Genomic DNA, 115343 nt, shown 5'->3' with positions numbered 1-115343 from the left:
GACCAGCGCCAGCGCGATCACGATCCATCTGGCCCGGCCGTTTCCGCGCTTCGTGTCCGGCAGGTCGGATGCCGGCTGGTCGTCGTGCTGTTGCTCGCTCATCGGTCGCTGATCCGCAATCCCATGCCGCCCGTCGCGGCCGGTGACCTATTAAGTGGACGATTTGTCCGGATCAAGGCGACTTTAGGTGCGCTGCACAAATTTCATGTAAGAATGCTGTGATCGGCCATCCGCAGCGTGGCGAGGATGGTGGCGATTACCAGCTGGTCGTCATGGTGCAGGAAATGCCCGCCGGGCAGGCCGACGACCTGGGCATGGCCGCCGCGCAGCGTCGGGCACAGGCTTTCCTCTTCCTCGCGACCGTAGATGCAGATGACCGGTGCCCAGTCCAGCGCGCGCATCGTCGCACTCGGGCGGGCATCGGGAGTGCCGTGATAGAGGATGCCGGTCGGGTCGGAGCGGAAATAGACGGTCTGCGCCGGCACGACCACGCTGATCGCCGCGATGCGCGCGCGCAGGTCGGCGGGAAGGTCGGGCGCGGTGGCCGACACCATGTCGGCGCCGAACGACTGGCCCATCAGGATCACCTTCTCCGCGCCGGTCCGCGCCAGCGCGGTGCGGATCGCGCTGGTGACGATCGCGTCGACCTGTTCGCGGGTCTTGCGCGTGCCGAAATTGACCGGCGAGCTGACGCCGACGACCGGAATGCCGTGCTGCGCGAGAGCGGGCACGACGACGCTGCCCAAGCCGAAGCGCAACCCCATGTCGCCCGAGATGAAGACGGCGACGACCGACGGATGCTTCCTGCCCCCGTCGAACAGGCGCAGCGACTGGCTGTCGATCAGGCGCAGCGACGGGGCGGCGAGGCCGAGCAGGACCAGCAGTCCGGCGATCAGCGCGCCGATGCCGAACCGGCGGCGGAGGCGACCCGGGGATCTGGGACGGCGTTCGATACGGTTCATGGCTGGGGTACTTTCGGTTCGGTCGCGATCCGTTCGGCGGCGGGGGCCGGGGGCAGGTAGAGCGCGGGCTGGGGCCGGGCGATCAGGCGGGAAAGGTCGCGCAGGCCCTTGAGCAGGCCGATGCCGCCGGGACCGGCGATGTAGCGCGGCTCCCACCCCGGCGCGAACTTCTCCTTATAGGTGCGCAGGCCCCGGAAGCCGTAGAAGCGCTCGCCATGGCGGAAGATGAACGCCGCCGCCTTGGCCCAGGCGGGGGCGAGCCGGCGATCCTCGATCCCCGACAAGGGCGCCATGCCGAGCGAGAAGCGGGCATAGCCCTGTTGTTTGGCCCACAGCATCAGGTTGACCAGCAGATAGTCCATCGTGCCCGGCGGCGTGTCGGACCGGTGGCGCATCAGGTCGACCGAGGCTTCCTTGCGGTTCTCGGTCAGCCACAGGTTCGCGAAGGCGACGATGCGGTCGTCGATCGTCACCACCGCCATGTCGAAGAAGGACAGATACGCGCGGTCGAAATGGCCGAGGCTGAAGCCCTTCTCCCGCTGCGCCTTCGCCTGCAGCCATTCGTCGGAGACCGATTCCAGTTCGTCGAGGATCGCGCCGAGTTCGCTGGCGGCGATGATGTGCATCGTCGCGCCCTTGCGCGCGACCGCGCGTTCCGATTTGCGCAGCGCGCGCAGGCGGGGGGTGTCGAGGGTGAAGGTCGTCAGATCGACCACCGCGTCCTCGCCATATTTCACGATGCTCAGCCCCATGCCGATCGCGATGTCGAGCACGGGCGAGGAGACCTGATACAGCAGCAGCCGCCCCTGATCGCGGTCTGCGAGGTCGCGCAGGTTCCACAGCAGCTCGCCCCACGCCTCGCGCGGGCCGACCGGATCGCCCATCACGACCCAGCTGGCGCCATGGACCTGATACATGACGAAGGCGTCGCCGGCCTCCGACAGCAGAAAGCGTTTGTCGCCGGTCAGCGCCAGCATCGTGTCGGTGCGGTTCGCTTGCGCGAGGATGCGGCGCACCGTGGCCGAATCGACCGCCGACAGCGCGCTGCGCGCCGCCGTCGCGGTCGGCGACATCAGCCGCCACACGCACGCCCCCGCCAGCATGACGATGACGCCCAGCGTCGCGCGCAGGAAGCGCGGGGCATCGCTGTGCAGCGCGAATTTCCACCACAGATTTTCGGAATAATCGACATGGCGATAGGCGAAGAACCCCGCCCAGACGGTCAATGCGATGACGGCGGCGACCGACGCGACCCAGCCTGCGCCCACCGGCTGTCCGGTCAGCGCGGTGCGGCGGTAGAAGGCGCTGCGCGTCCATTGCAGCAGCGCGGCGACGCACAGGCAGGCGGTCGCCTCCTCATAATCCAGCCCCTTGCCGATCGAGAACAGCGCGGCGGCGATCAGCAGCATACGGGTGGCGAGGAACGCACCGTCGAGCCGGCGATAGAGCGCGGGGGCGAGCAGCAGCAGCGCGGTGCCGGTCAGGCTGGCCGCGATCGAACTGCCCTCGATCATCGGCAGCGGCAGGATGGCGGCAAGGTCGCCCATGCGGGCGCGGACCGAGGGGAGCGACCCTGACAGCAGCAGCATCGCGCCGGCCATGAAGGTCGCGGCGCTCAGCGCCAGCGGGGCGACGCCGGTCGCGACGGCGCGGACCCCCGACAGGAACCGGCTCGACCGCCGCCGCTGGCGCGCGCCTTCGTGCCAGGCGAGGACGAGGATGCCGCAGCCGAGCGGCAGGAGATAATAAAGCACGCGATACGCGATCAGCGCGGCGAACAGCGTCGCGCGATCGACCGGGACCACCGCCAGCACGACCGCTTCGAACACGCCGATGCCGCCGGGAACATGCGTCACCACCGCCGCGACGATGCCGAGCGTATAGGCGAGGATGAACGCGGGCAGCAGCGCGGGTGCCGCGCCGGGGATCAGCACGAACAGCGCGGCGCTGGCGCAGGCGATGTCGACCAGCGCGATGCCGATCTGGAGCAGGAGCAGGCCGGTGCTGGGCAAGGGCAGGGTGAAGCCGAACAGCCGGATCGGCGCGCGCACGATGGCACAGGCCCCCAGCAGCAGGACGGTCAGCGCGGCGATGCTCCAGCCGGCGGCCTGTACCTCGGTCGGCGACAGGCGCAGGCCGGCGAGGTCGAGCGCGCCGGGGTGCAGCAGCAGCGCGACGCCGGTGACGCTGACGACTCCGGCCCAGAAGGTACCGCTGGCGATCGCCACCACGCGGGCGACATCGGGACCGTCCAGCCCGGCGGCGCTATAGATACGATAGCGCGCGGACCCACCGGTCAGCAGGGCAAGGCCGAGATTGTGGCTGAGCGTATAGCTGGTGAACGACGCGAGCGCGGCGGTGCGCCACGGCAACGGGCGGCCGATGGTGTGGAGCGCCAGCAGGTCGTAGAAGGTCAGCGCCAGATAGCTGCCGGCGGTGGCCAGCAGGGCCAGCACGATCTTCGCCGCGGACAGGTCGTGCAGCGCGCTGCGGACATCGGCGAAGCGGATTTCCTGTGTCAGATGCTGGAGCGCGGCGAAGCCCAGCGCGATCAGGCCCAGCACCACCAGCACGCCGATCGGCGTGCGATAGCGATCGATCAGGCGGCGCAGGTCAGCCATGCGGCACCTGTTCGATCCGTGACCAGCTCTGGCTCCGGCAGATCACCCCGCCCCACAGGCAGCCGCGAATCCGCAGCGTGTCGGCGTTCGGCAGGTCGATTCGCGAGGCGAAGCGGCGGCCCATGTCGGGGACGAACACCGTGCCGGTCCATGCCCCGCGGCCATCGGCGGCGTAATCCTCCAGCAATTCGGTGCCGAGCAGGCGCTCGACGCCGCCATCCTTCGCATCCGCCCGGGCCGATGCGCTGGCCCACACGACCCAGCCGCACAGCCGCGCGCCGCACGGGGCGGTGCGCACCGCGACGTTGCTGTGCGGGTTGAGCCACAGCCCGGTGGGCGACGGCCCCGGCGCATTCGCGCCCGCCGGCAGCGCGATCGCCATGCCCAGCGCCGCCAGGATTCCGCTCCACACCCGCATCGTTCGATTCCCCTTCATGTCCCGGGGAATAGCGGCGTGCGAATTGCCGGCGGTTCAGCGCGCGCTGAACAATCGGTAATGTTGGGGTGGGCCTCGACCGTTGCTGCCAGCGCCGTCATTCCCGCGCAGGCGGGAATCCATAACCGCCAACGGTTCGGCAAGATGCGCCGACGTTAGCGCATATGGACTCCCGCCTGCGCGGGAGTGACGAGGAAGGCCGAGCATAGGTACGATCGGCGACAGAGACCCCTCTACCGGTTCAGCGCATAGGTGATGATGAAGCAGGCGGCGGTCAGCAGCAGCATGGCGACGATGAACGTCGCATCGGCGACCCGCTCCAGCCAGTGCAGTCGCGCCGTGCCCTGGACCCTGAGCGCGAAATAGGAACTGAGCGTCGCGATCAGGAACAGCAGCGCGTCGACCGACAGCAGGTCGTCGGCCACCGTCTGGCGCGCGCGCAGCGTGATGGTGACGTGCAACAGCCCGATACCGGTCAGGCAGACGCCGACCATCGCCGATGCGATCGGGCAGATCATCCGGCAGGTGCGTTCGTCGAGCGCGATCCGCGCCCGGTTCCGCGTGGGTGGCGGTGCGTTGGGATGATCCATGGCGACGACTCCTTTGCCGGGTCGCACAGCACCGCGCGATACCGCCACGTCAAGCACGAAGCGGCGGATGATCCGATGGTCGGATGTGGCGGCGGTGCAACGCCATCGGCGGAAAACGGGGATTTCGTGCATCATATCGCCAAAGCACGTTCGGTTCGCTATGGGCCGCTTCGCCCGACTGCGATGCCGACGCGGGGGCGTGCGATGGCGCGTACGAAGCTGTCACACTCCGTCGATAGGGCGGCATGTTCATTCGGCAGGGGAATTTCGATGACGAGCGCAGCGCTGGAGCGGGATGGACGCCCCGGCCCGAAACTGGACGACGGCTTCGGTCGTGCCGGTACGTTTGGATTCGCCACGGCGATCGTCGCGGCCCTGGGATATGTCGTCTACAACGTCTACCACGATGCGGCGGCGGCGAGCGTCGATCCGCTGACGCTGATGCCCTTCGCGTTGCTGATCCTCGCGCTCATCATCGCGCTGGGATTCGAATTCGTGAACGGGTTCCACGACACCGCCAATGCGGTCGCGACGGTCATCTACACCAATTCGATGCCGGCCCATGTCGCGGTGGTGTGGTCGGGTATCTTCAACTTCCTCGGCGTGCTGTTTTCGACCGGCGCGGTCGCGTTCGGCATCATCTCGCTGCTGCCGATCGAACTGATCCTGCAGGTCGGGTCGTCCTCCGGGTTCGCCATGGTCTTCGCGCTGCTGATCGCGGCGATCGTGTGGAACCTCGCCACCTGGGCGCTGGGGATTCCGTCGTCGTCCTCGCATACGCTGATCGGGTCGATCATCGGGGTCGGCGTGGCGAACGCGATCCTGCAGGGTCGCAACGGTTCGGCCGGCGTCGATTGGGACAAGGCGCTGGAGACTGGCAAGGCGCTGCTGATTTCGCCGATGATCGGGTTCGGCGTGGCGGCGTTGCTGTTCATCGCCATGAAGACCCTGATCCGCAACCGCACACTGTACGAGGCGCCGGTCGGCGATACGCCGCCGCCGCTGTGGATTCGCTGCCTGCTGATCTTTACCTGCACCGGCGTCAGCTTCGCGCACGGGTCGAACGACGGGCAGAAGGGCATGGGCCTCATCATGCTGATCCTGATCGGCACGGTCCCCACCGCCTATGCGCTCAACCGCGCGGTGCCGGCGCAATATGAGGCGCAGTTCGCGACCAACAGCGCCGCCGCCGTCCGGGTGCTGATGCCGCAGGGACAGGGCGCGGCCCCCGATGACGTGACGGCCCGCCGCCAGGCGGAACGGTACATCACCGAACGCAAGCTGACCCCGGAAACCGTGCCCGCCGTGACCATGATGGTCGGCGCGATCGAGCAGCAGGTTCGCGAATACGGCACGCTGGCCAAGGTGCCCGCCGCCGTCAGCGGCAATATGCGCAACGACATGTACCTGACGTCGGAAGCGGTGAAGCGGCTGGGCAAGGAGCCGACGCTGTCGCTGACCGAAGGCGACAAGAAGGTGCTGACCGAATATCGCGGGTCGCTGGACGCCGGAACGCGCTTCATCCCGCTGTGGGTCAAGATCGCGGTCGCGTTCGCGCTGGGGCTGGGCACGATGGTCGGGTGGAAGCGGATCGTCGTCACCGTCGGCGAAAAGATCGGCAAGACCCACCTGACCTATGCGCAGGGCGCGTCGGCGGAACTGGTGGCGATGGGCACGATCTTCGGCGCCGACAGCCTGGGCCTGCCGGTATCGACCACCCATGTCCTGTCGTCGGGTGTCGCCGGTACGATGGCGGCGAACCGGTCGGGCCTGCAGATGTCGACCGTCCGCAACCTGTTGATGGCATGGGTGCTGACGCTGCCGGTATCGGTGCTGCTGTCGGGGGCGCTGTACCTGCTGCTCAACCGGATCTTCTGACGGAAGGGGCGGGAAGCCAGCAATGTCGTCCTCCCCGCCGCTGCGCCGCGATCCCGTCGCGTGGGCGATCCTGATCCTCGTGTGGTTTTCGTGCGCGTGGTTCGGATCGTGGGAGTTCAATCCCAACAACGCCGTGCGGATGTTCGCCACGCTGTCGCTGGTCGAGGATGGTGACGCCACCATCGACGAATATGCCGCGCTGACGATCGACAAGGCGCATTTCGGCGACCATTATTATTCGGACAAAGCGCCGGGCATCACCGTGCTGGGCATCCCGGCCATCGCCCTAGCCGATGCGGTGTCGGGGCAGCACGCCCGCGATTTCGTGCCCGGGTTCGAGAACCGCGAGTTCAACCGCTTCCTGAAGATCCGCATCCGGCTGGTCGCGGTGACGGTTTGCGCCTTACTAAGCGCGCTGGCGGCGATGCTGCTCTACGATCTGGTGCGGGGTATCACCGGCGACGGGGAGGCGGGGGCGGTCGCCGCGCTGTCCTATGGCCTCGGCACGACGGTCTGGGGGTGGTCGACGACGATCTTCGGCCATGCGCCGGTCGCCGCCCTGCTGGTCATCGCGACCTGGGGCGTGTGGCGCGGGACCGGGCCGGGGCGGTCATGGGGCCATGCGGTCGTCGCCGGCCTCGCGCTCGGCTGGGCGGTGCTGATCGAGCATTCGGCGCTGATCGCCGGCTTGCCGGTCGCCGGATATGCGCTGTGGCGGTTGCGGGCGCTGCCGCGGGGCGAGGCGGTGCGGACGGTCGCCGTCGCGCTGGCGGTGGGGGCGAGCGCGCTGGTCGTACTGGTCGGGTACAATCTGATCGCGTTCGGCACGGTGTTTCGGCTCGGCTATTCGGGCGTCACCGACTTTGCGGGGATGCAGGAAGGGTTTTTCGGGCTGACCTATCCCAAGCCCTACGTCCTCTACGAGCTGACCTTCGGCGAGCGGCGGGGGATGTTGTGGGTCGCGCCGATCCTGATCGTAGCACCCTTCGGCATCGCGGTACTGCTGCGGAATCCGGCGACGCGGGCGGTGGGCTGGCTGGCGGTCGCGGGGGCTACGCTGCCGTTCCTCATCAACGCCAGCTATTATTACTGGGACGGCGGCAACGCGACCGGGCCGCGCCATGCGCTGCCGGCGGTCGGGTTCCTGTGCATCGGCATCGGCGCGTTCTGGGCACAGGCGACGCGCTGGTCGCGGCGGGCGGTGGCGGTGCTGCTGGCCGGGTCGGTCGTGCTCAACATGGCGATCGCCAGCGCCGAGATCACCGCACCGGGCGGCGAACCCCGCGCGCTGGCGGTGGCGGTGTTCCGCGAGCGGTTCGATCCGGGCTATCTGCGTACCGTGGCCGATGAATGGTTCGGCTACACGCCGTGGCAGGGGCTGGCGATCTGGGCTTTGGTCGCGGGGGTGTTGACGGCGGCGTTGGCGGTGCTGGTGCGGCGGGCGAAGGTAAGAAGTTAGGGGTTCGCGCGGAGGCGCGGAGACGCGGAGGGGTTGCGTTCCGGGCGGACCATGCCCGCGTCAGTGGCCTTTTCCCTGTTGCCTCCCGAGCAGGTGTCTTCCGACCGCGATGTCGGCGCCCGGAACGCAACTCCTCCGCGTCTCCGCGCCTCCGCGTGAACTTATTCCGCCGCTTCCGCCTGCTGCACCGGGACCGTAAACCCGAACCGCGCTTCGACCTTCGGATCGAGCCATGCATGGATATGCGCGCGGTCGGCGGCGGAGATGTCGGGATAGGCGGTGGGGGCGAAGGGGCGCTTGCCCTGCCCCTTGTAGCTGTCCTGCGCCACGAAGCGATCGGCCATGGGCAGCTGGCAAGCGGCGGACAGGTCGGCGATCACTCCGGCGGGGTCGGCGACGAACGCATCATGGGCGAGCAGCGCGACATGGTGCGCGCGGTCGTGCAGGCCGCTCCAGTGCCGCAGTTTCGCGGTACGCTTGGCCAGCGGATTGGTGAAGCGTTCGCCGGTATCGGGGCAGCGTTCGTGCAGCATTTCGCGCCCCAGCACCGGATGGTCGTCCTCGACACCCCAGAATTCGCCGTCCCAATAGCTGTGCCACGGCGCGCGGATGAAGTCGGAGAAGCCGAGCGCCTTCAACTCCGGATGCGCGTGCCATGGCTGGCGGTGCAGGCTGCGCACCCAGTCGACCGGATCACGCGCCACCGCCAGCACCATGACGTCGCGCGGGAACAGGACCTGTTCGGGCACGAACCAGTGCTTGAACCCAAAGCGTTCGGTAAAGGCGTCGCGGCCGAGATTGGCCTCGATCGAGCGGATCAGGACGTTGGTTCCCGAACAACGCTGGCCATAGACCTGGATACTGCGGATCGGCGCGTCCCCGCGTCGCAGGATGGAAAGGCCGGGGCGCGGGGTCGTCCAGGTCGACATGCGGTTCAAATTCCCATTCGAATCATCGGAAATCATTGTGATTCCGAAATAATTTCGCTTGTCGGGGCTACGCGGGGAGCCGGCAAGGGTTCCCCCGCGTTCGTGGGCCAAGACGGGTTTCTCCGGGGGACATATGACGACGCGACCGATCACCTTCTTCATCCATCATCAGGGTCGCGGCCATGCCAACCGGGCAATGGCGATCATCCGCGAACTGCCCGCCGACCGCCGCGTCACCATACTGTGCGCGCGCCCCGACCTGTTCGACGGGTTCGACCGGCCGATCGATCTGGTCCAGCTGCCCAACATGATCGGCGCACCGGTGCCGACCGCAGCGCTGTTCGACCAGCCGACGCCGGAGGTGCTGCACTGCGTACCGCTGGGCGTGGATGCCACGCGGCGGACGATGCGGACGATCCTCGACCATCTGGACGATGTTGCGCCGGCGCTGTTCGTGGTCGATGTCTCTGCGGAGATCGCGCTGATGGCGCGGATCGCCAGCGTGCCGGCGATCAAGATCCGGATGCATGGCGACCGCACCGATCCGGGGCATCTGGGCGCGTATCAGGCGTGCGTCGGGTTGCTGGCGCCATTCGACGAGGCCATCGAGCAGGACGATTTTCCGGCATGGGGCCGGGCCAAGACCTGCTACACCGGGGGCCTGTGCACCACGACCGATGCGGTGCCGACCAGGGCGGAGGCGCGCGCGAAGCTGGGTATCGATCCCGACCGCGAGGTCGTGCTGGTGCTGACCGGCGGCGGGGGGGCGGGGACGCCCTACGCCCCGCTGACCATGGCGGCAAGGGCGGTACCGGACGCGCTGTGGCTGGTCGTCGGGCCGGTCCACCGCGAGGGGCATGAGACCGACTTCGGCAATCTGGTCGAAAAGGGCTGGGTCGATGGCGTCACCGACCATATCGCCGCCGCCGACGTCGTGATCGCATCGGCAGGCGACAATACGGTGCACGAGATCGCGCGGGTCGGCCGCCCCTATATCTGCGCGCCGGAATGGCGGTATTTCGCCGAACAGACGCGCAAGGCGGACCGGCTGGCGGAGGTCGGCGCGGCGGTGGCGCTGCACCAGTGGCCGGGGTCGCTGGTCCCCTGGCGCGGGTTGCTGGATGCGGCCAGGGCGCTCGACCCGGCGGCGCTGGCCGCGCTGTACGATCCCGGCGCTGCGGCGCGGGCGGCGGACTATATCGAAGGGCTGGCGGTGCGGCTCTGGGCCGACTGACGCGCGGCGCCGGCGAACAGCGCGGCGCTGGTGAGCCAGAGGATGCAGAAGAAGGCGGTGCCGCCCAATGTCTGCCGCACGCCGAAGATGCCGGGGCCGGCCCAGCCGGCGGCGATGCCGGTTACCCCGATCGCCAGCTGTGTCGCGGCGGCGGCGGTCATGGCGCGCGCGACGCCGCCTGCACGCAGCCGGGCGAGCAGGGTGCCGCCGACCGCGACCAGCAGGACGAGGCCGAAGACCGCGTTGACGGCGTTATCCTCGCTGCCGAAAAATCCGACCGCCAGATTGATCCACACCAGCAGGAACGCGGCGGCGACCGCGATGACGGTACCCATGCGATAGGCGAGGCCGGTCGACGCGCGGTGCCCAAGCTCGATCGCGCCGCCCGCGATCCCCAGCATCACCGCGGCAAGGACATAATCGGCGGGCGACCATGGCGCGCCGGCGAGGAACGGCACGGCGAGCAGTGCGGCGGCGCCGGCCCAGCCGAGCCAATGCAGGTTGATCGAACGGGTCATGGCGGTCCTTTCGTAGGCTTGTCTGCCGGTGGGTATGGCAGGGCGATGTCGGCTGCGAAGGGAGGGGGTGTGCAGATTCGATGGAGATGCTCAGGCTTGTTCAGGCATGACCGTACCCCCGCCTGCGCGGGGGTACGGTGGATCAGGCCTTAGCTGAACAGCGCATCCTCGCGTCGGCTGGCGGCGATTTCGGCCGGGGTCGGCGCGCGCAGCCGTTCGATGGCGTCCGCATCGGCGTTCCAGCGGATCAGCCCGGCCGCGGCGAACTGGCCCAGCCAATAGTCCATGCACCATCGGCCCCAACGCGCGCGAAAGCGGGTGGCGTTGCGCAGGATCGCGTCGAACTGGTGCAGCGGCGGGATGTGGACGGCGTGATGCTGGTGATAGGCGACGGCCCCGCCGACCCACGCCATCGGTATCCCGGCGGCCGCCAATGCCCAGGCGAAGTCGGTTTCCTCCCCGCCATAGCCGACATAGCCGGTGTCCATGCCGCCCGCCGCGTCCCATGCCGACCGGGGCAGGGCGAAGGATAGGCCCCACAGCTCGCCATGGCTGGGCACGGGGCGGATTTCGTCGTCGGCCAGCGCCGGCCTGGCCGGGTGGCGGACACCCAGCGCCGGATCGAAGGCCCCACGCGGCAGGTAGCGGACTTCGCCCAGATAGATGGCGGGGGCCATATCCAGCGCCTGCGCATAGCGCTCGACCAGGGTTGGCGAGGGCACGCAGTCGACGTCGAGGAAGATCAGCCGGTCGCCCCGCGCCGTCCGCGCCGCCGCGTTGCGCGCCTCGGCCAGGGGCATCGGATCGCCGGGTACGAAGACATTGCGCACCGGAACGCCGGGGTCGGGCAGGCCGTCCGGCGCGTGCGGCTGCATGTAGGCGATGACCAGTTCGTCGGGCTTCAGCGTCTGTGCGGCGAGGCCCGACATCAGTTGCGCCAGTTGCGCGGTCCGCCCGCGCGCCAGCGTACAGACCGAGATCACGCCGACAGTCGCTGCGCCGGCTGCCCACGGAAATGGGCGACCCCTTCCATGATCCCGAACGCATAGCCGCGCCGGGCGACGTAGCTGTGGGCGAGGTCGGGATGCTGGGCGAGGCCGTCCGAATAATTGCCGACGATGATCGCGTGCGCGCAGGCGCGCAGCATTTCGACATCGTTGCCGCTGTCGCCCGCGACGATCACCTGATCGCGGCGCATCTGCGCGCGGCGGCGGACATAGTCGACTGCCGTCCCCTTGGATGCGGCGAGCGGCAATATGTCGAGATATCGGCCATGGCTGTGGATCACCGACGCGGTCAGGCCGGCATCGGCCAACCGGTCGCGGACCCGCTGGGCGATGTCCGCCTCGCCACCGGTGAAATAGCTGAGTTTATGGCTGCGTTGTTCGAGCGGGCTTTGCGGGCGCAGGTCGGACGCTGCGGCCAGCAACGCGGCGATGGCCGCCCGATCCCAGCCGGCATCGATGATCGCCGTCCACGCATCGTCGCGTTCATACACGCCGCCATGGACCCGATGGTAGATTTCCGACCCGACCGAGGTAATCATCACCGCCGGCGGCGCGACGTGGTTCTGCGCGAGGATCGCCAGCGCGCTGTGCAGGCTGCGCCCGGTGGCGATGCCGAACAGCATGTCGTGCTGGTCGCCATGCCACAGGTTGAACGCCTGCGCCGCTTCCGTCTCGCCCAGCAGCGTATTGTCGATGTCGGAGACGAGCAGCAGGCGCGGCGCCTCGATCGCAGGCGCTGGCGGTGCGATCACCGCCGCCGCCAGTTCGGCATAGCGGGCGACATGGCCGTCCCAGTCGTACAGCTCGGCGGCGGTCGCCCCGGCGTGCGAATAGGCATCCCAGAGGTCGTCGTCGGACAGAATCTTCAGCATCGCCTGCCCGATCGCCATCGGATCGCGCGGATCGACGAGGATGCCGTTGTTGCAGCCTTCGATGATGTCGTTCGGTCCGCCGCTGTCGGTCGCGACCAGCGGCAGGCCCGATGCCGCCGCCTCCAGCAACGTCAGGCCGAACGGTTCGTTGAGCGCCGGATTGACGAAGATGCCGCGCCTGGCACGGGCATGGGCATAGATGGCGGGGACTTCGTGCGGCGCGTGCGTCTTGGGAATCGCGACCGATCCGTAGAGGTCGTAGCGGTCGATCAGCGCGAACAGTTCGGCCATGTTGCCCGCCAGTTCGGGTTCGAGGCTGCGCGGATCGTCACGGGTGCCCGCCACGATGACGAGGTTCGCGGCGGTTTGCAGCGCCGGGCAGCGGCCATAGGCATGGACGAGCGCGGCGAGGTTCTTCTTGCTGACGGGCCGCGCCAGCGCGAGGATCACCGGCTTGGACGGGTCGGCCAGGAAGCGGTCGATCCGCGCATCGACCATTGCATCGGTGCAGGTGCCGGCGAACAGGCCCAGATCGCTGCCCGGCGGGATGATGCGGATGCGGCCGGGATCGTAGCTGGGATAGCCGGCATATTGCACCTCCGCCTCGTCCCGCGACGAGGCGATGATCGCGTCGGCATGGGCGATGGCATGGTCCTCGATCGCGATACGGCGCTCGAGGCCGACGGTTTCCGCACAATCGGTGCCGAACGCGACCTGCTTCACCTGCCCCAGTGAATGGGCGGTGAAGAGATAAGGGATGCCAAGGCGCGCCTTGACCGCCGCCGCCACCGCGCCGGCATCGGCATAATGGGCGTGGATCAGGTCGGGACGGCGGTCCAGCCCCTCGATATGGGCGACCAGCGCGTCGACGAAGCTGTCTGTTTCGCTCCACAGCGCTTCCTTCGCCAGATAGGCGTCGCTGGCCGAGCGCAGGCGGACGATCCGCGTGGTGTCGTCGATCGCCTCGACCGCGCGCCAATAGCGATCGCCCAACGGCTGCCCACGAAAGGCGCGGGTGACGATCTCGGTCCGCTCGATCGCCGGATGCCGCCCGGCGGCCGCCACCAGATCGAGCAGGTAGCGGATATGGCCGCCGGTATCCGCCGTTATCCCATATTCCACCTCCTGCGCGCGAAGACATCCTTGCAGAGCGAGGTGGAGGATGAACATTACGGAACTTTCCCGTTATAAAACGCGGACTTATTGCCGCCCTCACAGGAACCGTTGCGCCTGCCCTTTGTTCCGGTCGGCGATGGTATCCCCGCTTCGCATCGCGCAGGTCGCCCCGGTCATCTACCCCACGCCGCCGCGCGGCACGGGGGGAACCGAACGGGTCGTGTCCGACCTGACCGAAGCGTTGATGGCGATGGGCCATGACGTGACGCTGATCGCGCCGAGCGACAGCGTCACCACCGCGCGGCATTTGTCGGCGCATCCCAGCCTGTCGGCGCTGAAGGCGTATCACGGACCGGTCGCACCCGGCGTGCCCGCCGCGCTGGAGGCGGCGCAGCTGGGGTTGCTGGCGGCGCATCTTACGGACTTCGACATCGTGCATTGCCATGGCGAGTTTGCCCATGCCGCCGTGCTGGGCGACCGGATCGGGCGCAGCCTGACCACGGTCCACTGGCGGCTGGACGAGCTGGACCGGAAACTGTTCTTCCACAGCTTTCCCGAATTGCCGGTCGCCGCGATTTCGCAGGCGCAGGCGCGAGACCTGCCACGTGCGAACCGGGCGGGGGTGGTGCATCATGGTATTCCGGTCGACCGGTTCGTGGCGGGGCCGGGCGGCAAAGGCGTCGCGTTCATCGGGCGGATGACCGACCAGAAGCGGCCCGACGTGGCGATCCGCGTCGCGCGCGCCGCCGGGTGGCCGATCCGGCTGGCCGGCGGGGTCGATGTCGGCAACCCGCGTTATTTCGCGGAACAGGTCGCGCCGCTGCTGGGCGAGGATGCGGTGCATGTCGGCGAGGTCGACGACCGCGCGAAACAGACGCTGCTGGGCGAGGCCGCCGCGCTGCTGTTCCCGATCGACTGGCCCGAACCGTTCGGGCTGGTGATGATCGAGGCGATGGCGTGTGGAACGCCGGTCATCGCATGGGATCGCGGTAGCGTGCGCGAAGTCGTCGAGAACGGCGTCACCGGCTTCATCGTGAAGACCGAGGCGGAAGCGGCCGCGGCACTGGCCAGGATCGACACGATCAACCGGGCGGGCGTGCGGGCGCGGTTCGAGCAACGCTTCACGGCGACGCGCATGGCAGAGGACTATGTGGCGCTGTACCGGCAACGGATCGCGTTGGCGACGGGGGTCGGGGCATGAGGATCGGTTTGCTCAGCTGGGCCTATCCCCCTGAAAAGAGTGGCCTGTCGCGCGCGGCGAGCGAAATTGCGCAGGCGCTGGCCGAGGCGGGGCATGACGTGCGCGTCGTGACGATGGACCGGACCGGTCGCCACATGGACGGCGCGGTCGAGGTGATCGGCGCGGTGGAACAGGGCTGGCTGGCGCGCCTGCGTCGCTGGCCCGGCATCGGCCATCTGTGCGGCCCGGCGATGATCGCGCGGACGGTGCGACGGCTCCATGCCGAACGGCCGTTCGACGTGGTGGAGGCGACCAACTGGTATGCGCCGGGGCTGTGGGTCGCGCTGACCGGGCCGGCGCCGCTGGTGACGCGCAATTCGACGCCGGTCGCGACCAGTGCCGCCCGCCCGCGCTCCTTGCGCGACCGGATCGATCGCTGGTCGGCGATCACGCTGGAGGCGGTGTCCGCGCGCGCGTCGGCGAGGCTGATTTCGAATACCGAGGCGCATGGCGCGAAGATCGCCGCACTATACGGCACACTGCCGCCGGGGCCGGGCCATGCCGTGATCGGCCTCAGCCTGCCGCCGGCGATCGTTCAGGCGGGGCGGGCGGCTCCCTATCCGCCGGGCAACGCCGTGCTGCGGCTGCTGTTCGTCGGGCGCAACGAACCGCGCAAGGGAACCGACGCGCTGATCGGGACGCTGCCGGTGCTGGCGCGCGAAGCGGATGCGGGGACGCTGCCCGATTTCCGGCTGACGATGATCGGGCTGCGACGACAGGAACTGGACGCGCTGCCCCCGGCGGCGCGCAGGCGGATCGACAGCTATCACCGGGTCGAGGACGATGCGTTGCACGCCGCGCTCGCCGCCGCCGATATCGTCGTCGCCCCTTCGCGTTACGAGAGTTTCGGGCTGGTCTATCAGGAGGCGATGACCTTTGGCCGCCCGATCGCGGCGTGCGGCGAGGACCCGAGCGCGAGACTGTTCGTCGGAGGCAGCGGGGCAGGGCTGCTGGCGGAGGATTGCACGGCGGACGCACTGGGTGCGATCCTGCGGCGGATGCTGCGCGACGGCGACCTGCGGCGGGCGCTGTCGACGGCGGCGCGGGTCGCGGCGGGACGCTTCACCCGCGCCGGCCTCGCCGCCGAAACCGTTGCGGCTTACGGCGCGGCGATGAAGGGGCGGAGCAGGGCTGCTTCGTCGCCGGGACGGCCGGCGCCCGTCGACATGGCCTCGTAAACCCGCGAGCGTTCGATCACGCGGGCGCGGGCGAGGTGATGGTCGATCGCACCCGCCAGCGCCAAGGAGGTGCGGTCGAACGGCACCACCGGGCGTTCGTGCACCGTGCCGGCGAAGCGGATGTGCGCGCGGTTCAGGCGATACTGAATGTCGGGCCACAACGCGGCCTGCACCCCGTCGACCCAATTGCGGCGCGGCAGCCCCAGCGCCCATAGCCCGTCCCGATCCGCCGCCGCCGTCAGCCAGCCGAGCGCGCCCAGCAGCGCCGCATCGGGTGTCTCGTCGCTGTCGAGTTGCAGCACCCATCCGTCCGCCAGCGCCTGCACCCGGTTGCGTTGCGCGGCGAAGTCGCCGTTCAGCGGATGGGCGTGGACGCGTGCGCCGGGAACCGCCCGTGCCAGTGCCGCCGCATCGGCGTCGCTGCCGTCGAGCAGGACGATCCGATCCTCGAAATGCGGCGCGAGGTCGTGCAGCAGCCCGGCGATCCGCGCGCTTTCGCCGGCGCGGGCGATCATGCCGAGGGTGACGGCGTGCGGTTCGGCGGTTGCCGGGCGCCAGCGCTCGCCGTCCGCCACCAGGCCCAGCGCCCAGCCGGCATTGCGCCGGGCGTGCGGGGCGAGGGCGATCCCCGTGGCGGGCGTCCCCCCGGTCAGCAGCGCCCGGATCGCCGCGCGCACGGCCTCCGCCGGGAACCGCAGGTCGGTCAGCGCCAGCCCGCAATGGGTGCATTCGGGCAGCGCGCGGTCGTGCCAGCGATCATTGCCGCAGATCGGGCAGCACGGGGCCGCGATCGTTTCGTCCATTGGTGGCACCCCCTTGCGTTCCGTGTGGCGGGAACGCACGACGGGATCGGCAGTTCGCCGGGGAAGGCTACGGGGAACGAAGATGGACACGATCATCGTCGCAGGTGCGACGGGCGATTTGGGCGGGCGGATCGCGAAGGCGGCGGTGGCGCGCGGCGCGAAGGTGCGCGCGCTGGTCCGCGCCGGCACCGCGCCGGACCGGATCGCGACGCTGGCGGCGATCGGGGCCGATCCGTGGCCGGTCGACTTCGACGACGCGCAGGCGCTGGCCCATGCCTGTCGCGGGGTGGTGTGCGTCGTGTCGGCGCTCAATGGCCTTGGCGACACGATCCTCGATACCCAGACGAAGCTGCTCGACGCGGCGCTGGGCGGCGGGGCGGCGCGGTTCATTCCGTCGGACTTTTCGATCAACTATCGCGCGCTGCCGACCGGCACCAACCGCAATTTCGACCTGCGCCGCGCCTTCCGCACCCGGATCGACACCGCGCCGATCGTCGCGACCTCCATCTTCAACGGCGCGTTCGCCGATATGCTCGATGGGCAGATGCCGTTGATCCAGCGGCGGGTGCGGCGCGTGCTGTATTGGGGCGATGCCGACACGAAGTTCGCGCTGACGACCAAGGACGATGTGGCGGCCTATACCGCCGCCGCCGCGCTCGATCCCGCCGCGCCGCGCAACCTGCACATCGCCGGGGCACAGGTCAGCGCGCGCGATCTGGCGGCGTTGATGGGCGAGGTGACGGGCAAGCCTTATGGGCTGTTGCGCGCCGGGTCGCTGGCCACGTTGGCGCGGATGATCGGGGTGACCCGCCGGCTGTTTCCGGCGCGGGATCAGGTGTTTCCGGCGTGGCAGGGAATGCAGTATCTCCACAACATGTTCGACGGCCGCGCGCCGAGCGCGCCGGTGGATAATGGGCGCTATGACGTGGCGTGGACTCCGTTGCGGGAAGTCTTGAAAACCGCTTCGAGAAACGATGCCGTTCGTCCTGAGTAGCCATTGAGCGAAGTCGAAAGGGCGGATCGAAGGACCGCCACAGGTGCTTCGATACGAGCCTTCGACAAGCTCAGTCTCTACTCAGCACGAACGGTTGGGGGCAGGAGAAGGGGATCGAACCGCTGCAGCGGCAATACCATCCCCGCCACCACGAACCAGCACCGTCCAACCGCCGCCGCCACCGCCTGATTGAGCCGCCCCGCCGTATCGCGAAATTCGCGGCCCAGCAGGTGTTCGGGCACGATGCCGAGGCCGACTTCGTTGCTGACCAGCATCAGCGGATGTTGCGCAGCATGGATGGCGGCGATCAGGTCGGCGCTGTGTCGTTCGGCGTCGTGCCCGCCCAGCATCACGTTGGTCAGCCACAGCGTCAGGCAGTCGACCAGTACCGGTCCCTCCGCCACCCGGATCGCGGTCGCCAGGTCGACCGGACATTCGACCGTCCGCCAGCCGGGGCCGCGATCGGCGCGGTGGCGCGCGATGCGATCGGCCATCTCCGCGTCCCACGCCTGCGCCGTGGCGATATAGGTCCATGGCCCCGGCAGCGCTTCGCACGCCGCCTGCGCCAGCCGGCTCTTGCCCGATCGTGCGCCCCCCACGAACAGCGTCGTCGTCGCCATCTTGTCCTGTGCCCCGATGCGCTTTAAGGGCGCGGATGCGACAGGTTCCCAGAAATGGGATGAAAAGGGAACCCGGAAGCGCGTGGTCATCACGTGCCATCCGGGGCTGCCCCCGCAACTGTGACCGGCGAGCCTTGCTCCCCCGCGTGCCACTGGATGCAAATCCGGGAAGGCCGGGCAAGGCGATGACCCGCGAGCCAGGAGACCTGCCCGTCGCGGTTGTCCTTCGCGCGGACGGGGTGTGCCGGGCGATCGAGGGTTTCCTCGCGTGACGACGTCGTTTGGGGGTCGTACGCGCGGAGAACAGCCTGTTCCGGCGCCCGCGCCGCGCGTCCCCTTGTTTGATGCCAAGGGGGATTACCCGAATGAAGACCCGTTTCCTGTTGCTGCCGTGCCTGTTGGCGGCGACCCCGAGCTTTGCGCAGAGCGCGCAGTCGACCGCCGGCCTTGAGCGCGTGGCGGACGATGCCGACGACATCGTCGTGACCGCGAACCGTGAGGCGCGCCCGGTCGATACCGTCGGCCAGGCGGTGACCGTGCTCGACACCGCGACCATCGAAACCCGGCAGGCGGTGGTCGTGTCCGACCTGTTGCGCCAGACGCCCGGCGTCACCGTCAGCCGCAATGGCGGCATCGGCACGACCACCGGCGTCAACATTCGCGGCGGCGACAGCGACCAGACCGTGGCGCTCATCGACGGCGTGAAGCTCAACGATCCGTCGTCGCCCGGCGGCGGTTTCAATTTCGGCAACCTGCTGATCGGTAATATCGCCCGCATCGAAGTGCTGCGCGGCGCGCAGTCGGTGCTGTGGGGCAGCCAGGCGATCGGCGGCGTTGTCAACCTCATCACCCGCCAGCCGACCGAGGCGCTGGCGATCAACGCCCGTGCGGAAGGCGGATCGTTCGGCACCGGACAGGCATTCGCCAACGTGTCGGGCAAGGCGGGGCCGGTGTCCGCCAGCATCGGCGGCGGATATTTCACCACCGACGGCATCTCGGCCTATGCATCGGGTCGCGAGAAGGACGGATACCGCAACTATGGCGCGAACGGCAGCGTCGCGGTGGCGTTGGCCGACAATGTGTCGGTCGATGTGCGCGGCTTCTATTCGAACGGGCGGACCGGGATCGACGGCTTCCCCGCGCCGACGTTCAGCTTCGGTGACACGCGCGAAGTCGCCAATGCCGAACAGTGGACCGGCTATACCGGGCTGAACGCCGCGCTGTTCGACGGGCGGTTCCGCAACCGCGTCGGCTATGCCCATACCCAGAGCAACCGCACCAACGACGATCCCGACAGCGTGCCCACCGAAACCTTCCGGGGCAAGGGGCGCAACGACCGCATCGATTACCAGGGGTCGTTCGACGTTACCGATGCGGTCTTCGCGACCTTCGGCGTAGAACGTGAAGTGTCGCGCTTCACCACGTCCAGCTTTGGCGGGCCGGCGACGACCGGCCGGGCGCGGCTGCTGGGCGTCTATGGCCAGATCGCGGTGACGCCGATCGCACATCTGACGCTGACCGGCGGCGTGCGCCATGACGATCACAATGTGTTCGGCGGAGCAACGGTGTTTTCCGGCAGCGGGGTATGGTCGCCGAACGGTGGCAATACGCTGCTGCGCGCCAGCTATTCCGAAGGGTTCAAGGCCCCGACCCTGTATCAGTTGCAGAGCGAATATGGCAACGCGCTGCTCACTCCGGAACGTTCGCACGGCTGGGATGCCGGCATCACCCAGCGTGGGCTGGACGGCGCGGTGGAGGCGAGTGCGACGTGGTTCGACCGTACGTCCAAGGACCTGATCGCGTTCATCTCCTGCCCCGCCAACGGCACCGGCATCTGCGCCGGGCGGCCGTTCGGCACCTATGACAATATCCAGCGGGCAGAGGCCAAGGGGCTGGAGTTCGCGCTGAAGCTCAAGCCGGTCGAGGCATTCACCGTCGCGGCGGCCTATACGTATCTCGATGCACAGAACCGTTCGGCCGGCACCACCAATTTCGGGCGCAAGCTGCAACGGCGGCCGTCGGACAGCCTGACGGTCAACGCCGATTATCGCTGGGCATTCGGCCTGTCGACCGGAGCGACCGTCACGATGGTCGGCGACAGTTTCGACAATGCGTCGAACACCCGCCGGCTGGACGGCTATGTCCTGACCGACCTGCGCGCGGCGTTCCCGATCACGCAGCGGGTCGAGGTCTATGGCCGCGTCGAAAACCTGTTCGACGAACGCTACCAGACCATTTTCCAGTACGGCACGCCGGGCCGTGCCGCCTATGGCGGTGTCCGGGTTCGCTACTGATATGGTGGCATCCCTCGCCGAATTCTGCGCGCATGGCGGCCGGGTGGCTGCCGCCGCGCGTGCGTTCGGCGGGGGCGACTGGATCGACCTGTCGACGGGGATCGCGCCCTGGGCCTATCCCGTTGACGGGGTCGATCCGGGGGTGGCCCGGTTGCCCGAACCGGGCGAACTGGCCGCGCTGGAAGCGGCGGCGGCGCTGGCATTCGGTGTCGCCGATCCGGCGCAGGTGGTGGCGGTGCCCGGCACCGATCTCGCGCTGCGGCTGCTGGCGGTCGTGCTGGCGGCGGAGCGGCCGGCGGTGGTGCGGCCGGGCTATGCCGGGCATCACGCCGCCTGGGGCGAGGCGCGATGCGTCGCGGCGCTGGCCGATCCGGGCGATGCCGATCTGCTGGTGCTGGCCTCGCCGGCCAATCCCGATGGGCGGGTGACGCCGCCCGACATGCTGCGCGCATGGGCGCAGCGGATGACGGTGGTGGTCGACGAAGCCTATGCCGATCCCGCGCCCGGCCTGTGCGGCGAGGCATCGGACCGGCTGACCGTGCTGCGGTCGTTCGGCAAATTCTATGGCCTGCCGGGCCTTCGGCTGGGGTTCGTCATCGCCGGGCCGCGTATCGCCGGCGCGTTGCGCCATCTGCTGGGCGACTGGCCGGTATCGATGCCGGCGATCGTGATCGGCACCACCGCCTATCGCGATGCACGGTGGCGCGCGGAACAGTTCGAACGGATCGAGACGGTCGGCACCCTGCTCGACTTCGCGCTGTCGCCGCTGGAGCAAATCGGTGCAGCGCCGCTGTTCCGGCTGGTCCGGTGCGACGATGCCCACTGGTTGTTCCGTCATCTGTGCAACCATGCCATCCTGACCCGGCCGTTCGCCGACCGTCCCGACGCCCTGCGCATCGGCCTGCCGCGCGACGGCGCGGCGCTGGCCCGCCTGACCACCGCCCTTGCGGAGTATATCCCATGACCGAAACCCCTGACGATCATGCCCGCCACAATGCCCGGATGCAGCGCATGGCGGTCGCGCGCGAGAAGATGCAGGCGCGCCGCACGCTGGAGCGTGGGCTGCTGATCGTCCATACCGGCAACGGCAAGGGCAAGTCATCGAGCGCGTTCGGCATGGCGATCCGCAGCATCGGCTGGGGAATGCGCGTTGCGATCCTCCAGTACGTGAAGGGCAAGTGGGAGACGGGCGAGCGCAACTTCTTCGACGCGCATCCCGACCTTGCCAGCTTCGAGGTGATGGGCGAGGGCTTCACCTGGGAAACGCAGGATCGTGCGCAGGACATCGCCGCCGCCCGCGCCGCATGGGAACGCTCGAAGGAGATGATCCTCGACCCGGCCATCGATTTCGTGATTCTCGACGAACTCAACATCGTGCTGCGCGACGACACCCTCCCGATCGCCGAAATCGTGGCGTTCCTTAAAGGCAGGCCGCTGACCAAGCATATCTGCATCACCGGCCGTAACGCGAAGCCCGAACTGCTCGAACTGGCCGATCTGGTGACCGAGTTCGGCGAGGTGAAGCATCCCTATCATGCCGGGTTCAAAGCGCAGAAGGGCGTCGAATATTGATCCGTCCGCTCCTCTTGTTGCTGGCGGCGCCGTGGCTGGTGTCGGCCGCGCCGCGTGCGCCCCGGATCGTGTCGATCAATCCGTGCGTCGACGCGGTGCTGGCGCGCGTCGCCGATCCGGCGCAGATCGTCGGCATCAGCCATTATTCGCAGGATGCGCGCGCTACCTCGGTCCCGCTGGCGTGGTCGCGCCGGTTCAAGGCGACGTCGGGGACGGCCGAGGAAGTGGTCGCGCTGCGCCCCGACATCGTGCTCGCCGGCCCGCATGTCGAACCGGCGACCATCGCCGCCCTGAAGCGGCTGCGGATCCGGCTGGTGCAATATCCGGTGGCGGAATCGGTGCCCGACAGCATGGCGCAGGTGCGCGCAATCGCCGTCGCCATCGGCCATGCCGAGCGGGGCGATGCGCTGGCGGCGCGGATCGCGGCGGCGGCGGTGCCGGTGCGGGTCCGTCCGGTCGGGGCGCTGGTTTGGCAGGGTAACGGGCTGGTGCCGGGCAGCGGTACGCTGACCGACGACCTGCTCAAGCGTGCCGGATTCCGCAATATGAGCGCGGCCTATGGTCTCAAGCAATGGGACGTCCTCCCGCTCGAGTATCTGGTCGCCGCTCCGCCGCGCGTGCTGTTGTCGACTGCGCCGGAGGGGGTGCAGGACGACCGGATGACCGGGCATCCGGCGGTGCGGCGACTGGCGAAGCATATCATCGTCGCGCCCTATCCGACGCGGTTGATGAACTGCGGCGGGCCGACGATCATCGCGGCGATGGCGCGGTTGCGGCAGGTCCGCGCGAAGGTGGCGGCATGAAGCGGCTGACCCTCGGACTGATCGTCCTGCTGCTGATCGCCGCCTGTCTGTCGGTCGCGGCGGGGAAGGTGTGGGTGCCGTTCGACGCCTGGACCGCCGACGACCCGCGATCGATCATCATCGTCGAACTGCGCCTGCCGCGCACCGTGCTGGCGTTGCTGGTGGGCAGTGCGCTGGGGCTGTCGGGGGCGGTGATGCAGGGCTATCTGCGCAATCCGCTGGCCGACCCGGGGCTGTTCGGTGTGTCGTCGGGCGCGGCGTTCGGGGCGGTCGTCGCGCTGTATTTCGGCTATGCCGCGCAGATGTGGCTGTTGCCGGGATTCGCGCTGGCCGGGGCGGGCGTGACCATGTCGCTGCTGGCGCTGATTGCCGGGCGGTCGGGCAGCCTGATCCTGTTCACGCTGGGCGGCATGATCCTGACCAGCATCACCGGATCGCTGACCGCGCTCGCCATCAGCCTTGCGCCGACGCCGTTTGTATCGTCGCAGATCGTGACATGGCTGATGGGCGCGCTGACCGATCGCAGCTGGGACGACGTGCTGGTTGCGGCACCCCTCATTGCGCTCGGCATGGTGCTGCTGTCGCTGACCGCGCGGTCGCTCGACGCACTGACGCTGGGCGAGGCGGCGGCGCGCTCGATGGGGGTCGATCCGGGGCGGCTGCAACGGCTGGTGATCCTCGGAATCGCGCTGAGCGTCGGGGCGTCGGTCGCCTCGGCGGGGATCATCGGCTTTGTCGGGCTGATCGTACCGCATCTGGTGCGGCCGCTGGCGGGCAATCGTCCGTCGGCGATCCTGTTGCCCTCGGCGCTGGCGGGGGCGGTACTGCTGACCTTTGCCGACGCGCTGGTGCGCCTTGCCCCGAGCGTCAGCGAATTGCGGCTGGGCATCGCCATGTCGATGCTGGGCGGGCCGTTCTTCCTCTATCTGCTCATCGCGATGCGGCGGAGGCTGGCATGACCGATCTGATGGCCGATGCGATCAGCCTGACGCTGGGCGGCAAGCGCGTGCTCGACACGGTGTCGTTCGCGTTCGCCCGAGGGCGGGTGACGGCATTGCTGGGCGCGAACGGTGCCGGCAAGTCGAGCCTGCTTGCCTGTCTCGCGGGCCTGCGCCGCCCCGATCGCGGCGTGGCGCGGCTGGGCGGGGAGGATGTCTACACGCTCGACCGGCGGGTGCGGGCGCGGGCGATCGGGTTGCTGCCGCAATCCGCCGATGTGCATTGGGATGTCGATGTTCAAACGTTGGTCGGGCTGGGCCGGTTCGCGCATCGCGGGCGCTGGGGCGAGACGCAGGTCGACCGCGATGCGGTGGCGGCGGCGCTGGCGGCGACCGACATGACCGACCTTGCCGACCGGGGCGTCGAACGGCTGTCGGGCGGCGAGCGGGGTCGGGCGCTGCTGGCGCGGGTGCTGGCCGGAGAGCCGGACTGGCTGCTGGCCGACGAACCGCTCGCCAGCCTCGACCCCGCGCACCAGCTGGACGTGCTGGCGCGGTTGCGGGGTGTGGCGGTGGGCGGGCGGGGCGTGGTGCTGGTGCTGCACGACCTGCATCTGGCCGCACGGGTCGCCGATGATGCCGTGCTGCTGAAGGACGGGCGGGTCGTCGCAGCAGGGGCGGCGGACGATGTGCTGACCGCGCCGGCCATTGCGGAGGCCTATGGCATCGCTGTCGAGATCGGCCGCACGCCGCAGGGGCATCGCTACATCCTGCCGGTCGCACGGTGATCGCGCTGGCGGCGCTGATCGTCGAGGCGGGCGTCGGCTATCCGCGCCGTTGGTGGCATCCGGTGATGGGGGTCGGCGCGCTGATCGGCTGGTTCGAGGCGCGCTTGAACCGGCGGCGTCGGCTGGAGGGCGTGGCGCTGATGGTGGTGCTGGTCGCGCTGTCGGTCGTGCTGGGTCTGGCGATCGAGCGGTTGGGGACGGTCGTCACAGTGCTTGTCGCGACCACCGGCCTCGCCCAGCGCAGCCTGCACGATCATGTCGCGGCGGTGGCGCGCCCGCTGGCGGCGGGCGATCTGCCGGCGGCCCGGGCGGCGGTGGCGATGATCGTCGGGCGCGATACCGATATGTTGGATGAAGCGGGCGTGGCGACGGCGGCGATCGAGAGCCTGGCGGAGAGTTTCTGCGACGGGGTGGTCGCGCCCGCGATGGGCCTGTTGCTGTTCGGGCTGCCGGGGCTGTTTGCGGTGAAGGCGATCAACACCGCCGATTCGATGGTCGGGCATCGCACGCCTGCGCTGCGCGCGTTCGGTTGGGCGGCGGCGCGGGCAGATGATGTCGTCAATTTCATGCCGGCGCGCATCGCCGGGGCGTTGATCGCGCTGGCCGGCCGTGGCGGCTGGCGGGTGATGCGACGCGATGCGGCCGCCCATGCCTCGCCCAATGGCGGCTGGCCGGAGGCGGCGATGGCCGGGGCGCTGGGCCGCCGGCTGGGCGGGGCGGTGACCTATGACGGGGAGCCGGCGCACCGCGCGGTGCTGGGCGAGGGGCCGCGGCCCGATGCGCGCGATCTGGAGCGGGCGCTGACCCTCTATCGCACCGCCTGCCTTTTGCTGTGGATATCGGTCGGGATAGTCCCGTGGCTGCGGTGATGATCCAGGGGACGGGGTCGGACGTCGGCAAGTCGGTGCTGGTCGCCGGGCTGTGCCGCTTGCTGACCGATCGCGGCATGGCGGTCCGCCCGTTCAAGGCGCAGAACATGTCGAACAACGCTGCCGTCTGCGCAGGTGGCGGCGAGATCGGCCGGGCGCAGGCGTTGCAAGCGATGGCGTGCCGCGTGGGCGCGACGACCGACATGAACCCGGTGCTGCTCAAGCCGCAAAGCGACCGTACGTCGCAGCTGGTCGTCGACGGACGCGTGGCGGGGGTGATGCGCGCGGGCGATTATCGTGCGCGTCGGCCCGCGCTGCTGGATGCGGTGCTGGCCGCCTATCGCCGGCTATCGGCTGGTGCGGACATGGTGGTGGTCGAAGGCGCGGGGTCGCCGGCGGAGATCAACCTGCGCGCCGGCGACATCGCGAACATGGGCTTTGCGCGTGCTGCGGGGGTGCCGGTGGTGCTGGCGGGCGACATCGATCGCGGCGGGGTGATCGCGGCGCTGGTCGGTACGCAGGCGGTGATCGATCCGGCCGACGCGGCGATGATCCGGGGCTTTCTGGTCAACAAGTTTCGCGGCGATCACGCGCTGTTCGACGATGGCCGGGCGGAGATCGTCGCGCGGACCGGGTGGCGCGACATCGGGCTGGTGCCGTGGCTGGCCGACGCCGCGCGCCTGCCCGCCGAGGATGCGGTGGCGCTGGGGCGGGACGTCGCGGGGGGCGACGGGCCGCTGATCGTGGTGCCGATGTTGTCACGCATCGCCAATTTCGACGATTTCGACCCGCTCGCCCATGATCCGGCGGTCCGGCTGCGGATGATCCCGCCGGGCGAACCCTTGCCGGGCGATGCCGCGCTGGTGATTTTGCCCGGCACCAAGGCGACGATCGCCGACCTGGCGTTCCTACGGGAACAGGGGTGGGACATCGACCTTGCCGCGCATGTCCGGCGCGGCGGGCGGGTGCTGGGGATTTGCGGCGGCTATCAGATGCTGGGGCACCGCATCGCCGACCCGGACGGGATCGAGGGCGCGGCGGGAAGCGTCGCGGGACTTGGACTCTTGCCGATCGAGACGGTCATTGCCGCCACCAAGACCACCCGGTCGGTAACCGGCACGCTGGTCAGTGGCGGTGCGTTCGCCGGCTATGAGATCCACGCCGGGGTGACGCAAGTGGCCGCCGGCACGTCGCCGCTGCTGCGCTTCGACGACGGGACGCCGGACGGTGCGACCGCGTGCGACGGGCAGATCGCGGGATGCTATGTTCACGGCCTGTTCGACCGGGCGAGTGCGCGGGCGGCGCTGCTGGCGGGGATCGGGGCGCTGGCCGATCCGCTCGACCGGCACGAGGGCGTCGATGCCGCACTGGACGGGGTGGCGCGCGCGCTGGAAGCGGCGCTGGACATCGACGCATTGCTCAATATCGCCGGGGAAGCTGCATGATCGAGGATATTCGCGCGCATCTGGACGCGCTGGCCAAGCCGCGCGGGGCGATGGGGCGGCTGGAGACGCTGGCGACCGAGCTGGCGCTGACCCAGCGGCGGATCGATGCGCGGACGAAGCCGCGACAGGCGGTGTTGTTCGCCGCCGACCATGGCTGCGTCGCGGAAGGCGTGTCGTCGTGGCCGTCCGAGGTGACGCAGATGATGGTCGCGACGATCCTGAGCGGCCAGGCGACCAGCAGCGCGCTGGCCGCCGCCGCCGATTGTCCGTTGCGGCTGGTCGATGTCGGGATGGTCGGGCCACGGGTCGTGGGGCCGGCGTTCTTTCGCGATGCGCGGGTGGCGGACGGCAGCGCGCCGATCGGCAGCGGCCACGCGCTGACGCCCGCACAGTTCGATGCGGCCTGGGCGGTCGGCGCGGGCGAGGCGGAGGCGGCGATCGATGCGGGAGCGGTGCTGCTGATCGCGGGGGAGATGGGCATCGGCAACACGACGCCCGCCGCCTGCCTGACCGCGTTGCTGGCCGGCATAGATCCCGACGCCGCCGTCGGACGCGGCGCCGGTGCGGATGACGCGGTGCTGGCGACCAAGCGCCGCGTCGTCGCCGCTGCGGTGGCGCGGGCGGCGGCGATGCCCGATCCGCGCGCGGCGATCGCGTCGGTTGCGGGCCTGGAGATCGCGGCGATGGCCGGGTTCCACGCGACCGGGGCGGCGCGGGGGGCGACATTGCTGCTCGACGGCTATGTCGCGACCGCCGCCGCACTGATTGCCGAGCGGCTGGCCCCCGGCAGCGCGCGGGCAATGATCGCCGCGCACCGTTCGGCCGAACCGGGGCATGGCGCGGTGCTGGCGGCGCTGGGGCTGGTGCCGGTGCTGGATTGGGAGATGCGGCTGGGCGAGGGGAGCGGGGCGCTGGTCGCGCTGCCACTGCTCGATGCGGCGGCGGCGCTGCTCAACGATGTCGTCCGGCTCGACCAGATCGGGGCGGATCGTGCCGACTGAATGCCCGCGCTGGGCGCCGCCGCTGCTGGCGGTCCAGTTTCTGACGCGCGTGCCGGTGCCGTTGCTTCACCGACTGACGGCGGATCAGGCGGCGGTGGGGCTGGGTCGGGCGATGGCGTGGCTGCCGCCCGTCGGGTCGTTGATCGGGGTGGTGACGGGGGCGACGTTCCTGCTCGAGCAGCTTTGGTGGCCGCCGATGGTCGCCGCCGTGCTGGCGCTGATGGTCGAGGGGTTGCTGACCGGGGGATTCCACGAGGATGCCGTCGCCGATTTCTGCGATGCGTTCGGCGGCGTCGCGACGGGGGAACGCGCGCTTACGATCATGAAGGACAGTCGGATCGGCAGCTATGGTGCGCTGGGCCTCGGGCTGGTCGTGCTGCTGCGCTTTGCGGCGATGGTCGCCCTGCCGCCGGTACTGGCGATGGCGGCGATCGTCGGCGCGGCGACGGTCGGGCGGCTGTGCGCAGTGACGCTGGCGGCGATCCTTGCGCCGGTCGGGAGCGGGGCGGGGATGGCGGTGCGTGCCGGGCGGATGCCGGGTGGGCGGCTGGCGCTGGCGGTCCTGCTCGCGATTCCGGGGATCGTGCCGATCCTGTGGCTGCGTCCCGGTGCGGTTGCCGTCGCGCTGCTGGCGATGGCGGCGTTGCTGTGGTGGCTGGCGCGGTTCCTGCTGCGGCGGATCGGCGGGAGTACCGGCGATTGCCTGGGCTTCGCGGCGGCCATGGGACAACTCGCGCTGCTGCTGGCGGTCGCGGCGCGGTGACCGTCCTGCTGCTGCGCCATCCGCCGGTCGCGCTGGCGTGGAAGGGGCGCTGCTACGGCCGGTCGGACATGGGGTGGAGCCGCGCGGGCCGGGCGATGGCCCGGCGGATCGTCGGCGAACTGCCGCCGGTCGATGCGATCGTGCATTCGGGCGCGCTGCGGACCAGCCGGCTGGCGGCGATGGTAGCGCAGGCGCAGGGCGTACCGGTCAGCGCTGACCCCCGCTGGCTGGAACGCGATTTCGGCGCCTGGGAAGGGCGCGGCTGGAACGCGATCTGGCGAGAGAGCGGTGCCGCGATGGACCGGATGATGACCGAGGCCGAAACCTATCGGCCCGGCGGCGGCGAGACCGGGCGCGACGTCGCCGACCGGGTACAGGCGGCGTGGGACGCGCTGCCATATGTCGCGACCGTGCTGGTCGTCGCGCATGGCGGGCCGATCGCGACCCTGCACACGCTACGCGCCGGCCAGCCGCTGGCGGGCGCGGTGGACTTCATCCCGGCCTGCGGCGAGGTCGTGACGCTTCAGCGATAGCGCCAGTAGCGGACATGATCGACCTGCATCGATTGGGGAAACCTGCTGTCGTCGATCCCCATCTTGCCGCCCCAGTCGCCGCCGACCGCGACGTTCAGGATCAGGTTGAACGGCCGGTCGAACGGCCACGCCGCCCGCCCGCCGGCCTGGTCGTTGGCGACGCGCATATAGCCGCGCCCGTCGACGCCGATCGTGATCGCATCGGGTTTCCAGTCGAGCTGATAGCTGTGCCATTCCCCGCAGGCGGTCGGCAGCTTCAGTGTACCGCCGCGCTGCGTGCCCTTCGCATGGTTGAACCTCGCCGTGTGCAGCGTCGCGTGGACCAGATCGGGTTCGTATCCGACCAGTTCGAGGATGTCGATTTCGCCTTCGTCGGGCCATTTGCCCTCGGGCGGCAGCATCCACAGCGCCGGCCAGATGCCGCGACCGCAGGGCAGTCTGGCGCGGATGTCGTAGAAGCCATAGCCCATGGCATTGGTCGAAACGATCCGGGCCGAGGTATAGGCCTGCCCACCCGAATCCGCGCCCTTGGGCGTTTCGCGGCGCGCCTCGATCACCAGCGCGCCCTGTTCCACGCGGGCATTGGTTGGCGTGTCGGCGGGCGCATAATATTGCCGCTCGTTATTGTACCAGCCTTCGCGGTTGCGGCTGGTGTCGAAGCGCCAGTTGGCCGGATCGATCCGTGTGCCCGAAAACTCGTCGGCAAAGGTCGGGGCAGTCGGCGGCGGGGCGATCGCGACATCGACCGCATGGTTCGACGCACCGAGCGCGGCGGGCTTCTCTTGCGCCGGTGCGGTCGCGGCCAGTCCCGCGGTCGCCAGCATCCATATTGTCCTGCGCATCGATCCTGCTCCCACGGTCGCGCTCATGCCGTCGCGATGGACGGGCATGGTACGGAGGGGGCGTGGGGTGGCGCAACCCCTGCCGGGCATCGGCCGTTCTGCGCGCAACCCTGACACGGAGCAAATGATGACGATCGAGCTTTTCGACTATCGCGACGCGGACACCCTGTTGCAGGCCGGTGTGGCCTTTCCGGAAGGCGAGGGACAGGCACCGGCGGTGCTGATCGTCCATCAATGGGCGGGTCGCGGCGAGGGCGAACATAAGACCGCCGAGCGGCTGGCGGAACTCGGCTTTGTCGGCATCGCGATGGACATGTTCGGCAAGGACGTGAAGGGCGATCCCTCGGGCGACAACAGCCATCTGATCGGCCCCTTCCTGTCCAACCGCGCGGCGCTGTTGCAACGGGTGCGGGCAGCGGTGGCCTTTGCCGCCCCGCTCGACCGGGTCGATGCGTCGCGGATCGCGGTGATCGGCTATTGCTTCGGCGGGCTGTGCGCCCTCGACCTGGCGCGCGGTGGCGCGGACGGCGTGTTGGGGGTGGTCAGCCTGCACGGGATGCTCGACGGCAACGATCTGGCACCGGACGGGCCGATCGCCGCCAAGGTACTGGTCGAACATGGCTGGCGCGATCCGCTGGCCGCGCCGGACAAGGTGCTGGCCTTTGCCGGGGAGATGGCCGCGCGCGATGCCGACTGGCAGCTGCACGCGCACGGCCGGGCGATGCACGCCTTCACCAACACGCACGCCGCCGCCCTGGACAAGGGCATGGCCTATGACGCCGATGCCGATCGCCGGTCGTGGGAATCGGTGACCGCGTTCCTGGCCGAGCTGTTCTGATCCGGTTGCGTGGGGCGGCGCCCGCCCCATCTAACCGGCAGCAAAGGAACGAACGATGACCGACTATCGCAAGACCGAAGAGGCGCTGGCCCGCCTCACGCCCGAACAATTCTATGTGACGCAGCAGAGCGGGACCGAACGGCCGGGCACCGGTGAATATCTGCACGAGAAGCGCGCCGGCATCTATGTCGACATCGTGTCGGGTGAACCGCTGTTCGCGTCGGCAGACAAGTTCGATTCGCATTGCGGCTGGCCGAGCTTCACCAAACCGATCGAGCCGGCCCATGTCGCCGAACTGCGCGACACGACGCACGGCATGCTCCGCACCGAAGTCCGCTCGGCCGGGGGCGACAGCCATCTGGGCCATGTTTTTCCGGACGGTCCGCGTGACCGCGGGGGTCTTCGCTACTGCATCAATTCGGCGGCGCTGCGCTTCGTCCCGCGCGAGGCGATGGAGGTGGAGGGCTATGGCGACTATCTCGATCAGGTCGAGGGATAAGGGTGTCGCCCCGCGTTTTGCAAAGCGTGGCGCCACCGCAGACCGCAACCGATCCCCCGCAGGGGTGGACTATTGTGCGGGATGACTTGAGAAAATGGTGCTGCCGGTGAGGATTGAACTCACGACCTCAGCCTTACCAAGGATGCGCTCTACCACTGAGCTACGGCAGCACTCCGAGCCGGGGGAAAACCCCTCGGCGGCGGGAGGGGCCTATGTGCAGGCATTGGGGGGGATGTCAAGCGACCGTTGCCATATTGGCAGTGAAATGCGTAGAAAGTCACGATGAGCGAAGCGGAACGCAAGGCACGGCTGGCACAGGCGCTGCGACAGAATCTGCGTCGGCGCAAGGATCAGGCGCGGGCCGAGGCTGCGATCGGCCGGCCGGCCGAACATGGGGCCGTCGAACCCGCCGGGGAGTGATCCTTCGCCCCGTTGTTGACAGCGTTGACGGCAACCGACACCCTTCCGCTAGAAAAAGATGGGAGAGGGTGGATGCGTCGCTGGTGGCTGTTGCTGGTCGCGTTGCTGTTGGGACCGGTGGCCTGGGCCGCGCCGGCGGCGCCCGCCGGATCGCCGGTGGCGGTGCATGGCCGGCTGGCGGTGAAGGGCAACCGGGTCGTCGATGCGCAGGGCCGGCCCTATGCCGTGCGCGGCATGTCGCTGTTCTGGAGCCAGTGGCAGCCGCGCTATTATGACCCGGCGACTGTCGCATGGCTGGTGCGCGACTGGCGGGTGACGGCGGTGCGCGCCGCGATCGGTGCGCAGTCCGGCGGCTATGATACGCAGCCCGCAGTGGAAACGAAGCGTGCCGAGACGGTGATCGACGCGGCGATCGCGCAGGGCATCTATGTCGTGGTCGACTGGCACGCGCACCAACCGCGCCCCGACGATGCGGTGCGCTTCTTCACCCACATCGCGACCAGATATCGCGGGGTGCCGAACCTGATCTACGAAACCTATAACGAACCGCTGCCCGAACATGGCTGGGCAACGGTGCTGAAGCCCTATCATATCCGGGTGATCGGTGCGATCCGGGCGATCGATCCGGACGCGTTCGTGGTCGCGGGCACGCGCAGCTGGTCGCAGGATGTCGACGAAGCGGCGGCCGATCCGCTGCCGTTCGCCAACGTCGCCTATACGCTGCATTTCTATGCCGCGACGCATAAGGCCGCTTTGCGCGCGAAGGCAGAGACAGCGATGCAGCGCGGGATCGCGCTGTTCGTCACCGAATATGGCACGACCGCCGCCAATGGCGACGCGCCGATCGACGCGGAAGAGACGCGGACCTGGTGGGACTGGTGCGCGAAGCACGGCATCAGCAATCTGAACTGGTCGGTCGCGAACAAGGACGAGGCATCGGCGATCCTGAAGCCCACGACGCAGGCCCTGTCGGGGTGGAATGAGGCGGACCTGACCGAATCGGGGAGGCTGGTACGGGCGCATACCCGGATGACGCGCTGACTCTATCGTTGCTCCCGGTCGCATGGCATGGATCAGGGCATGACCGATTCCCGCCCGCTCGCCTATCGCCACACCGCCGGCACCGGCCCGACGATCCTGTTCCTGCCGGGCTATGCGTCCGACATGAGCGGGACCAAGGCGCTGGCGATCGAGGCTTGGGCGCGCGAGCGGGGGCGGGCGTTCCTGCGGTTCGACTATGCCGGATGCGGCGAAAGCCCCGGTGTGTTTGAGGAACAGACGCTGGCCGGCTGGGTCGACGACGCGCTGGCGATGATCGACGACGCGATCGAGGGGCCGGTGGTGCCGGTCGGATCGTCGATGGGCGGGTGGATCGCGCTGCTGGCTGCGCGCGCCCGGCCCGATCGGATCGCCGGGCTGGTCGGCATCGCGCCGGCACCCGACTTCACCGACTGGGGGTTTTCGCAGGCCGAGAAGATGGCGCTGTTGACGCAAGGGAAGATCGAGCGGCCGTCGCCCTATGCCGATACGCCGACCGTGTTCACCCGTGCCTTCTGGTCGTCGGGGGAGGCGAACCGGGTGATGCACGCCGAACTGCCGATCGATGTACCCGTGCGGCTGGTGCAGGGACAGCGCGACGCCGATGTGCCGTGGGAGCGCACCGTCCACCTCGCCTCGCGTATCCGTTCAGCCGATGTGCAGACTTGGTTGGTCAAGGATGGCGACCATCGCCTGTCGCGGGACGGCGACATCGCGCTGATCCTGCGCGCTATCGAGGATGTTCTGGGTTGATGCTGTCTCCGCTGCTGTTCCTGGCACTGCAAGCCGCCGCCGGGCCGCAACTGCCCGCCGGGGCCACGCCCGAGGCGCGCTACGATGCCTGCGTCGATGCGGCGACGACCGCGCCCGAACAGGCCGAAAAGATCGCGGGGCAATGGCGGCTGGTCGGCGGCGGGTTCCTCGCGCGGCAATGCCTGGGGATGAGCTATGCCACGCGCCAGCGCTGGACCGCCGCGGCCGAGGCGTTCGAACAGGCCGCGCGCGAGGCGGAAGTGGCGAAGGACGCCCGCGCGGCGAATTACTGGGCGCAGGCGGGCAATGCCCGGCTGGCCGATGGCGATACGATCGCGGCGGGGACGGCGCTGGACGCGGCGCTGGCGAGCGGATCGCTGACCGGGCTGGCGCGGGGCGAGGCGCAGCTCGACCGGGCGCGGGTGCGGGTTGCCGGTGGCGACCTGCCCGGTGCGCGCGGCGATCTCGACCGTGCGGTGAAGGATGCGCCGGCCGATCCGCTGGTCTGGCTGTTGTCGGCGACGCTGGCGCGGCGGATGGGCGACCTGCCGCGTGCGAAGGCGGACATCGCCGAAGCGTTGCGCCGCTCGCCCGACGATGCGTCGGTGCAGATGGAGGCGGGCAATATCGCCGGCCTTTTGGGCGATACCAAGGGCGCTCGCGCCGCGTTCGAGGCGGTGCAGCGCCTGTCCCCCGACAGCGCGCAGGCCAAGGCGGCGGACGCGGCGCTCGATACGCTCCCGCCCGCCTGATGGCGGTTGCGGTGTCCCGATGCCGACCCGATATGCCGGGTCAACGCACTGGGAGCCGTCGATGACCCGCTATCTCCACACCATGATCCGGGTGACCGACCCGGACGCGACCATCGCCTTTTTCGACATGCTGGGCCTGAGCGAAGTCCGCCGCATGGAGAATGAGAAGGGTCGATTCACCCTGATCTTCCTCGCTGCGCCGGGGCAGGAGGGGGTGGCCGAGGTCGAGCTGACCCATAATTGGGACCCAGAACCCTATGCCGGCGGGCGCAATTTCGGCCATCTGGCGTTCCGGGTCGACGACATCTACGCCACCTGCCAGCGGTTGCTGGACGCGAGCGTCACGATCAACCGCCCGCCGCGCGACGGGCATATGGCGTTCGTGAAAACGCCGGACGGCATCTCGATCGAGCTGTTGCAGGACGGATCGCTGCCCCCCGCCGAACCGTGGGCATCGATGCCGAACACGGGGACGTGGTGATGGAGATCGTCCAGATTCCGGTCCTGTCCGACAACTATGCCTGGCTGCTGCATGACGACGCCAGCGGGGAGACGGTGGCGGTCGATCCGGGTGCCGCGCAGCCGGTGCTGGACGCCGCCGCGACACGCGGCTGGACGATCACCGCGATCTGGAACACCCACTGGCATCCCGACCATGTCGGCGGCAATGCGGCGATCAAGGCGGCCACCGGTGCCACGGTGACCGGGCCGGAGGCGGAGCGCGGCAAGATCGCCGATATGGACAATGGCGTGGGCGAGGGGGCGATGCTGTCGGTCGGCGACCATCAGGCCACCGTGTGGGCGGTGCCGGGCCACACCGCCGGCCATGTCGCGTTCCACTTTGCCGACGAAGCCGTGCTGTTCAGCGGCGACACGCTGTTCGCCATGGGCTGCGGCCGGCTGTTCGAAGGGACGGCGGCGGAGATGTACGGCAATATGCGGCGCTATGCCGAACTGCCGGCCGATACGCGGGTCTATTGCGGGCACGAATATACCCTGTCGAACGGCCGCTATGCGCTGGTCGCCGAGCCGGACAATGCGGCCATCGTCGAGCGGATGGCGGCAGTGGAGGCGTTGCGCGAGAAGGGCGAGCCGACCGTGCCGACGACGATCGGCGCGGAGCTGGCGACCAACCCGTTCCTGCGGGCGGGGTCGGCCGACGAACTGGCACGGCACCGCGCGGCCAAGGATGCGTTCTGATCGACAAGAGGAGAGGCGCGATGAAACGATGGGCTTGGACGGCGGCGCTGTTGCTGGGCGCCTGTGCGACCCCGCAGCAGGTGGCGGAAACGCAGGCGAAGGGCGACCGGGAGCTGGCGAAGATGCTGGAGGGGCGCGTTGCGGGCAAGCCCGACAACTGCATCCCGACCGGCTTCATCGACGGGCCGCAGGTGGTGGGCGATTCGCTGATCTATCGCCAGACCGGCAAGCGCCTGTGGCGGACCCAGGTGCGCGACCGCTGCCCGTTCCTGCGCGACGACCAGATCGTGGTGTCGATCCTGTACGGGGCGCAGGTGTGCCGCAACGACCGGTTCCGGCTGGTGGATCGCGGGTCGCAGATCCCGTCGGGCGACTGCACGTTCGGCGAGTTCGTGCCGTATGACAAGGTGGGGTGAGGGGCGGCCGTTGGTCGCCCCCAACCGTTCGTCCTGAGTAGCCGCTGAGCTTGTCGAAGTGGCGTATCGAAGGACCGTCGCGGGTGCTTCGATACGGGCCTTCGACAAGCTCAGTCCCTACTCAGCACGAACGGGATGGGTTTAGGGCGGTTACAGGACGTAGCGGCTCAAGTCCGTATTCCGCGCGATGCTGGCCAGTTGCTTGTCGACATAGGCGGCGTCGATCGTCACCGCGCTGCCCGCACGGTCCTCGGCATCGAAGCTGACTTCCTCCAGCAGCTTTTCCATCACCGTCTGCAACCGCCGCGCGCCGATATTCTCGACCTCCGCATTCACCTCCGCCGCGATGCGGGCGACGGCGGCGATGCCGTCGTCGGTGAAGGTCACGTCGACCGATTCGGTCGCCAGCAGCGCGCGATACTGGGCCGGCAGCGACGCCTTGGTATCCGACAGGATGGCGATAAAGTCGGCCTCGGTCAGCCCCTTCAGTTCGACCCGGATCGGCAGGCGGCCCTGTAGCTCGGGCAGCAGGTCGCTGGGCTTGGCCACATGGAACGCGCCCGATGCGATGAAGAGGACATGGTCGGTCTTCATCGGGCCGTATTTGGTGGCGACGGTCGTCCCCTCGATCAGCGGGAGCAGATCGCGCTGCACGCCTTCGCGGCTGACCGATCCGCCGCGCACGTCGCTGACCGCGATCTTGTCGATCTCGTCGAGGAAGACGATGCCGTTCGCCTCCGCATCGGCAAGGGCGGCGCGGCTGACCTCGTCCTGGTCGAGGCGCTTGTCGGCCTCTTCCTCGACCAGCTTGTCCCATGCGGCGCGGACGGTCAACTTGCGGCGCTTCTGCTGGCCTTGCCCAAACGCCTTGCCCATCATCGCCGACAGGTCGAGCATCTGCGGCTGGGCACCGGGGATTTCGAACGGCATCTGCGGGGCGGCATCGAGTTCGATCTCGATTTCCTTGTCGTCCATATGCCCGTCGCGGAAGCGCTGGCGGAATGCCTCGCGGGTCGCTTCGCTGGCGCCCTTGCCGGTCAGCGCGTCGAGCAGGCGGGCCATGGCGGCTTCCTCCGCCTTGTCCTTCACCGCCACGCGGCGACGTTCGCGCTCCAGCCGGATCGCTTCCTCGACCAGGTCGCGGGCGATCTGTTCGACGTCGCGGCCGACATAGCCGACCTCGGTGAACTTGGTCGCCTCGACCTTCACGAACGGCGCATCCGCCAGCTTGGCGAGACGACGGCTGATCTCGGTCTTGCCGCAGCCGGTGGGGCCGATCATCAGGATGTTCTTTGGGCTAACCTCGTCGCGCAGGTCGGGCGAGAGCTGCTGGCGACGCCAGCGGTTGCGCAAGGCGACCGCGACGGCGCGCTTGGCGTCCTGCTGGCCGATGATGTGCGCGTCCAATGCGGCGACGATCGCCTTGGGAGTCAGACTGTCTTGCATGGAATGTCCGTCAGTTCGCGCTGTCGAGCGCTTCGAGGGTGACGCGATCGTTGGTGTAGACGCAGAGTTCGGCGGCGATGGCCAAGGCCTTGCGCGCGACCTTTTCGGCGTCGCCTTCATAGTCGGACAGCGCGCGGGCGGCGGCGAGGGCGAAATTGCCGCCCGATCCGATCGCGGCGATGCCGCCTTCCGGCTCCAGCACGTCGCCATTGCCGGTGACGACCAGGGTCACGTCCTTGTCGGCGACGATCAGCATCGCTTCGAGGTTGCGCAGGAACTTGTCGGTGCGCCAGTCCTTGGCCAGTTCGACCGCGGCGCGCAGCAACTGGCCCTGATGGCGTTCCAGCTTCGCCTCCAGCCGTTCGAACAGGGTGAAGGCGTCGGCCGTGGCGCCGGCGAACCCGGCGATCACCTTGCCATCGCCCAGTGGGCGAACCTTGCGCGCATTGGGTTTCATGACCGTCTGTCCGGCCGAAACCTGCCCATCCCCCGCGATCACCACGCGACCGCCGCGACGCACGGATACAATCGTGGTGCCGTGCCACACCGTCTCTTTGCTCATGGGGCGCGATATGGGGAGAGGCGGGAAACGCGCAAGGTCCTCCCCGGCACGGGGAGGGGGACCGTCCGCAGGACGGTGGAGGGGGACCTCCGCATCCGGAACCGTTGCGTTGCGCGGACCGCCCCCTCCACCATGCTCCGCATGGTCCCCCTCCCCGTGCCGGGGAGGATCTTATTTCTCGACGCCCTTCGCTTTCCCCCAGGCCCTTGCCGCCGTGTAGCCGAGATAGCCGGTGCCGAAGAGCGCGTAGAGTTCCTCCGGAATGCCGCGCAGATAGGCGGTCATGCCGCGGGCGATGCCGGCGGCCATGTCGGGTTGCACCGCCGAGATCAGCCCCATCGGGATCGCCCACAGCAGCAGCGCATACATGACGTAGAGGAAGCCGGGCCGGGCGCGCGAGGTCCACGGGTCGGTCGACTGCGCCTCCGCGACGATCGCCGAGAGTTGCGCCTTTACCCTCTCCAGATCGGCACTCCCTTCGAGTTTCAGCAGTTCGAGCTTGGCCGCGTCGCGGGCCTTGGGATCGGGGATCAGCTTGTCGAGCAGCGCCGCGATCGGCGCGATCAGGGTGTTGAGCATGGGGCCTCCCAAAAGGTCAAAGTTCACAAAGTTCACACTCGCGGCGCATCGACGCGCGTGGCGAGCCAGCCGTAGAGAAAGGCTTCGTTGGCCGGGCGCGTCTCGGCGAGATGGAGATAGCGTTCGCCCTGCAAGGCGTTGATCGCCTTGACCAAAACTGCTTCGGCGGCGGTGCCGCGCGTGGCGAGCAGGGTGTCGAGCGCGCGCAGCGTCTGCGCACCGATGGCGCCGTCGACGGCCAGATCGCCCCAGTCGCGCTGCTGGCGGTTGAGCGCATTGAGCGCGCGTTGCAGAAAACCCGCCGCCACCGCCGGCCCCATGTTGACGCCGGTGTCGAACAGTTCGCCGGCGAGGCGTGGGGCGCGGCTAGCGATGCGGTCGAAGTTCGGCGCCTGCCAGTAGCGGCGGGAATAGATGCGCGCGGCGAGCTGACGCGGCAGGTCGCGCATGGGGCCGGCATAGCCCTCGGCACGGGCGATACTTTGCGTGATGCCGTAGCGGGTCGGCCCGCCACGGTCGGCCGGGTGGTCGACATAGCCGCCTTCGCGGTCGATGACGTCGTCGATCAGGGTGGTTGCGTCCATTTCTTCCTCCTGTTGGAGGTAGAAAGTAACCAGAACGGTTCTTTGTAGGAAAGCGGCTATGCCGGCGCAGAACGCCGGGTTGGCCACTCCCGCGCAGGTGGTGGCAGTTGGGTCACGGCAAACTCACCCGTTTGGTTCGAGCAGCTTCGAGCTTGTCGAGAAGCGTCCGTCGAGAATGCATCGTTTGGGGCAACCCCTTCTCGACTTCGGTTCTCGACAGGCTCGAACCTCTGCTCAAAGCAAACGGGGGTGGGGAAGGGGGGAGGGGGAAGCGTAGGGGGTTAGACCCTGATGACATGAAACCTGTCCGGTCGTGCTGAGTAGGGGCTGAGTCCTTCGACTGCCTGCCTGCGGCAGGCGCTCAGGACAGGCTTCGGTGCGCAGCACCGAAGTCGAAGACCCGTATCGAAGCACTTGGTAAGCGGTCCTTCGATACGCCCCTTCGACAAGCTCAGGGGCTACTCAGGACGAACGGGTAGGCTTGAAGTCATCATGCTCTAGGGGAAGGGGGGCGACCTCACGCCGCCCCCTGCAACCTCATTTGAGGTCGAGCATCACCACCGACTTGGCCGGCAACGTGACCGTCAGCGTGCCGTTCGCGACCTGCGCGCCGGTGAACGTCGCCGGCACGACGGCGTTCGGATTATCGAAGCTGTTGTGCGCGGTCATCGTCGGGGCTGTCAGGACGCGGCCGGTGACGGTCGCGCCGGCCACGCCGGTCAGCGCGACGCTGATCGGGGCGGGGCGGTTGGGATCGGCGTTCGACAGCGCGATATGGACCACGCCGTCCTTGCCCCTGACCGCCGAGGCCGACACCGCCGGAATCGCCCACTGATCGCGTGAGTAATAGGGGCTGGCGACTGTGATCGGCAGGACGGTGCCGTCCATATACGGCTTGTACATTTCGAACACGTGATAGGTCGGCGTCAGGACCATCTTCGGCCCGTCGGTCAGGATCATCGCCTGCAGCACGTTCACCATCTGGGCGATGGCGGTCATCTTTACCCGGTCGGCGTGCTTGGCGAAGATGTTCAGGTTGATCGCGGCGACCAGCGCGTCGCGCATCGTGTTCTGCTGCCGCAGGAAGCCCGGATGCGTGCCCGGGTCCTGCGCATACCAGGTGCCCCATTCGTCAACGGCCAGCCAGACGCGCTTCTGCGGGTCGTATTTGTCCATCATCGCCGAATGGCGGGTGATGAGTTCCTCCATCTTCCACGTCCGGCCGAGCGTTTCGGCCCAGGCGGATTCGTCGAAGTCGGTCGGCGATCCCCTGGGCGGCCAGGTGCCGCCGAGCACCGTGTAATAATGGAGCGAGACGGCATCGATCTGGCCGATCGCCTCGCGCATCATCACGTCGGTCCAGTTATAGTCTTCCGAATTGGCGCCCGACGCGATCTTCAGCACGCGGCTGCCCTCCGGCGACTTGATGAAGGTCGCGAAGCGCTTCGTTTCGTCCGCCGCATATTCGGGGCGCATGTTGCCGCCGCAGCCCCACAATTCGTTGCCGATGCCGAAATAGGGCACCTTCCACGGGGCCTTCCGCCCGTTCTTCGCGCGTTCGTCGGCCAGCGTGCCGGCCGCTTGCGTCATGTATTCGACCCACTCGGCCATTTCGCGGGGGGAACCGTTGCCGACATTGCCCGAGATATAGGCTTCCGCGCCGACCTGTTCGGTCAGGTCCATGAATTCGTGGGTGCCGACCGCGTTATCCTCGGTCACGCCGCCCCAATTGGTGTTGATCTTGACCGGCCGCTTTGCCTTCGGGCCAATTCCTTCGCGCCAGTGATATTCGTCGGCGAAGCAGCCGCCGGGCCAGCGGATGACCGGCACGCCCAGCCGCTTGAGTGCCGCCACCACGTCGTTGCGGAAGCCGCGCGTGTTGGGAATCCTGCGGTCGTTGCCGACCCAAAGTCCGCCATAGATGCCGTTGCCCAGATGCTCGGCGAACTGGGTGAAGATGCGCCGGTCATAGGTGGGACCAGCCTGGTCGCCGCGAATCGTGATCTTCGCCGGTTCGCCCGGTTGCGGCGTCGGTGCGCTCTGCGCGCTCGCGGTCGCCGCGATCAGCAGCGATGCGGTGCCGAGCACGAAAGCGCGGGCGCGGTGGCGCAGCGTATGGCGCATGGTCGTCTGGCCGGTCATGGGACAAGCTCCCCTCTGTCATTATTGTCGGACTAATGCGTAGCGATCCGATCGCCGGCGATCAAGCGCGGATCGGGACGCTTTGCAGCGGGCGGCAGGGCGGGTAAGAGGGCGGCATCGTCCCTTTTCATCGACAGGTCTGTATCTTTTGACGTCCTCCCCCCAGTCGTGCGGCCTTGTCGCGGTCCTTGGTGCTCCGAATGCGGGCAAGTCGACGCTGGTCAATGCGCTGGTCGGACAGAAGGTCGCGATCACCAGTCCCAAGGCGCAGACGACGCGCACCCGATTGATGGGCATCGCGATCGAGGGAACCACGCAGCTGCTGCTGGTCGATACGCCGGGTATCTTCGAGCCGAAGCGCCGGCTGGACCGGGCCATGGTGTCGGCGGCATGGGAAGGCACGGCGGGTGCGGATGCGGTCGCGGTGGTGGTCGACGGCAAGGGCGGCATCGGGCCGAAGGTCCGCGCGATCGTCGAGCCGCTTAGCCAGCGGAAAGAGCCGAAGCTGCTGATTCTCAATAAGGTCGACATCGCCGACAAGCCGCGCCTGCTGGACCATGCCGCGCGGCTGCACGAGATGGCGGCGTTCGAGGAGACGTTCTTCGTCAGCGCGACGACCGGCGACGGGCTGGCGGAGATGAAGGCGGCGCTGGCGAAGCGGATGCCCGAGGGGCCGTGGCATTTCCCCGAGGACCAGGTGAGCGACGCCACCGACCGGATGCTGGCGGCCGAGGTCACGCGCGAGCAGCTGTACCACCAGCTGCACGAGGAACTGCCCTATGCCAGCGCGGTCGACACCGAACGCTATCTGGAGCGCGAGGACGGATCGGTCGAGATCCATCAGCAGATCTATGTCGCGCGCGACACGCAGCGCGCGATCGTGCTGGGCAAGGGCGGACAGCGGATCAAGGAGATCGGCGCGACCGCGCGGCTGGAATTGCAGGAATTGCTGGGGGTGCGGGTGCACCTGTACCTGCACGTGAAGGTCAAGCCGAACTGGGAAGAGGACCGGATGCTGTACCGGGACATCGGGCTGGACTGGGTGGAGTAACGCCAGCCGCCACGTCCCCCGGACTTGATCCATCGCCACGGAACGTCGCCCCAGCGAAGGCTGGGGCCTCCAGCGGTTCCTGCCGACGCGCTACAACCGGGAGACCCCAGCCTTCGCTGGGGTGACGTCCAGTTCGATGGTGTGCGAACTCAAAACAATTTCCGCACCGACAGCCGCACGATCCGACCGTACGGATCGAGGAACGACGGCTGGAAGCGATAGGGCACCGCGCCGGTGCGGTCGCGGACGTCGATCCGGTCGTTCAGCAGGTTCTGGACGTCGAACTGGAACGTCATGCGCTTTGCCCATGGCGTCCGGGGCACCAGCTTCTCCGCCTCGATCTGTGCGTAGAGGCCGATGAAGGCCAGTCCGGAAAAGCGCAGGTCGGACGTCGGAAGGGAACTGCGGATGCGGGTCGCGGGACGCCAATTGGCATAGGTGCCCAGCCGATAGGCGCCGATCGACCCGCCGACATTGCCCATTAGCTCATAGCGGGGGCGACCGCCGGTCCCGTCGAGCGTCTCGCCATCGAGCAGGTCGAGTTCGTCCTGCCCCTGTCGCAGCGTCAACCGGTCGTCGAGTCGCGCGATCATGGTGACGAACGTCCAGATTTGCGGCCGGTCGGGTGGCGGGGGTGCGTCCTTGGCCGGCGGCGGCGGGGTCGGGCCGACCGGCGTGAACAGCGAGACTTCGGCCTTCAGCTTGCGTTCGACCTCGCGGAACAGGTTTACCGGGCGGATGTCGGCGCGCAGCAGGCGGCCGGCATCGTCGCGGAGGAAGCGTTCGGGAAAGGCGGCCTGCAACGCCGCCGTCGCGCTGCCGAGATTGGCGACCTGATCGGTGATGCGCGTGTCGACATAGCTGAGATTGAGGTTCAGCTGCTTGTCCTTGATCGGGTGCCAGCCGATGCCGAGGGTGCGGATCTGGCGTTCCTCGGGCCGCAGGTCGGTATTGCCGCCGCCGGTGACCGTGATCGGCGCGCTGGCCCCGGTCACGAAGTCGAAAAATGGCGAGTTGGGAACGGTGACGACCGGCGCGGTCAGCGTCGCGATGGCAGGCGGGGTGCGCGCTGTGTTGATCGACGCGGTGATCTGGACCGGCCGCCACGGCGTCCAGTTGAGCGCGACATTGCTGCTGGCGAGGGTGCCATAGTCCGACACGCCGGTCAGGCCGAGCATGACATTGGCCGACAGCGATCCGATCGCCGACAGCACCGCGCGATCGGCCGAGGCGATCGGCAGGTCGAGGCTGGCGCTGCCGCCCCGGACGGTTCGGGTCAGGTCACTGGCGGCACCTGCGTCGTCGGCCAGCCGCCCGCTGCTGTCCGACCGGGCATAGTCCGCATTCAGCGTCAGTTGCGCCGGGCCGGCGGGCAGTTGCAGGACCGGGCCGTTGGCGGTCGCCTTCGCGGTCAGCGTACCGGTGACGGTGCGGCTGCGCGTCACGATCATCGGCCGGGCGGCGATGGTGGGGGACAGGTCGAACGGATCGGCGCCGGCATCGACCGCCGCCTGCAACGCATCCGGCGCGACGCCGCGATCGACCGCGGCCCGTGCGCGTACCCGGTCGTATCCGCCGGTGACATTCCACAGCCACCGGCCGACGCCGCCCTGCACGGTCGTCGCGGCGTGCAGCGTCAGATTGTCGTTGCGCTGGGTCAGCACCGGCCCTTCGCCCAGATAGCGATCGAGCAGCACCGGACCGGCAAAGGGCAGGGCGGTGCCGGCGGGCAGCGTGAGCGTCGCCGCCTGCAACCCGGCGAGCGCGCTGCCGCGATCCGCCTCCATCGTCAGGTTGATCGAGGCGGTCATCGTCTTGCCGATCGGCATGGCATGGGTGCCATCGACCTTCAGCGCGTCGCGACTGCGCAGCGACAGGAACGGCGAGAGGTCGGTCGGGCGCGCTCCGGCGGTATAGTCGGCCAGCCCGCCGCGCCGGGCCGGATCGATCGGCACTGCGGCGGCCGGTACGGCACGGCCGGCCAGCGCATCCAGCGCGGGATCGATGCTGCCGCCGCCGATGGCGCGGACATTGCCGATCCGGTCGAACGGACTGTCGCTGTCGAGCAGATAGGGGCGCTCAGACGCGAGCAGCCGGTTCTGCCGGTCGTAATTGATCGTGAGCACGGTGCGCCGGTCGCCGGCGATGCGGGTCGACCCCAGTTCCAGTCGGGCGGTGCCGCCGCCGCCATCGGTGGTGGTGCCGGCTCCCTGATCGACCACGATCGCGCGGAAGCGCTGTTTAAGGACGAAATTGACGACGCGGACGGTGGGCGAAAAGCCGAAGCGGGCGGCATCCTGTTCCGACAGCACCTCGGTCCGCTCCAGTGCCTCGGGCGGAAGCGTCCAGATTTCGCGATAGCCGGAGATGCGGCGGCCGTTCAGCAGGAACACCGGATCGCCGCCGCTGGCCGAAGTGGTCAGCGGTTTGAGGAGATTGGCGAGCTGTTCCATGCTGGTCGCGCCCAGGGCGCGCAGCGCGGCGGCGTCGAGGACCGCGACCGGCGCGATGTCGCCGATGGCGGAGCCGGGCGGGCGCTTGCCGGTGACGATGATGTCGTCGCCGCGAGGTTCTGCATCGTCCTGCGCGGCGGCGGGCAGCGGCATCGCCACGACGGCGGCCCCGGCCAGTGTTCGCCCGACTGCCGTCCTCATCCGCCGCTCCACGATCGTTGCGACGGCAGGGCTAGGGTCGGTTTTCGACCGAAACGTGGCGAAACACGGCAACGGCGCGGCGGGCATGAAAAAGGGCCGGCCCTTCCCGTACAGGAAGGACCGACCCCATGTCCGGCACCCCGTTACGCCACCGGGGGCGCCGGAAACCGGTCAGCGGCGGCAGTAGCGCGGCGCGTCGGCCTTATCGATCGCCCGTCCGGCGACCGCACCGACGCCACCGCCCAGGATGGTGCCGAGCAGGCGATCGCCGCGACCGGCAACAGTGTTGCCGAGCAGGCCGCCGGCGATCGCACCGATCACGGTGCCGCCATCGCCATTCTCGCAGCGCTCGCCACGGGTGTTGGCATAGCGATCACGATAATAGCCGCGGTCGCCGCGATACGAACGATAGCCCCGGTCGTCGCGATAGCCGCGATCATAGCGGTCGCCGCGATATTCCCGCTCGTAGCGGTCGCCGCGCCAGCTCTGCGCCGAAGCGGCGGTGGGGGCGGCGGCGGTAGCGACCGTGGCAAGCGCGGCAGCGGCGAGCGTCAGCTTCTTGAACATGGGTCTTCTCCCTCAAAACTTTGCGGCAGAATGTCTGCCTGTGATTTGGGGTATGCACCGATTCGCTTGAGCGGATACTGAATGCGCCTGTTAGCTGCCGTTCATTATTCGGGCGGAACGGTTGGCGTTGCGTGGCGGCACGCCCGCTTATCCACGCCCGTCATCCCGGCGCAGGCCGGGATCCATTGTGTCGGGTGTTCGCGACCCTGTCGCTGCCGTCCCCCCATCCATGGATTCCGGCCTGCGCCGGAATGACGGGGAGCAAGGACTGCAACGCCACCGCAAAGCGCCCCGCGCCCAATGCGGGTTTTGCTTTAGTTCCTGCCCGCAAAACCCTATATACTCGCTATGGCAACGAACCCCAATCAGAACGACTACGGCGCAGATTCGATCAAGGTGCTCAAGGGACTGGATGCGGTCCGCAAGCGCCCCGGCATGTATATCGGCGATACCGACGATGGCTCCGGCCTGCACCACATGGTGTTCGAGGTGAGCGACAATGCGATCGACGAGGCGCTGGCGGGCCATTGTGACCGCATCCTCATCACGCTGAACGCCGATGGCTCCGTCTCGGTCGAGGACAATGGTCGCGGGATTCCGACCGGCATCCACAGCGAAGAGGGTGTGTCGGCGGCCGAGGTCATCATGACCCAGCTGCACGCGGGCGGGAAGTTCGAGAACACCAACGACGACAATGCCTATAAGGTATCGGGCGGCCTGCACGGCGTGGGCGTGTCGGTGGTGAACGCGCTGTCCGACTTCCTCGACCTGACCATCTGGCGCGACGGGCAGGAGCATTACATGCGCTTCCGTCGCGGCGATGCCGAAGCGCCGCTGAAGGTGGTGGGGCCATCGGACAAGCGCGGGACGCGGGTCACCTTCCTGCCGTCGCCCGACACGTTCAAGATCGTCGAGTTCGATTTCGACAAGCTGGAACACCGCTTCCGTGAACTGGCGTTCCTCAATTCGGGCGTGCGGCTGGTGCTGGTCGATGCCCGGCACGAGGAACCGCGCGAGGTCGAACTGTTCTACGAGGGCGGGATCGCCGCGTTCGTGAAATATCTCGACCGGACCAAGACGCCGCTGATGCCCGATCCGATCGCGATCCATGGCTTTCGCGACGATGTCGGCATTGACGTCGCGCTGGAATGGAACGACAGCTATTACGAGAACGTCCTCGCCTTCACCAACAACATCCCCCAGCGCGACGGCGGCACGCACATGGCGGCGTTCCGCGCCGCGCTGACGCGAACGCTCAACAACTATGCCGACAAGTCGGGCATGTTGAAGAAGGAGAAGGTGTCGCTGACGGGCGACGACATGCGCGAGGGGCTGACGGCGATCGTATCGGTCAAGCTGCCCGATCCGAAGTTCAGCAGCCAGACCAAGGACAAGCTCGTGTCGTCCGAAGTCCGCCAGCCGCTGGAAGCGCTGATGGCCGACAAGCTGGCCGAATATCTTCAGGAAAATCCGGCGAACGCGAAGTCGATCATCCAGAAGGTGATCGATGCGGCCGCCGCGCGCGAGGCGGCGAAGAAGGCGCGCGAGCTGACCCGGCGCAAGGGCGCGATGGACATCGCCAGCTTGCCCGGCAAGCTGGCCGATTGTCAGGAGCGCGATCCGGCCAAGTCCGAACTGTTCTTCGTCGAGGGTGACTCGGCTGGCGGATCGGCCAAGCAGGGCCGCGACCGCCATTTTCAGGCGATTCTGCCCCTGCGTGGCAAGATCCTGAACGTCGAGCGTGCGCGCTTCGACCGGATGCTCGCCAGCCGGGAGATCGGGACGATCATCACCGCGCTCGGCACCGGCATCCGCGACGATTTCAATCTCGCGAAGCTGCGCTACCACAAGATCGTCATCATGACCGACGCCGACGTCGACGGCGCGCATATCCGCACGCTGCTGCTGACGTTCTTCTATCGCCAGATGCCCGAGATCATCGAGGCGGGGCACCTCTATATCGCCCAGCCGCCGCTGTATAAGGCGACGAAGGGCCGGTCCGAGGTCTACCTCAAGGACGACAACGCGCTCGACGAATATCTGGTCGAGGCCGGCGTCAACGCGCATGTGCTGGAAAGCCCGGCGGGGGCGCGCAGCGGCGACGATCTTAAGGCGCTGCTTAGCCATGCGCGGCGGATGCGGACGCTGATGCGCTATGTCCCGCGCCGCTACGACATGGGCATCGTCGAGGTGCTGGCGCTGGCCGGGGTGCTCGACCCGCAGATCAACGATGCCGATCGCCAGACACGGCTGGACGATGCGGTGTCGCGCATCGGGCGGACCGATGTCGAGGCGCAGTGGACCGCGCGGGTGACCGAGGATGGCGGCCTGCAGTTCCAGCGGCGCTGGCGCGGGGTGACCGACACGCACAATATCGAACCGGCGTTCCTGTTGTCGGCCGAGGGGCGCAAGCTCCACGGCCTCGCGGCGGAAGAGGCGGCAAGCTATGCCGGCGTGTCGAAGCTGGTCAGCGCGCGTAGTGTATCGGCCGATCCGATCGCTGAACCCGAGGTCGAGGAGGGCGAGATCCCCGCTATCGCCGCCAAGGGCGAGACGCTGGTCGCGCGGCCGAGCCAGTTGCTCGACGCGATCCTTGCCGCCGGGCGCAAGGGCCTCTCGATCCAGCGCTACAAGGGGCTGGGCGAGATGAATGCCGAACAGCTGTGGGAAACCACGCTTGACCCGTCGAACCGGTCGATGCTGCGCGTCGCCATCGAACAGGCGGACGTGGCGGACGAAATCTTCACGCGCCTGATGGGCGACGTCGTGGAGCCGCGCCGCGACTTCATTCAGGAAAACGCGCTGAACGTGGCGAATCTGGACGTTTGATGGTGATGGGGGTGAGCAGGTCGGCTAGCATCACGACCACCTGCTCACTCTCTTCCCGCAGGAGAACCGTCCTGCTTTTCCGAAAAGCTGTCGCGGGTAGATGGTTTTGAGAAAGCGCGTTCGGGGCGGAACGGCGAATGCTTCCCGCGTGCCCCCGGCGCTACTCAATGTCGCCCGGAACGGATCGATATTTACCGGCCTATCGTCACCCCGGACTTGTTCCGGGGGCCACGGTGCGGCGATCGGTGCAGCCAGCGCTTCCTGGGACAAGGTGAGCGGCGAAGTGGACCCCGGAACAAGTCCGGGGTGACGAAGAGGCTGGGGGCGTCGATCACGAACGACATCAGGCGTAGTTGAATGTCGATCGGCATCAGGGCGCGAAGAAAGCGGCCTTGCCCATCACCATCGAATCGTCACGCGCAAGGATATAAAGATATCCTTATATGTCGATTGACACACGCCGTGCGATGGTGTTGAACCAGCCTGTCGAGGTTCCCCATCCCAGGCATGGCGATGGGGCTAAGACGGGAAGCCGGTGGCGCCCTTCGGGGCGGAATCCGGCGCTGCCCCCGCAACTGTAAGCGGCGAGCGGCGGCTCCATTTCGTGTCACTGGGCTTTGCAACAAGCCCGGGAAGGCCGGAGCCACCGCGTTGACCCGTGAGCCAGGAGACCTGCCTTTCGACGCCATAACGTTCCTCGGACGGGGGTTCCTCCGGTGGATCGCGCTCGACGCGTGGGTCCTGTGGCGTGACGCCATCCCGGCCCGTCCGTGCCCTGCGCGCTCTCGCCTGACCTCTGCCCGCAAAGCCAGGTGAGTCATGACGAATAGCGGGTTCACGTTCACGCTCAGCAGCATTCCGTTCGACGAGGAATATCGTCCCGCCGACAACACGCGCATCACCACCAACTTCGCGAATCTTGCCCGCGGGGAAAGCCGCGAGGCGAATCTGCGCAACACACTGGTGATGATCGGGCATCGCTTCAATTCGCTGATGCATTGGGACAATCCCGCCGGCGATCGCTATGCAGTGGCGCTGAACATCGTCTCGGCCGGGTTGCGGATCGAGGGCGGCGCGCGCGACGAAGCGTTCCCGCTGATTGAAATCCTGCACACCATCGTCACCGACAAGGCCAGCGGTGAGCGTACCGACGGGATGGTCGGCAACAATTTCTCGTCCTACGTGCGCGATTACGATTTCAGCGTCGTCCTGCCCGACCATCTCAAGGCGGGGAGGGACGGGGCACCGGACGGGTTCGGCGACCTGCACGGCAATCTGTTCAAGCGGTTCCTCGACTCCGCCGCCTATCGCGACAACTTCCGCAAGGCACCGGTCATCTGCCTGAGCGTGTCGAGCCGGGAAGTCTATCACCGGACCGCGAACATGCACCCCATATTGGGGGTCGAGTATCGCAACGACCGATATTCCCCGACCGACCGGTATTTCGCGAAGATGGGGATGAAGGTGCGGTACTTCATGCCGCCGCACAGCGTCGCGCCGCTGGCCTTCTATCATATCGGCGATCTGGTCAGCGACTATACCAACCTCGAACTCGCCAGTACGATCAGCACGATGGAGACGTTCCAGAAGATCTACCGTCCCGAAATCTACAACGCCAATTCGGTGGCGGCGGAACAGTATCAGCCGAGCCTGACCTATCAGGACTATTCGCTGACCCGCATCGTCTATGATCGCGAGGAGCGCAGCCGGCTCGCCGCCCGGCAGGGCAAATTCGCCGAAGAGCATTTCATCAAGCCGCATGGCGCCGCGCTCGCGCGCTGGTGCGCGACCCACGGCCTTTGATCCTCCCCCAGAACGACAGGTATTCCAGCATGATATTGTTGCCGACGACGACTGCGGGCAGCCTGCCCAAGCCTGCTTGGCTCGCCCAGCCCGAAACCCTGTGGTCGCCATGGAAGCTGGAGGGCAAGGAACTGATCGCGGGCAAGCAGGACGCGCTTCGCCTGGCGGTCGACGACCAGCGGCAGGCCGGGATCGACATCCTCGGCGACGGCGAACAGACCCGCCAGCATTTCGTCACGACGTTCATCGAGCATCTGGACGGCGTCGATTTCGAGAAGCGGGAGACGGTGCGCATCCGCAACCGCTATGACGCCAGCGTGCCGACCGTCGTCGGGTCCGTTTCGCGGCCCCGGCCGGTCTTCGTCGACGATGCGCGGTTTCTCCGTTCGCAGACCGACCGGCCGATCAAGTGGACGCTGCCGGGACCGATGACGATGATCGATACCCTGTACGACGCGCATTACCGCAGCCGCGCGAAGCTGGCGTGGGAGTTCGCGTGCATCCTCAACGAAGAAGCCCGCGCGCTGGAAGCGGTCGGCGTCGACATCATCCAGTTTGACGAACCCGCGTTCAACGTATTCTTCGAGGAGGCCAACGACTGGGGCATCGCCACGCTGGAACGCGCGGCCGAAGGGCTGAAGGCCGAGACCGCCGTCCACATCTGCTACGGCTATGGCATCAAGGCCAATACCGACTGGAAGAAGACGCTGGGTTCCGAATGGCGCCAATATGAGCAAACCTTCCCCAACCTCCAGAAGTCGAAGATCGATATCATCTCGCTCGAATGCCAGAATTCGCGGGTGCCGATGGACCTGATCGAACTGATCCGGGGCAAGAAGGTGATGGTCGGCGCGATCGATGTCGCGACCGACACGATCGAGACGCCGGAACAGGTCGCCGACACGCTGCGCAACGCCCTCCGCTTCGTCGATGCGGACAAGCTCTACCCCGCCACCAACTGCGGCATGGCGCCGTTGGCGCGTGACGTCGCACGCGGCAAGCTGCAGGCGCTGGGTGCCGGGGCGGCGATCGTCCGCCGGGAGCTGACGGCCTGACCCATCCGCCGTGCGGCGTCTGATCGTCGTTCCCGTGCCGGTGGTCCCGCCCTCGACGAACGGGCGGGCGCGGCCTTGGAGGTGGCGGACGCACTGCGGGTCGGTCTAGGGCCGATCGGCATTCAGGATCGTTGAGCGGCGTACAATCCTTTCGTCACCCCGGAACAAGTCGAGGTGACGAAATAAAATGTGAATGTCGCTCGGTCCCAGCCTGCGAACCGCAAGATCAAGGTATCCACCATGAATGCCATCCTTCGTCGACTGCGCGTCGACAGCTACATCCTCGCGATCATGGGAATGGTGGCGATCGCCGCGATCCTTCCGGCGCGGGGCGCGGCCAAGGACGTGCTCGACATCGTGGTGCACGCCGCCATCGCGCTTCTCTTCTTTATCTACGGCGCGCGGATTTCCCGGCAGGCGATCTGGACGGGAATCCTGCACTGGCGGCTGCAATCGCTGGTGTTCGCCACGACGTTCGTCGTGTTTCCGCTGCTCGGGCTGGGAATGACGAAGCTGGTCGGAGGGCATCTGGACGGTGGCCTTGTCACCGGGCTGATGTTCGTTTCGCTGCTACCCTCGACGGTGCAGTCGTCGATCGCCTTCACCTCGATCGCGCGGGGCAATGTTCCCGCCGCGCTGTGCTGCGCGTCGCTGTCGAACCTGGCCGGCGTGGTCATCACGCCGCTGCTCGCGACGATGTTCCTGAGCGCGGGGACGGGCGGCATGTCCTTCGATTCGATCGGGGACATCGCGCTCCAGATCCTGTTGCCGTTCATCGTCGGGCAGGTCGCACGGCCGTATATCGGCGACTGGCTGAAGCGCCAGAAGACGCTGACGACGCTGGTCGACCGTGGGTCGATCCTGCTCGTCGTCTATTCGGCGTTCAGCGCGGGCGTCGTCTCCGGCATCTGGAGCAAGGTAACGCCGCAAAGCCTCGGGCTGGTCATCCTCCTCGATCTGGTGATGCTCGCGGTCGTGCTGATCGTCACCACGGCGGCAAGCCGGCTCCTGCGCTTTTCCACCGAGGACGAGATCGCCATCGTGTTCTGCGGGTCGAAGAAGAGCATGGCGAGTGGGTTGCCGATGGCCAACATCCTCTTTCCCGCGAGTGCGGTCGGCCTGATCGTCCTGCCGTTGATGCTGTTTCACCAGATGCAGTTGATGGTTTGCGCCGCGCTTGCCCGCCGGTACGGCCAGCGGGCAGAGGCGGTCGATCCCGTCGTCCCTCTTCAGAAATGACCGCCGTTGACTGCACCGCCTATGCCGCTTCGTCAGGGGGCCGAACCCGCAATGCGATGCCGCGTCGTTCGCGAAAGGCGCGCGGGCTCATACCGCTCAGGCGCGAGAAGAAGCGCGAGAAATAGGCCGGATCGGCAAAGCCCAGCGCATAGGCGATCTCGGCCACGCCCTGCGACGAATAGAGCAGCGCGCGCTTGGCCTCCAGCACGGTACGTTCGTCGAGCAGCGCCATCGGCGACCTGCCCGCCGCGCGCGCGGTGGCGCTGCGCAGCGAGGTCAGGCTGACGCCCAGCGCGGCGGCATAGTCGGCGGCGGATTCGCGCAGGCGAAAGCGCGTCTCGATCCGCTCGCGCAGCCGTGCCACCAGTCGGTCGGCGGCGGTGGGCGAGCCGGCGGCCTGGTCGCGTTGCTGCACCTGCCGCAGCGCGACGACGAGGATCGAGAGCAATTGCGCCTGGATCGCGGCGCGGTGTCCGGGCGCGGTCCACGACAATTCGCGCATCAGCGTTTCGGTCGCGCCCGTCACCAGCGCCATGTCCGCCGCCGTCAGGGCGACCGTGCAGGGTGCGCGGAATATCTGCTGCAATACGGGGTCGGCGCGGTACAGGTCGGCGAGGAAGTGGATCGAGAGGGTCAGGACCGATCCGGCGACGTCCGGATTCCACGCAAAGCCGTGCACGGCCGTGGCCGGGACCAGCACAAGCGACGGGGCCGCGCACGCAATGCTGCGATCCTCCGCCACCATCCGTCCGCCGCCCCGTTCGATCACGAAAATCTGCGACAGATCGGCATGGGCATGAGGATGGATCAGCCATGCGTTCGGGCGGTTGCGGTGATCGAGCGTCTCGGCATGGACGAAGCCGTGATCGACCGCGCGTCGCGGTTCGCCATAGAGATAGAAGGTCGGGATCGGGCCGTTCGCCATCGAACCCATCATGGCGACTGTCCGTTGGATAGTCCAAGTCTATCGTTGGATCGATCATGGCCGGCGCGCACCGGCCGTCGTTATCCTTCGTCTCGGAAATCCGGTTCGCGCGGGCCAGTGCCGAAAGCCGGACCTTGTGGAGAAGCGGATGCGCAGCAAGCTGTACGACACGCCGGCCGGGGCCCTTGACGGGCTGTTGTTCGACGGCATGACGATCATGTCGGGCGGGTTCGGCCTGTCGGGCAATCCCGAAAGCCTGATCCCCGAAATCCGCAGCAGCGGCGTCGGGCGACTGACGGTCATTTCGAACAATGCCGGGGCCGACGGCTTCGGCTTGTGGATGCTGCTGCAAAGCCGGCAGGTCGCCAAGATGATCTCCAGCTATGTCGGCGAGAACAAGCTGTTCGAGGAACAATATCTGTCCGGCGAACTCGAACTGGAGCTGAACCCGCAAGGGACGCTGGCCGAGCGTATCCGGGCGGGGGGAGCGGGCATCCCGGCATTCTATACCAGGACCGGCGTCGGCACGGTGGTGGCCAAAGGCAAGCCGGTCGAGACGTTCGAGGGCGAAGAGTATGTCCGCGAGACGTGGCTGCGCGCCGACCTGTCGATCGTGAAGGCGTGGAAGGCGGATCCGGCGGGCAATCTGATGTTCCGCAAGACCGCGCGCAACTTCAACCCGAACATGGCGACGGCGGGCAAGGTGACGGTGGCCGAGGTCGAGGAGATCGTGCCCGAAGGCAGCCTCGATCCCGACTGCATTCACACACCCGGCATCTATGTCGACCGCATCGTCAAAAGCACGATCAACGAAAAGCGGATCGAGAAACTGACGACCCGCGCACGGGAGCAGGTGGCATGAGCTGGACCCGCGACGACATGGCGGCGCGCGCGGCGCGCGAATTGCAGGACGGATTCTACGTCAATCTCGGCATCGGCATTCCGACACTGGTCGCCAACCATGTTCCCCCGGGCATCGAGGTGACGCTGCAGTCGGAGAACGGGATGCTGGGCATCGGCCCGTTTCCCTTTGACGGCGAGGCCGACCCAGACCTTATCAACGCGGGCAAGCAGACGATCACCGCGTTGCCGACCTCCAGCTTCTTTTCCAGCGCCGACAGCTTCGCGATGATCCGGGGCGGCCATATCGACATGGCTATCCTCGGGGCGATGGAGGTCGCGGCCAATGGCGACCTCGCCAACTGGACGATACCGGGCAAGATGGTGAAGGGCATGGGCGGGGCGATGGACCTGGTCGCGGGGGTGCGCCGTGTGGTCGTGGTGATGGATCATGTGTCGAAGCATGGCGACCCGAAGATCCTGCCCGACTGCGCCCTGCCGCTGACCGGCAAGGCGTGCGTCGACCTCATCATCACCGATCTGGCCGTCATCGCCTGCGACAAGCCGGGCCTGCGGCTGATCGAATGCGCCCCGGGCGTTTCGGTGGACGAGGTGGTGGCGAAGACCGGTGCGCCGCTGACCGTGGCGATCGCCGCATGACCGCGATCCGCCCGTTCGCGCGCGACGATGCCGGGCAGCCGCCGTCGCGCTTCGCCGACTATCGCTCGACGCTGGCGCGCAGCCCGTCGCAGCCGCCGGTCGCCATTCCGCCGATGGTGACCGAGACGACCGGTCCGGCGGGCTGCTGGGACCGGCTGATGGGGGCGGCGCTGGCCGACCTGACGGCGCAGCATGGCGGCGAACCGATCGGGCAGCGGATCATCGTGTCGGGCCGCGTCCTTGATGAACAGGGTCGTGCGGTGCCCGATACGGTGATGGAAATCTGGCAGGCCAATGCCGCCGGCCGCTACATCCATGGCAAGGACCAGTGGAACGCGCCGCACGATCCCAACTTCACCGGCGCGGGGCGCGTCGTGACCGACCGGCAGGGCCGCTATCGCTTCGTCACCATCCGGCCCGGCGCCTATCCGTGGGGCAACCACCATAATGCGTGGCGACCGGCGCATATCCATTTGTCGCTGCTCGGCCCAGCCTTTGCGACGCGGCTGGTGACGCAGCTCTATTTCCCCGACGATCCGCTGATCGAGATCGATCCGATCGCCAATGCGGTGCCGATGCCCTATCGTCAGCGGCTGGTCAGCCGGTTCGATCTGGCGACGACCGAACCTAACCACGCGCTCGGCTATCGCTTCGACGTGGTGCTGAAGGGGCGCGAGCAGACCCCGTTCGAGGAGGGCGATCATGACCATTGACGTGGCCGCACGCGAACCCGCCCCCCGGCAGGACAATCAGGACCCGGCGCTGTTCGGCCAGACGCCCAGCCAGACGGTCGGCCCCTTCTTTCATTACGGCCTGCCGTGGAAGGGCGGTGCGGACCTGGTCGGGCAGTCGGACATGGGCGCGCGCCCCGACCTGTTTCCGGCGGCGCATTATGTCCTGAACCTGCCCTCGCCGCGCGCCACGCCCGAGGGAGAGGCGATCCGGATCGCCGGACGCGTGCTGGATGCCGATGGCCAGCCGGTGGTCGATGCCATGGTCGAACTGTGGCAGGCCGATGCGCAGGGGCGCTATGGCACCGACCGCGATCCGGCGTTCGTCGGCTTCGGGCGGTCGTCGACCGACGAGGACGGGGTGTGGCGGTTCCGCACCGTGCGGCCGGGCCGGATCGACGCCGATCAGGCGCCGCATGTCGCGCTGGCGATCTTCGGGCGCGGGCTGTTGAAGCGACTGGCGACGCGGCTGTATTTCGCCGATGGTGCCGGCAATGATCGCGATCCGGTGCTGGCCGTGGTGCCGCCCGACCGTCGTGCAACGCTGATCGCGACGCGGCGGGGCGACGACTGGTGGCTCGACATCGTGCTCGGCGGTGCGGGCGAGACGGTGTTCTTCGACCTGTGAGCACCGCCCTGTTGCGCGACCGCCCCGCCGCCACGGCGGCGATGCTGGCGATATTCGACGACGCCGCGACGCTGCGTGCGGCGCTGGCGTTCGAGGCAGCGCTGGCGGAGAGCGAGGCGGCGTGCGGTCTGATCCCCGGCGATGTCGCCGCGCGGATCGCCGAAACCTGTCGCACCATCGCCATCCCGGTGGGCGAACTGGCGGAGGAAGCGGCGCTGGCCGGTACGCTCGCCATCCCGCTGGTTGCGCGGCTGCGCGCGGCGCTGGCGGGGATGCCGGACGCGGCGGCGGCGGTGCATCGCGGCGCGACCAGTCAGGATGTCGCCGACAGTGTGCTGGCGCAGCAGATGCGCGGCGGCACCGACCTGTTGCTGCCGGTGTTGCGCCGGACCGGGGACGCGCTGGCGGTGCTGGCCGCACGCCATGCCGATGTGGCGGCGGTCGGGCGGACGTTGTTGCAGGATGCGCTGCCGATCGGGTTCGGGCTGCGCGTGGCGCAGTGGATGGCGGGGATCGATGCCGCCACCGCCCGGCTGGCGCGCGAGGCGCAGGCGGCGTGCGTCGTGCAGTTCGGCGGTGCGGCGGGAACGCGCGCGGGACTGGACGGACAGGGCGCGGCCGTGGCCGCGCATCTCGCGGCCGCGCTGGGCCTCGGCACGACGGTCGCGCCATGGCACGCACGGCGAGAGGCGGTCGCCGGACTGGCCGCCGCGCTCGGCATCGTGATCGGCACGCTCGGCAAGATGGCGCGCGACGTGGCGCTGCTGGCGCAGGGCGGCGTGGGCGAGGCGCGAGAACCTGCCATCGCCGGGCGTGGCGGATCGTCGGCGATGGCGCACAAGCGCAACCCGACCGGGTGCCAGGTCGCACTGTCGGCGGCGATCCGTGCGCCGGGGCTGGTCGCGACGATCCTGTCGGCGCTGCCGCAGGAACTGGAACGCGGACTGGGCGGGTGGCAGGCGGAGGGGCCGGTGATGGCCGATCTGTTCGCACTCGCCGCCGGCGCGGCCGCCGCGATGGCGACCGTGGCGGAAGGACTAGAGGTCGATCGCGACCGGCTGGCGCACAATCTCGCCACACTGGGACGGGGTAACGACAGCGGAGAGAGCGCGGCGCTGGTCGCCGCACTGCTCGCCGCGCGACGGGAGACACGGTGATGCCCTTTGCGACGCGGGACGATGTCCGCATCTATTGGAAGCTGGAGGGGGCGGCGGAGCGTCCGGTGCTGGTGCTGCTGAACTCGATCGGCACCGACATGGCGCTGTGGGCAATGTGCCTGCCGCACCTGCTCCCCGCCTTCCGCGTGCTGCGCATCGATACGCGCGGGCATGGCGCGTCGGATGCGCCGGACGGCGACTATGGCATGGCGATGCTGGCCGCCGACGTGCTGGCGGCGATGGATGCGGCGGGGGTGGCGCTGGCCGCGGTCGCGGGCGTGTCGCTGGGCGGGATGATCGCGATGGAGCTGGCGCTGGCCGCGCCGGAGCGGGTCACGCACCTTATTCCCGTCTGCACGTCGGCGACGATGGACCCGGCGGCCTGGGCGCAGCGGGTGGAGACCGTGCGCAGCGACGGGATCGCCGCGATCGTCGACATGGCGATGGGGCGGTTCCTGTCGCCGCGCTTCGTCGCCGACCATCCCGAACAGGCCGATAGCGTGCGGACGGGGCTGCTGGCGATGGCGGCGCAGGGCTATGCCGGGGCGGGGACAGCGATCCGCGACATGGCGCTGATCGACCGGCTGCCGACGATCGCCGTGCCGACGCTGGTCGTGGTGGGGGATCGCGACGTCTCCACCCCCTTTGCCGGCCATGGCGATCGGATCGTAGACGCCATTCCCGGCGCACAGGTCGTCCATCTCGACGCCGCGCATCTGGCACCGCTGGAGGCGCCCGCACCGCTCGCCGCCGCGATCCGGCGGTTCGTGCAGGGCGATAGCGCGACCGAACAGGCGGCGGATGTCCTGTTCGAGGCGGGGCTGACCAACCGTCGCCGCGTGCTGGGCGATGCCTGGGTCGACCGCAGCCTTGCCAACGCCACGTCGTTCAACGCCGATTTCCAGGCGATGATTACCCGCATCGCCTGGGGTGAAATCTGGGGGCGACCGGGACTGGACGATCGCACCCGGCGGCTGATCGTGCTCGCCATCACCTGTGCGCTGGGACGCTGGGAGGAGTTCGCGCTCCATGTCCGTGCCGGGCTGTCGCAGGGCGGCTTTACCCGCGACGAGCTGAAGGAACTGCTGATGCAGACCGCGATCTACGCCGGCGTTCCCGCCGCCAATACCGGGTTTGCCGAAGCCGCGAAGATCATCGCCGAGATCGAGAAGGAAGCCTGATGCCCGACGCCTTCATCTGCGACGCCGTGCGCACGCCGATCGGCAAGCTGAACGGTGCGCTGTCGACGATCCGCGCCGACGACCTTGCCGCGTTGCCGATCCGGGCGCTGGCCGAACGCAATCCGCGCGTCGACTGGCTTCAGGTCGCCGATACGATCCTCGGCTGCGCCAATCAGGCGGGCGAGGACAATCGCAACGTCGCGCGCATGGCAGTGCTGCTGGCGGGCCTGCCCGAACAGGTGTCGGGATCGACGGTCAACCGGCTGTGCGGATCGGGGCTGGACGCCATCGGCACGGCGGCGCGTGCGATCCGCAGCGGTGATGCCGGGCTGATGATCGCCGGCGGCGTGGAGAGCATGACCCGCGCGCCCTATGTGCTGGGCAAGGCATCCGGACTGTTCGACCGCGCGCAGCAGATCGAGGACACGACGCTCGGCTGGCGCTTCGTCAACCCGGCGATGCGCGCCAGCTACGGCGTCGACACGATGCCGCAGACCGGTGAGAATGTCGCGCGGGAATGGGGCGTGACGCGCGAGGAGCAGGACCGTTTCGCGTTCGCCAGCCAGCAGAAGACCGCCGCGGCGCAGGCGAATGGCCGCCTGGCCGTCGAGATCGTGCCGGTGCACGTGGCGCAGCGGAAGGGCGATCCGGTCGTGTTCGACCGCGACGAACATCCGCGCGAAACCAGCATGGCGGCGCTGGCGAAGCTGAAGCCGGTGGTGCGTCCCGACGGGACGGTGACGGCGGGCAACGCATCCGGCCTGAACGACGGCGCGGCGGCGATGCTGATCGCCAGCGAAGCGGTCGCCGCCGCCAACGGCCTGACGCCGCGCGCGCGGGTGGTGGCGATGGCGGCGGCGGGCGTCGCCCCGCGCGTCATGGGCATCGGCCCGGTCGCCGCCGCCCGCCGCCTGCTGGACGTCGCCGGACTGACCATCGACCAGCTCGACGTCATCGAACTGAACGAGGCGTTCGCCAGCCAGGCGATCGCAACCTTGCGCGACCTCGACATCGATCCGTTCGACGACCCGCGCGTCAATCGTAACGGCGGGGCGATCGCGCTCGGCCATCCGCTGGGCATGTCGGGCGCGCGGATCACGATGAGCGCGGTGGAGGAACTGCATCGCACCGGCGGCCGCCATGCGATGGCGTTCATGTGCATCGGCGTGGGGCAGGGGATCGGCCTGCTGCTCGAACGGATGTGACCGGGCACCGGGCAGCGGCGCGCCACCCCCTCTATGGTCACTACCATCCCGATCGGTTAGGACGGTCGCGGCCCTGCATCATGGCCGGGCATCATGGAAATACAACGGTGTGCAGCACGCGATCCTGAACTACGCGGTGCTCGATACCGCACCGGAGAAATCGTTCGACGACGTCGTCGCGCTCGCCGGGATGCTGTGCGAGACGCCGACCGCGCTCGTGTCGCTGCTCGATAAGGATCGTCAGTGGTTCAAGGCGCGGACCGGCTTTCCCTGCGACCAGACCGACCTCGATCGGTCGGTCTGCCGGCATGTCGTGGCGCAGGCCGAAACCGTCGTGATCCCCGATCTGACGATTGATCCGCGCACATCGCACAATCCGTTGGTGACGGGCGACCCGCATATTCGTTTCTATGCCGGTGCGCCGCTGGCGACGCGCTTCGGCATCGTCGGCGCGCTGTGCGTCATCGACACGGCCCCCCGCCCGGAAGGGCTGACGCCCCGGCAGCAGGATGGCCTCGAACGGCTGGCGAGCCAGGTGGTCGAACTGCTCGAAGCCCGGCTGCACAACCAGGAACTGGAACGCGCGATCGAGGCGCGCGACCGGTCGGCCGTCGCCGAACGGCTGTCCGAGCGGCGCTGGCGCAACCTCTACCGCGACATGAAGCAGGGCTTCATCCTCGGGCAGGTGCTGCGCGACGATGCCGGCACGATCCACGACTGGCGGTACGAAGACGTGAATTCGGCATGGGGCGCGCTGACCGGGATCGATCCGGAGTTTGCGCGCGGGCGGACCATCCGCGAGATATTTCCCGGCATAGAGGAAGCGTGGGTAATGGAACTCGCCCGCGTGGTCGACACGCGCGAGACGGTGCGCTTCACCCGGCAGGTCGGCCTGCCGGATCGCTGGTACGACGGCACGGCGCAGTGGGTCGGCGATGACGACTTCACCGTCTTCTTCCACGAAGTGACCGACCGGATCGAAGGCGCCCGGCGGCGCGATGCGCTGCTGGCGCTGGGCGACATGCTGCGTGACGAAACCGACGTCGCCGCGATGACCGCCAGGGCGGCGGAAATCATCGGAACGACCCTGGGCGCGGACCGGGCGACCTATGGCGAGGTCGACGACACGATCGAAACGGTGACGATCGATGTCGGTTGGGCCGTACCCGGTTGCCGAAGCATCGCTGGCCGATACGCGTTCGCGGACTATGGTGCCTTCACCTGCGACCTGCTGAAGAATCGTCCGGTCATCATTCCGGATGTGGAAGCGGACCCCCGGACGATGGGGCAGCTTGAAAACTGGCGACCCATCGGCGCGCGCGGCGTGGTCAACATGCCTGTCGCGGAGCGGGGGCGTGTCGTCGCCCTGCTGATCGTCCATTACGCCGAACCGCATGACTGGACGACGGACGAGATCGCCTTTCTGCGCAACGCCGCCGATCGACTGGAAATCGCCATCGCGCGGCGTCGCGCCGAACTTCGGCAGGACGTGCTGAACGGAGAGATCGCCCACCGCCTGAAGAACACGCTGGCGATGGTGCAGGCGGTCGCATCGCAGACGCTGCGACGCGTCGGCGACGACGATGCAGTGGACGGTTTCATGAACCGCCTGCAGGCGCTGGGCACCGCGCACGACGCGCTGACCGCCGGGGACTGGCAGGCGACGACGCTGGAGCCGGTGGTGCGCGGCGTGCTCGACAATCTCGGCATTCTCGGGCGCTGCGCGATAGACGGTCCGGTGGTGAGGATGGGTGCCCGGGCCGCGCTGTCGACGTCGCTGCTGATCCATGAACTGGCGACGAACGCGGTCAAATATGGTGCGCTGTCCGAAACCACGGGCAAGGTGACGATCGCTTGGCGGATCACCGGTGACGACGATCGTCGCGTGATCCTCGACTGGTGCGAAAGCGATGGCCCCGACGTGACGGAGCCGAGCCGCAAGGGCTTCGGATCGAAGCTGATCCGGCTCGGTCTGGCCGGAACAGGCGGTGCCGTCGTTCGCTATGACAGATCAGGCTTCCACGGCTCGTTCGACGCGCGCCTGATCGAAGTCGAGCAGGCTTAGGAACGACAGTGACGGTTTCCACACCCAGCGCGGCGATCGTCCTCATCGTCGAGGACGAGCCGCTGCAACGGCTCGACATGATCGATCTTGCCAGAAGTGCCGGCTTCGACGTGGTGGAAGCGTATAACGCCGATGCTGCGATGGCGCTGCTGGAGCTGCGGCCGGATATCCGGGTGGTGCTGGCCGATATCGACATGCCCGGCACCATGGACGGCCTGAAGCTCGCCGCGGCGGTGCGGCGGCGCTGGCCCCCGGTCGAAATCATCCTGACGACCGCCGGCAAGGCGCCCTTGGAGTGCGACATGCCCGAACGTGCCGTGTTCCTGCCGAAGCCGCTCAACCATCGCAAGGTCGTGCGCGCGATCCAGCAGATGGCCGCCTGACGGCGAACGCAATCGGCCACGCGGCTGCCCTGTTTACGGCGCCGCTCAACCAAGGAGAAGACATATGCTGTTCCACACCATGATCGGGTCGAACGATATCGACCGGTCGAAACGCTTTTACGACACCGTCCTCGGCACGCTCGGGGTGGGCGAGGCAACGCGCAACGTGGCCGATAGCGGGCATACCCGCCTCATCTATCGCGGGCAGGACGGAACCGCCTTCATCGTCACCCAGCCGATCAACGACGAACCTGCGACCGTGGCGAACGGCGGCACCGTCGCGTTTCATTGCAACTCGCCCGAGCAGGTGAAGCAGTTCCATGACGTTGCCGTCGCCAGCGGCGGTACGTCGATCGAGGCGCCCCCAGGTCCTCGCGAAACGGCTTCGCTGGGCACGATCGAACTGGCTTATGTTCGCGATCCCGATGGCAACAAGCTGTGCGGCATCCATTTTCCGACGTGATCGGCGCTACGCCGAAATAAGGTCGATCAACATTAAACTACTACCCGTGTCTTTCCTGATCGACGCCTTCAGCCTCTCCGTCACCCCGGACTTGTTCCGGGGTCCACGGCGCGGCAATCGGTGCGGCGTGAGCCTCTATCGACCGCAATTGCGGCTCGGTGGACCCCGGAACAAGTCCGGGGTGACGATAAATCGGCGAATGTAGATCGGTCCTAGCGGCCGAAACGCTACGCGCTCAGTTGAGCGCGTAGCATTCCGATGTCGCGACGTTCTGATCGGTTGCGGGGTTGGTCCCTTGCAACAGGCAGATCATGAACGTCTTGCGCAGGCGCAGGGTCACGACCGGTCCGGTCGGCGCGACATAGGAACTGACGATCGTTCCGCCGGCATCGAGCAAGGCGGTCAGCGACTGCGCTACCGGCGCCAGCTTCGTCGGCACGGACAGCGCCTTGTCGGGCGACTTTACGCCCTCGCCGAGCGGCCAGCGCGGCTCCTGCGCGGGGAGCGATGCCGCCGACAGGCCGAGGATCAATGCAAAAGCGAGGGGAAACGGCTTCATGGACGGACTCCGTGGCGATTGTCGATGGCGCGGTCGTGGTTCGGGCCGGCATGGCCGTCCATCGTCAGGCCCTGCTGGCTCACAAGGGAAAGATCAACAGGGTGGACATCGCCGACGCACATAACCGTCCCTGCGCGTCGACCAGCCGCGCTTCGGAAAAGCCGACACGTCGGCCCAGCGAGACGATCTTACCCTCCGCCCGCACCGGTCCGCTCGTGTCGGTCAGCGCCCGGTGATACGATACCTTGAGTTCGAGCGTGGTGTAGCCCTGTCCCGCCGGCAGGCTCGAATGCACCGCGCAGCCACAGGCGCTGTCGAGCAGCGTCGCGGCATAGCCGCCATGGACCGATCCAATCGGGTTGAAGACCTTGCGCGAGGGCGAACCCTCGAACACCACGCGGCCGCGTTCCAGTTCGACCAGCGCGAATTCCAGTGTCTCGCCGATCGGGGGATGGCGATTGGCCGCCATCAGCGCCGCCAACTGGTCGTGCCCGTCCAGTCCGGCATGGTCGATCAGCACGTTCATGCGTTGGCCTCCTCATCCTGTCGAGTGCGCGCACGGGGCTGCGTCGCGGCGATCCACGCGCGGGTCTCGCGCAACAGTTCGTCAGACAGCGCGGCGTCATCGACCGCGCGCGACAGAACGACGGCACCGACCATCGCCGCCCACCGCCCGATCGCGGACCGGCGTCGTGCCGCGTCATCATCGCCGGGCAATGCCTGCGCGAAGCGAGAGAGATGCGCGTCCAGTCCGCGGGCCATGGCGGCCCGGGCGTCGGGCATCTGATGCCGCATCAATCCGGCGAGGCTGGCCATCGGGCACCCCTGATCCGGGTTCTCGCGATGGAGCGGCGACAGATAGGCGTCGGTCCATGCCTCGACATCGGTCATCGCCGATCCCTCACCCGCCAGCATGTCGGCGACGGTCGCGGCGATCAGATCGTCCTTGGAGGCGAAGTGGCCATAGAAGCCGCCATGCGTCTGCCCGGCGGCCTTCATCACATCGGCCACGGTCACGGCGGCAAAACCACGGTCGCGAAACAGCCGGCCGGCCTCCTGCAAAATGCGGCGACGGTTCTCCACCATCTGCTCGCGACTGACCTTCATCGAAATAATCTCCGTTCACCCGTTGACGTTTCATGATGGCTATCACATTTATCAATTCATGACGACTGTCATCAATATAGTGGCTCGATCCGAAAGGGCAATCCAATGACCAAGCCTGCCGTCCTCATCACCGGTGCTTCCTCCGGCATCGGCGCGACCTATGCCGATCGGTTCGCCCGTCGCGGGCACGATCTCGTCCTCGTCGCGCGCGATGCGGCCCGTCTCGATGCGCTGGCGTCGACGCTGACCGCTGAAACCGGCGTCGCCATCGACGTGCTGCCGGCCGACCTGACCGACCTCGATCAACTGGCGGCGGTTGAAGCGCGGCTGCGCGACGATGATCGCATCGGCATCCTCGTCAACAATGCCGGCGCCGCGCTGGGCGGCAGCTTCGTCGATCAGCCGACCGAGGCGGTCGATCGCCTGATCGCGCTCAACACCACCTCGGTCGCTCGCCTCGCCAGCGCGGTGGCGCCCCGGCTCGCGGCACGCGGCGAAGGCGCGATCATCAACATCGGTTCGGCCGTGGGGCTGGCGCCGGAATATGGCATGACCGTCTATGGCGCGACCAAGGCGTTCGTGCAGTTCCTGTCGCAGGGGCTGGCGATCGAGCTGGGACCGAAGGGCGTCTATGTCCAGGCCGTACTGCCTGCGGCGACCCGCACCGAGATTTGGGGCCGCGCCGGTGCCGACGAGGCATCGCTGGGGCCGATGATGGACGTGAATGCGCTGGTCGATGCCGCGCTGGTCGGCTTCGACGCGCGCGAAGACGTGACGATCCCCCCGCTGCACGACGGTGAGTTGTGGACCGCCTTCCAGACCGCGCGACAGGCGATGCTGCCGGGCTTCGGTGCGATCGACCCCGCGCCGCGCTACACCGCCTGATCCCGCGCCCCTTCCCCGAAAGACCCTAGTCATGTCCGATCCCGATCTCTTCTCGTCCTATACCCTCGGTGCCGTCACGCTGGCCAACCGGCTGGTAATGGCCCCGCTGACCCGCAACCGCGCCGGTCCTGACATGGTGCCGACCGACCTGATGGCGGAATATTACGGCCAGCGCGCGTCGGCGGGCCTCATCATCACCGAGGCTTCGCAGGTGTCGCGACAGGGCCAGGGCTATCAGGACACGCCCGGCATCTATTCCGACGCGCAGGTCGCGGGATGGCGCAAGGTGACCGATGCGGTCCATGCCAAAGGCGGCCATATCTTCCTCCAGCTATGGCATGTCGGCCGCGTCAGCCATGTCGACCTGCAGGAAGACGGCGCGGCGCCGGTCGCCCCTTCCGCGATCCGCGCCGAAACCAAGACGGTGGTGGGCGGCGGCTTCGTCGACGTCTCCGAACCGCGCGCGCTCGACCTCGACGAAATCCCCGGCATCGTCGGCGACTTTCGTCGCGCCGCCGCCAATGCGATCACGGCGGGCTTCGACGGAGTCGAAGTGCATGGTGCCAACGGCTATCTGCTCGACCAGTTTGCCAAGGACGGCGCGAACCACCGCACCGATGCCTATGGCGGCAGCATCGCCAACCGCGCCCGGCTGATGATCGAGGTGACGGCGGCGGTCGCCGCCGAGGTCGGCGCCGATCGCACCGGCATCCGCCTGTCGCCCGTGTCGCCCGCCAACGGCATCGACACCAGCGATCCGCAGCCACTGTTCGACCATATCGTCGAGCAGCTCGACGCACTCGGCATCGCCTATATCCATGTCGTCGAGGGCGCGACCGGCGGCCCGCGCGACGCGGCGCCGTTCGACTATGACGCGCTGCGCACCCGGTTCCGCGGCACCTACATCGCCAATAATGGCTTCGACCGGGCGCTGGCCGAGGCGCATCTGGCGGAGGGCAAGGCCGACCTGATCGCGTTCGGTCGCCCCTTCATCGCCAATCCCGATCTGGTCGAGCGGATGCAGGCCGGCGCGCCGCTGGCCCAGATCGATCCGCAGACGCTGTATGGCGGCGGCGCGAAGGGCTATACCGATTATCCGGCACTGACGGACGAACCGGAGCAGGTGGCATGAAAGCCTATCAGCTCGAACGGTACGGCAAGGGGCAGCGGCTGACGCTGGCCGACCTGCCCGATCCCGTACCGGCAGCGGGCGAGGTGCTGGTCGAGATCCACGCGACCGCGGTCAACCAGCTCGACGGCAAGATTCGCGACGGCGCGTTCAAGCCGATCCTGCCGTACAAGCCGCCGTTCATCCTCGGCCACGACCTTGCCGGCATCGTCGTCGCGACCGGACCGGGGGCGCACCGGTTCCAGGTCGGCGACGCGGTCTATGCCCGGCCGCGCGACGGCCATATCGGCACCTTTGCGGAAAAGATCGCGGTGGCAGAGGCGGACCTCGCCGCCAAGCCCGCCAGCCTGTCGATGGCGGAGGCGGCGTCGGTGCCGCTGGTCGGGCTGACCGCATGGCAGGTGCTGGTCGAAACCGCACGACTGAAGGCCGGCCAGAAGATACTGATTCACGCCGGCACGGGCGGGGTCGGCACGATCGCGATCCAACTCGCCAAGCATTTGGGCGCGACCGTCGCGACGACGGCCAGCGCCGCCAATGCCGACCTGGTCCGCAGCCTGGGCGCGGATGTCGTCATCGACTACCGGACGCAGGATTTTTCCGAACTGCTGTCGGGCTACGATGTCGTGCTCAACAGCCTCGATGCCAAGACGCTGGAAAAGTCGCTCAAGGTGTTGAAGCCCGGCGGCAAGCTGATCTCGATCTCTGGCCCGCCCGATCGCGCCTTCGCCAAGGCACAGGGCCTCAATCCGGTCCTGGGTTTCCTGTTCCGCCTGCTCAGCGCCGGCATCCGCCGCAAGGCCAGGCGAGTGGGCGTCGATTACTCCTTCCTGTTCATGCGCGCCGATGGCGACCAGTTGGCGCAGCTGGGCGCGCTGATCGATGCCGGCACGATCCGCCCGGTACTCGATCGCGGTTTCGCCTTCGATGCGCTGAACGACGCGGTCACCTATGTCGACAGCGGCCGCGCGAAGGGCAAGGTCGTCGTCACCGTCCGGCCCGACGCGGCATGACCGCGCCGGAGCGGTGGACGTCGGTCGTGACGCAATCGGTCACGATCGGCGACGTCTCGCTCGCCTATCGCCGGCTCGGCCCGACGGGCGGCGTGCCGGTCATGCTGCTCAACCACTGGGGCGCCAATCTCGACAATTTCGATCCGGCGATCGTCGAGGGGCTTGCAGCGGATCGTCCGGTCTATGCGCTCGACTATCGCGGCATCGGCGCATCGGGCGGCGCCGCGCCGCGCACGATCGCCGGCACCGCGACCGACATCATTGCCGCGATCCACGCGCTGGCGGCGGGACCGGTCGACGTGATCGGCTTCTCGTTCGGCGGCTTCGTCGCGCAGCAAATCCTGCTCGACGCGCCCGACCTCGTGCGTCGTGCCATCCTTGCGGGAACGGGGCCGGCCGGCGGCGCGGGCATCGCAAGGGTCGGTGCGGTATCGTGGCCGCTGATCCTCAAGGGGCTGATGACCTTCCGCGATCCCAAGACCTATCTGTTCTTCACCGGCAGCGCGAAAAGCAGGCGCGCGGCGGCAGACTTTCTCCGCCGCCTGAAGCTGCGCATCGCGCAGCGCGACAAGGCGGTCGGGATGCCCGCCTTCCTCGCCCAGTTGGCGGCGATCAAGGCGTGGGGACTGCAACCGGCACAGCCGCTGGATGGGGTCCGTACACCGGTACTGGTCGTGAACGGCGACCACGACATCATGGTGCCGAGCGAGAATTCGCGAGACCTGGCACGGCGCATCTCCGGCGCCGGATTAATCCTTTACCCGGATGCCGGACATGGTGGCATCTTTCAGTATCACGACCAGTTCCTGGCTACCGCGAAGGCGTTTCTCGTGGCGTGAGGCGACCATGCCTGCCCGCTACGCCGCCAGCGCTTCGTTTCCGGCAGGTCTGCCGATCGGACCATTCGCGCTTACGACCGATCGGCATTCAATCACACGCTGACCCGGACCTGTTCGGGGAGGCACCGTGTCGCGTAAGGTGTCGCCAGAGCGCCAAGCTATCCCGATGTGGACCCCGGAACAGGTTCGGGCTGACGACAGGGGCGGAGTGAAGCTCAATCGATCCTAGATTTTCCGACGCGCCATGCGTGCACCCCAAGCGTTTGCGTCGGGTGAAAGCCGAACGACCCAGTCGAGGATCGGGGCTTCTCCCCAACGCTCGCGCCGCGCTTCACCGATGCGCAGCCTTGCAGCGATCGAGTCCCATCGATTGGTTCGTGCCGCGATCAGCATCGCGACGGCAGGCGAAGGCTCCGACCCGCGTTCCAGTTGTCGCACTGCGCGATCGGTAACGATGCGACGAAGTGCCATCGGGTCAGCGGCATCGAGTTGCAGCGTCCGTCTGCCCCGCAACCGGGCCACGCGCGCGACATGGCGGGCATAGGCGGCGAAATCACTATCGACCAGTGCGATGATGGAGAGGGATTCGTGGGCGGTGGCGAAGTCGGGATGCGCATGTTCAACCCAGCGGAGGATGGCGCGGCCTTCGGATTCGCGGCCAGCGGCCCACAGCGCCCAGCCATAGTCGGTCATCAGGGCAACCGATCCGGGCATCCCCAGCCGGGCGCGGTCCAGTTCGCGCAGCGCCGCCGCGTGGTCGCCACGGTCGGACAGGATGTTGCCGTACCAGAAGCGGGTCAGTGCATCGTCGGGGTCGGCGGCCAGCGCCGCGCGAAAGTGCAGGTCGGATTCGGCCCGGTCATGATCGGCCCAATAGGCGATGAACCCCATCGCGCGCCGCGCCATCGGCAGATCGGGGGCAAGACGCAGCGAGCGCCGCGCGGCCACGCGGGCACGGTCGAACGCTTCGGCATCGTCCTGCTGCGCGAATTCGCGCGACAACAGCAAGGCTTCGGCAAGGGCGGCATGACCGGGGGCGAAATCGGGCGCGGCCGCCGTCACATCCTGCAACAGCGCGATGCCGCGGGTGAGCGAGGCGGCGGTACGCGCCGCGACCAGATCGCGCGCCATCAGGAAGCGCGACGCCACCGCCGCGTCGGCAGGCAGCACGATGGCGGAACTGACGGTCGCGGCAGGCCATAACGTCGCCAGCGGGACGGCGACGAGCGTGAGCATTGCGGCCAGGATCGCGGGCAGTCGGGGACGAAAGCGCGCGACCGGGAGCGCCGGACCTGCATCCGCGACGGTTGCGACGGTCGCGACGGTTTCGATCGCGTCGGTGCCGTCGGCGGGCAGTTTGGCCCAGCGATCCAGCTCGCCCCGCAGGGCATAGACGGTCCCCACCCGACCGCCGGGCAACCGGTGGACCGGCAGCGCCCGTTCGCGTGCCCAGCGGATGACGGTGGTCCGGTCGCGTCCGAAATAGGCGGCGATCGATTTCCAGCCGTCGATGCGGTCTTCGGCAAAGCGCGACGGTTCGGCCCGGTTCGACGGGACCGTCGCGCAATCCATGTCACATGCGATCTGCATCGTCCCACCCCCGCCGGTCTGCGCAGATGTTTACCCCCGCAGGCGGCACGGTGCGTCCATCATCTGTTTAGGTGCGGTCCGGACATGGTGACGAAACGATGCGCCAGCGCGATCAGCGCGGCCTGTCCGCCGGTCGCGGTCTTTTCGTAGATGCGGTGGAGATGGGTCCGTGCCGTCGCCCGCGCCATGCCGATGCGCGCGCCGATGCCGATCAGGTCGGCATGGGCGACCACATCGGCCAGCACCCGCGCCTCGGTGGGGGTCAGGCGGTAGAAGTCGGCCATCGCGTCGATCGCGACGGTCGCGGGACGGTCGAGCCGGGTGAGGTGGACGAGAAAGGCGATCGCACCGGTATCGCCCAGGTCGGCGAAACGATCGCGGCTGACCGGCAGCACGTCCACCAGCAGGGGCAGCGGGCCATCGGCGCCGTCCGCCAGTTCGATCGCGACGGGCCGTCCGTCCACCAGCGCGGCGTCGATCGCCTGGGCAAGCGCGGGCAGGCGCACCGGTTCGCCGTCCCGCAGGGCCAGCAGGTCGGCAAGCGCGGGATCGCGGTGGACCACGCGGCGCTGCGCATCGAGCATCAGTACGGCATTGCCGCGTGCCGCGACCAGCGCGCGCAGCGCCGCCATCTGGTCCAGCGCGCGCGACAGATGCGATCCGACATAGATCGCACGGCGCAGATGCGGGACCAGCGTTTGCATCCGGTCGCGATCGGCGTCGGCGAAGGGCGGGGCGGGTGCGCGCCGGATGAGCGCAAGGTGCGCGCTCAGCCCCGGCTGCTTGAACAGGTTGACCGCCAGATTGTCGACCACCCCCGTCGGCGCCAGATATTCGCGATAGAAGATGCTGGCCCGCACCGCCGGTTCGGCAAGCATGGCGTGCGCGGTGACGCACTGTCCCTCCGCCGCCTGCATCAGCCGGGGGAACAGGATGTCATGCTGCCGATAGCGGGTGGCATAGAGGTCGAGCCAGGCGGGGTCGTTGCCGAACTGCGCCTGGAACGCGGCGGCGCCCGGCACGGCGAAGGCGAGGAAACCCGACCGGGCGTCGAAGGATCGCACCAGTTGTTCGAGAAGGGTGGCGAGGTGTTCGCGCCCGAACGCCGCCGCGTAGATGTCCTCGATCCGCATTGGCCCCCCTATGTCCGTCGATGATAGCCGTACGTGTCATGTTGCGCCTAGAGCCTGACGAAATGAGGCGAACCCGTTCGTCCTGAGACGGATCGACCTTCACCGGCCTGTCGTCACCCCGGACTTCTTCCGGGGTCCACGGTGCGGCGATCGGCGCAGCCAGCGCTTCTTGGGACAGCGCGAGCGGTGAAGTGGACCCCGGAACAAGTCCGGGGTGACGAAGGGATCATATGTCGCTCGGCGATCACTCTCCGATTGCCTGCATTCGGCGACATCGTTTCACTGGCTGACCGGCAATCCTCAGCCAACGCCGCCCCGTCGTACCCCGGCCGAACCCCGCATGGCATGTCGATCCGCCCCGCTGTGTCGTTCGGCCGGAACCATGCCCCGGTCAGTTGACGATCAGCGGCGGGGTGAGCAGCACCGGTGACAGCGACCCGACCGTCACCGCCGCCAGCAGCGCGGCGGCCAGCGTCGGATGGTGGAAGCACACCTTGCCATCGGCGGCGACGTTGCTGAAGCGCAGCGCGAGCGTCAGTTGTGCCGAGATCACCACGGCGTGATAGATGGCCGCGATCAGCAGCGAGGCGATCGCCGCCCCCGCCGCGACCGCCATCGGCCCGAGGCCCGACACCGCCGTCGCCAGTTCGGCGATCGGCGCGATGTTGAGCGCGGTGGCGACGCCCGAATGGAAGGTCGCCAGAAGCGACAGCGCGGTGCCGAGCGCGTCGGCGGTGTTCGCCGCGACCCGGTCGAGCGTCAGCGACCGGGCGCAGGCGGCATCGATGCAGATGTTGACGCCGAACGGAATGCCGATGCCCGCAACCAGCGGCAGTGCGGCGATGGTCCATTCGCCTTCGATGAAGCAGCGGAACGGCCCCAGCCCCGACAGCAAATTGTCGAGGTGCCGCCGCAGCAACTGCACCGCGCGCAACACGTCCTGCGACTGCATGACGCCTTCGCGGATCTGGCGGATGAAATCCGGTTCCTTGATCTCCGGGATCGGCAGGGTCGGCAGGTCGAACCGGTTGGGCAGATAGCCGCGCAGCGGTGCCGCGCATTCGTTCACCTCGCGCGGTATGTCCTCGACGATCGTCACCCAGACCTCGATCGTCTTCACGACGATGTCGACGAAGCCCTTGCCCACGCAATAGGTCGCGGCACAGACGCGCGCGGGCTGGAACGCGGGATCGCCGGCGCCGAACCATCCACAGGCCCCGTCCTTGTCGCGGACCGTTTCGTCGAAACATTGCGCATAGCGTTCCTGCGCCGACATCCACACGTCGACCGTTTCGCGCACCCGGCGTTCGACCGATTCGGTGATCGTCGTGGTCGTGCAGTTGGCCGCGCTGCCCAGATCGTCCCAGACCTGTTCGAGCGTCGCCATCTGTTGTTTGCCGACCGGCTGCTTCTTCTGCGCGGCCAGTACCGGGAAGGCGGTGGCATAGGCCGAGCGGAGCTGCATCGCGCTGCGCGTCCAGCCCTTGTTCGCGCGGATCAGCTTTACCAGCGCGGCGACATTTCCTTTCAGCGGACGCGGCTTTTCCTTGCCGACGGCGAACCCTTCGGCGGTCAGCGTCAGGCCGGTGACTTCGTCGCCGAGCCGGATCGTGGCCATCCGCCCGCCGAAATCGAACACGCCGTTGCCATCGGCAGAGCGGATCAGGAACGGGCAGAGTTCGCCGTCGATCACCATGGCGCGCACCAGCCCCCAGGGGCCTTTGATCCCATCGGGGATGGCGGTGAACAGCGGGGGCAGCTTGGCCGGTGCCTTTGCGAAACGTGGCTGTGCGACGATCGGCGCGCCGATGCCGAACAGGCCGGTGACGGCGGTGGTGCCGGCCAGCAGGTGGCGGCGGGACAGGGCAGTGGTGGTCATCAGCGATACTCCGTGCGTGGGACAGGATGGGGGCGGATCAGTCGCGTTCGTCGGCGATGCGGTTGTCGGGGAGGGAGTCGCCCGGCACCGACTTGCCCGTCGCCTCGGCGCGGGCGCCGGCCAGCAGGTCGGCGACCGCCGCCCGGTCGCCGGCTGGCGGGATCAGCGGCGGACGGCCGACTAGCTCCGAGGGGACCGTCACGCGCAGCACGCCGCCCGCGGCACCGGGGCGGATCGCGGTGCGGGCCGCAATCGCGCGGGCCATGGCGGCGGCCTGCGCCTTTTCGGTCGCGCTGCGCCTGGCGGCGATCAGCGCCCATTTGCGGCGGATGTCGCGCACCGCGTCGCGCAGGGCGATTTCATAGGCCGGCTGATAGGTGTTCGCATGGCCGGTGCGGGTCGGGTGGACGATGCCAAAGGCGTCGCCCTGCATCAGGAAGGAGGCGGCCAGGTTGTTGTTGAAATAGGGTTGCCGCTCGTTACACAGCCCATGGCCGCGCGCGCGGCTGGCGGTCGCCACCACCGACCATTTTGCCCCGTCGCCGACCGCGCTGCGGATCGCGGCGTTGAGCGGTTGCAGGAACGCCGCGTCGAGCGCCGAAAACTCCGATCGCGGGCTGAAGGGGGGCAGGTCGCAATAGGCGCCGTCCGCCCCGCGCATCGGATCGGCATATTCGGACACCAGCACCCGGTCATAGGTGAAGTTCGCGTCGAACGCCTGGCGCAGGCTGGCATAAAGCTGCGGCACGTCCTGCGCGATGCGTTGGCGCAGATGGGTGCCGGCTTCGTCGCCGGGCCGCATGACGCCGGGCAGGACAAGGTAATTCTGGACGAAGCCGCCGAAATCGACATCGTTGCCGCCGCCCGACACCATGGCGATGTTCAGTTCGGCATAGCCGCGGTCGGCCAGCCAGTCGCGCACCGCCGCCAGTTGCGGCCGGACCGGCGTCTTCAGTTCGGGCTGCACCTCTTCCCAGATCCAGCTCGCCTTGGGTTGCGACAGCAGCAGCCCCTCGGCGACCTGCGCCCCCGAACAGGCGACGTTCTTGAACGCGATGGCGGTATCGGGGTTTTCGTCGATGATCGTGGCGACGGCGCGCGCCTGCCCCGAATTGTCGCTGCGGTGGCACAGGTCGTTGTCCCATTTCGCCCCGGTGCGGTACGGGGCGCCTTCGCCGCTGGCATAGGAATCGCCCAGATTGGCGATGGTGAGCGCGTCCGGCACGACGAAGGCGACGACCGGGGATTCGACGATGGCCGCCCCGCGCGCCTTCACCACCTTGTAGAAGACGCGGTTCCCCGACGCGATCTTGCGCGGGCGGACGTCCTGGGCATTGGGCGTCGGATGGACGGTGTGGGGAAAGACGAAGCGCGCCTTCGCCACGCCGTCCGCCGAGGTGGAGGCGATCGCGACCCGTCCGCGCGGTTGCTGACCGCTCAGCGTCGCAGCCCGCACTTCCGCCGCGTCGTCGCCATAGACGACCCAGATCGCGATATTGGCCGAGGTGTCGCCCGGATCGAGCTTGACTGCCAGCGGCAGCGCGCGGTCGCCGGGGCCGAAGGGCACGTCGTCATAGGCGATGAACTGCGGCGGCGCGTCCTGCGCCAGCGCGTAAGGGGCGAGCGGCAATGCGCTGGCGGCCAGGAGCAGCGCGAGCGCGCGGGACAGGGGCTTGGACATGGCGGAAATCCTTTCGGTTCAGCGATGGGAGGGGAGCAGGATGTCGTTCAGCATCTCGCCCGCCGCGTGCACCGCGTCGGGAAAGGGCATGGTCACGTCGCCGCGGGTCATGCGGGTGAAGAAGCGCGACCGTTCGAGCCGGGCGGTGGTGGCGGCGGCGTTGCTCGCCGGGTCGACCACTTGGCCCCACAGCCGCGTCAGCCGCGCGGCATGTTCGCCGCGCGCGAAGGGGCGGGCGGCGATGCCGGTCGCGCGGGCCGGCGTGACCAGCACGATCACCGCGTCGCGCCGCTGGGTCCGGGCGCGTTCGTGGAACAGGTTGCCGACCACCGGCAGGTCGCCGAGGATCGGGGTCTTGGAAAAGGTCGCGTCGTCGACGGTTTCGTTCAGCCCCGAGAGCAGCAGCGTCTCGCCAAAGCGGATCTCTGCGGTCGCCAGCACCTTTTGCCGGAAGGTGGTCAGCGCCTCGCTGAACGAACCTGCGGGATCGGAGGTGACGAAGCTGCGCTCGGCCTCCACCCGGACGCGGGTGCCGGTGGCGGTGATCTCGACCGGGGTCACCTTCAGCGCGACGCCGATGTCGATCTGTTCGAGCGATCCCGACTGGATGCCGTTCACCGCGACCTTCAGCGTGCGGCCGACGAAGAACTCGCTGGCCTCGCCGCGATAGGCGGTCAGCTGCGGGCGGGCGACGACCGAATAGAATTGCCCGCCCCGGCTGAACAGGTTCAGATTATAGTTGAGCTGCGGCACGCCGATCGCACTGGTCAGCACGCGCTGATATTCGTTCGTGCCCCCGCCCGCGCCATCGTCGCGGGTGGTGCGGGTGCCGGTGCGGGTCAGGCCATATTGCAGGCTCAACCCGTCGAGCAGGTTCATGCCGCTGCGTTCGCGCCGCGTGTTCTGCGACAGGATGATCGCGACATCGACCGACACCTGGCCGGGTACGCCGTCCTCGACGATCGGCACAGGGTCGGGCGCGGCGTCCAGCGCGGCGGTGCGTTCGATCTGTTCGACGCGCGTGCCGGTGGGGGCGGCAAGGTCGGGGGCGACGGCCTGCAACCGGGCGAGGCGGGCGCGGGCGGCGGCCGGATCGCCCGCCGCCGCCGCTGCCAGCGCCGCAAGGCGCAGCAGCGTGGGATCGCGCTCGCCATCGATCGTCGTCGCGCGGGTCGCGGCCAGCATCGCCAGCGCCGGATCGCCCGCCATATAGGCGGACGCCGCGAGCGCACCGAGCAGCCGGGCATCGCCGGGCCGGAGTGCCGCTGCGTACGCGAAATGCTCGGTCGCCTCGGCATAGCGGCTCTGGTCGAAGGTCGCCCTGCCGGCCAGCGCGGCGGGCCACATCTCGCCCGGATCGGCGCGGGTCGCGATCTCATAGCCGGCCAGCGCAAGGTCGGGCGCGTCGCCGCGGACCTGCGACGATTGATGATAGGCGAGCGCGAGCAACGTCTGCGCGGTCGCGTCGCGCGGCTGGCGCGAGGCCAGTTCCGACAGCAGCGCGATGGCCGCCACCGGATCGCCCGACCGAAGCGCCGCCACGCCATCGGTGCGCAGCACGGCGGGGGTAAGGGTCGCCGGATCGATCCGGGGCCTGGCCGAGAGCGGCGGGGCGAAACCCAGCAGCAGCGCGTTCGCCGCGATCGTCGCACGCCGCCATGGCGTGCCGCCAAATCCACCGCCCCGCTTGTCCATCGCCCCGTCCCCGATGCCGTTTCCCATGCGGCGACGGTTGCGGATCGGGCAGGCGGTGCGGAACCGGGCAAGGGGTGGCAATCAGTGGTAATCGGTCGAAGTCGCCGCCGGCCGCCGCATGATCCGCCGGATTCCGCATCGGACGACGGCCGCGACCCGGGGGGTGGGAGGCGATCGCTGACGATCAGGAGGATCGCGCCTCGACGAACCGGACGCCATGCTCAGGTGCCGGTCGACGGTATCGATGGGTAGATGCAGCCGGGACGGCCGGGCTTTCCCGTCAGGCTGGCGATATGGGACGGAAACTCCCGTTCCGGAACCCGTGACGGACCGACCCCGGAGAAGGTCAGTCGGGTCTGCGGATGATGGCCCGAACCACGCGTTCCGGTAGTTCGACGGGCAAATGATGGGCCGCACCTGCCGTGACGAAGTGCCTCCCGTCGACGACACCGCTGGCGATTTCCTCCCCCAATGCGGAGGGAGTGGCCTGGTCCAGCTCCCCGGATAGCACGTCGACCGGCACATCGATGCTGCCGAGCAGCCGGGTCATGTCAGGCCGATCGAGTACCGCCGCATCGACGGCCTGCACGAGAAGGGTCGGATCGTGGCGCATCATCGCCGCGTGTTCGGTCGCACCCTCGTCCGGATGGCTGTCGATCCAGTGTCTGGCGGTCGTCCGTTGCCGGATGCTGCTCATGACGGCAGCGCGCCCGGCATCCGATCCAAGCAACGCCGATCGACGTTGCCGCCAGCCATCGAGCCGATCGGGATACTCGGCGCGGGCAGAGGTGTTCACCAACACCAGGCGATCGACCAGCGATCGGTAACGTGCCGCTACCCGCATCGCGACCATGCCGCCCTGGCTGTGACCGACGATCGTCATCGGCCTGCGGCAATGCTCGCCGATCCACAGCGCAATATCCTCCGCGATGCCGTCGAGGTCGAGGCCGGGCCGCCAGCCGCTCGCGCCATGCCCCGGCATGTCGAACGCGATGCAGCGCCGCCGATCGGCAAGCGCGGCGACCTGACGCGACCAGAAATGCCGGTCGAGGAACAGGCCATGGAGGAACAGCACCGGCGCGCCCTGACCGGTATCGTCCCATCCATAGATCGTGCGGTTGATCGATGCGCTTCGTGCGGCACTGCCGCTCCCATGCGCGCGGGCGAGCAGCAGCGAGTCCTCGAAAATCCGGTAGCGTGCGATCAGGCCGTCGCGCATGGTGAACCGGATGGCATAGTCGCTGTCCACGATCGCGCCGGTCGATACGACCCGATGACGAAAATGGCCGAGCGCGATCACATCGTCTCCCTCCGCCATCAACCGATCGACGGAGAAGTCGATCGGGCGGAAGCTGGACGGGAACCGCGTCTGCCATGCGCGAACCGCATCGCGCCCACGGATGATCCCGACCGTTCCGACCATCGGATCGCCATCGACATGCCAGACCGCATCGGGGTGGACGCAGGCCAGCGCGGCTTCGGCGTCGCCCGCACCGAACGCCCGGAAATACCGCTCTACGATCGACCGCGCCTCAGCCATGGCGCGCCTCCAGCACCGTTCGGAGCGCCGCGATGGCGTTGAGCGCGGCGGGGAAGCCGGCGTAGAGAGACATCTGGATGATGACCTCGACGATTTCGGCCCTGGTCGCGCCGACATTGAGGGCCGCGGCCAGATGGACCTCCAGTTGCGGCCGGGCATTTCCCATCGCGGTCAGGGCGGCGACGGTCGCCAGCTCGCGTGTCCGCAAATCGAGTCCCGGCCGGCTGTAGACATCGCCAAACCCGAACTCGATGATGTAGCGTCCCAGGTCCGGAGCGAGGTCGGCCAGACCGGCGATCACCGCATCGCCGGCTGCCCCATCGATCTCCGCCAGTCGCGCGACACCGCGCGCATACCGATCATCCGTCATATCGTGTCTCCTCGATCCACAAGATGATGGAGAAGTCTGCCTTCAGGAATGGATGATTACGGAGACCGGTTTTCCAGTTATGGAAGACCATGGATTGGGACGACCTTCGCTGCTTCACTGCCGTTGCGCGCCGGGGCGGGCTTAGCGGCGCCGCGCGCGAACTGGGCATTAGCGCGCAGACCGCCGGTCGGCGCGTCGCGGCGCTGGAAGCGTCCCTGGGCGTTCCATTGTTCGTGCGTCATCCCAGCGGATACCGGTTGACCGATGACGGCCGCGCGATGCTCGGCGATGCCGAAAAGGTGGAAGAGACGATGCGCCGCCTTCGCGACAACGCGGTGGCGAGAGGCGGCGACGTGGCGGGGGTCGTGCGGCTTGCTGCGCCCGAGACGCTGGCGACGAACATCCTCCTGCCGGGGCTGCGCTACTTGCTGGATCGCTATCCGGCCCTGACGCTGGAAGTCGTGACCGGCATCGCCACGATCGGCATCGCGAGAGGGGAGGCCGATATCGCCCTTCGCCTCGTACGACCGGACAAGGGCGCTCTGACGATCCGGAACGTCGGCCGGATGGCCCATGCGCTCTATGCGGCGTCCCCGCATGTCGACGACCGCGACCATCCCCGATTGATCGGGTGGAGCAGCGCCTATGATCTGCCGGCGCGGCGCTGGCTTCGGCAGCATTTCGGTCGTGAACCCGACATCCTCGTCAACAGCCTTGCCGGGCAGCGCGCCGCCATTCAGGCCGGTATCGGGATCGGTATGCTGCCCTGTTTCCTGGGCGGGGACCTCGTGGCGCTCGACACGCCGATGCGTCCTGTCGAACCGCTATGGCTGATCGCCCATGCCACGGAGACGATCAGCGCCCGGACGCGGCTGGTCTATGACGAACTGGCCGGCATCCTTGCGGCGAACGCCGTCACCCTGGCCCCGGAACGATAGCGCGACGACATTCCGGTTGCTTGCGAAAGTAGCGCAAGTTGGCTGCCACCTGATCGCGATCGTCGCAGGGCGACGCCATCTCGTCAGGCGCCGAAAGGACGGTCGAACGGGCAGGCCGGATCGTCGACCTGCAACGGGCGCGACGGTAGCACGAGGATCGCGCCGCACAGCGACCGGACGCTCAGGATCGCCCATGCCAATGCACCGGGCAGGCCATGGGGTATTTCGACGGTACCGGTGCCGGCCACGCACGGCAGGCGGGCGCCGAGGAGGCGGATGACGGCCCGCTCGTCCGGGCTGTAGTCGCACGAACAGCAGCATTCGGTGGTGAGGCGTCGTCCCAGCAACGCCTCGGTAAGCTGGAAGACGCTTGCCAACGCCACGCTGCCGGCCGGGGGCAGGCGGAGGGTCTGGCCCAGCGCGACGAGGCTCGCCAGTGCGCCGCCGCCTCCATCGCGATCGTGAATGCCGCGATAATGTCGCAGCAAGCGGACGACGACCCGTTCGCCGTCGGTATCGGGACGCTCGATACGCTCCATGAAAGCCATGTCGGTTCCTTTCACCCCACTTCGAAGGCGAGCGTCGTCGTGAAGCTGGCATAGCCGCCCGCGACGTCCGGCGTGGCGGTTCGATAGCGCACGAGCATCAGGTATCGCCCGGGATCGGGCGCCGTCAGCACCACGACCCCGGCACCGTCGCTGGTCGCCGTGCCGACCTGCTTGCGGCCGTCGTAGAGACCTGCTTCGCGGAACAAGGTTACCGCCTGCCCCGGCAGCGGCTTCCCGTCGTACAGCACGGCGAACCGCGCGGCACTTCCCGGAGCCAGTATCGTAGGATCGCCGAGCGGCTGGATTTCCAACGCCGTGCCCCGCGGCGCCAGCGCGCCCGGCGCACCAGGTCGACCGCGCAGGACATAGGCGTCGGCGAGCGTCATGCTGCGCACATCGACCAGTTGGACGCCCTGCGGCGGCGCGGTGCCTTCGCCGACCATGATCCAGTCGCGATCCTTCCGGTACATCTTGCCCGCCCGTCCGCTGCGCTGCCTCGACGACAGTCGGTAGATGCCGTCGACGGGCAGCGCCGCTTCCGCGATCGTCCGGTCGCCCGCCAGGGTCGCCGGGGGCAGTCGCTCGGTTCGGCCGTCGGGACCGGTGATCTCGAACGGTGCATCGCGCATCGCGACTTCCGGTCGGAACGCATCCTCGGTGAAGGATGCTTCCAGCGTGATCTGCGTATGACTGCCGACGTCGAACCGGGCGGGCAGGACATAGGGCATATGCGCCAGCGCAGCGGTTGCCGTCGATGCGAGGGCCAGTGCCAGCGCTGCCGACCCCGCCCTGATGATCCCGATCGAATGCTGCATTCCGGTCCTCTCAATGAACGCTTGCTAACGCTAGTGACTCTCATTAACTGACTGGAGCGAGAAGGGGAAGCATTAATGACATCCGCATATCTGCTGCGCGGCGTTGCCGTCGCGGCCCTGAACCTCTGCGTCCTGCCGATGGTGGCTTCGGCACAGACCGTCGTCCAACCCGCCATGTCCGGCAGCGATGGCGAAAAGGGCGCGTCGGACGATGGCGAAATCACCGTGACCGCGACGCGCGGCGAGAAGCGGGTGGAGGACGTGCCGCAGACCGTTTCGGTGATCGACGCCGCGACGATCGACGACCGGCTGATCGCCGACATCAAGGACCTGGTGCGCTACGAACCCGGCGTCGCGGTACGCCGTGCGCCGGCCCGGTTCACTGCGGCGGGCGCCTCGACCGGTCGCGATCGCGACAGCGGTTTCAATATCCGCGGGCTGGAAGGGAACCGCGTCCTCATCACCGTCGATGGCGTGCGGGTGCCGGACGCTTTCAGCTTCGGTGCGCAATCGGTCGGTCGCGGCGATTATGTCGATCTCGACCTGCTGAAGTCGGTCGAAATCCTCCGCGGCCCGGCGTCGGCACTATACGGCAGCGACGGCGTGGCCGGTGCGGTCAGCTTCATCACCAAGGACCCGCAGGATTTTCTGCAGGGCGGTCGTCCGGTCGGCGGCGGCGCCCGGGTCGGTTATGATTCGTCGGACGACAGCTGGACCAAGGGCCTGGTCGTGGCCGGTCGGCAGGGCGATCTTCAGGCGATGCTCGCCTATACGCGGCGCGACGGCCACGAGTTGGATAACAAGGGCGGCAACGACAGCGCCAATACCGACCGCACCACGCCGAACCCGCAGGATATCGCCTCCAACGCGCTGCTTGGCCGCCTCGTGTGGAGTCCGAGCGATGCGAGCCGGATACGGCTGACCTATGAACGCTTCGACGCGGTGGTGGATACGAACGTGCTGAGCGCGATCACCAGGGTGACCGCCGTGTCGCCGTCGGCGACGGCGGTGCTGGGGCTGCAGGCGCGCGACACCACCGCGCGCAATCGCGGTACGATCGACTATCGCTATGCCGGCGATGGCTTGGTCAGCGGGGTGCGCGCCGCAGCCTATTACCAGAAGAGCGGTACCGTGCAGACCGGATGGGAGGACCGGGTCGGCACCGACCGCGTCCGCGTCAACCGTTTCGACAACGAGGTGTTCGGCGGCACGCTGCAACTCGAAAGCCGGGCGACGACCGGCCCGGCCACGCACCTGTTCGCCTATGGTGCCGACTATTCGAAGACGCGCCAGACCGGCGTGCGCGGCGGCACGGTGCCACCGGCCGGTGAAACCTATCCGACCCGTGCCTTTCCGACGACCGATTACGCATTGATCGGGGTGTTCGCGCAGGACGAGATCGCGATCGCCGACGGGTCGTTGACGCTGTTCCCGGCGATCCGGTTCGACCATTACCGGCTCGACCCGCAGAGCGACCCGTTGTTCACGACCTTCGTACCCCGTGGGCAGAGCGGATCGCGGGTTACGCCCCGTCTGGGCGCGGTGGCGCGGGTGACCGATGGCGTCCGGCTGTTCGCCAACTATGGCCAGGGCTTCAAACCGCCCGAGCCGAACCAGATCAACAACGGGTTCGCCAACATCGTCGCCAATTACCGTTCGATCCCGAACCCCGATCTGAAGCCCGAGACGAGCGAGAGCGTCGAGGGTGGTATCCGCCTGACCGGTGCGCGCTGGTCGCTCAGCGGAACAGCGTTCAGCAGCCGCTTCCGCAACTTCATCGATCAGGTGCAGGTGTCCGGCGCGTTCACCGCCGCCAATCCCGCCGTCTATCAGTTCGTCAATCGTGGCCGGGTGACGATCGAAGGGCTGGAGGCGCGGGGCGAGGCGCAATTGCCGGTCGGCGTGGGCGTACGGGCCGCCGCATCCTATGCCAGGGGCAGGATGCGCACCGATGGCGTCGCCGGCACCCTGCCGCTCGACAGCGTGGAGCCGGTGAAGGTCGTTGCCGGCCTGTTCTTCCAGCCCGACGACGGCCCGTTCCGTGCCGAGTTCGTCGCAACGCATTCGGCTGGCAAGGAACTGTCCGACACCAACAACAGCTGCAACGTCGCGGCGCAGCCGGCGGCGGGCACGCGGCCGGCGGTCCCCGGCACGTCCTGTTTCACGCCCGGTGGCTTCTGGGTGTTCGATGCCACCGCGTCGCTGCGCATCGGTGAAGCGGCGACGATCCGTGCCGGCGTCTTCAACATCACCGACAAACGCTATTTCTGGTGGAGCGACGTACGCGGGCTGACGTCGACCTCGCCCATCCGCGACGCCTTTTCGCAGCCGGGCCGCAATGCCGGCATCTCCCTGTCCCTCGTCCTGTGAGGTCCGATCCGATGAACCATCCGCTTTTCCTGTTGGCCGCCGCGGGCCTAACCACGCTGACGGTGTCGCCCGCGCTGGCGCAGGCCGCCGCCCCGGCGCCGATCAACGCCGCGCAATATGGCGATCAGGCGCGCGACCATGCCGCGATCCTGAAAATGGCTGGTACGTTCAAGGTGACGTTCGACATGCGCGAGACGACGCCGCTGGTCGCGGGCTATACCCCGTACCCGGCCAAGATCAGCGGCGGGCACGAAGTGGTACGCGCGATCGTCGACACGCCGGACCATGTCGTTCTCCAGCATCTCCTGGTGGTGAACGACGGCAATGGCAAGACGATGGTCATCAAGCACTGGCGCCAGGACTGGACGTGGCAGCCCGCGACCGTGCTGGTCTATGTCGGTCCGGGGCGCTGGACCCTGCGGCCGGTGCCGGAAGCGGAACGGCGTGGCGCGTGGTCGCAGACCGTGTGGCAGACCGACGATTCGCCGCGATACGGCGGGATCGGCCGCTGGCGGTACGATGACGGTGCGACCCGCTGGACCAGCGACGAAACCCGCCGGCCGCTCGCGCGGCGCGACGCCACGCGCAGTCCGCCCTACGACCATTATGTCGGCACCAACCGTCACGTCCTGACGCCCGCCGGCTGGGTGCATGAGCAGGACAATGCCAAGATCGGGACGAAGGACGGCAAGCCGGCAACGTTCGTCCACGAATATGTCGTCAACACCTATGTCCCCGCCACCGACTTCCCGATCGGGGTGGCCGACGACTATTGGAGCAAGACGAAGGAGTATTGGGCGTCGGTCCGGGCCAACTGGGATGCGGCGATCCGCCGCCGGTCGGGCCTTGCGCTCGCCGAGGTTGCGGATGTCGGTTCGTCGACAGCGCATGAATTGATGCTGCTGGCCGACGATATTGTATCCGGAGAGGCAACATCGGTTGGCGCCAGCGCCGAAGCGGCACGATTGATCGACAAGGAGTGAAGGTCGACTTCCCCGTTTGCCGACGCGGCAACGGTTAATTTCAGTGCCTCGACGCTGGCCGTTGCGGAGATTGCGTCGTCTTGACGGTCAGCGTCGATGGCTGCTGCAAAAACTAGGGCGGCTCGACCTTCACATTCTATTTCGTCACCCCGGACTTGTTCCGGGGTCCACGGCCCGGCAACCGGTGCGGTATGAGCCTCCATCGACCGCGATTGCGGCGAAGTGGACCCCGGAACAAGTCCGGGGTGACGGAAAGGCTGGAGGCCCAAATCAGGAACGACACCGGGAGTGGCCGAATGTCGATTAGCCCTACTACGCTCCCGGCGTCAGACGCCGGGTCTGGAGGAAGACAAGGCCGACCAGCATCCAGACGAGCAGCAGGACATAGGGCCGTCCGTCGGTCTCGATCCCGACGAAGATCAGGAGGAAGGCGCTGACCGCGCCACCATAGGCCGCGATCCGCATCCGGCGGCGGCCCGGTTTGAACGCGGCGGCGTCGTACAGTTCGGGATGGCGCTCCACGACCCGTGCCGCGGCGAAGCAGATGCTGCCGTATTTCAGCAGGTTGGGGATGTTCACCGCGAGGAACAGGAACGTCAGCTCCATCGGCAGCAGCAGCCCCGCGCAGCCGAGCAGGAACACCGCGAACAGCGCGACATGCGGCGTCTGCCAGCGCGGATGGACCCGCCCGAGCGCGGAGGGCAGCATCCCGGTGGTCCCCATCGCATACAGGCTGCGGCTGAACATCGCGAACAGCGCGTTGAGCGACTTGCCGATCGACAGGACCGCCGCCAGCACGACCAGCGGCGTGGCCCATGGCCCCATGAATCCCTTGGCCGCATCGAGGATCGGCGCGTCGCTTGCCCCCAGTGCATCGCCGCCGAGCACGCCCAGCGCGACGAAGCCGACCGCCAGGTACAGCAGCGTTGCCGACCCGATCGACAGCGCGATGCCCAGCGGAATGGTCCGGCGGCTGTCGGTGACTTCGGCACCGGCCTCGGTCGCCGCCTCGATCCCGAAGAACAGGCCCATCAGCAATGGCGTCGCCGCGACCATGCCGTGAAGCCCGTGCGGGAACAGCGGTTGCAGCCGCGCCGGATCGACCGCGCTGGCGCCGCCCCACAGGACGAACACCGCGAAGAGCAGCAGCATCCCGACCAGCAGGACCTTCTGCACCCGTGTCGCGATATGCACGCCGAACAGATTGGCGACCAGTGCCAGCGCGAGCACGCCGAGCATCGTCGGCTTCGTCGGCAACGGCACCAGCATCGACGCATAGCGCACGAGCACCAGCGCGAGCACTACGATCGCCCCGACATTGGCGACGATCCGCGCCCATCCGATGCAGAAGCCCCAGGTCGGATGCAGGAACCGTGCGGGCCAGACGAACGACGCGCCCGATGCCGGACAGGCCGATCCGAGGAACGCATAGCTGACCGCGATCAGATACATCGGCAGCGCGGCGAGCAGTGCCGAGAACAGCATCGCCGGCCCCGCGACCTTGGCGGCAGGGGCGATCGCTGAAAAGATCGACACGCCGACCGCGGTGCCGAGGCCGAGCGCCACCACGCCCCACAGGTCGATGCGCCTTGCGAGCGTCGCGTCGGTCAACGGCCGTCCCCCGCCAGAAGGAAGGCGCGCAGGTCGCGCATCAGCATCGCCCAGCTCGCATCGTCCGAATAGGCGACATGGCCCGCCGGATAGCGCCGGTTGCGATAGCGCGCGGCGGGCAGCGTGCTCTGCGCAAACAGATAGTCCGCCGCGCCGACCGTGGTCGTCAGGTCGTACAGCCCGGTGCCGACGAACAGCCGCAGTTCGGGCACCACCGCCATCGTCCGTTCGAGCCGCGCCATGAACGGCCAGTCATTGAACGGCGAATCGCCCGATCCATAGCGCCAGTCGTCGCCGCCGCGCGCGATGACGCGGTAGCCGGCGGCATCGGCCACGCCGATCCGCGCCAGCTGCGCGATCACCGCCGTTCCGTACAGGTCGGACACCGCCGAGAAGGCGTCGGGACCGACCGTCTCCCCGGCGTCGGGCGCGCGTGGCGCGGTATAGCGCGCATCGTAGCGGCCGAGCACCTTGCCTCGACCGCGCAGCAGTTCGACGCGGAACTGTTCCTTCGTGATGCGCAGGTCGTGGGCGAGATACCAGGCGCGCGGGATGCCGGTCAGCGCGGCGAGGCGCGTCGCCACCGCCGAACGCTCCGCGGCGTCGAGCGCGCGTCCGCGGAACAGCGCCGAGAGATAGGCACCCGCATAGGCCGACCCCGCACGCGCGCCGTCCTGCGGCGTGCAGGGAGCCGACGTGACCCGGTGGTAGCAGGCGAGCGCGGCCAGCGTCGGCAGCGCGACCGGATAGGTGACGACATTGTCGGGGCGCTGCGACGTTTCGATCATGTTGAGCGCCTGACCCAGCAGCATCACGCCGCGCAGCCGGAGCGTCGGGTCCTGTTCGCGCAGCGCGTCGACCATCGCCGCCGCGCGGATCGTCCCATAGCTTTCGCCGAGGATGTAGAGCGGTGCGGCGGTGCGGCCGTGCGCCGCCAGCCATGCGCGCGCCAGCTGTGCGACCGCATCGGCATCGCCGCGTACCGAGCGATAGAAGCCGGTGTCAGCATCGTCGCCGATGGCCGAAAAGCCCGTGCCCGGCGGATCGAGGAAGACGAGGTCGGCGATGTCGAGCAGCGTGTCGGGATTGTCGCCGAGCGCGGCGGCGGTGGGCAGCGGGGCGGCCGGGTCCTGCGGCATCCGCGCACGCAGGGGGCCGAGCGCGCCCATGTGGAGATAGGCCGATGCCGCGCCGGGACCGCCGTTGAACACGAACAGGACCGGTCGGTCGCGACCCGCATCCCGGCGATAGGATATGTAGCCCGCCGTCGCGTCGTGCCGGCCCGGCCGGCTGCCGACGGGGACCAGCCCTACCTCGGCCTCATAGGGGATGACGGTGCCCTGCCGCACGATCGTTGCGTGCGTGGTGGCCTTCACGACGGGTGGCGAGGGCGGCTCGGCGAAGGCCGCCGCCGCCGACACCATCCACGCCAGTGCGAATGCCACCCGGTGCATCATCCCCGTTCCTTCCTTGCGCCGCGCTGGTCGCGATAGCGGATCAGGCCATCGGTCAGCGCCTGCAACCCATAATCGACATCGGCGCTGGCGCGGGCGAAGCCGATGCGGACATGCCCCGCCCGGCCGAAATATTCGCCCGGCGCCACGATCACTCCGCAGCGATCGGCCAGCCATTCGGAAAATGCCACCGTATCGTCGATCCCGACGAGCCGGGGAAAGGCGATGCAGCCGAACGGCGGCAGCGTGCCCGTCACCAACCCCTGTTCGCGCCAGTGCGCGTGGTAGGATTCCATGATCGGCCGCGCCCGCCGCAGGATGTCGGTGCGATACGCCTCGAACCGCTCGGGCCGCTCCAGCACCAGCGCGGCGACCGCGTGCGACAGGGTGGACACGCCGAAGTCGATCTCGTCGGCCAGCGCGCGGATGCGATCGATCGTGTCGGGCGCGCCGACGATCCACCCGCAGCGCAGCGTGCTGAGCCCGTGCGACTTGGTCAGGCTGTTGATGCTGACGATCGCGTCCGACAGCCGCATCGCCGGCGGCGGGCGCAACGCCGGATCGACATAATCGGCATAGACTTCGTCGACGATCACCCGCGCGCCCCGCGCCTGCGCCAGCGCGCCGATGGCGGCGAGCGTGGCGGGGGGCACCGCCATGCCCGACGGATTGTGCAGGGTGGACAGCACGATCAGCCGGGTGCGCGGGGTCATCGCGGCGGCGATCGCGGCGGGATCGATCGCGAAATCGTCGCCGCGCCGCTCGAACCGGTCGACGCCATAGCCCTGGGTCTCGGCGATCTTGTGGAACAGGTCGAACCCCGGATTTTCGACCAGTATCCGGTCGCCGGGTTCGAGCAGCGCGCGGTAGATCAGCGACAACGCGCCGGTCGCGCCGGTCGTGCACAGGACCTGCCGGGCATCGACGCCATAGTGCCGGGCGAGCTGCGCCACGACATAGGGATTACCATTCGTGAACGCGCTGGTGTAGCGCGTGGTGATCGTCTCGCCGAAGCCGTCGGCGATGATGTCGCGCAGAGGGTTGACCGGTTCGGGCACCGAACTGTCGAACAGCCCGACCAGCAGGTTGCGTTCGGCGCGCACCGCGCGGATCACGCGGCGGACCCAGTGCGAATAGGATTCGGATACCCCCGCCACCGCGACCGGTCCGGTGGGCGGCGGCATCGCGGATACGGGATCGGTCGGGTCCGGCCGGGTCATCGTCAGGGTCTGCATCCGCTCGTCAGGGGGTTCGCCGGCGCGTCGCCCGGCCATGGCGGCCGGGCGGGCCGTCACTTCAGCTTGATCCGCGCGCCCGCGTAGAACCGGCGGCCGAGAATGTCGCCATAGGCGATCTGCGGATAGGACGGTTCGCGGTCGGTCAGATTGTCGATGCCGAAGCGCAGCGCGATCCGGCCCAGATCGACCTGCGCCGACACGTCGTGGACGATATTGCTGCGCAGCACCGGATTGGGCGTCGTTTCGATCGATACGTTCGGCCCCGCTGCCGTCCGGTCGAGATATTCGAGCTGATAGGTCAGGCGCAATGGCCCCTTGGCATAGGCGGCGTTGAACCGGCCTACCCAGCGCGGCGACAGATAGGTGCCGTCGGACCGGACGAAGGTGGTGCCGGTGACCGACGTGGTCAGCAGCGCGTTGCGCGTTGCCGCCGCGCCCAGTTGCAGCCGCCCGAGATCGCCACCCCCCAGCAGGTCGCCCAGCGCGAACTGATAGTCGACCAGATAGGTTTCGCCGCGATAGCGCACGACCCCGGCGTTGAAGGTGGTGGTGGTGCCGGTGGCGATGGTGCCGCCGGGGCTGACCCCGTCGCTGTTGGCAAGCCGGGTGAAGGCCCCGCACACCGCCGCCGACGGGTTGGGATCGTCATAGCAGGCGGCGGCGAAATCGGCGGTCATGAACGACGACAGCCCGTCGGTCAGGTCGATCTCGATCCGGTCGGCGCTGATCGTAAGGCCAGGGACGACCCGGGGCTGCAACAGGATGCCATAGGTCCAGGTGTTGGAGATTTCGTTGCGCAGCGCGGTGTTGCCGCCGGTGGTGACGATCGCGCGCTGGAAATTTTCCGACGGGTCCTGGAACCGGGCGAGCCGGGCGGCGGCACCCAGCCCCGCGCCGGTGCCGTCGGGATCGACACCATAGCCCGGATTGGCGGCGAACAGCGCAAGGCAGTTGGCACGGCGCACCGCCGGGTTGGGGCCGCTGGCGATCCGGTCGGCATCGCACGGGTCGAAACCGACGGAGTTCAGCCCGCTGACGGTCGGAGCCAGCAACTGGGTGAGCGTCGGCGCACGGAAATTGCGGCTGCGCGATCCGCGCAGCGTCACCCCTTCCGTCACTTCCCAGCGCAGCCCCAGATCCCAGACGTTCTGATGCCCGGCATAGCTGTTGTCGACGTAGCGGAACGCGCCCTTGGCCTCCAGCAGCCGGACCAGCGGTAACTGGAAATCCTTGCCGATCAGCGGGACGATGAGTTCGGCCGACAGTTCATCGGTATTATAGCCGCCCGACTGCGCCACCTCCCGCGTGCCGGTGCCGAAGCTGCCCGCGCGGTTTGCTGCCAGCGGATCGAAGGCGGCGCGTTCGTCGCGATGTTCATAGGCGACGCTGAAATCGGCATTGCCGGTCGGCAGTTTCGCCAGCGTGCCACCGAACGTGGCGAGCAGATCGACCTGTTCGTTGGTCCAGTCGATGCCGGCGCGGGTGCTGACATAGTCGCGCGCCGCCGCCGAGACATTGCCGTCGCCGAACGGGTTGATCGGCGCGCAGGCGGCATCGTCGTTGGTGGTGATCGCATCGGCGTTGATCGCGCAGACGATCCGCCCGCCGCTCAGCCCCGCGCCGATCGCGTTGCGGAACCGGCTGTTCACCACCTGCCAACTGCGCTGCGCCCCGTCGACCCGCGCATAGCTGCCGGCGAGCGACCAGTAGAAGGCGCGGTCGCCGACATCGAACCCGCCATCGAGCGCCAGCGCGGCGCGATAGGTTTCGGTGCGGGTCGTCTGGTCGTTGGCAGGGGTCAGATCATAGAAATATTTGGACAGGAACAGCGGCGCGCCCGCAGCGAAGCCGGCATTGGCCCCGGCCAGCAGCGTGCGTGCCTGCGTCGAGAGGAACGGGTTGGTGATCGTGAAGGGGATCGGGCCGGCGTAGTTGCCGGCGTTCAGCGTGGTATAGCTGTTGCCCTGCGGAATCTCGGTGCCGGTCGTGCGGGCATAGAGCAGTTCGGTCGACAGGGTGATGCGATCGGTCAGGTCGTAATGGCCGATCAGATTGGCGGTATAGCGCTCGACGCCGGTGCGTAAGCCCGCCAGCGCCTGATATTTGAAGCCGTCGCCGCCCGAGGCGAACGGAATCCCCTGGATCGCGCCGGTGTCGTAGCGCACGACGCTGCCGTCCGGGGCGAATTGCAGCGCGTTGCCGCTGCTGCGCGCGAGGAACGGGGGGACCGGGGCGGGGCGGGTGAAGATCACGCCATTGCGGTTGAACGGCCAGAAGGCGGCGTTGAAGATTTCCTTCACCGCCGGAATCCCGTCCGTCGGACCGGTGTCGGCGCTGTTGCCGACCGTCAGCCGTCCGCGATTGGACAGCGGGCGGGCATCGAACATCAGCGTCGGCGATTTCGAATAGCCCAGATCGATCGCGACATTGCCGCGTCCGCCGCCGAAGTTCATGCCCGCCGTCGCGCGCAGGCTGGGCGTCGCATAGTCGCCGCGTTCGGAAATACCGTTCTGCGCATCCAGCACGAGGCCGGAAAAATCCTTCTTCACGATATAGTTGACGACGCCGGCGATCGCATCCGATCCATAGACGGCAGCACCACCGCCCTGATAGACCTCGACCCGGTCGAGCAGGCCGAGCGGAATGATGTTCGCATCGACAAAGGCATCGCCCACCCCGTCGCCCGCGCCGATGCCCGATCCGGTCGTGACCATGCGCCGGCCGTTGAACAGCGTCAGCGTGCGGCCGGTGCCGAGGTTGAAGAGATTGGGTGCCTGAAACCCCGGCCCGCTGGTGTCGCCGCTGCCATCGGCCTGGTTCAGCACCGGCGCGTTCGACGGCAGGTTGTTAAGCGCGTCGGCGGCGGTGACGAAGCCGCGATCGGTGATCGCCTGCGCCGTGATTTCGGCGACCGGCGCGGCCTGGTCCAGCCCGGCGCGGCGGATGCGCGATCCGGTGATGACGATCATATCGTCGCTGGCGGGCGCGGCATCGGTGGCGATCGAGGCTTCGACCGGCTGCTGCGCCTGTGCCGGGATCGCGGCCAGCGCGGTCATGATCGCCGTCGATGCCATCAGGCTGCGGACCCGTCCGAACTGTACGTGCTGCATGAAGCCCCCTTTGTTTCGTCTGCCCCGGACCGCGTGGCTTTGATGCCGTCTGCGTTCCTTCCCTGACGTCCAGCATAGCGCGGGGGGCGGGGCATTTTTGGGCGTTACCGCGTGCTCCCACGCGCCGATCGGGTTCGAATTGATGCGATTATGCCGGTTCTGCGCAAAAATTATGCGTTCTTGCCGAGAAACGCCGCAAGCTCCTTGCCGAAACGCGCGGTTTCCTGGCGGTCTTCATACATCATGTGGCCGCCGGCATAGCAGCGCAGGGTGAAGCGACGCGAAAGATCGCCGGCCAGGCCCGCGACCGTAGCGGCGTTGCCCGCGCAACTGTTGAGCGAATCGTACAGGCCGGTGGCGACCCACACCCGCAGCCGGGGGGCCTTGGTCATCGCGCGCTGGATCCATGGTTGCGACGCGCTGGGTGGACCTTCGCCGGCCATCGCCCGCGCCAGCGATTCCGGCGTGATCGGCGACTGGTCATAGCGCCACTGACCGCCGACGGCATCGGCCGGGCCGTCGATCCCGGCATAGCGCCCGGTGGTATATCCCAACGCCTCGCGATAATAGGCGAGGACGACCGCATCGTCCTGCACGGGTTCGGGCCGCCCGGTCCGGCGCATGTCGAAGATGTCGAGCGTCTTGCCCTCGGCGGCGAGCAGCCGCGTGCGGAAGTCGCGCGGCGAAACCCATAGCGTCGCCGGGTCGATCGTGGCGGGATCTAGCCCCTGGTAGCGGGCGAGCGCGGCGACGATGGCGGCACGGCGCGGCGCATCCAGCGCGGCGGGGTCGGCCAGCGCCGGGGCATAGACGCCGTTCGCCCAGCGCTCCACCTCGGCCAGTGTCGCCGCGCGATCGCGTTGCAGCGCGGGTGCGAGCTTGCCGAGGGCGAAGGCGGTCGCCGCGCGATTGACCAGCGACAGCGCACGGCGGCGGTTGGCCTGCGGTTCCTCGCCAAGCGGAATGCCGCCGGAGATCAGCGCGACGCCAGCCACGGGTACACCCCGCTCGACCAGCGTTTCGGCGACGCCCGACGCGCGCCACGTGCCGAAGCTTTCGCCGACGAGGTTGATCGGGCTGGACGGGCGACGATAATGTCGGCGGAAGCTCTCGATGAAATCGGCGGTGACGGCGATATCGGCGACCGTGCCATAGAAGGTGGCGGCCTGTGCCGGGTCGACGGCATGGCTGAAGCCCGTCCCGACCGGATCGACGAAGACGAGGTCGGTCGCGGCGAGCGGACTGTCGGCATTGTCGACCAGCGCGCCGCCCCGCAGCACGCGTGGCCCGACCGCATGGAACTGGAGCGTGCGGGAATCCGCGCCGGGGCCGCCGTTCCACACGAAACTGATCGGGCGCCGGGCCGCGCCGGGGACAATGTAGGCGGTATAGACGATCCGGGCCTGTGCGGTGCCGCTACGAACCGGCAGCGCGCCGACACAGGCGACATAGGTGAGGGTGCGTCCCGCGATGCGCGCGCTGTGCCGCGTCTCGACCGCGTCGGGCGCGCAGGTCCGCGCGGCGGCGGGGACGGCGGTCGCTGCCAGAATCATGCCCGTCAAAGCCCATCGGATCATCACGACACTCCTTTTGCCTCGCCGGGGTAGCGGCAATCCGGCGGCATAATTATGCACAGATCCCGTGCGCCGATCGATCGGCGGCCGTCGTAGCGTGCCCCCCGGCACAGGACGCAAGATTTATGCGGCGCACCCGCGGTAGGCTGTGGCACGAATGGAGAGACAAGGGTGGCCGAAGGGGTGACGCGACGCGGAATGCTGGCGGGGGGGGCGATGCTGCCGCTGGCCACGCGTGCCATGGCCGCGCCTGCGCCGACCCTGCCCGACCGTGCGAGCTTCGCAGCCATGCCCGGCACCTATCTCGACAGCGGCACCATGCACCCGGTGCCGATCGGTGCGCGCGATGCGGCGCGGGCCTATCTCGACCAGCGGGCGACGATGGACGGCTATTTCCCGACCGATGCGGTCGAGGGGCGGGTAAAGGCGAATTTCGCGCGGCTCATCAATGCGACACCGGCCGAGATCGCCTTCGTCCAGAGCACCACGGCGGGTGAACAGGCGGTGATCGACGCGCTCGGCTTTCCGGGGGAAAAAGGGCGGATCGTCACCGATACGCTGCATTTCTTTGGGTCCTTTTATCTCTATCAGGAACTGGCGCGGCAGGGCGTGGACGTCGTGTGGCTGCGGCCCCGCGCCAATCGCATCGCGATCGACGACATCGAACGCGCGATCGTACCCGGCACGCGACTGGTCGCACTGTCGCTGGTATCGACCTATAACGGCTTCGAGCATGACCTGAAGCGGGTGTGCGAAATCGCCCATGCGAAGGGGGCGCTGGTCTATGCCGACATCATCCATGCCGCCGGCACGGTGCCGATCGACGTGCGCGCCAGCAACGTCGATTTCGCCGCCTGCGCCAGCTATAAATGGCTGATGGGCGATTTCGGGCTGGGCTTCCTCTATGTCCGCGCCGACCTGCACGACCGGCTGCGGCGGACGCGGTACGGCTATTACCAGCTCGACCGGTTCGACCCGCATGTCTATCCGTTCGATCCTCCCGCGACGAACGCCGAGTACCCGATCGCCGACGTGACGCCCCGGCGCGACATGGAGGGGCTGTTCGCCGGCGGCACCCACGCGCATGTCGTGCCGGCGATGCTCGACTGGTCGCTGGAGCATATCCTTGCCCTTGGCGTCGAGCGGATTGCGGCGTGGCGGCAGCCGCTGCTGCGACGGCTGCATACGGGGCTGGCCAGTCGCGGCTATACCCTCGTGACCCCGCCCGACAGCCGGACCCCCCTCGTCACCTGCGTGCTGGAGGGCGCGCGCGACCGCCTGTCCGCGCCTCTCAAGGCGGCGAAGGTGCAGATCACCCTGTCGCGCAACCGCTTCCGGGTCAGCCCGTCGGTGTTCAACACGCTCGATGATGTCGATCGGCTGCTCGCCGTGCTGCCGCGTGCCTGAATCTTCAACGAAAGAACCGATGCCGATGCGCCGTCTCGTGCCTCTCCTCGCGCTGTTGCTCACGCCCGCCGCGCTGCCCGCCCAGGACGAGGGGAGCGCGCCGATGTCGCCTGCCTTCCTGCGGGCGATGGAGCCGATGGTGCCGCGCGACGCGGCCAGCGCGCGGGTGGTGACGACGCAGCATCGCATAACGCTCAACGGTCGCCCCTTCGCGTATCGCGCGATCGTCACCGAACAGCCGATGCCTGGGGGAGACGGGACGCCGGTCGCCGTTGCCGTCAGCTATGCCTATGTCGCGGACCGCGTGGGCGATCCGGCGAAACGGCCGGTGCTGTTCCTGTTCAACGGCGGGCCGGGGGCGTCGTCCTCGCCGCTGCACATGCAGGCGTTCGGGCCGCGCCGGATGGTCGGCACCGGCGATGCCGCGCATCTGGAGGATAATCGCTTCACGCTGCTCGACATCGCCGATCTGGTGTTCATCGATCCGGTCGGCACCGGCGCGTCGATGCCGGTCGCGGGCAAGGACGCGTCGGGCTATTTCGGGGTCGGCGGCGATGCGCGCGGGGTCGCGTCGATGATCGAGCGGTGGCTGGCGGCGAACGGGCGGAGCGGGTCGCCGGTGCTGCTGGTCGGCGAAAGCTATGGCACCGCCCGCGCGCTGGCGATTTTGAACGAGACGATGGCCGCCAAGAAGCCGCTGCCCGACGGCGTCGTGCTGCTGTCGTCGGCGATCGGCGACAGCGACGGGCCGGTGGTGTCCGACGCGGTGCTGTTCCCGACGCTGGCGGCGGTCGCATGGTATCACGGCGCGGTCGATCGCGCGGGGCAAAGTGTCGCGGCGTGGTATGACGCGGCGCTGCATTTCGCGCAGACCGACTATGCCGCCGCGCTGATGCAGGGCGCGGCGCTGCCGGCGGCGGACAAGGCGCGGATCGCGACGCGGATGGCGGCGTTCACCGGCCTGCCCGCCGCGACGATCGCGGCCAAGAACCTGCGGATCGAACGGCGCGACTTCATGCTCGGGCTGCTGGCGGACAAGGGGCTGCGCACCGGGCAGCTCGACGGACGCGCGACCCGCGCCTTGGCCGACAGTCGGTTGCGCCCGCCGTTCGACGATCCGTCGATGTCGCTGGGGATGGGCACCGCCAGCCTGATCGAACGCTATCTGAAGGACGATCTCGGCTATGCGGTGCCCAGCGCCTATCGCAGCCTGAACCTCGGCATCAATTTCAAATGGAGCTGGGACAAGGACTATGGCGGCAGCTACCGCGCGGCGGCGTTCGCGCCCTATCTGACCGCCGCGATGGCGGTGAAGCCGACGCTGCGCCTGTTCGCTGCGGGCGGGTATTACGACATCACCACCCCGGTCTATGCCGGGCAGTTCGCGATCGAGCAGCAGGGCGTGCCCGCCGGTCGCGCGACGTTCCGCCGCTATGCTGCCGGCCATTCGGCGTTCGAGGATGTCGACGCGCTGGCTGCGCTGAGCGGCGACCTGCACCGCTTCGTACAGGAGGTCGTCGCGGCGCGGTGACGGCGGCGGCGCGGGCGAAGCGTTCGTGAACCGCGCCCGTTGTTCTCGGCGTCGTGATGGATCGCGACGCGATCACCTACCACCGCTCGTGCATCTGCGCGGCGCCGGCCGCCGCGCCATCATCGATCGCACGTCCGATACAGATGGGCGGCGGCGGCCAAATCCTGCACCGCATGGCCGAGCGACTTGTAGACGGTGATGTCGCCGGCGCTGGTGCGCCCCGGCTTGCGGCCCAGCAGCACCTCGCCGATCTCCGCGACGATATGGTCGTCGGTGACGAGGCCGGCGTCGCGCGCGACGAGGAACTCGGCGGCGGCATCGCGCGCCGACGCGATGCTGTCGGCGATATAGCGGCTTTTGACCACCAGCGCGCTGTCGACCTCGACCGGGCCGGGGCCGCTCGATCCGACGAGGTTCACATGGGTGCCGGGCCGGACCCATTCCCCCCGGACGACCGGCTCGGCGGCTGCGGTCAGCGTGCAGATCACGTCGGCCGCGCCGCATGCCGCCGCCAGATCGTCGGTGCGTTCGCACGGCAGGTCGGGGAAGGCAGCGACCACCGCGTCGGCGCGAGCAGGGTCGCGGCCCCAGACCAGCACCCGGTCGAACCGGCGGACCAGCGGCAGGGCGTGCAGATGGGTATGCGCCTGCCCACCGGTGCCGACGATCAGCAGCGTGGCGGCATCGGCGCGGGCCAGCGCGTCGGTCGCGATCGCGGTGGCGGCGGCGGTGCGGATATGGGTGATCTCCTCGGCATCGGCGACGGCGACCGGACGGCCCTCGACCGGTTCGAACAGCACGACGAGGCCACGGTGGCGGCGCTTGCCGGGTGCCTGGGGGTCGGCAAAGACGCTGATCGTCTTGGTGCCGAACATCTTGTCTTCGCCCAGCGCGCCGGGCATCTGCGCGAACGTTCGCCCCGGTCCCAGCGACAGCATCGTGCGCAGCAACTGGCGGGTGGTACCCGCCGACAGCGCCATCATCGCCGTCCGCACCACGTCGATACAGTCACCATAGCCAAGCCCGGCGCGCACCGCCGCGCTATCGAAGATCGCCAGTTCGTCGCGCGTCATCCCTGCTCCCCAACGGCCTGTCGGGCATCAGCCCAAGAGGCTGTTTGAAAACTCGCTGGAAAGCGAGTTTCAAGGCGGTGCCGGCCCGCTCCCCCTCCCGACCACCCACAGCGTATCCTGAATGGGTGGTCGGGAGGGGGAGCGGGCCGGCACCGCCAAACCAACTCTACCCCGGCGAACGGGCAAATGCTTGCCGATCGATCGCATCCATGGTCAAACGGCGGCCAGTTCAATTCGCCTTTTCCCGGAACTGTGCATAATCATGGCTGACGCCCTCGACCGCCTCGACCTCAAGATTCTCGACCGCTTGCAGATCGATGCGTCCGAATCGTCGAGCGAGATCGCCGACCGTGTCGGCCTGTCGCAATCGCCATGCTGGCGCCGTATCCAGCGGCTGAAGGACGAAGGCTATATCAAGGCGCAGGTCGCGGTGCTCGATCGCGAGAAGTTCGGCGAGAGCATGTATATCTTCGCCCAGCTCAAGATGGGGCGGCTGAGCGACGATGCACGCGACCGCTTCATGCGCGCAATCGAGGACATCCCCGAGATCACCGAAGCCTATACGCTGTTCGGCGAGATGGACGTGATGCTGAAGGTGCTGGCGCCCAGCATGGGCTGGTATCAGAATTTCACCTTCCGCACGCTGCTGCGGCTGCCCGGCGTCGAGGATATCCGCTCGATCGCCACCCTGTCCGAAGTGAAATGTACCCACCGGCTGCCACTGCCCGCCGCATGACATACGGCTGCCATGATGGTCGCCGCGAATAGGCTATGCACATCCCTACGCGAAACGCATCGCTTGCGACCGGATTTCGCGGGCGTCGCACGCTAGGCTGATCGCCGGAACGATGGAGGCGGCATGATGGCTCGAACGATGCGCAGGGTTATGGCACTGGGATCGGTGCTGCTGCTGACCGGCGCGACGGCCCCCGATGGCGGGGGCGAGCCGCGGCTCGTCGTCCTGCTCGCCCCCGGTGCGCCCGACGCGGCGCGGCACGTGCCGTTCGTCGACGTGACGCTGGAGGCGCAGGCGATGCACGCCGCGCCGGGCGACGTGCTGTTCGAACTGCCACTGGTGGCCAATACCGTCGTGACGAGCGGGCAGGACCTGCGCGCGCTGACGCTGGCCGACGCGCAGGGGCCGATCCCGGTGACGACGCAGGACGTAGCGCAGGACGGGTCGAACACCATTCGCCGCTGGCGTGCAGGCCGCGCGGTCGACGGGGTGGTGACCGCGCGCTACCGCGTGCCGATCGACGCGGCGGCACCGCAGCTTGCGCTGCCGCAATATGAGATGCGGACCGAGGGCGGCACCTTCTCGGCGGCGGGCAACGCCTTCCTGCTGCTGCCGACCGACGGCAAGCCGCGCCGGGCCGAGGTGCGGTGGGACTTCGCCGGCTATGGTGCGTCTGGCGTGGGGGCATCGAGCTTCGGCATGGGCCATGCCGTCACGGCCGCCGCGATCCCGGCAGAGCGAGTGGCATCGGCCTATTATATGGGCGGCCGCCCCGGCGTGACGGGGCCGGAGCGCGACGGCTTCTTCGCCGCGTGGCAGGGGAAGCCGCCGTTCGCCATGGCCCCGCTGATGGGCTGGGCCGCCGCGCTGCATCGCTATTACGGCACCTTCTTCGGCTATGCCCCGCCGCGGTTCGGGGTGTTCGGGCGGACCAACACGCGCAATCCGGGCAGCGGCATCGGGTTGACCGACAGCTTCGCCTATACGTTCAACGCCACCTCCAAACCCGAAGACCTGCGCACGCTGCTGGCACACGAGATGCTGCATAGCTGGGTCAATTCGCTCGACGGGTCGATGGACGCGGCGGACGGGCTGGACCGGTCATGGTTCGGCGAAGGGCTGGCGGTGCATTACCAGCGGGCGCTGCCGTACCGCGCGGGGATGATCTCGGCGGCGGATTTCCTGAAGGACCTCAACGAGACGGCGGCGCGCTATTATACCAACATCAAGATCGCGACGCCCAATGCCGCCATCCCGGATGGCTTCTGGCGCGATACGCGGGTGCGGGTGCTGCCCTATGATCGCGGGTCGCTGTATTTCGAAATGGTCGACGCGCAGATCCGGTCGAGATCGGCGGGGCGGCGCTCGCTCGACGACATCGTCCGGACGATGCTGCGCACGCGTCGGGATGGCGGCAAGATGGACGAGGCGCTGTACCGGTCGCTGCTGGCGAAGGAACTGGGGCCGGGCGGGATCGCCGATCTCGATGCGATGCTCGGCGGTGCCACGGTGCTGCCACCGTCCGATGCCTATGGTCCGCGCTTTCGCCGGGTGGTCCGGCGGTTGCAGCGTTACGACCTGGGGTTCGACATGGCCTCGCTCCAAACGAAGCCACGGATCGTGCGCGGGCTGAAGCCGGGATCGAACGCCGCCATTGCGGGCTTGCGCGACGGCGACGAGATCATGAACGGATTCCCGCAGGATGCGCTGCAAGGCGACCAGCAGGCGCTCGTGACGCTCGACATCCGGCGGGCGGGAAGGACCTTCGCGCTCCGCTACCGGCCGAGGGGGGAAACGGTCGATGCGTATCAATGGACGATGGCCGACCCGGTCTAGCCGAGACGGCCGGCGCTGTCGGTCCGATACGAACCGCTCTCTATACGATGCAGGCCGGCGTTTGCGGGCAGTGGGGTTGGCTGGCGATGACTTGCCACTCTGCCAGGGCGCCAGAACATCGGGATGCGGCATCGTCCTATCCGACGCCCGTGGTTTGCCTGCACAACAGAAGAAGCCGACATAGGTCGATCGCCTGAGCGAATGTCCGTCTTCAGGACGCGAAATGGACGCTGTGAGCGATCATTTATGGGTCAAGATTTGGAAACGGCGTCATAGAGCGTTCGGTATGCCTGAGCCTGAGCGCTCAAATGATATCCGCCAAGCCGCTTGCGAGCGGCATTGCCGAGCGTCCGTCGAAGATCAATCGAGTCCATTAACCGTTCGATCGCGTCGGCAAGCCGTACCGGGCTGCGGCGAGGAACCAATAGTCCAGCCTCGCCGACCAGTGCGGGTACACCACCGACGGCGGATGCGACGACCGGCAGCCCGCTGGCCATGGCCTCGATCAACGCGACCGGCGTGCCCTCATGGTCGGAGGGCAGTGCGAAGGCGTCCAGTTGGCGCAGATAGCCCGGAATGTCGGCGACGACACCGAGCATGACGACGTCGAGTCCCGCGCTACGCGCCCGAATCTCGGCATCGGCGGGACCCTCTCCGGCGATCAGCAACCGACAATGACGATTTCGTCGCTTCAGCAAATGCAAGGCGGCCAGCAGGTCGCAATGCCGTTTGACCGGATGAAGCCGGGCGGCGATCCCGAGCGTGAACGGCCGTGCCGTCGAGCGTTCCGTACAGGCGAAGCGATCGATATCGACCCCCGATGGAATCACGTCGATCGGTCGCCGGACCCAGCGGAAGCGACGGGCGAGGTCGTCCGAAACCGCCGTGATCGCGCAACTGCGACGAAGCCCCGACGCGATCGCCGGCAGCCAGCGCCAACCATTACCCAGCGCGACATGCAGCGTCGTCACCACCGGCACGTTCAGCCTGGGTAGCAGCGCGGCGGAGATGTGGCCTTGCGCATGTACCACATCGACCCGCTCTGCCGTGACGATCGCCTGTAGTCGCTCCGCGAAATCACGGTCCCGACGGTTCAGCGCGACGATCGGTGCGTGCGGATCGAGGGCGGCACCATCGGCAGGATCGAACGTGATGACGAGCGGCGCGATCCCGTATTGCGCCGAAGTGCGGCAAAGGTCGGCCACGATCCGCTCGCGCCCGCCCACTGCCATGTTCGGCAGCAGGTGCGCGACGCGGATCACGTCCCGGCGAGCCGATCGATGGCGTCGCGACGATATTTGCGGAAGGACGGCGCGTGCTTCTCGACGCGCGACCCCGCCTCGCAATGACAATTCGGGCAGTTGAGCTGAAACGCGTCGCGCGCCGCCTGATGATGTTCGGGCGTGTAGAGGATATCGGCCAGTCGCTGCTCATGCAGATTACCGAGCGGGAAGGTCACATAACACAACATGACCGACCCGTCGGCGCCGACCCACAGCAGCTTGCGCGCGTCGCAGGGAATGCGCATCCCCTGCTGCTCCATCGCCCAATCGGCGAAGGCGGCGAGCGCGGGGGCGGATTCGGTCAGCAGGGCAGGCTCGGCAGCCTTGAGCTTCAACAGATGGTTGATGACCCGGTCGATGGCGGGCTTGTCTTCCGGACGGAATTGCAGCTCGCGTTCGGGGCCTTCCTGAAAATAGGGCAGCGAATAATGGACGACGTCGACGTGGATCTTCGCGTCGAACCGGCGGGCGAACGCGACCATTTCGTCGACCGCCGCGATGTTCGCGGAACGCCGGCTAAGCAGGAAGTTGATCTGGATGTCGAGTTCGTCTGGCCCGAAGAGCGCGCGCGTATTCTCCAGGCTTTCGACCAGGCGCGCGTAGCGACCCGGGCGCTGGACATATTCGTCGAACGCCCCGTCCTGTCCATAATATCCGATCGTCACCTTGCGCAGGCCGGCCGCATGGAGCGCCGCGATCTTGCGATCGAGGATCAGCGCGTTGGTCGTCATGTAGCAGCCGACGCCGAGTCTGTTCGCGGTCTCGACCATTCGGACGACATCGGGATGCAGCAGAGGCTCACCGCCATAGAGGCGCACCGCCGGCACATTCGCCGCAGCCGCATCCTCGAGCAGCTTCTCCACGATCTCGAACGGCAGCTGCGCTCCGGGCATGAAGTCCCGCCCGTATTTGCATCCCTGACAGCGAAGATTGCAGTGGGCGGTGATCGCGATCGTGATCTTCTCGGTTCGAGCGCGGATCGTTTGCGGCCATCGCGCCGCGATCGTCGAACGCGTGCGCTCGGACACACGGTATCCCGCCTTCAATGTCGGCGCGATCGCCGGAACGGTCTTGGCCAGCGAACGGGCAAGCTTTTCGATCGGCATGGTCGGAGTCCCCTGTTCCGTCGGGCCGATTAGTGCGAAATCCGTAGGGGAAAGTCCATGACCGAAAGCAGCGTGTCGATCGGGCGCCGTTCCGTTTCAGGATTCGGTATCGAGACAGGCAATGGCAGCGGCTATCGTGTGAACGATATCCAGAGCAGACGGGTCGATCTAGGGCCGATCGACATCCATGTTCAGACAGGCTTGAGAACATCCATTTTCGTCACCCCGACCTGTTCCGGGGTCCACCGCGCGGCAATCGGTGCGTATAGAGGCTCCAACAACAGCTCCTGCGGCCTGGTGGACCCCGGAACAAGTCCGGGGTGACGATACAGATGGGAATGTCGATCGGTCCTAAGTCACTGGGACGAAAGCCAGATGCTGGAAGTCGTAGCTGAAGTCGGCGAGTGGCGAGAGCGCTTTCATCGTCACCCCCGTCACTTTGCCATCGCGAATCGCAAAGCTCACGATGGCGTCCTCGCCGGCACCTTTTGGAAAACGGGTGCGAAATGCATCCTGGCCCCAGACCTCCAGCTTGCTTTTGAAAACCGGTGTCGGCACGAAATCGATCGAAAGTGTGCCGCGTTTTTCCGTCACTACCACGTCTCCATACCACGGATCGCGGTAGCGCCCGACGTATCGGGCGATGGGCAGCGACGGGCCGCCAACGGGAGCACGCTCGATCCCGCCTGCGATACTGGCCAGCGCTTCGGCCTGCGTCGTCGCGAGGCGCGTGCCATAGGCGCCGACCCAGTCGAAAGGTGGGGCATCGATCAGGCGGTCGAGGATGGCGTTTCGAATAGAAGCCGCTACCCCTTCTTCGACGTTGCTGAGCACCGTAACGCCGATCCCTCGCGAGGGCAGCAGCCCGGTATAAGTGATCTGCCCCGACAGCGCGCCGCTATGCTGCACCATCTGCAACCCTCGATAGTCCTGGATGAACCAGCCCAGGGCATAGGTCTGCAGGATGGGACGCGCCGGATTGTCGGGCTTTGCGCCGGCGCTCGATGCGGTGATGGTGGCTGGTGTCCACATCTGCCTGGCCTGCTCGGCGGACCACAGCCGCTTGCCGTCGGGCAGCAATCCGCCGCTCAGAAGGACCTGTAGCCATTTCGCCATGTCGGAGACGCTGGCATTGATGCCCCCTGCCGCATCGACCATGGGGCCTTCGTCCGGCTGGACTGTCTCCAGCTTTCCCATTCCCCGAGCGGGCGGACCCAGCCGTGCGTGACGGCCCGCTACGTTGCTGTCGTTGTCGCGCCGCGAGGGTGCCGCATCGGCCATGGCCAGCGGCGCGAAAATGCGGGTGGCGATGAACCGGTCCCATGGCATACCCGAAACGCGTTCGATCACCAGGCCGGCAACCAGGTAGAGGATGTTGTCATAGTCATAGCCCTCGCGGAAACCGCGCGCTGGCTTCAGAAAGGGCAGCGCCTTCAACACGTCGGGCGCCACATGGCTGCTTTGCGGGAAGAACATCAGGTCGCCTGCCCCCAGCGGCAGGCCCGACCGATGCACCAGCAAGTCGCGGACCGTCATCATCGGAGTGACGGCAGCGTCGTACATGCGGAACTCGGGTAGATGGCGAACGACCGGATCCTCCCAGTCGAGCTTCTTCTCGTCCGCCAGCAATGCCAGCGCCGCAGCCGTGAACGCCTTGGTGTGCGACGCGATGGCAAAGCGCGTGTGGACGTCCACGGCACCAGGCCGGCCCAGCGTACGAATGCCATAGGCGCGAAGGAGAGGGGGCTGGCCGGTCCTCACGACGGCAACGGCGATGCCCGGCGTCTCATAGCGTCGCATGAAGGCAGCGACGATCGCATCGATATCGCCATCGACTGGCGTTGCAGCCCGCGCCCAGGTGGGGAGGGCCGCGGCAGTTGCGCTTGCCACCGCGTAGCCCAGAATCTGTCGCCTGGTCGTCAAGCCGCTCATTCCGTCCCCCGTGCGCAAAATAGATTTGGGAGGGTAGCCGCTGGGTTGTCCGCTGCCAACCGAACCTGTCGAGCCGTCGATGCACCTGAGGTTGTCCCGATCGGTCCTGGGCCAACTCCGGCGGACGATCCGGCGCACGGGCGCTGCCCACGCTATCCGCCGATCCTTTCGTCCAGCACTTCGATGCCTTTCATCAGCTGCGCATCGCCGCTTTCGCCAAGCGGGCGGGTGACGTCGACATCCACCGGACGCGGGTGCATTTCGAGGTCGTTGCCGGCGGTATCGCGGATGCGGGTGTGCGGCACCCGCATGATCGATCCGTCGAGCAGCGCCGTCGGGCTGGTATAGATGATCCAGCCCGCCGTGGGTTGGCCGACGACCTTGCCGAGCCCTAGCGTTCGATAGCCCTCGGTGAAATCCTCCGCGTCGGAGAGCGACGATTCGTCGGTCAGCAGCACCGTCGGCAGCCCCAGCGCGCGCTGGCCCAGCGCCTGGCGACTGGGGACCGGTGGCCGGTCGCGGGTCTGCATGGTCAGGAAGTTGCGCCGCGCGAACACGTCGAGCGCATAGCCGTTGACGAACCCGCCGTCATTGTGGCGCAGGTCGATCACCACCCCCCGCCGCGCCTGATTGGTGGCGTCGAGGTCGAGATAGAGCTGCGTCAAGGATTCCGCCGACATGTCGGGGATGTGGACATAGCCCAATCGCCCGGCCGACAGCCGTTCGGTCATCGCTCGCCGCTCCGCCACCCATGCCCGATAGCGCAGCCCGGCGGCGACGCTGGCAGAAACTGGGCGGACCACCGTCTGGCGGCGCGTGCCGCCGCGATCGATCGTCAGCGTCACCCGGTCGCCGACCCGGTGGTCGAGCAACGCATCGAGATTGTCATGCGGGCCGATAGCCACCCCGTCGATCGCGACGATCCGGTCGCCCGGCGCGATCGCGGCGCTGACCGCCGCCGGGCCGTTGGGCACCAGCGTCGCGACGATCAGCCCGCGTCCCGCCTCGGCGGCAGCGGTATCGAAGGTGACGCCGAGATTGCCGACCCGGTCGACCGGCAATGCGCCGTCGCCGCGCATCGGACGGTTGATGCCCATATGCGACGCATTCAGTTCGCCGAACATCAGGTTGATGACGCGGCGCAGTTCGTCGGGCGTCGCCGCCGCCAGCGCATAGGGACGGAAGCGCGCGCCGATCGCGCGCCAGTCGTGTCCGGTGAAGCCGGGATCGAAGAAGCCGCGATCGAGCGTGCCCCATGCCTGATCGAACACGATGCCGCGTTCGGCGGCGAAATCGACGTCCATTTCCGCGCCGATCTCGACCATCTGCGGCTTCGGTTCGGCGAGCGGCGTGGTCATCACCCGTCCGTCCTCCAGCCATGCCAGCAGCTTGCCGTCGCCCGACAGGTCGAAATCGCCCTTGGGCCGGTCGGTGGCGGTGATCTGTTGCGCCGACGGCGGCGTGGCGGCCTGTTCGTCGAGGCTGTAGCGATACAGGTTGTCGCGTTCGCGTTCCTGCGCGCGGAACACCAGCGTCTTGCCGTCGGCGGCGATCACCGGGGCCTCGGCGCTCATCCCCAACGGCAGCACGCTGGCCCGATCGCGCAGGCCGTCCCAAACGATCCGTACCGCCGGGCGGACCGGGGCGGCATCGGCGACGGGTTTCGGCGTGGCGGCCTTGGCGGCATCGGGCTTCGCGTCGGGGGTATCGTCGAACAGCCCGCGGAACAGATCCTCGCGATAGCGCGGCACGCGGGGGATCAGGTCGATGCGGACGATGCGCGACGGTTCGGTCCGCTGCGCGGTGTCGAACAGGATGTAGCTGCCGTCGGGCGACCATGCGATCTGTCCCAGCCAGCCATTGGCCAGGAACCCGACCTGCCGCGCCTCGCCGCCCGTCGCCGGCACTACATGGACGTTCACGAACGACCGCGCATCGCGCACCGGAAAGGCGATCCACGCGCCATCGGGCGACCATACCGGGCGCGGCCCGTCCTCCTCCACCGCTAGCGCGCCGGTGAACAGCAGCGTGTCGCTGGCCGCCACCTTGCCCTGTGCCGGGCGATAGACGCGCAATTCGCGGCGGTTGCGGACATAGGCGATGGCGCGGCCGTCGCCCGACCATGCCGGCGCGACGGCGACGCCGGCCCCGGTCAGCATGGTTTCGCGCCCGCCGGCGATGTCGCTGAGCGCAAGGCGGCGATCCTGCCCCGCTTCGGTGACGTAAAGCAGCCGGCGGGAATCGGGCGACCATGCGACTTCGCGCTCGGCGGCGAGGCTGGTGGTGATGCGCTGCGCCGGGCCGCCATCCTTGGCCGCGGCGGCGAACACCTCGCCATGCGCGATCAGGGCGACCTTGCGCCCGTCCGGCGACAGCGCCATGCGATCGAAGCGGGCGAAGCGTTGGTGGCCGCGCGGTTCGGCGGCAGGGGCACCGCGCAGGCGGATCGGCACCGGGGCCGCCGTGCCCGTCGCGGCATCGAACCGCCATACGCCCATGTCGCGTTCGAACACGATGTCGCCGCCCGCACGCGCGCCCGAGGGGAAGAGCAGCCGGCCGTCGGTGAAGCGGGTCAGTTGTTGCGGCACCGCGCCGGGCGTCAACGCGACCCGCCACAGATTCTCGGTGCCGTCGCGGTCGCTCATATAGGTGATCGCACCGCCATCGGCCGACCAGATCGGCCATGCGTGCTTGGCCCCGTCGCCCAGCAGCAGGCGATAGGCTCCGGTGCCGTCCGCCTGTTTCAGCCAGATTTCGTTCTCGTCGATATGGCTGTGGCCGTTGCGCCACCATTGCGCATTGGCGATGCCGCGCGCGACCAGCGCGATCCGGCCGCTATCGGGCGCGGGCGCCGCCTGAAACTCGGAGAGGTAGCGTTCGCCGCTGACCGGTTGCGGCGTGCCGCCCGCTACAGGCACCCGGAAAATGTCGCTCTGGCGCGCGACGTCGCCCGCGCTCGACGCGAAATAGAGCCATTGTCCGTCGCTCGACCAGCCGTCCAGTTCCTCGTTCGCCTCGGCATAGGTCAGCCGGGTGATCGTCCCGCTATCGAGGTTCAGGACGTGGATGTTGGTGCTGCCGCCCCGGTTGGAGGTGAAGGCGAGGCGGTGGCCGTCGGGCGAATAGCGTGGCCGCCCTTCGGTCGCCGGATCGGTCACGAGCAGGCGGGCGATCCCGCCGGTGGCGGGCACTTCCCAGATGTCACCGCCCGACACGAACGCGATCGTCGTTCCGTCGGGCGACAGCGCCGGTTCGGAAAGCATCGGTCGCGGTGCCGGGGCGGCGGGGTCCTGTGCGGCGAGCGGTACGGCGGCGGTGGCCAGCAACAGGGCGGCGAGGCGAGCGATCATGCGGGCAACATCCATGCGAAACGTGGTACTGGCAAGGGACCGGGCGCGTTGCCACGCCCGGTCCCCCGCGGATCAGAAGCCCTGCTTCAACCGGACGAAGAACGACCGGCCGGTCAGGTTGTACTGGTTCCCCGCGACCGATCCGATGCGATAGGTGAAGGCATCGGGACCGATCACCGCCGGCCGCCGGTCGAACAGGTTGGTCACGCCGATCTGCAGGTTGGTGCGTTCCAGCACCTGCGCGCGCAGCGAGGTGTAGGCGGTGACATAGGCCGGCACCGACAGCTTCTCGACCACTTCGGCGAAGTCGTTGGAATTGCCATAGACGTTGCGGCCCGAATAGGCGCCGTAGAAGCGGAAATGGTTGGTGCCGGGAACGAACGCTTCCTCGTCCGCCCAGTAGCGGGTGTCGTCGACCTTCCCGATATAGTTCGCGCCGACGAACCAGCTCAGCTTGCGCCAGCTCAGGTTCGCCTCCGCATAGCCGCTGAGTTCGGGGAAGCCCGACAGGCCGTTGCGCTCCAGTTTCGCGCTCAGCGCGTCGCGCGTGACCGAAGTTTCGAGCGCGCGGGTGCCGCGCAGTTCGAAGCCCAGCCGGACCTCGCCGGGCAGCGGCACCGCGAGTTGCAGCGCCACGTCGATACCGCGCGCGCGCTGTTCGGAAAGGTTCAGATAGCGGTTCGACACTTCGGTGATCGCGCGCGTCGTCGGGTCGCGGGTGATCTGCGAACAAAAGGTCTGCCGCTCGGGGCCGCTCAGCCGGTAACAGCTACTGATGATGTTCGACACGCCGAAGGTCGTCACCTGGTTGCGCACGCGGATGTCGTAATAATCGACCGCGAGCTGCAATCCGGCGAAACCGGGGCGCACCACCATGCCAATGTTGAGGCTGGTCGACGTCTCCGCCTTCAGATTGCCCGCGCCACCGCCGCTTACCCCGCGGATCGAGGTGATGTTGGCGGGGGTGAAGTCGGGGGCGAAGCCATCGGCGCGGCAATTGGCGGCGACGGTCGCGTTGGCCCCTTCGCCATAACGCTGGCACGGATCGGTATAGCCGAAGAACGACGTCTGGTCGGCAAGGTTGAGTTCGTAGATCGTCGGCGCGCGGAACGACGTGCCATAGGAGGCGCGCAGCGCGATCGGCTTCACCACCTCCCACGCGCCCGCCACCCGGTAGGTACCGTTCGATCCATAGGAGCTGTAATCGGTATAGCGGCCCGATGCGGTCACTTGCAGGCTGCGGATCAGTGGCAGACCGGCGAGCAGCGGCACGCCCAGTTCGCCATACACTTCGCGCACCGTGTCCGACCCCGCCGTGCGCCCGGCGGTGGAGAAGGCGAAGTAATTCTGGTTGCGCGCGTTGTAGCCCGGCGTGTCGTCGAGATCGTCGGTCCTGACCGTGCCGCCGACCGCGAGCGCAACGTTGCCGGCGGGCAGCGTGAACAGCGTACCCGACAGGCTCGCCTCCAGCGCGAACTGGTCGTAGCGGGTATGGCCTTCCTCATAGCCTTCGAGGAAGTTGCGTTCGGCATCGCTCCAGTTCTGGTCGACGAGGAACCGCTTGGTCAGCCACGGGATCGATACGCACGACGTCGGGCCGGAAATGGTGATCTGGCGCGCGTCGCACGCGGTGCCCGGTGCGGTCGCCGCGTTCAGCCGGTCCTGATAATAGAAGGTCTGGCCATAGGTGCCGCGCGACAGGCCGACCCGGGCATTGGCGTCGTAGCGCCAGCCTTTGAGCGCGCCGCCGGTAAAGGTACCGCGCAGGCCGAAGCTGGCCTGGGCGAAGTCGACACGCTGTTCGGCGCGGAACGGGCGCACGACCTGCGGCCCGACGACGCCGGGCGAATTGCCGCCGCTGGCGGCGAACAGCGCCGCTCCGACGCTGTTGTTGGGATTGGTCGCCGCCAGCAGCGGATAGAGGAAATACCAGCTGTTGGACGTCGATTCACGGTGCGAATAGAGGCCGGTCAGATAGAATTCGCTGTGCCCCGCAACGTCGAACCCGGCCGAGAAGAACGCGTTGAGCCGGCTGTACGGCGAGATCGAATCCGCTTCGTCATAGGCGCGGCTGGTGTTGGGTGAATAGGCGAAGGTGTCGGGGAAGCCGGCGCGGTTGGTGCGTACCCAGTCGCGCAGCGGCGCGGTCGCGGGATTGGCGAGCGATTGCAGGTTCAGCGCGGCGGCGGGATAGGGGCCGTTCGCCCGGCCCGGATCGAGCGTGAAGCTGCCGCCATACCAATAGGGATCGAAGAAGATGCCGGTCGGATTGTGGTTGTAGCAGCGGAACTTGCCCGACCGGTCGCGGGCATCGACGCGCTCGCCGCTGGTCGGGGAATAGACGAATTCCTGCGCGCAGGCGGTTTCCGCCCGGTCCTTCAGGTTCAGTTCGTATTGCCGGTCATATTCGACCGCCAGCGACGCATAGAAATTTTCGTAGTTGCGGCCCCAATAGGCGTTGGCGTTCAGATACTCGCCGCCGCCCGCCTGCGACACGCGGCCGAAGCCGCCGATCTCCAGCCCGTTGCCGCCCTTGCGGGTGATCGCGTTGACGACGCCCGCGATCGCGTCCGATCCATAGACCGACGATGCGCCGGTGGTCAGCACCTCGACCCGGTCGAGCGCGATCGCCGGGATGACGTTGTAATCGACCGGCGCGACCTGGCTGCCGGTGCCCGACGGCGCGATGCGCTGTCCGTTCAGCAGGGTCAGGGTGCGGATCGCCGACAGGTTGCGCAGCGATATGGTGCTGACGTTCGCACCGCCGCTGACGACCATGCCGCCGGCCCCGGTCGCCGCCATCTGGTTGTTGACCTGTTGCGTGCCCAGCGCCGCCGTCGATCGCGCGACCATTTCCGCGGCGGTGGCCAGCCCGGCATTGGCCGCGCTGTCGGCGCGGATCACCTGCACCGGCGCGGTCAGCGAGAATTCGGACGGCAATCGCGATCCGGTGACGACGATGGCGTCGTCGTCGGTGCCCGGCGCGACCGGATCGGTCCCGGGCAGCGGTGCCGCGTCGGCCGATACGGGATCGGGCGCTGCGCTTTGCGCGCTGCGCTTCGGCGTGGTTTGCGCGGATGCGGCGGTGCCGTGGATCAGCGCGATGACAAGAACGAGCGACGATACTCCGGTATGATAGCGCATGATGTAGCCCCCAGCTTCATGACTGCTTTCACCCCTGCGTGATGCCGTTTTGGCGGTGCGGAATCTCTTTCGGATTCCGTTGTGCAATTGCTAACACCAAACATGCGGGGGTTCTCACCAATCTTTCCCCGAAAATGACCTATCGGCGCACGATATCGTAGCAAAAGGATGATCGGATGACGAAAACCGACGTAGCTGATCTCGATCGAATCGATTATCGCATCCTGCGTTTGCTTTCGTCGCAGGGGCGGTCGAGCGATGTCGCGATCGGCGAGGAAGCCGGGCTGTCGAGCAATGCCGTCGCGCGCCGCCGCCGGCAAATGGAGGAAAGCGGCGTGATCGCCGGCTATTCCGCCGACATCAACCTGCAACGTATCGGGTATGGATTGCTGATCCTCGTCCAGATCGAGCTATCCTCGCAATCCGACCGGGCGATCGGGGAGTTCGAGCAGGCGATCCAGCGCTGCGCCGCGGTTTCCAAATGCTGGTTCGTTTCGGGCGACGTCGATTTCCTGGCGCTGGTTCACGTCACCTCGTTGGAAGATTATGACGAAACCTATCGTCAGGAACTATCGATCCTGCCGAATGTCGCGAAGATACGCAGCTCGTTCGTCCTGCGGCGGGTGCTGGACCGGGCCACGCCACCGTCCGCGATCAAGTATTGAGAAGCTGTTTCACAACATTTGGGGGCACGAGCTCGCGGAAGGCGTCGACGGGTTACTGTCGTAGATCCTTGATACCCAGCTCGCGCCACATTTATGCGAAGCTGTAGGTTGCCGATCCTGTCTGATACTGACGTCTGCGTAGACGGCAACAACGCCGAGCGTCACATTCGTTTCGCGGCTACGCTACTCCGGCAGCGTTCGCTGCCGGGTTGGACCAGCAATGGGCGGGGTTGACCCCGCCCTTACTTCACCTGCCGACCATCACCAGAACGCCACTGCCGCGCAGCGGTTTCGTGCATTGGGTCCAACCAGCCACTCCTGCGGTCTGGTCGCACCGTTCTGCCAAAACAGAGCCTTCCACGCCGGCATGAGTAGCGCCAGCGGAGCAGTTTGCGCGTCTATAGACGCCTGCACTGGTCACAAAACATCGAGTCCGACGCGAACCGCTCTCTACACGATGCAGGCCGGTCTTCGAGTGCGGCGGCTTCAGATCGCGAGGACTTGCCACTCCGCTAACGCGGCGGAGCGTCGTGCCCGGCACGTCTGTCAATCATCGCAGCCAAGCCGAACGGGCGCGGGTGGTCGGTGGCATGGCCAAGCCAGACCCAAGTCATGATGTTGATCCAGCCACTGGCGAGCCCTAAGGCGAACAGTGTCACGGGTCCGGGCCGCGCCGGCAGCAATAGGATCGCCGCCAACAGGATCAGCGTCGAGCCGACGAGCTTGCGCCCTGCGTGCTGCTCGCGCCAGCGTGCCGGCATCGGGATCGAGGCGAGAATCCTTCCGGCAGACAGCGTAGCGAGCGCCGCGCCCGGCGCGATCAGCGCCAGCGAAACCTTGTTGGTAGTCGCAACCATCAGCGTCGCACAGAAATGCAACAGGAGCACGGCGAGCGCTCCATTCGTCGTTGCCGGCTCCAGCCACGGCGCAAGTCCCAGGCCGAGCAGGAGGGACACGATCTGTCCCCACAGATGCGGGTTCCGACGATGCGCACGGTTGGCCGTCCCAGCCGCCCCATGCGTCGGATCAGGGCCAGTCGAAAACAGCGCATAGGCGCTGCGACTGACCATCATCGCCGCCAGCGCTGTCCAGGGATGACCATCGGCTAGCAGCAGGGACGTCACGAAAGCAGCGCAGGCGATGGGCGCCGCCGCACCGGCAACGATGGCGATGCCATGTCCGTTACCGCCGCGACGCTCCAGCCATTGCCCGACCGCCAGGCCGCTGATCGCGTGCCAGGCAAGGCCGCCCATCAGCACCAGCACGATGTCCTGCGCCGGCAGATGCTTGATCGTCGCCAGCACATAGAAGGCGATCAGGTCCGCTGCGACCCACAGGATCGTCTTGCCGATCTGGACCGTATGATAGCAGGTCATCATGACCCGCAACGGGTTCGATGCGGCTCGAGCGGACACTTGTGATGACCTTTGGTCGATCAGCGACTTTGATAGGGGCCGAAGGTACGCAGGACCTGCGGCGTCCTGGAACGCGCGTCGAGCAGCATCACCCGGTAGCTGGCACCGCCCGGCGCGACACGGATCAGCACATGGCCGCCGCTTGCGGTTAGCGTTCGATCGAAGATCGGACCCAGCGCGGTGCGTGTCGCGTCGAAGGTCCAGGTCGCGAAAAGGTCGCGCTTGCCGGCGTAAATTGCCTGCGACGCGATGCGGTGGACGACCTCGCCGCCCGGCTGATCGGTGGTGTAGACCTGCTCGACCAGCACGCGCGGCTGCAGCGTCGCGAGAAACCCCGCGTTGGTGCTGTCACGATTGCCGTGATGGTCGAGCGCCATCGCATCGACCACGCCGACCTGCGGCGCGATCGCCGTTTCGCTGTCGATCGCGTCGGGGGCATAGGGTTCGTTCAAACCGGTATTGTCGCCGCCCACATAATAATCGAACCGTCCATAGGATAGCTTGAGCGCGATGCTGAGCGGGTTTTCCTGTGCGCTGCCATCTGCATTGCGCGCCCGGCCGGGCGCGAAGGCGGCGGTGGTCCCGCCATGTCCGTCCATGACGCGGGACCCGGCCTTGACCCCGAGGATCGCGAAGCCCGGATACGCCTGCGGTCGTGCAAGGGCGATCTGGTCGGTCCGGCCGATCGCCAACGGCGCAAGAAGCGTGCCGCGCCGATCCCGCAAATAGCGGGCGAAAGCCCGATAGTTGCGGATGCTCGCATCGTCCTGTGGCAACGGGTCGCCGGGCTGGATACGGTCGATGAGCGTACCGATCGGCAACACGTCGCCGACGTCGGTGATCCCCGTCAGTCGATAGGCGTGCGTCGCGGACCAGGGACTGTCCGGCACGATCGCGCCGAAATGGTCGGCGTGGAAATGCGTTATGATCGCATAGTCGATGCGCGGATGCCCGGCAGGGGCGGTCTGCCGGATATAGCGCGCGATCCATTGCCCGGGCCGCAGGCTGGCGTCGGGCATGGCCGGCGCAAGCGCAAGTGGCGCATTGGCGACCTCGATATCCGTCGGATCGAGGTCGCCGGCATCGATCAGGACCGTCGTGCCATCGGGCGCAACGATGAAGGTCGCATTGCCACGCCCGGTCTGGATGTGATGGATGTCGAGTGTTCCCGGCGTCCAGGGCGCCAGCAGGTGCGATGTCGCGGCGCCCGCCGGACCGGCGAAGGCCGATCCGACGAATGCCGCGACGAACAGATGGCGTGAAAGCGTCAGCACAGGATCAGAACCGGAACTGGGCACCGACCGTGTAGGACCGACCCGACTGGATCGCGGTCAGGAGCTGGTTGCGGTTCACACCCGTCACCTCACGCCACCAGCTGTTCGTCAGGTTGCGCGCGGCGACGAAGACCTCGATGCGCGTAACCGGGCGCACGGCGATGCGGGCGTCGAGGCTGTCATAGCCTTGGATATAGGTATCGCCGGCGGACGTGGCGCCGACACCGCCGTTGAACGCCTGGCCACGCCGGGCATAAGACAGCGAGCCGGTGAAGGGACCCTTGTCGTACACCGCCATCGCATTGGCGATATAGGTCGGCTGCTGGTTGAGCGCGCCGATCGTGCGACCCGTTCCATCCGCATTGAGCACGCCGAGCCTGCCCCACAGCCGGGTGTAGTTGGCACGGAGCGTGAAGCCGTCGAGCATCGGCGTCAGCGCGGTGAAATCGCGCCATTCCGCGTTTAGCTCGAGGCCAGTTACCTTCGAGTTGGCGGCATTGTACGGCGTCGACAGCTGCGACGCGACGCCCGTCGCCGGATCGTTGGTGGTCGTCGTCAGGAAATAGATTTCCCCGTCGATATTCTTGCGGAACAGGCCGGCCGAGAAGAAACCGTGCGACAGATAGGATTCGACCGCGATATCGTAGTTCTTCGAATGCCGCGCCTTCAGGTTCGGGTTGCTGCCACGGATCAGCACGTTGAGGCTGCTGAAATTGTTGATCGTCAGCCCCTGCGCGAAAGTCGTGAAGGTCGGCCGTGCGATCGTCTCGGTATAGGCCGCCTTCAGCCGCAGCACCGGCAGCACGTCGACCGACACCTGCGCGTTCGGCAGGAAATAGTCGTAGCTGCGGTGGAAGCTGACCGGCGTCGCAACGCCACCCCGCAGCGTGGCGGTCGTGTTGTCGAACGCGGTCTTTTCATAGCGGACGCCGGCGAGCGCGTGGACGACATCGCTGTTGTAATGCACCGCGCCATAGCCCGCGAACACGTCTTCGGTCAGGTCGAAACTGCCCGTGCGCGACGTCGTACGATTGTTGGTGCCGTTGGTCCGGACGAAGTTCCAATAGGCATCGTGGTCGACATAGACGATGCCCTGACCGTCGAAGACGGAGCCCTTGCCACCATCGACCAGCACCTTGTCTAGCGTGTAGGCGCTGCCGGTCGGAAGCGTGTAGTTATCGGCCGACTGGTTGAAGACGCGGTGCAGGCGACGCCAGTTGACCCCGGTCGACAGGCCCACCCCTTTACTGAACGGGAAGCTGTTGAAGTTATAGTCCGCCCGCGCGGTATAGACCTTGTCCGTCATCGGCAGATGGGTGACGACGGCGGCGGACGCCGGGTTGGCCGACCAGTTCGCCGGGTTCGACAGGCCGGTAGCGGGATTGAGCGCAAGATCGACCTGATCTTTGCCGATCGCATAGGTGCCGGCCAGACCCCCGAAGGTATAGATCGCACCGTTTTCCAGCGTCTCGTCATGGTTCGATTTCTCGATCGAGGCGACGGCCTTGAGCTTGGAGGTGTCGCCGACCTTGAACTCGCCGCCTGCGGTCGCGGTCATGA

At 67.9% G+C, this 115343-nt stretch carries 100 protein-coding genes, 1 tRNA gene and 2 riboswitches (2 of these 103 only partly in view); of the genes, 54 read left to right on the top strand and 47 right to left on the bottom strand.

Annotated features, from left to right (window positions below):
• From ASE83_RS01045 to ASE83_RS01025, 5 genes are all read right to left on the bottom strand, one after another.
• Positions 1–102 carry the beginning of an HlyD family secretion protein gene (locus ASE83_RS01045; RefSeq protein WP_055787122.1) on the bottom strand. Its footprint begins 1029 nt before the window's first position, so 102 of the gene's 1131 nt are visible here — the first part of the coding sequence; the start codon lies at positions 100–102; its stop codon lies beyond the left edge, outside the window.
• A gap of 101 nt (positions 103–203) precedes the next feature.
• Entirely contained in the window at positions 204–962 is a 759-nt protein-coding gene (locus ASE83_RS01040) for an AcvB/VirJ family lysyl-phosphatidylglycerol hydrolase (protein ID WP_055787124.1), read from the bottom strand.
• Entirely contained in the window at positions 959–3583 is a 2625-nt protein-coding gene (gene mprF, locus ASE83_RS01035; protein ID WP_055787126.1) for a bifunctional lysylphosphatidylglycerol flippase/synthetase MprF, read from the bottom strand. Before mprF ends, ASE83_RS01040 begins: the two co-directional genes overlap by 4 nt.
• Positions 3576–4001, bottom strand: coding sequence for a DUF2147 domain-containing protein (locus tag ASE83_RS01030; RefSeq protein WP_156352577.1), 426 nt, complete (start codon positions 3999–4001; stop codon positions 3576–3578). Before ASE83_RS01030 ends, mprF begins: the two co-directional genes overlap by 8 nt.
• A gap of 251 nt (positions 4002–4252) precedes the next feature.
• On the bottom strand, positions 4253–4609 hold the full coding sequence (locus ASE83_RS01025; RefSeq protein ID WP_055787754.1) for a hypothetical protein: 357 nt from the start codon (positions 4607–4609) through the stop codon (positions 4253–4255).
• 270 nt (positions 4610–4879) lie between these two features.
• On the opposite strand from ASE83_RS01025, the gene ASE83_RS01020 reads away from it, so the two are divergent.
• The gene (locus ASE83_RS01020; protein WP_082443220.1) at positions 4880–6487 is read left to right on the top strand and encodes an inorganic phosphate transporter; all 1608 of its coding nucleotides are present in this window, start codon (positions 4880–4882) and stop codon (positions 6485–6487) included.
• Between the two features lie 22 nt (positions 6488–6509).
• The gene (locus ASE83_RS01015) at positions 6510–7946 is read left to right on the top strand and encodes a hypothetical protein (protein WP_055787133.1); all 1437 of its coding nucleotides are present in this window, start codon (positions 6510–6512) and stop codon (positions 7944–7946) included.
• Positions 7947–8107: 161 nt separating this feature from the next.
• Here the strand turns inward: ASE83_RS01015 and ASE83_RS01010 are convergent, their stop codons facing one another.
• The gene (locus ASE83_RS01010) at positions 8108–8875 is read right to left on the bottom strand and encodes a hypothetical protein (RefSeq protein WP_156352575.1); all 768 of its coding nucleotides are present in this window, start codon (positions 8873–8875) and stop codon (positions 8108–8110) included.
• A gap of 133 nt (positions 8876–9008) precedes the next feature.
• Between ASE83_RS01010 and ASE83_RS01005 the strand changes: the two genes are divergently transcribed.
• Complete coding sequence (locus tag ASE83_RS01005) at positions 9009–10109, top strand: glycosyltransferase (RefSeq protein WP_055787139.1); 1101 nt, start codon at positions 9009–9011, stop codon at positions 10107–10109.
• On the opposite strand, the gene ASE83_RS01000 is transcribed toward ASE83_RS01005, so the two are convergent.
• The 3 genes from ASE83_RS01000 to ASE83_RS00990 form a co-directional block, all read right to left on the bottom strand.
• Positions 10070–10627, bottom strand: coding sequence for a hypothetical protein (locus ASE83_RS01000; protein ID WP_055787141.1), 558 nt, complete (start codon positions 10625–10627; stop codon positions 10070–10072). The genes ASE83_RS01005 and ASE83_RS01000 overlap by 40 nt on opposite strands.
• A gap of 149 nt (positions 10628–10776) precedes the next feature.
• Positions 10777–11610 carry a glycosyltransferase family 2 protein gene (locus ASE83_RS00995; RefSeq protein WP_235513167.1) on the bottom strand — a complete coding sequence of 278 codons (834 nt, stop codon included), beginning with the start codon at positions 11608–11610 and terminating at the stop codon, positions 10777–10779.
• Positions 11607–13628, bottom strand: coding sequence for an HAD-IIB family hydrolase (locus ASE83_RS00990; RefSeq protein ID WP_235513168.1), 2022 nt, complete (start codon positions 13626–13628; stop codon positions 11607–11609). The genes ASE83_RS00995 and ASE83_RS00990 overlap by 4 nt, the downstream gene beginning before the upstream one ends.
• A gap of 130 nt (positions 13629–13758) precedes the next feature.
• On the opposite strand from ASE83_RS00990, the gene ASE83_RS00985 reads away from it, so the two are divergent.
• On the top strand, positions 13759–14823 hold the full coding sequence (locus ASE83_RS00985; protein WP_055787763.1) for a glycosyltransferase family 4 protein: 1065 nt from the start codon (positions 13759–13761) through the stop codon (positions 14821–14823).
• Positions 14820–16040 (top strand): glycosyltransferase family 4 protein, encoded by a 1221-nt coding sequence (locus tag ASE83_RS00980; protein ID WP_055787147.1) that lies wholly within the window; start codon positions 14820–14822, stop codon positions 16038–16040. Before ASE83_RS00985 ends, ASE83_RS00980 begins: the two co-directional genes overlap by 4 nt.
• Here ASE83_RS00980 and ASE83_RS00975 read toward each other — a convergent pair.
• Positions 15962–16843: a hypothetical protein gene (locus ASE83_RS00975; protein ID WP_055787148.1), complete on the bottom strand. Its 882-nt coding sequence runs from the start codon at positions 16841–16843 to the stop codon at positions 15962–15964. The genes ASE83_RS00980 and ASE83_RS00975 overlap by 79 nt on opposite strands.
• 82 nt (positions 16844–16925) lie before the next feature.
• Between ASE83_RS00975 and ASE83_RS00970 the strand changes: the two genes are divergently transcribed.
• Complete coding sequence (locus ASE83_RS00970) at positions 16926–17837, top strand: NmrA family NAD(P)-binding protein (protein ID WP_055787152.1); 912 nt, start codon at positions 16926–16928, stop codon at positions 17835–17837.
• A gap of 77 nt (positions 17838–17914) precedes the next feature.
• Here ASE83_RS00970 and cobU read toward each other — a convergent pair whose 3' ends face one another.
• On the bottom strand, positions 17915–18457 hold the full coding sequence (gene cobU / locus ASE83_RS00965) for a bifunctional adenosylcobinamide kinase/adenosylcobinamide-phosphate guanylyltransferase (RefSeq protein WP_055787154.1): 543 nt from the start codon (positions 18455–18457) through the stop codon (positions 17915–17917).
• 25 nt (positions 18458–18482) lie between these two features.
• A riboswitch (cobalamin riboswitch) is annotated at positions 18483–18685 on the top strand.
• 137 nt (positions 18686–18822) lie between these two features.
• On the opposite strand from cobU, the gene ASE83_RS00960 reads away from it, so the two are divergent.
• From ASE83_RS00960 to ASE83_RS18310, 11 genes are read left to right on the top strand one after another with little or no spacing between them, the layout of a single operon-like run.
• A complete protein-coding gene (locus tag ASE83_RS00960; RefSeq protein ID WP_055787156.1) occupies positions 18823–20751 on the top strand; it encodes a TonB-dependent receptor plug domain-containing protein in 1929 nt (642 codons plus the stop codon).
• 1 nt (position 20752) lies between these two features.
• A complete protein-coding gene (locus ASE83_RS00955; protein WP_055787158.1) occupies positions 20753–21715 on the top strand; it encodes an aminotransferase class I/II-fold pyridoxal phosphate-dependent enzyme in 963 nt (320 codons plus the stop codon).
• Positions 21712–22323, top strand: a complete 612-nt coding sequence (gene cobO, locus ASE83_RS00950; RefSeq protein WP_055787160.1) for a cob(I)yrinic acid a,c-diamide adenosyltransferase — start codon at positions 21712–21714, stop codon at positions 22321–22323. The genes ASE83_RS00955 and cobO overlap by 4 nt, the downstream gene beginning before the upstream one ends.
• Positions 22320–23126 carry an ABC transporter substrate-binding protein gene (locus ASE83_RS00945; protein WP_235513169.1) on the top strand — a complete coding sequence of 269 codons (807 nt, stop codon included), beginning with the start codon at positions 22320–22322 and terminating at the stop codon, positions 23124–23126. The genes cobO and ASE83_RS00945 overlap by 4 nt, the downstream gene beginning before the upstream one ends.
• Entirely contained in the window at positions 23123–24085 is a 963-nt protein-coding gene (locus ASE83_RS00940; RefSeq protein WP_055787163.1) for a FecCD family ABC transporter permease, read from the top strand. The genes ASE83_RS00945 and ASE83_RS00940 overlap by 4 nt, the downstream gene beginning before the upstream one ends.
• Complete coding sequence (locus tag ASE83_RS00935; protein ID WP_055787166.1) at positions 24082–24852, top strand: ABC transporter ATP-binding protein; 771 nt, start codon at positions 24082–24084, stop codon at positions 24850–24852. The genes ASE83_RS00940 and ASE83_RS00935 overlap by 4 nt, the downstream gene beginning before the upstream one ends.
• A complete protein-coding gene (cbiB, locus tag ASE83_RS00930; RefSeq protein WP_055787769.1) occupies positions 24852–25721 on the top strand; it encodes an adenosylcobinamide-phosphate synthase CbiB in 870 nt (289 codons plus the stop codon). Before ASE83_RS00935 ends, cbiB begins: the two co-directional genes overlap by 1 nt.
• Entirely contained in the window at positions 25709–27166 is a 1458-nt protein-coding gene (locus ASE83_RS00925; RefSeq protein ID WP_055787168.1) for a cobyric acid synthase, read from the top strand. Before cbiB ends, ASE83_RS00925 begins: the two co-directional genes overlap by 13 nt.
• Complete coding sequence (gene cobT, locus ASE83_RS00920; protein ID WP_055787172.1) at positions 27163–28167, top strand: nicotinate-nucleotide--dimethylbenzimidazole phosphoribosyltransferase; 1005 nt, start codon at positions 27163–27165, stop codon at positions 28165–28167. The genes ASE83_RS00925 and cobT overlap by 4 nt, the downstream gene beginning before the upstream one ends.
• Positions 28157–28930: an adenosylcobinamide-GDP ribazoletransferase gene (locus tag ASE83_RS18315; RefSeq protein ID WP_235513170.1), complete on the top strand. Its 774-nt coding sequence runs from the start codon at positions 28157–28159 to the stop codon at positions 28928–28930. Before cobT ends, ASE83_RS18315 begins: the two co-directional genes overlap by 11 nt.
• Complete coding sequence (locus ASE83_RS18310; RefSeq protein ID WP_235513171.1) at positions 28927–29463, top strand: histidine phosphatase family protein; 537 nt, start codon at positions 28927–28929, stop codon at positions 29461–29463. Before ASE83_RS18315 ends, ASE83_RS18310 begins: the two co-directional genes overlap by 4 nt.
• Here ASE83_RS18310 and ASE83_RS00905 read toward each other — a convergent pair.
• Positions 29454–30287, bottom strand: coding sequence for a glycoside hydrolase family 16 protein (locus ASE83_RS00905; protein ID WP_055787181.1), 834 nt, complete (start codon positions 30285–30287; stop codon positions 29454–29456). The two genes, ASE83_RS18310 and ASE83_RS00905, sit on opposite strands and share 10 nt — an antisense overlap.
• 145 nt (positions 30288–30432) lie before the next feature.
• On the opposite strand from ASE83_RS00905, the gene ASE83_RS00900 reads away from it, so the two are divergent.
• Together ASE83_RS00900 and msrB are read left to right on the top strand one after the other, a co-directional pair.
• Complete coding sequence (locus ASE83_RS00900) at positions 30433–31143, top strand: dienelactone hydrolase family protein (protein ID WP_200921852.1); 711 nt, start codon at positions 30433–30435, stop codon at positions 31141–31143.
• A gap of 55 nt (positions 31144–31198) precedes the next feature.
• A complete protein-coding gene (gene msrB / locus ASE83_RS00895; RefSeq protein ID WP_055787188.1) occupies positions 31199–31642 on the top strand; it encodes a peptide-methionine (R)-S-oxide reductase MsrB in 444 nt (147 codons plus the stop codon).
• Positions 31643–31737: 95 nt separating this feature from the next.
• On the opposite strand, the gene ASE83_RS00890 is transcribed toward msrB, so the two are convergent.
• Positions 31738–31812: transfer RNA gene (locus ASE83_RS00890), tRNA-Thr, on the bottom strand.
• Positions 31813–31924: 112 nt separating this feature from the next.
• Here ASE83_RS00890 and ASE83_RS18735 point away from each other — a divergent pair.
• From ASE83_RS18735 to ASE83_RS00860, 7 genes are all read left to right on the top strand, one after another.
• Positions 31925–32062: a hypothetical protein gene (locus tag ASE83_RS18735; protein ID WP_200921853.1), complete on the top strand. Its 138-nt coding sequence runs from the start codon at positions 31925–31927 to the stop codon at positions 32060–32062.
• Between the two features lie 72 nt (positions 32063–32134).
• Complete coding sequence (locus ASE83_RS00885; RefSeq protein ID WP_055787190.1) at positions 32135–33103, top strand: glycoside hydrolase family 5 protein; 969 nt, start codon at positions 32135–32137, stop codon at positions 33101–33103.
• Between the two features lie 39 nt (positions 33104–33142).
• Positions 33143–33853, top strand: a complete 711-nt coding sequence (locus tag ASE83_RS00880) for an alpha/beta hydrolase (RefSeq protein ID WP_055787772.1) — start codon at positions 33143–33145, stop codon at positions 33851–33853.
• Positions 33853–34605: a tetratricopeptide repeat protein gene (locus ASE83_RS00875; protein ID WP_055787194.1), complete on the top strand. Its 753-nt coding sequence runs from the start codon at positions 33853–33855 to the stop codon at positions 34603–34605. Before ASE83_RS00880 ends, ASE83_RS00875 begins: the two co-directional genes overlap by 1 nt.
• A gap of 61 nt (positions 34606–34666) precedes the next feature.
• Positions 34667–35086 (top strand): VOC family protein, encoded by a 420-nt coding sequence (locus ASE83_RS00870; protein ID WP_055787773.1) that lies wholly within the window; start codon positions 34667–34669, stop codon positions 35084–35086.
• Entirely contained in the window at positions 35086–35805 is a 720-nt protein-coding gene (gene gloB, locus ASE83_RS00865; RefSeq protein ID WP_200921863.1) for a hydroxyacylglutathione hydrolase, read from the top strand. Before ASE83_RS00870 ends, gloB begins: the two co-directional genes overlap by 1 nt.
• A gap of 20 nt (positions 35806–35825) precedes the next feature.
• Positions 35826–36221 carry a hypothetical protein gene (locus ASE83_RS00860; RefSeq protein WP_055787196.1) on the top strand — a complete coding sequence of 132 codons (396 nt, stop codon included), beginning with the start codon at positions 35826–35828 and terminating at the stop codon, positions 36219–36221.
• A 150-nt stretch (positions 36222–36371) separates the two neighbouring features.
• On the opposite strand, the gene hslU is transcribed toward ASE83_RS00860, so the two are convergent.
• From hslU to ASE83_RS00835, 5 genes are all read right to left on the bottom strand, one after another.
• On the bottom strand, positions 36372–37667 hold the full coding sequence (gene hslU, locus ASE83_RS00855; RefSeq protein WP_055787200.1) for an ATP-dependent protease ATPase subunit HslU: 1296 nt from the start codon (positions 37665–37667) through the stop codon (positions 36372–36374).
• 10 nt (positions 37668–37677) lie between these two features.
• Positions 37678–38229, bottom strand: a complete 552-nt coding sequence (gene hslV, locus ASE83_RS00850) for an ATP-dependent protease subunit HslV (RefSeq protein ID WP_055787203.1) — start codon at positions 38227–38229, stop codon at positions 37678–37680.
• 171 nt (positions 38230–38400) lie between these two features.
• Positions 38401–38808, bottom strand: a complete 408-nt coding sequence (locus tag ASE83_RS00845; protein ID WP_055787205.1) for a holin family protein — start codon at positions 38806–38808, stop codon at positions 38401–38403.
• A gap of 32 nt (positions 38809–38840) precedes the next feature.
• The gene (locus ASE83_RS00840) at positions 38841–39392 is read right to left on the bottom strand and encodes a glycoside hydrolase family 108 protein (protein WP_055787207.1); all 552 of its coding nucleotides are present in this window, start codon (positions 39390–39392) and stop codon (positions 38841–38843) included.
• Positions 39393–39929: 537 nt separating this feature from the next.
• Positions 39930–41516 (bottom strand): alpha-N-arabinofuranosidase, encoded by a 1587-nt coding sequence (locus tag ASE83_RS00835; protein WP_055787779.1) that lies wholly within the window; start codon positions 41514–41516, stop codon positions 39930–39932.
• 166 nt (positions 41517–41682) lie between these two features.
• On the opposite strand from ASE83_RS00835, the gene era reads away from it, so the two are divergent.
• Positions 41683–42585, top strand: coding sequence for a GTPase Era (era, locus tag ASE83_RS00830; protein ID WP_055787209.1), 903 nt, complete (start codon positions 41683–41685; stop codon positions 42583–42585).
• 149 nt (positions 42586–42734) lie between these two features.
• Here the strand turns inward: era and ASE83_RS00825 are convergent, their stop codons facing one another.
• Together ASE83_RS00825 and ASE83_RS00820 are read right to left on the bottom strand one after the other, a co-directional pair.
• Entirely contained in the window at positions 42735–45239 is a 2505-nt protein-coding gene (locus ASE83_RS00825) for a TonB-dependent receptor (RefSeq protein WP_055787212.1), read from the bottom strand.
• Positions 45240–45410: 171 nt separating this feature from the next.
• A complete protein-coding gene (locus ASE83_RS00820) occupies positions 45411–45806 on the bottom strand; it encodes a glycine zipper 2TM domain-containing protein (RefSeq protein WP_055787214.1) in 396 nt (131 codons plus the stop codon).
• A 348-nt stretch (positions 45807–46154) separates the two neighbouring features.
• Here ASE83_RS00820 and gyrB point away from each other — a divergent pair, with 348 nt between their 5' ends.
• From gyrB to ASE83_RS00800, 4 genes are all read left to right on the top strand, one after another.
• Positions 46155–48635 (top strand): DNA topoisomerase (ATP-hydrolyzing) subunit B, encoded by a 2481-nt coding sequence (gene gyrB, locus ASE83_RS00815; RefSeq protein ID WP_055787217.1) that lies wholly within the window; start codon positions 46155–46157, stop codon positions 48633–48635.
• Between the two features lie 472 nt (positions 48636–49107).
• Positions 49108–49329, top strand: a riboswitch (cobalamin riboswitch).
• A 125-nt stretch (positions 49330–49454) separates the two neighbouring features.
• A complete protein-coding gene (locus ASE83_RS00810; RefSeq protein WP_055787219.1) occupies positions 49455–50438 on the top strand; it encodes a DUF1852 domain-containing protein in 984 nt (327 codons plus the stop codon).
• Positions 50439–50467: 29 nt separating this feature from the next.
• Positions 50468–51493, top strand: a complete 1026-nt coding sequence (locus ASE83_RS00805; protein WP_055787223.1) for a methionine synthase — start codon at positions 50468–50470, stop codon at positions 51491–51493.
• Between the two features lie 240 nt (positions 51494–51733).
• Positions 51734–52732, top strand: a complete 999-nt coding sequence (locus ASE83_RS00800) for a bile acid:sodium symporter family protein (RefSeq protein ID WP_055787229.1) — start codon at positions 51734–51736, stop codon at positions 52730–52732.
• A 19-nt stretch (positions 52733–52751) separates the two neighbouring features.
• On the opposite strand, the gene ASE83_RS00795 is transcribed toward ASE83_RS00800, so the two are convergent.
• Positions 52752–53669 (bottom strand): helix-turn-helix domain-containing protein, encoded by a 918-nt coding sequence (locus tag ASE83_RS00795; protein ID WP_235513172.1) that lies wholly within the window; start codon positions 53667–53669, stop codon positions 52752–52754.
• Positions 53670–53805: 136 nt separating this feature from the next.
• Here ASE83_RS00795 and ASE83_RS00790 point away from each other — a divergent pair, with 136 nt between their 5' ends.
• From ASE83_RS00790 to ASE83_RS00745, 10 genes are all read left to right on the top strand, one after another.
• On the top strand, positions 53806–54519 hold the full coding sequence (locus tag ASE83_RS00790; protein WP_055787785.1) for a CoA transferase subunit A: 714 nt from the start codon (positions 53806–53808) through the stop codon (positions 54517–54519).
• On the top strand, positions 54516–55157 hold the full coding sequence (locus ASE83_RS00785; protein WP_055787231.1) for a 3-oxoacid CoA-transferase subunit B: 642 nt from the start codon (positions 54516–54518) through the stop codon (positions 55155–55157). Before ASE83_RS00790 ends, ASE83_RS00785 begins: the two co-directional genes overlap by 4 nt.
• Positions 55154–55870, top strand: a complete 717-nt coding sequence (pcaH, locus tag ASE83_RS00780; RefSeq protein WP_200921854.1) for a protocatechuate 3,4-dioxygenase subunit beta — start codon at positions 55154–55156, stop codon at positions 55868–55870. Before ASE83_RS00785 ends, pcaH begins: the two co-directional genes overlap by 4 nt.
• Positions 55860–56516, top strand: coding sequence for a protocatechuate 3,4-dioxygenase subunit alpha (gene pcaG / locus ASE83_RS00775; protein ID WP_055787234.1), 657 nt, complete (start codon positions 55860–55862; stop codon positions 56514–56516). Before pcaH ends, pcaG begins: the two co-directional genes overlap by 11 nt.
• Complete coding sequence (locus ASE83_RS00770; protein ID WP_235513173.1) at positions 56513–57673, top strand: lyase family protein; 1161 nt, start codon at positions 56513–56515, stop codon at positions 57671–57673. Before pcaG ends, ASE83_RS00770 begins: the two co-directional genes overlap by 4 nt.
• Positions 57673–58854: a bifunctional 3-oxoadipate enol-lactonase/4-carboxymuconolactone decarboxylase PcaDC gene (pcaDC, locus tag ASE83_RS00765; protein WP_055787237.1), complete on the top strand. Its 1182-nt coding sequence runs from the start codon at positions 57673–57675 to the stop codon at positions 58852–58854. The genes ASE83_RS00770 and pcaDC overlap by 1 nt, the downstream gene beginning before the upstream one ends.
• Positions 58854–60059 carry a 3-oxoadipyl-CoA thiolase gene (gene pcaF, locus ASE83_RS00760; protein WP_055787240.1) on the top strand — a complete coding sequence of 402 codons (1206 nt, stop codon included), beginning with the start codon at positions 58854–58856 and terminating at the stop codon, positions 60057–60059. The genes pcaDC and pcaF overlap by 1 nt, the downstream gene beginning before the upstream one ends.
• A 109-nt stretch (positions 60060–60168) precedes the next feature.
• Positions 60169–62124, top strand: a complete 1956-nt coding sequence (locus ASE83_RS00755) for a GAF domain-containing protein (RefSeq protein ID WP_055787243.1) — start codon at positions 60169–60171, stop codon at positions 62122–62124.
• Between the two features lie 8 nt (positions 62125–62132).
• Positions 62133–62507 (top strand): response regulator transcription factor, encoded by a 375-nt coding sequence (locus tag ASE83_RS00750; RefSeq protein ID WP_082443224.1) that lies wholly within the window; start codon positions 62133–62135, stop codon positions 62505–62507.
• A gap of 64 nt (positions 62508–62571) precedes the next feature.
• Positions 62572–62970 (top strand): VOC family protein, encoded by a 399-nt coding sequence (locus ASE83_RS00745; RefSeq protein WP_055787246.1) that lies wholly within the window; start codon positions 62572–62574, stop codon positions 62968–62970.
• Between the two features lie 235 nt (positions 62971–63205).
• On the opposite strand, the gene ASE83_RS00740 is transcribed toward ASE83_RS00745, so the two are convergent.
• From ASE83_RS00740 to ASE83_RS00730, 3 genes are all read right to left on the bottom strand, one after another.
• A complete protein-coding gene (locus ASE83_RS00740; RefSeq protein ID WP_055787249.1) occupies positions 63206–63529 on the bottom strand; it encodes a hypothetical protein in 324 nt (107 codons plus the stop codon).
• Between the two features lie 79 nt (positions 63530–63608).
• Positions 63609–64055 (bottom strand): PaaI family thioesterase, encoded by a 447-nt coding sequence (locus ASE83_RS00735; protein ID WP_055787250.1) that lies wholly within the window; start codon positions 64053–64055, stop codon positions 63609–63611.
• The gene (locus ASE83_RS00730) at positions 64052–64636 is read right to left on the bottom strand and encodes a TetR/AcrR family transcriptional regulator (protein ID WP_055787253.1); all 585 of its coding nucleotides are present in this window, start codon (positions 64634–64636) and stop codon (positions 64052–64054) included. Before ASE83_RS00730 ends, ASE83_RS00735 begins: the two co-directional genes overlap by 4 nt.
• A gap of 105 nt (positions 64637–64741) precedes the next feature.
• On the opposite strand from ASE83_RS00730, the gene ASE83_RS00725 reads away from it, so the two are divergent.
• From ASE83_RS00725 to ASE83_RS00710, 4 genes are read left to right on the top strand one after another with little or no spacing between them, the layout of a single operon-like run.
• Positions 64742–65521 carry an SDR family NAD(P)-dependent oxidoreductase gene (locus ASE83_RS00725; RefSeq protein ID WP_055787256.1) on the top strand — a complete coding sequence of 260 codons (780 nt, stop codon included), beginning with the start codon at positions 64742–64744 and terminating at the stop codon, positions 65519–65521.
• 31 nt (positions 65522–65552) lie between these two features.
• The gene (locus ASE83_RS00720) at positions 65553–66653 is read left to right on the top strand and encodes an alkene reductase (RefSeq protein ID WP_055787260.1); all 1101 of its coding nucleotides are present in this window, start codon (positions 65553–65555) and stop codon (positions 66651–66653) included.
• On the top strand, positions 66650–67663 hold the full coding sequence (locus ASE83_RS00715; RefSeq protein WP_055787264.1) for an NADP-dependent oxidoreductase: 1014 nt from the start codon (positions 66650–66652) through the stop codon (positions 67661–67663). The genes ASE83_RS00720 and ASE83_RS00715 overlap by 4 nt, the downstream gene beginning before the upstream one ends.
• Positions 67660–68502, top strand: coding sequence for an alpha/beta fold hydrolase (locus tag ASE83_RS00710; protein ID WP_055787267.1), 843 nt, complete (start codon positions 67660–67662; stop codon positions 68500–68502). The genes ASE83_RS00715 and ASE83_RS00710 overlap by 4 nt, the downstream gene beginning before the upstream one ends.
• A gap of 225 nt (positions 68503–68727) precedes the next feature.
• Here the strand turns inward: ASE83_RS00710 and ASE83_RS00705 are convergent, their stop codons facing one another.
• From ASE83_RS00705 to ASE83_RS00675, 7 genes are all read right to left on the bottom strand, one after another.
• Positions 68728–70092: a hypothetical protein gene (locus ASE83_RS00705; RefSeq protein WP_156352573.1), complete on the bottom strand. Its 1365-nt coding sequence runs from the start codon at positions 70090–70092 to the stop codon at positions 68728–68730.
• Positions 70093–70151: 59 nt separating this feature from the next.
• Complete coding sequence (locus ASE83_RS00700) at positions 70152–71225, bottom strand: helix-turn-helix transcriptional regulator (RefSeq protein ID WP_055787273.1); 1074 nt, start codon at positions 71223–71225, stop codon at positions 70152–70154.
• A gap of 391 nt (positions 71226–71616) precedes the next feature.
• Positions 71617–73104, bottom strand: coding sequence for a hypothetical protein (locus ASE83_RS00695; RefSeq protein ID WP_055787276.1), 1488 nt, complete (start codon positions 73102–73104; stop codon positions 71617–71619).
• Positions 73105–73141: 37 nt separating this feature from the next.
• A complete protein-coding gene (locus ASE83_RS00690; RefSeq protein ID WP_055787279.1) occupies positions 73142–74785 on the bottom strand; it encodes a GDSL-type esterase/lipase family protein in 1644 nt (547 codons plus the stop codon).
• An 18-nt stretch (positions 74786–74803) separates the two neighbouring features.
• Positions 74804–76507, bottom strand: coding sequence for a hypothetical protein (locus tag ASE83_RS00685; RefSeq protein WP_055787281.1), 1704 nt, complete (start codon positions 76505–76507; stop codon positions 74804–74806).
• Positions 76508–76826: 319 nt separating this feature from the next.
• Complete coding sequence (locus ASE83_RS00680; protein WP_055787284.1) at positions 76827–78020, bottom strand: alpha/beta fold hydrolase; 1194 nt, start codon at positions 78018–78020, stop codon at positions 76827–76829.
• Positions 78013–78390: a carboxymuconolactone decarboxylase family protein gene (locus tag ASE83_RS00675; protein WP_055787287.1), complete on the bottom strand. Its 378-nt coding sequence runs from the start codon at positions 78388–78390 to the stop codon at positions 78013–78015. Before ASE83_RS00675 ends, ASE83_RS00680 begins: the two co-directional genes overlap by 8 nt.
• An 89-nt stretch (positions 78391–78479) precedes the next feature.
• Between ASE83_RS00675 and ASE83_RS00670 the strand changes: the two genes are divergently transcribed.
• Positions 78480–79328 (top strand): LysR family transcriptional regulator, encoded by an 849-nt coding sequence (locus tag ASE83_RS00670; protein WP_055787289.1) that lies wholly within the window; start codon positions 78480–78482, stop codon positions 79326–79328.
• Between the two features lie 83 nt (positions 79329–79411).
• Here the strand turns inward: ASE83_RS00670 and ASE83_RS00665 are convergent, their stop codons facing one another.
• The gene (locus tag ASE83_RS00665; RefSeq protein ID WP_055934275.1) at positions 79412–79876 is read right to left on the bottom strand and encodes a hypothetical protein; all 465 of its coding nucleotides are present in this window, start codon (positions 79874–79876) and stop codon (positions 79412–79414) included.
• An 11-nt stretch (positions 79877–79887) separates the two neighbouring features.
• On the bottom strand, positions 79888–80691 hold the full coding sequence (locus tag ASE83_RS00660) for a DUF4198 domain-containing protein (RefSeq protein WP_055787293.1): 804 nt from the start codon (positions 80689–80691) through the stop codon (positions 79888–79890).
• A gap of 75 nt (positions 80692–80766) precedes the next feature.
• Between ASE83_RS00660 and ASE83_RS00655 the strand changes: the two genes are divergently transcribed.
• Both ASE83_RS00655 and ASE83_RS00650 read left to right on the top strand, forming a co-directional pair.
• Positions 80767–83061 (top strand): TonB-dependent hemoglobin/transferrin/lactoferrin family receptor, encoded by a 2295-nt coding sequence (locus ASE83_RS00655; RefSeq protein ID WP_055787295.1) that lies wholly within the window; start codon positions 80767–80769, stop codon positions 83059–83061.
• An 11-nt stretch (positions 83062–83072) separates the two neighbouring features.
• Positions 83073–84044, top strand: a complete 972-nt coding sequence (locus tag ASE83_RS00650) for a DUF6607 family protein (protein ID WP_055787298.1) — start codon at positions 83073–83075, stop codon at positions 84042–84044.
• A gap of 312 nt (positions 84045–84356) precedes the next feature.
• Here ASE83_RS00650 and ASE83_RS00645 read toward each other — a convergent pair whose 3' ends face one another.
• From ASE83_RS00645 to ASE83_RS00625, 5 genes are all read right to left on the bottom strand, one after another.
• On the bottom strand, positions 84357–85655 hold the full coding sequence (locus tag ASE83_RS00645; protein ID WP_055787301.1) for an APC family permease: 1299 nt from the start codon (positions 85653–85655) through the stop codon (positions 84357–84359).
• Positions 85652–87112, bottom strand: coding sequence for a S10 family serine carboxypeptidase-like protein (locus ASE83_RS00640; protein WP_055787304.1), 1461 nt, complete (start codon positions 87110–87112; stop codon positions 85652–85654). The genes ASE83_RS00645 and ASE83_RS00640 overlap by 4 nt, the downstream gene beginning before the upstream one ends.
• On the bottom strand, positions 87109–88404 hold the full coding sequence (locus ASE83_RS00635) for a pyridoxal phosphate-dependent aminotransferase (RefSeq protein ID WP_235513174.1): 1296 nt from the start codon (positions 88402–88404) through the stop codon (positions 87109–87111). Before ASE83_RS00635 ends, ASE83_RS00640 begins: the two co-directional genes overlap by 4 nt.
• Positions 88401–91457: a TonB-dependent receptor plug domain-containing protein gene (locus ASE83_RS00630; RefSeq protein ID WP_055787307.1), complete on the bottom strand. Its 3057-nt coding sequence runs from the start codon at positions 91455–91457 to the stop codon at positions 88401–88403. The genes ASE83_RS00635 and ASE83_RS00630 overlap by 4 nt, the downstream gene beginning before the upstream one ends.
• A 170-nt stretch (positions 91458–91627) precedes the next feature.
• On the bottom strand, positions 91628–93034 hold the full coding sequence (locus ASE83_RS00625; protein WP_055787310.1) for a S10 family serine carboxypeptidase-like protein: 1407 nt from the start codon (positions 93032–93034) through the stop codon (positions 91628–91630).
• A gap of 168 nt (positions 93035–93202) precedes the next feature.
• Between ASE83_RS00625 and ASE83_RS00620 the strand changes: the two genes are divergently transcribed.
• Positions 93203–94438 (top strand): aminotransferase class V-fold PLP-dependent enzyme, encoded by a 1236-nt coding sequence (locus ASE83_RS00620; protein WP_235513175.1) that lies wholly within the window; start codon positions 93203–93205, stop codon positions 94436–94438.
• A 19-nt stretch (positions 94439–94457) separates the two neighbouring features.
• Positions 94458–95969 (top strand): S10 family serine carboxypeptidase-like protein, encoded by a 1512-nt coding sequence (locus tag ASE83_RS00615; protein ID WP_235513176.1) that lies wholly within the window; start codon positions 94458–94460, stop codon positions 95967–95969.
• Positions 95970–96088: 119 nt separating this feature from the next.
• Here ASE83_RS00615 and ASE83_RS00610 read toward each other — a convergent pair whose 3' ends face one another.
• Positions 96089–97042 (bottom strand): ornithine cyclodeaminase family protein, encoded by a 954-nt coding sequence (locus ASE83_RS00610; protein WP_055787315.1) that lies wholly within the window; start codon positions 97040–97042, stop codon positions 96089–96091.
• Positions 97043–97304: 262 nt separating this feature from the next.
• Between ASE83_RS00610 and ASE83_RS00605 the strand changes: the two genes are divergently transcribed.
• Positions 97305–97778 (top strand): Lrp/AsnC family transcriptional regulator, encoded by a 474-nt coding sequence (locus ASE83_RS00605; protein WP_055787318.1) that lies wholly within the window; start codon positions 97305–97307, stop codon positions 97776–97778.
• Between the two features lie 123 nt (positions 97779–97901).
• Positions 97902–99614 (top strand): M61 family metallopeptidase, encoded by a 1713-nt coding sequence (locus ASE83_RS00600; protein WP_156352571.1) that lies wholly within the window; start codon positions 97902–97904, stop codon positions 99612–99614.
• A gap of 251 nt (positions 99615–99865) precedes the next feature.
• Here the strand turns inward: ASE83_RS00600 and ASE83_RS00595 are convergent, their stop codons facing one another.
• Complete coding sequence (locus ASE83_RS00595) at positions 99866–100876, bottom strand: glycosyltransferase (protein WP_055787322.1); 1011 nt, start codon at positions 100874–100876, stop codon at positions 99866–99868.
• Positions 100873–102003: a radical SAM protein gene (locus ASE83_RS00590; RefSeq protein ID WP_055787325.1), complete on the bottom strand. Its 1131-nt coding sequence runs from the start codon at positions 102001–102003 to the stop codon at positions 100873–100875. The genes ASE83_RS00595 and ASE83_RS00590 overlap by 4 nt, the downstream gene beginning before the upstream one ends.
• Before the next feature lie 57 nt (positions 102004–102060).
• On the opposite strand from ASE83_RS00590, the gene ASE83_RS18305 reads away from it, so the two are divergent.
• Positions 102061–102327 carry a hypothetical protein gene (locus ASE83_RS18305; protein WP_156352569.1) on the top strand — a complete coding sequence of 89 codons (267 nt, stop codon included), beginning with the start codon at positions 102061–102063 and terminating at the stop codon, positions 102325–102327.
• Between the two features lie 27 nt (positions 102328–102354).
• On the opposite strand, the gene ASE83_RS00585 is transcribed toward ASE83_RS18305, so the two are convergent.
• From ASE83_RS00585 to ASE83_RS00575, 3 genes are all read right to left on the bottom strand, one after another.
• Entirely contained in the window at positions 102355–103935 is a 1581-nt protein-coding gene (locus ASE83_RS00585) for a serine hydrolase (RefSeq protein ID WP_055787328.1), read from the bottom strand.
• A 152-nt stretch (positions 103936–104087) separates the two neighbouring features.
• Entirely contained in the window at positions 104088–107285 is a 3198-nt protein-coding gene (locus ASE83_RS00580; protein WP_156352567.1) for a S41 family peptidase, read from the bottom strand.
• A 72-nt stretch (positions 107286–107357) separates the two neighbouring features.
• Complete coding sequence (locus ASE83_RS00575) at positions 107358–110429, bottom strand: TonB-dependent receptor plug domain-containing protein (RefSeq protein ID WP_055787335.1); 3072 nt, start codon at positions 110427–110429, stop codon at positions 107358–107360.
• 176 nt (positions 110430–110605) lie between these two features.
• Here ASE83_RS00575 and ASE83_RS00570 point away from each other — a divergent pair, with 176 nt between their 5' ends.
• Positions 110606–111094, top strand: a complete 489-nt coding sequence (locus ASE83_RS00570) for an Lrp/AsnC family transcriptional regulator (RefSeq protein WP_055787338.1) — start codon at positions 110606–110608, stop codon at positions 111092–111094.
• 512 nt (positions 111095–111606) lie between these two features.
• Here the strand turns inward: ASE83_RS00570 and ASE83_RS00565 are convergent.
• The 3 genes in view from ASE83_RS00565 to ASE83_RS00555 are tightly spaced (at most 56 nt apart) and all read right to left on the bottom strand, a layout consistent with a single transcriptional unit that may run on beyond the window.
• The gene (locus ASE83_RS00565) at positions 111607–112473 is read right to left on the bottom strand and encodes a hypothetical protein (protein ID WP_055787341.1); all 867 of its coding nucleotides are present in this window, start codon (positions 112471–112473) and stop codon (positions 111607–111609) included.
• 56 nt (positions 112474–112529) lie between these two features.
• Positions 112530–113783, bottom strand: a complete 1254-nt coding sequence (locus ASE83_RS00560) for a ComEC/Rec2 family competence protein (protein ID WP_055787345.1) — start codon at positions 113781–113783, stop codon at positions 112530–112532.
• 4 nt (positions 113784–113787) lie between these two features.
• Positions 113788–115343: the 3' portion of a TonB-dependent receptor gene (locus ASE83_RS00555; RefSeq protein WP_055787348.1), read on the bottom strand. The gene runs 1021 nt beyond the window's last position; the window shows 1556 of its 2577 coding nt (coding positions 1022–2577); the start codon falls outside the window, past its right edge; it ends in the stop codon at positions 113788–113790.

Origin of the sequence: Sphingomonas sp. Leaf32 (assembly GCF_001421765.1) — a bacterium.
Lineage (GTDB): Bacteria > Pseudomonadota > Alphaproteobacteria > Sphingomonadales > Sphingomonadaceae > Sphingomonas.
The sequence above is the reverse complement of the archived record's forward strand: the minus strand, read 5'-3'. Positions and strand labels throughout refer to the sequence as shown.

Excerpts from the sequence above, each read along its gene's own strand:
- ASE83_RS01040 (WP_055787124.1), bottom strand. The coding sequence starts at position 962 with ATGAACCGTATCGAACGCCGTCCCAGATCCCCGGGTCGCCTCCGCCGC.
- mprF (WP_055787126.1), bottom strand. The coding sequence starts at position 3,583 with ATGGCTGACCTGCGCCGCCTGATCGATCGCTATCGCACGCCGATCGGC.
- ASE83_RS01030 (WP_156352577.1), bottom strand. The coding sequence starts at position 4,001 with ATGCGGGTGTGGAGCGGAATCCTGGCGGCGCTGGGCATGGCGATCGCG.
- ASE83_RS01025 (WP_055787754.1), bottom strand. The coding sequence starts at position 4,609 with ATGGATCATCCCAACGCACCGCCACCCACGCGGAACCGGGCGCGGATC.
- ASE83_RS01020 (WP_082443220.1), top strand. The coding sequence starts at position 4,880 with ATGACGAGCGCAGCGCTGGAGCGGGATGGACGCCCCGGCCCGAAACTG.
- ASE83_RS01015 (WP_055787133.1), top strand. The coding sequence starts at position 6,510 with ATGTCGTCCTCCCCGCCGCTGCGCCGCGATCCCGTCGCGTGGGCGATC.
- ASE83_RS01010 (WP_156352575.1), bottom strand. The coding sequence starts at position 8,875 with ATGTCGACCTGGACGACCCCGCGCCCCGGCCTTTCCATCCTGCGACGC.
- ASE83_RS01005 (WP_055787139.1), top strand. The coding sequence starts at position 9,009 with ATGACGACGCGACCGATCACCTTCTTCATCCATCATCAGGGTCGCGGC.
- ASE83_RS01000 (WP_055787141.1), bottom strand. The coding sequence starts at position 10,627 with ATGACCCGTTCGATCAACCTGCATTGGCTCGGCTGGGCCGGCGCCGCC.
- ASE83_RS00985 (WP_055787763.1), top strand. The coding sequence starts at position 13,759 with ATGGTATCCCCGCTTCGCATCGCGCAGGTCGCCCCGGTCATCTACCCC.
- ASE83_RS00980 (WP_055787147.1), top strand. The coding sequence starts at position 14,820 with ATGAGGATCGGTTTGCTCAGCTGGGCCTATCCCCCTGAAAAGAGTGGC.
- ASE83_RS00975 (WP_055787148.1), bottom strand. The coding sequence starts at position 16,843 with ATGGACGAAACGATCGCGGCCCCGTGCTGCCCGATCTGCGGCAATGAT.
- ASE83_RS00970 (WP_055787152.1), top strand. The coding sequence starts at position 16,926 with ATGGACACGATCATCGTCGCAGGTGCGACGGGCGATTTGGGCGGGCGG.
- cobU (WP_055787154.1), bottom strand. The coding sequence starts at position 18,457 with ATGGCGACGACGACGCTGTTCGTGGGGGGCGCACGATCGGGCAAGAGC.
- ASE83_RS00960 (WP_055787156.1), top strand. The coding sequence starts at position 18,823 with ATGAAGACCCGTTTCCTGTTGCTGCCGTGCCTGTTGGCGGCGACCCCG.
- ASE83_RS00955 (WP_055787158.1), top strand. The coding sequence starts at position 20,753 with ATGGTGGCATCCCTCGCCGAATTCTGCGCGCATGGCGGCCGGGTGGCT.
- cobO (WP_055787160.1), top strand. The coding sequence starts at position 21,712 with ATGACCGAAACCCCTGACGATCATGCCCGCCACAATGCCCGGATGCAG.
- ASE83_RS00940 (WP_055787163.1), top strand. The coding sequence starts at position 23,123 with ATGAAGCGGCTGACCCTCGGACTGATCGTCCTGCTGCTGATCGCCGCC.
- ASE83_RS00935 (WP_055787166.1), top strand. The coding sequence starts at position 24,082 with ATGACCGATCTGATGGCCGATGCGATCAGCCTGACGCTGGGCGGCAAG.
- cobT (WP_055787172.1), top strand. The coding sequence starts at position 27,163 with ATGATCGAGGATATTCGCGCGCATCTGGACGCGCTGGCCAAGCCGCGC.
- ASE83_RS00905 (WP_055787181.1), bottom strand. The coding sequence starts at position 30,287 with ATGCTGGCGACCGCGGGACTGGCCGCGACCGCACCGGCGCAAGAGAAG.
- ASE83_RS00900 (WP_200921852.1), top strand. The coding sequence starts at position 30,433 with ATGACGATCGAGCTTTTCGACTATCGCGACGCGGACACCCTGTTGCAG.
- msrB (WP_055787188.1), top strand. The coding sequence starts at position 31,199 with ATGACCGACTATCGCAAGACCGAAGAGGCGCTGGCCCGCCTCACGCCC.
- ASE83_RS18735 (WP_200921853.1), top strand. The coding sequence starts at position 31,925 with ATGAGCGAAGCGGAACGCAAGGCACGGCTGGCACAGGCGCTGCGACAG.
- ASE83_RS00885 (WP_055787190.1), top strand. The coding sequence starts at position 32,135 with ATGCGTCGCTGGTGGCTGTTGCTGGTCGCGTTGCTGTTGGGACCGGTG.
- ASE83_RS00880 (WP_055787772.1), top strand. The coding sequence starts at position 33,143 with ATGACCGATTCCCGCCCGCTCGCCTATCGCCACACCGCCGGCACCGGC.
- ASE83_RS00875 (WP_055787194.1), top strand. The coding sequence starts at position 33,853 with ATGCTGTCTCCGCTGCTGTTCCTGGCACTGCAAGCCGCCGCCGGGCCG.
- ASE83_RS00870 (WP_055787773.1), top strand. The coding sequence starts at position 34,667 with ATGACCCGCTATCTCCACACCATGATCCGGGTGACCGACCCGGACGCG.
- gloB (WP_200921863.1), top strand. The coding sequence starts at position 35,086 with ATGGAGATCGTCCAGATTCCGGTCCTGTCCGACAACTATGCCTGGCTG.
- ASE83_RS00860 (WP_055787196.1), top strand. The coding sequence starts at position 35,826 with ATGAAACGATGGGCTTGGACGGCGGCGCTGTTGCTGGGCGCCTGTGCG.
- hslU (WP_055787200.1), bottom strand. The coding sequence starts at position 37,667 with ATGCAAGACAGTCTGACTCCCAAGGCGATCGTCGCCGCATTGGACGCG.
- hslV (WP_055787203.1), bottom strand. The coding sequence starts at position 38,229 with ATGAGCAAAGAGACGGTGTGGCACGGCACCACGATTGTATCCGTGCGT.
- ASE83_RS00845 (WP_055787205.1), bottom strand. The coding sequence starts at position 38,808 with ATGCTCAACACCCTGATCGCGCCGATCGCGGCGCTGCTCGACAAGCTG.
- ASE83_RS00840 (WP_055787207.1), bottom strand. The coding sequence starts at position 39,392 with ATGGACGCAACCACCCTGATCGACGACGTCATCGACCGCGAAGGCGGC.
- ASE83_RS00835 (WP_055787779.1), bottom strand. The coding sequence starts at position 41,516 with ATGCGCCATACGCTGCGCCACCGCGCCCGCGCTTTCGTGCTCGGCACC.
- ASE83_RS00825 (WP_055787212.1), bottom strand. The coding sequence starts at position 45,239 with ATGAGGACGGCAGTCGGGCGAACACTGGCCGGGGCCGCCGTCGTGGCG.
- ASE83_RS00820 (WP_055787214.1), bottom strand. The coding sequence starts at position 45,806 with ATGTTCAAGAAGCTGACGCTCGCCGCTGCCGCGCTTGCCACGGTCGCT.
- gyrB (WP_055787217.1), top strand. The coding sequence starts at position 46,155 with ATGGCAACGAACCCCAATCAGAACGACTACGGCGCAGATTCGATCAAG.
- ASE83_RS00810 (WP_055787219.1), top strand. The coding sequence starts at position 49,455 with ATGACGAATAGCGGGTTCACGTTCACGCTCAGCAGCATTCCGTTCGAC.
- ASE83_RS00805 (WP_055787223.1), top strand. The coding sequence starts at position 50,468 with ATGATATTGTTGCCGACGACGACTGCGGGCAGCCTGCCCAAGCCTGCT.
- ASE83_RS00800 (WP_055787229.1), top strand. The coding sequence starts at position 51,734 with ATGAATGCCATCCTTCGTCGACTGCGCGTCGACAGCTACATCCTCGCG.
- ASE83_RS00795 (WP_235513172.1), bottom strand. The coding sequence starts at position 53,669 with ATGATGGGTTCGATGGCGAACGGCCCGATCCCGACCTTCTATCTCTAT.
- ASE83_RS00790 (WP_055787785.1), top strand. The coding sequence starts at position 53,806 with ATGCGCAGCAAGCTGTACGACACGCCGGCCGGGGCCCTTGACGGGCTG.
- ASE83_RS00785 (WP_055787231.1), top strand. The coding sequence starts at position 54,516 with ATGAGCTGGACCCGCGACGACATGGCGGCGCGCGCGGCGCGCGAATTG.
- pcaH (WP_200921854.1), top strand. The coding sequence starts at position 55,154 with ATGACCGCGATCCGCCCGTTCGCGCGCGACGATGCCGGGCAGCCGCCG.
- pcaG (WP_055787234.1), top strand. The coding sequence starts at position 55,860 with ATGACCATTGACGTGGCCGCACGCGAACCCGCCCCCCGGCAGGACAAT.
- pcaDC (WP_055787237.1), top strand. The coding sequence starts at position 57,673 with ATGCCCTTTGCGACGCGGGACGATGTCCGCATCTATTGGAAGCTGGAG.
- pcaF (WP_055787240.1), top strand. The coding sequence starts at position 58,854 with ATGCCCGACGCCTTCATCTGCGACGCCGTGCGCACGCCGATCGGCAAG.
- ASE83_RS00745 (WP_055787246.1), top strand. The coding sequence starts at position 62,572 with ATGCTGTTCCACACCATGATCGGGTCGAACGATATCGACCGGTCGAAA.
- ASE83_RS00740 (WP_055787249.1), bottom strand. The coding sequence starts at position 63,529 with ATGAAGCCGTTTCCCCTCGCTTTTGCATTGATCCTCGGCCTGTCGGCG.
- ASE83_RS00735 (WP_055787250.1), bottom strand. The coding sequence starts at position 64,055 with ATGAACGTGCTGATCGACCATGCCGGACTGGACGGGCACGACCAGTTG.
- ASE83_RS00730 (WP_055787253.1), bottom strand. The coding sequence starts at position 64,636 with ATGAAGGTCAGTCGCGAGCAGATGGTGGAGAACCGTCGCCGCATTTTG.
- ASE83_RS00725 (WP_055787256.1), top strand. The coding sequence starts at position 64,742 with ATGACCAAGCCTGCCGTCCTCATCACCGGTGCTTCCTCCGGCATCGGC.
- ASE83_RS00720 (WP_055787260.1), top strand. The coding sequence starts at position 65,553 with ATGTCCGATCCCGATCTCTTCTCGTCCTATACCCTCGGTGCCGTCACG.
- ASE83_RS00715 (WP_055787264.1), top strand. The coding sequence starts at position 66,650 with ATGAAAGCCTATCAGCTCGAACGGTACGGCAAGGGGCAGCGGCTGACG.
- ASE83_RS00710 (WP_055787267.1), top strand. The coding sequence starts at position 67,660 with ATGACCGCGCCGGAGCGGTGGACGTCGGTCGTGACGCAATCGGTCACG.
- ASE83_RS00705 (WP_156352573.1), bottom strand. The coding sequence starts at position 70,092 with ATGCAGATCGCATGTGACATGGATTGCGCGACGGTCCCGTCGAACCGG.
- ASE83_RS00700 (WP_055787273.1), bottom strand. The coding sequence starts at position 71,225 with ATGCGGATCGAGGACATCTACGCGGCGGCGTTCGGGCGCGAACACCTC.
- ASE83_RS00695 (WP_055787276.1), bottom strand. The coding sequence starts at position 73,104 with ATGACCACCACTGCCCTGTCCCGCCGCCACCTGCTGGCCGGCACCACC.
- ASE83_RS00690 (WP_055787279.1), bottom strand. The coding sequence starts at position 74,785 with ATGTCCAAGCCCCTGTCCCGCGCGCTCGCGCTGCTCCTGGCCGCCAGC.
- ASE83_RS00685 (WP_055787281.1), bottom strand. The coding sequence starts at position 76,507 with ATGGGAAACGGCATCGGGGACGGGGCGATGGACAAGCGGGGCGGTGGA.
- ASE83_RS00680 (WP_055787284.1), bottom strand. The coding sequence starts at position 78,020 with ATGGCTGAGGCGCGGTCGATCGTAGAGCGGTATTTCCGGGCGTTCGGT.
- ASE83_RS00675 (WP_055787287.1), bottom strand. The coding sequence starts at position 78,390 with ATGACGGATGATCGGTATGCGCGCGGTGTCGCGCGACTGGCGGAGATC.
- ASE83_RS00670 (WP_055787289.1), top strand. The coding sequence starts at position 78,480 with ATGGATTGGGACGACCTTCGCTGCTTCACTGCCGTTGCGCGCCGGGGC.
- ASE83_RS00665 (WP_055934275.1), bottom strand. The coding sequence starts at position 79,876 with ATGGCTTTCATGGAGCGTATCGAGCGTCCCGATACCGACGGCGAACGG.
- ASE83_RS00660 (WP_055787293.1), bottom strand. The coding sequence starts at position 80,691 with ATGCAGCATTCGATCGGGATCATCAGGGCGGGGTCGGCAGCGCTGGCA.
- ASE83_RS00655 (WP_055787295.1), top strand. The coding sequence starts at position 80,767 with ATGACATCCGCATATCTGCTGCGCGGCGTTGCCGTCGCGGCCCTGAAC.
- ASE83_RS00650 (WP_055787298.1), top strand. The coding sequence starts at position 83,073 with ATGAACCATCCGCTTTTCCTGTTGGCCGCCGCGGGCCTAACCACGCTG.
- ASE83_RS00640 (WP_055787304.1), bottom strand. The coding sequence starts at position 87,112 with ATGATGCACCGGGTGGCATTCGCACTGGCGTGGATGGTGTCGGCGGCG.
- ASE83_RS00630 (WP_055787307.1), bottom strand. The coding sequence starts at position 91,457 with ATGCAGCACGTACAGTTCGGACGGGTCCGCAGCCTGATGGCATCGACG.
- ASE83_RS00625 (WP_055787310.1), bottom strand. The coding sequence starts at position 93,034 with ATGATCCGATGGGCTTTGACGGGCATGATTCTGGCAGCGACCGCCGTC.
- ASE83_RS00615 (WP_235513176.1), top strand. The coding sequence starts at position 94,458 with ATGCCGATGCGCCGTCTCGTGCCTCTCCTCGCGCTGTTGCTCACGCCC.
- ASE83_RS00610 (WP_055787315.1), bottom strand. The coding sequence starts at position 97,042 with ATGACGCGCGACGAACTGGCGATCTTCGATAGCGCGGCGGTGCGCGCC.
- ASE83_RS00605 (WP_055787318.1), top strand. The coding sequence starts at position 97,305 with ATGGCTGACGCCCTCGACCGCCTCGACCTCAAGATTCTCGACCGCTTG.
- ASE83_RS00600 (WP_156352571.1), top strand. The coding sequence starts at position 97,902 with ATGATGGCTCGAACGATGCGCAGGGTTATGGCACTGGGATCGGTGCTG.
- ASE83_RS00590 (WP_055787325.1), bottom strand. The coding sequence starts at position 102,003 with ATGCCGATCGAAAAGCTTGCCCGTTCGCTGGCCAAGACCGTTCCGGCG.
- ASE83_RS18305 (WP_156352569.1), top strand. The coding sequence starts at position 102,061 with ATGACCGAAAGCAGCGTGTCGATCGGGCGCCGTTCCGTTTCAGGATTC.
- ASE83_RS00585 (WP_055787328.1), bottom strand. The coding sequence starts at position 103,935 with ATGAGCGGCTTGACGACCAGGCGACAGATTCTGGGCTACGCGGTGGCA.
- ASE83_RS00580 (WP_156352567.1), bottom strand. The coding sequence starts at position 107,285 with ATGATCGCTCGCCTCGCCGCCCTGTTGCTGGCCACCGCCGCCGTACCG.
- ASE83_RS00575 (WP_055787335.1), bottom strand. The coding sequence starts at position 110,429 with ATGCGCTATCATACCGGAGTATCGTCGCTCGTTCTTGTCATCGCGCTG.
- ASE83_RS00570 (WP_055787338.1), top strand. The coding sequence starts at position 110,606 with ATGACGAAAACCGACGTAGCTGATCTCGATCGAATCGATTATCGCATC.
- ASE83_RS00565 (WP_055787341.1), bottom strand. The coding sequence starts at position 112,473 with ATGATGACCTGCTATCATACGGTCCAGATCGGCAAGACGATCCTGTGG.